Source organism: Bdellovibrionota bacterium (assembly GCA_040386775.1).
Lineage (GTDB): Bacteria > Bdellovibrionota > Bdellovibrionia > Bdellovibrionales > JAEYZS01 > JAEYZS01.
Map to the genome: position 1 here is coordinate 1 of JAZKEU010000018.1, position 113,595 is coordinate 113,595.

Genomic DNA, 113,595 nt, shown 5'->3' on the forward strand with positions numbered 1-113,595 from the left:
TTTTCCAAAGATTTGCGTCATACCGACGCAAATCTTTGGAAAAGGTGCGGCTCACGTTTTGGCCTTTTTTTGTCACTTACCATGTAGTATTAATCACTTAGAAGCCTTCAAACCCCTCTAAAATCGATCTCAAAAGGGCACCTTACTTGCTATAAAAACCATAGGTAGTTTTCCCTGAAATGACGGGGTTTAGAGGTTAGCATGGTACGCTTAGCACTTTTGATAGTTGGTTTACTAGGGATGTTCCTGCTCAATGCATGCAGCGGGAGCGCTCGCGATACAACTAATTTGGATACAAAAGACGCAGTTTACCTGCAGACAGGTAAGTTCACGGGGACACTTGAGCGTGTTTCAGTTGCTGAATACGATGAGAGTAAACAAGCAGTAGTTAAAAAAGAACAAACTCCAATCTTCAATGTCGAAGATTCTATAATCGAAGTTGATTGGGATAGCAAAAAAGTAAAAATAGAAACCAAACTTGTTGGCGAAGTTAATGATCTAGATCAAGACAAAAAATCAGAATCCATCCTTCTTGAAGGTCAATTCAACGACGAAGGTATCGCTTATTTATTCCCAACAAATGCTAAGGGTAAAGAAGTCAGAGCTCTCGGTGGTCTTCGTTGCAAAGATAATATGTGCGAAAAATTAACGATTGATTTAGGCGCTGATATAAAAAGAGATGGAAAAGTTGCTTTCGAACAAGAGCAAATGGACATTAAAAACCCATCACCTCTCAAAATAGAAATTCCAGAGGCTACTGGTGGTAGTGGAACAGAAGAAATTTATGAGCCAGAAAGTTCAGGGGCTAGAAACACAGGAGCACCTACAAAAGGAAAAGACGCTAAGGCCGAACTTGAAGCAAAGAAAAAAGAAGAGGCAAAAAGATTAGAAGCCGAGAAAAAAGCAGCTGAGCTAGAAGCTGCAGCAGACAGTGATGAAACCGAAGAAATTTATGAACCAGGTGTTCCTTCAAATCTTCCTTCGATATTAAGACCAGAAATTAGGGACAGACCAGATCAAGCAGAAGTTAGGCTAAACGATTATTCAGAATCAAAACTTTTCCCGTACAACTTGGGAGATAAATATCCTGCCAAAGCGCAAGGTTTTTACTCTTTCTGCTCTAAAAAAGATTCAAATTGCAAACCTGGAACTTTGGTAAAAGGTTTAGATGTTGCGATTGATGGTGTAGGGAATCTTGTTAAAAGACTCGGGTTCACATCAGCTGATCGTAGTGACAAACGTTATTATGGAAGCGGATTGCTAGTTAAAAATATCGAAGAAGTTGGAAAAGAGTATGCAAAGAAATTTCCAAATGAAACATTTATGATAGATGATTTAGCTCAAAAAGCGGGAGGACCTATTTATCAGTACGATAAAAAGGGAAAAATAAAAAAATATAAAAATGGAAAAAATAAAATGGCCCACGTTTCACACCAAAATGGTTTGGATGTGGATATTAGTCTACCAAGAAAAAATCCAAAGAATACAAAGAATCCATTTAATTATGAGTACGCGAAAGCTTGGGAAATCATTAAAAGTTTTGTAAAATTTGGTTATGTGGACGTGATTTTCTTAAACGCAAAACGAATAGAAGAGATGTGCAGTTACTTAAAGAGGTCTGGCGAAAAAGATTATCAAAAAACTTTTGGGCATTTATATAAAGAATCGGGGCACACAACTCATATGCATGTGCGATTGAAATGCACCCATCACAATATAGGCTGTAATATAGCGGAATATGACAAACCTAGATACGGTGTCTGCAAATAAAAAAGGCTCCTCTCGGAGCCTTTCCATTAATAAGAAAGGTACTTATGATTTCGTATAATAAATTTACATTGGTACTTTTATTGTCAATGTATATGAGTATTGTGTTTTCTGAGAGAGCATTTTCAAGCCAATGTTCAAGTTTATTTGGAACTACAAAATCATCAACCTCGTTGATTTTGGGCACAGAAAGGAAACTAGCTATTGTTTCACTAGATCAATTGTTGAGTGCTGATCCAAGGTCACTTTCGAATAGTGAAAAAGCTATTTTTGCCAAAGCCGCTGATTATGTGGGAAATCATGATCCACAAATTGCGATTGAGCTTTTAGCATTGGGTGTAGCCAAAGAACAAATTATTAAATTGATGGTGCCCATTGTAACAAAACAACTTAAAAATCTTGAATCCCGAACACCAACGCTAAACCTCACCCATCACACACCTTCAACTCAATTATCTATAAGATCTCAAAGTCCAAAAACATTGAAAGATTTTGCAGAAGTTTACGGCTTAGATGGAGAACGAACTATAATTTCAACACTTGTTGGTTACAGACAATCCCCTTTAAGAGAAGGAATAGATCCAGCACATGTGTTAAAAGCGGCCATGGTGATTGGAGATCGAAACCTAATTGACCGTGCATTTCGACAAGCTTTAAAGTTTGGAAATTTCAATGAGCTTACGGCCGTTGCGGCTGAAACAAAAAACAACTCTGCCCTAATTCAGTTGGGTAGATTAAGTATAGTAAGATTTCTTTATTTTGAGCGAAATCACAATTGGTTATCAGATGGATTGCGTTCACTTTCTGAGGTAACAGGCGCCGATAGACAATATGTAGAGCAAATGCTTTATGATCTTTATGATCTTATGCGTTCGCCAGAAATTTTAGCTGGCGATGCTATGCGTTTTACAGAGAATTCAAACGATGCTGATAAAATATCAAATTACTACGATGTGGCAGCGGATGTGTTGGTTGCAACTCTTCCCAAATTGCAACGAATGCACGGTGATTCTTCTGCAAGATTTCGCTATCTCTACATGAGAACAAATGATCATCGTTATGTGGATCGAGTTCATAAATTCTTAAGAGATCTTATAAAAAATCAGGAAAATATCGGTTTGTTGTCTGAGGCAGTAATTCAAATTGAGAGTTCCGCAACTCTTCTTCATATCGCTCGTACCGCAGAAGCATACTCTCTGAAGGTTGATAAAAAAGGAGATGAAATGGAGAAGCATTTTTTTGTTCTCGGAGCAATGAGAGTAGCCCGCAGCGCATTTGTGATGTCTGCTGATCTTAATGAAATAAAAAATTATACTGCTCGTGTTTTGACTGATCCACGCTTTAACAAACGATCTCCTATAGGATTTGAAAGTGGAGAGCAATCACTCCTAGCTCCTAAGGAGGTTGTGGAGTTGTTTCGTTCTTATCTCGCGGATCCTAAACAAATTTCTGAATCTACGAAAGTAAGTGATCTGAATGAGTTAAAATCTTGGCTAAAAACTTATGATTATTATATTAATGATCTTAATTATTGGAATAAAAATAACAATGAAGTGCGTGCTTCGAGTAAGATTTTCTTTGATGTGGAGTTCCGCCATGAGAAAGAATCTATCCAAATTTTTCTAAAAAATGGAGAAGGCGCTTCACCAGAAAAAATTCTTGAATTCAAAACCATAGGGCAAGAAAAACTAAAAATCGGTGCGTATTGGGAGGCAATGAGTAATTTCATTGCGGCTCGAGATCTAAATGGCTTAGAGCAAACGTATATTGCGATGATGACAAAAGGTCGTCCACTTGATGCCGTATATGTTGCATTTGCCATGGAGTGGATCAGCACAGGGTATTCTCCTTTTAAAAGCATAAAATCTATTTCTAACAATGAGACCCATCTTTTAATTGGCAATTAAGAGCTTGTTTTATAACCAAGATGTTTTCAAATGGATGCTGACTTGATATTTTTTCTAGTGAAAAATTGCCCACACCTAACAAAAGATGTGGGCATTAGTAAGCGATTCAATCTAAATATTAAATCGTATGATCATGACTCTTATCAGAACCATTAGAAACTTTGGTGTGCTTTAAATCCAATTTTGCATTTGGATCTGCAGGCGCCACAATTTTCTTCACCGTAGCGAGTGACCAAACTCTAAATCTCTCTAAGTAAGTGTAAGCAGCCGGTACAACCACTAACGTGAGCAATGTCGAGCTGATCAATCCACCGATGGCTGCGATTCCCATACTTGTTCTTTGTTTAGAAGCTTCGTTCAATCCAATTGCTAGCGGAATCATACCGGCAACGAGGGCAATCGTCGTCATCAAGATCGGTCTTAATCTTACGCGACCAGCTTCGATCAAGGCTTGTGATCTATCTACACCTTTTTGCACGAGCTGGTTCGTATAATCGACCAGCAAGATGGAGTTCTTGGTCGAGACTCCGAGGAGCATGATGATCCCGATCCACGAGAAGATATTTAAGGATTCATTCATGAGTAACAACGCAAAGAATGATCCTGAAATCGCAAGTGGTAAGGCCAGCATGATCGTAAATGGCGTAATGAACGATTCATATAAACTTGCTAGCACAAAGTAAATGAAGAGCACGCCTAAGCTCAATGCGATCATCATGTTCACGCCCAGCTCTTGGAAGTTCTCTGCTTGACCAACAAACACGAAGCCCATTCCATCTGGCAACTTTGTATCCTCGTCCACAGTTAACATCTTTGTCACTTCTGCGATGATATCGCCAAAACCTGCGCCGGGAGCAACGTCACCATTGATTTGCACATAGCGAATTCTATTTTGTCGAGTCACTTTAGAAGGACCAACAGTTTCAATGGGCTCTGCTAATCTATTGAGAGGAACTAATTTTCCGTTGATGTTCGGAATGTAGGTTTCATCAAAGAAGGCTTTTAAATCTCTTTGATCATCTTGCAATCTGACACGGATATCATATTCACGATCCGTCTCTCTGAATTTTGCCGGAGTTGCTCCATCCACAAGTGTTCTCATTTCACCGCCAGCCATCAGAGTTGAAATTCCCAGTTGTTGAAGTTTCGCCTGATCAAACTTCACTTGGAATTCTGGTTTGCCTGGTCGGAAGTTAATATCTGGATCTGAAACTTTTCCACTTTTCTTAACTTTTTCTAAAACCTTTAGAGCAATTTCTTCGAGTTTCTTTTGATCTGTTCCCGTGATGTTCACATTGAAAGGTCGTAGCCCTCCGCCCACAGCATCGTAATCTTTCACGGCTGGAGTGGCGTAAGCATACTCTTTCAGTTGTTCTCTAATTCTTGCCTTCACATCACTCGTGCTTGTGCCTCTTCTTTCTTTGTATGGAATAAGTCTGACATAAGTTGTGGAGTTCGAAGCTTCACCATCGGCATTACCCACCATAAGGGCAGAGACAGCAATCTCTCTGTTACTTCTAATGACCTCATCGACCTTTTGACTAACTTCCGTCATCTTTTCGATACTGGTTCCTGGAGGTAAAGACAAGCTCACCATGAATTCACCTGAGTCTTGCGGTGGTAAGAATGTTTTGGTTACAAAACTTGCTGCCACAATACTGATTATGAAAATCCCTAAACTCATACTTAAAGTTTTAAGCGGATGGACAATGACCCATTTGATTACCTTTTCGTATACGTTCTCGAGCCAAGTTTGGAATCTATCAAAAGGCATTAATAAATTTCTTTTGATAAATCCAGGGTTAGAGTTGTCATGCTCACTTTTACTAGCAAGGTATGCAGAAAGCATCGGTGCAATCGTAAGAGCGTCAAACAAAGAAATGATCATCGCAAAACAGACGGTGAGTCCGAATTCTTTAAAGAACTGACCAACCACGCCTTGTAAAAATCCAACGGGACCAAACACTGCGATCACGGCAAGAGTTGTTGCGATAACCGCAAGTCTCACTTCCCCGGTTCCTTCCAAGGCTGCTTTGATTGGAGTTTTCCCCATCTCTAAATGTCTAAAAATATTTTCACGCACAACGATGGCATCATCGATCAAAAGACCTACGGCCAACGTTAAAGCTAAGAGGCTCATAATGTTGATGGAAAATCCTGCAAAATACATCAGAATGAACGCGCCAATCAATGAGTTCGGCAACGCCAGTGAAGTGATCAAAGTCGATCTTCCGCTTCCTAAGAAGAAGAACACAACGATTACGGCAAGTAAAATTCCAATCAAAATAGTTTCGGTTACGTCGTAGACGTTATCGCGTACAGGCTTGGCCCCATCTCTCACTGTCGCTAAGGTCGCCCCGTTAAAGTCTTTTCCAATTTGTAAATTGATGGCATTGATTTTTTTGGTGAGGTTATCAACTACTGCAATTGTATTGGAGCCCGATTGTTTAAAAGCTTGAATAAATAATGATTTTTCACCATTGATGTAAGCTCTGGTTGTTTCATCTTCGAGTGTATCTTTGACTACTCCAAGATCTTTTACAGTTACAGGTACGTCATTGCCCACAAAATTTAAAACAATATCTTTTAATTCTTCGATTTTTAAGAACTGCCCCATGGCTCTATAAACCATCTCACTTTGGGAGTCATAAGTTTTTCCCAGAGGGACGTTTTCTCCTGAAGCTTTTATTCTTTCGGAAACTTGCGTCGCCGAAATCTCATACTGCTGTAATTTTTTACGATCTAACTGAACTTGAATTTCTCTTTCTCTGCCACCAAAGATCTGAATCTGGCCCACTTGGTTCACTTGTTCCAATTGAGGCTTAATCACTTGATCGGCAAGATCGAAAAGTTTTTCTTCAGATAAACCTTTAGCCGTGAGAGACACGATCAGAATCGGTTGATCGGCAGGATCCACGCGTCTAATGATGGGTTCATCGATATCATCGGGGAGATTTCTTTTTGCTCGAGTCACTGCAGTTCTAATCTGATCTTCCGCGTACTTGATGTCGACGTCCAAATTGAATTCCGTAACAACGGTACCAACACCTTCTTGAGCAATGGCATTCAGACGCTTAATGCCTGAAATTGTACTGATCTCATCTTCTAACGGCTTTGCAATGAGAGTCTCAATCTCTGCGGGGCCTGCGCCACGATAAGGTACGTTCACCACCACAACAGGGAAGGTCACATCTGGGAATAAATCCACCGGCATGCGTTTTAGAAATAAAACTCCGGCAACCAGCATGAGGATTATAACGCTTGTAATAAATACGGGTCTTTTTATAGAAAGGTCTGCGAGATTCATATTATTCCCCTCTGTACTGTTGTAGCTGTGTAAGAAGCGTATTCAATTCGGCTTCTGTTTTAATTTTTGTTAATTGCGCTGTTAAGTAATCTTGTTCAAACTGGAGAACTTGGAAAAATGTTGTTCTTCCTCTATCGTGTCTTTTTCTTTCAGTTTGAGATTTTATTCTCTGTGATTCTTCAAGAGTGGAAACCAGTTTCAATCTCAAATTTGCATTTTCAATCTTTGCTATCAGGTTATTATAATCTCGCTCTTGTTCTTGAGCTTTTCTTCTAAAGGCAAGATCTGCAGCTTGTGCTTCCAATTTGTAACCTTCGATGACGTCACTAGATTTTCCAAAAGCCAAAGGCATTACAAATTTTACGCCCACAGAATAAACCGGATGGTTGTCGGCCATAGACTCATCTTTAGCTTCATCTTTATCTACATCAAGGCCGGTCCAAGCGTATTTACCGTAGAGATCAAGAGTAGGACGATTTCTTTCTTTGCCGAGTAAGCTTGTTGCTTTGGCAGCCTCGGCTTGTTTGCTTGCCGCTCTCACTTCGTCAGACCACGTTTGTTCGGAGAAATTTTTTTTATTGAATACAGGCAATGTTGGCGCATCCAGCAATTCGGTCACGGTTTCTGAATTTTCGCCTTTCAAAGAATTAAAGGCACGAGCTGCTGCTTTTTCTGCATCTAGAGCGTTGAGATATTCTAACTCTCTCAATTCATAAGCCGCTTTTGTTTGGTAGTAGTCACTTGACTCGCCTAAACCCTGGTCCAATCTTTTTTTAGACCAGCCTCTGAGTTTCTCTGCGACTCCCATACTTTCTTTAAAGGCGGCCACTGTTTTTTTGGTGAAGTAAAGATTGTGGTAGGTATTTTGGGCTTCAATAATAACACCTAAATTTTTTGCTCTCTCCATATATTGTGCGGCTTGAGCGGCAGCGTTGATCTGCGTTCTTTGCGCGCGTACCTCGCTCCCAAAAAAATTTTTCCATAGGGATTGAGTCAATTCAATCGAAGGGCCAGTCCTGTAGAAGCCATCATCATAGGGAGCGGGATAACTGAGGGCTGCATTTTCTATAAGATAATAATTTTGGCTGTAAGAAAGTTTCCCCTTCAAACCAATAGGTGTATTTTGTAGTAAGCTCACAGAGTAGGCTTCGTTGGTACTTTTGGTTCCGGAAGCACTGGGATTTGTTCCTTCTGTTTGGTCTACCGATTTTTGAGCTACCACTTCAAGTTGCGGCAGGATCAGAAGAGTTCCTTCCGTAGCTCTCAATTTTGCGCCTTCACTCGCATCCTGCGTAGCTTTGAAAGCCGGGTTATTTTTCTTTACCTGCTCTAGGTAAGTGTCTAAATTAATTTTTTGCTGTGCGAAGCTAACTGACGCAAAACCTAACATCATCAGTTGAATTTTTATGAGTTTATTTATTCTCATATATTGCTCTCTTTCGTTACCGCAGAAGTTTTTTCTGTCGCTCTGTTGTCTAAACCGTTAAAAAATATTTCTATTGCAGTGTGGATGAGGGATTGTTTTTCTTTTTCGTCTTTCAGAGAAACGCCGAATAGTTTCTTACGCATATTGTCTGTTCTGATCGCATGTTGGATGCCACCCATAAACAGAACGCAAACTTGGTTTGCTGCTAAATCAGATCTTAGGTAGCCGGCTTTTTGTCCTTTGGTGATAAAGACAATTAATCTTTCAAACATAGGCACGATGGTCTTTTTAAATACCTCCAATACGTGCGGATCAATAGGGTCCATTTCGATATCGCGACGGATGATGCAGCCAACGTCTCCATGCTCGAGATGTTTTGCAACTACACCTTCAACAAACATTTTTAGCTTCAGTTTGTATTCTTCTTTAGAAGAGAAGCTTGCAATGTACTTATCAAAGAAGTCTGTCATGTCGCTGACTTCTGTCTCGAGGCAGGCTTTGTATAAGCCTTCTTTGCCGCCAAAGTGATAACTTACTAGGCTGACGTTAACCCCAGCATCATCTGCGATTTGCTTTACGCTGGTCCCGGTAAATCCTAGTTTGGCGAAGAGAGCTTGGGCTGCTCTGATCAGGCAGCCTTTGGTATTGTCTTGTGCCATGTATATTCCTTTAAATGGTTAAACTTTGAATGCTCATTTAATCTTATCGAACGATTATTTAAATATATTAAACGATCGTTTGAACTTATTAAACAATCATTTGAAATATTCAAACATTTGTTTGAATGCAAGGCGAAAATCCTATACTTTCATATAGTTAAATTGATCTCAACCTGGGATGGGTGGCTCAAATGGGGCTACATATTGTTCTATTAAAAGAACAATATGTTTTAAAATGACATATTGTTCTATTTTTAAAAGTAACGATAATAACGTCATAGGCATTCATGTGAATGCAACAAACCTAATGAAAGGGGTTATATATGAAAACAAAAGCAATAATCGGAGCAAGAATAGTACTCGGACTCATATTTTTTGTGTTCGGACTTAACGGGTTCTTCAATTTCTTGCCGGCACCGCCACTCGAAGGCAAAGGTTTAGAGTTTATTATGGCTTTAGCAAACACGGGCTATATGTTTCCAATAATTAAGGGAACAGAAGTTGTAGCTGGAGCATTGTTGCTTTCAGGAATTGCGGTTCCCTTTGCATTGGTGATATTGGCTCCGATCGCGTTGAACATATTTTTGTTCCACACAATCTTGGCTCCTGCTCCCGCATTACCATTGATCATCTTGGCTTTAGGATTATTCCTAGCTTGGAATGAAAAAGAGAAATTTGCACAGCTCTTCAGAAAATAAATCTTTAGAAAATAAAAAAGTGCAAAATAATGAAACCAAACGAGGTGTTTATGTATTACTTAAGAAAAGCAAACGACAGAGGTCACATTGATCATGGATGGTTAGACACTTATCATACGTTCTCATTTGGTGACTACTATGATCCTAAGCATATGGGTTTTAGGGCTCTGAGAGTTATCAATGAAGATACGGTGGCAGGTGGAATTGGATTTCCTATGCACGGGCACAAAGATATGGAAATCGTAACCTATGTCACCGAAGGAGCTCTTCAGCATGAAGATACGTTAGGAACATTTTCCGTGATTGAGCCTGGCGAACTTCAAAGAATGAGCGCAGGCACTGGTATTAAGCATTCGGAAATGAATGCGGATGAAAAGAAGCCTGTTCATCTTTTGCAAATTTGGTTAATGACCGAGAAGGAAGGAATTCCTCCAAGTTATGATCAAGTGAGTTTTAAAAAGAAAGCAGAGAAAGAAAAATTCTTTTTGATTGGGTCTAAAGTAGGAGCTGAGGATGCAGTGAGTATCCACCAAGATGTAAAGATCTATCGCGGTCAATACAGTCTGGGTGAGGGAATGAGTTTTGATATTCCCAAGAATCGCCATGCCTGGATCCAAGTAGTAAAAGGTGATGTGAGAGTGAATGATCAAGATCTCTCACGAGGAGATGGTTTGGGAATTAGTGATATGACTAAACTTGAAATAAAATCCTTAAAAGATTCTGAATTCCTACTCTTTGATTTGCCTTAATTGAAGTGGTTTTTGTGGGTTTCTATGAAATCCATGAAGGCTTTCATTTTTGGTGTTGTGAATTTTCTTGAAGGATATACTAGAGAAAGATCTCTTTCGGGTGCATTCCACTCTGGTAGAATGTGAATGATTTCTTCTCGGCCTTTTTCGCTCTGGCATTCTTCAAAAAATACCAGCTCAGGCATAAAGCCAATTCCCAATCCGTTGATGACGCCTTCTCTAATGGCCGTAAAATTATTAGCTATATATTTTCCATCCACATTCACGTCGGCGATTTGAGATTTGTTTGTGAGGGACCAAGTGTTCCATAGTTGTCTATGGCTAAAGAGAATGCAGTTGTGTTTTGCAAGGTCTTGCGGAGATTTTGGTGTGCCGTTTATTTCTAGATATTCTTTTGAAGCAAAAAGGCCTACACGTACAACTCCGAATCTCTTAGCAATGTAAGTAGAGTCTTCGCTGGATCCAATTCTTAGAGCCAAATCTACATTGTCTTTGATGAGATCTACGCGATCATTTGTAAGTATGGTTTCAAGTTTAATTTTAGGGTATTGTTGCAAGAATTTAGGAAGTAAGTATCGCACAAAGAAATACCCAATTTCCACAGACATAGTCACACGCAAAAGCCCTTGCGGAATGGCTTGAAGGCTGCTCACAATAGATTCAGCATCGCCAATTTTATCTAAAGCTTTTTTGCATTCTTCGTAATAGATATGGCCAGCTTCGGTGAGTGAAAGCGTTCTGGTGGTTCTTTGCAGAAGTCGAATAGAAAGTCTTTCTTCTAGTGAAGCAATCTTTCTAGAGAGATTAGATTTTGGAACGCCGAGGTGTTCAGCTGCTCTAGAGTAGCTTTTGAACTCTACAACTTTGGTAAACGCGAGAACCTCGTTTAAATCACTCATGGTGCCCAATATTTATCGTTAAGTAAAAGGCCATCTGCCATATTTACCTTTGCAGTTTTGATTTCAAAAATATTTAAAGCTTTCATAAATCCATAAACCAAAGCTAAATTTGTAACATCTGTTTCTACATATCTAGAATTTCCAAGATCGTTGTCTGTTTTTCCGATCTTGGAGTTTAAAGTCTTTTCCACATCTCCGATGGTGTAAGTGTCTTTTTCTCCTGTAGGATCAATTTGATTTCTCAGGCTGTAGTAATGAACTCCGCCAATACCTAGAACTTTAGCATCTTTTGAAATCTGTAAGAAATCTTTGATCTCTCTTTTCACCGTTTTGAGAGCAATGCTCTCCGCATATTCGACAGCAAGTTTAGCTTGATAAGAATTGATGGGATTGGGAGATCTGCCACCTTGTCTTTTTATTTTCTTTAGAATGTAATCTTTAAAAGATACAGCGCCTAACTTTCCTTCGTAAATGAGAAAGCGTTCTTTTCCGTTGTACTTGATGATTTGTTGGCTTGATCCGCCGATGTCCCAAATGATGGTGTTCTCAGGTGTGGAGCCCAGGCTTTCTGCGGATCCATAGAATCCGAGTAATGCTTCTTCTCCTTGAGAAATAATTCGTGGGTTGATCCACAATTCAACATTTACTCTTTCAATAAATTTTTGGCCATTTTTTGCTTCTCTAAAGGCAGCAGTTGCTACAGCCACGTATTCTTTTGGGGAGAATTTTTGAGCTTCTGTTTTTAGCATTCTTAAGGTTGCGATAGCGTCAGTCATGAACTGCTCTGAGAAATTGTCGTTCTTGGACTTGATGAGATCTTCTTTAAAATCAATTTTTTCTTCGCGTTCCAATAAAACTTCTAAAATCTTATTTTTGCAGCTATCAACCTTTGCTACTTTAACTCTTGTGGCTCCTGACCCAATGTCAAAGGCAGCTCTGATTGTATTGCATTCCTTTTTTTCAGCAGTAAAAACGTTTCCAATTTTTTGAGTAGCAGAACAACCTGTAATTAATGATCCGGACAACAAAGTTATGAACAACAGAACAGTAGATAATCGAGTTGAGAATGAGCGCATATTTTCCTCCGGTTGGTCTATAATTATGAATATTGTTGATTATAAGGTCAATGAATAGGATAAACATAAGTGATGACGAAAAAATTATTTCCAACTTTAATTTATGAGTCCAAACTCCCATCGTCGGTGAGCTTGAATAAGCAGCTTTTAAAAGAGATCGAATATTATCAGCAAACGGATGACGCGGGCAGATCTTGGTCTAAGGAAAATTACAGAGGTGGCTATACTTCGTACAGCTCCATCACAAATTTGCATCAACTCTCACCAACATTTGAAGAGTTAGAAAAACATTTGAACAGGCATGTGAAAAAATTCGTTAAAGAATTGGATTTTGATCTTAACGGCAGAAAGCTTAAGATGACTACGTGTTGGATCAACGTGATGCCACAAAACACCTATCATCCTCTACACATTCACCCACTTTGTACATTGAGTGGGACTTATTATGTGAAGGTCCCAAATAAAACGAGCAGTCTAAAAATTGAAGATACGAAGATGGCTTACTTAATGTCTTCTCCGCCGAGGAAAAAAGATGATTACTATTATCATTTTAAACCTAAGGCGGGAGACCTCATTATGTTTGAGAGTTGGGTGAGGCACGAAGTTCCACCGAATCCGGCAAAAGAAAATAGAATCAGCATCAGTTTCAATTACGAATGGATATAACCAACAACTAAAGGATCGCTTATGAAGTTTTTATTGTTAGCAGCATCGTTAATCCTCACTTCTTGTATGAGTTTGAGTTTAGATCATTCGACTTTACCGCAGACTGGAGCGGCGGGCAGAATCAACAGAGAGATGATTTCTGGAGAACCTAAATCAGGTCTTCGTGAAATCAGTTATAAAAGGCAATTCACCAGAAGTGTGCAAGGAGCGGAAGATACTGTTCGTGTTATGCTTTTTGTTGATCCATATTTAAAATTGAATGCCAGAGTTCAAGCGGAAGACGACGGAAAACAAAAAGGCTACACGCAAGGTCAAATTGATGAAGAGTTCCAAAGAATTTATGTGAACAATATGAAGTCTTGGGTACAGACAAAAACTTGTTTCGATTTTGAAATCAACTCCAACACCAAAGAATCTCTGAACGGTTGGGATGTGCAATTAAAGTCTGTAGCTGATGGAGCAACTTATGATGTGGATGTTAAATTCGCAAAAGAACATCTCGCTGGAAAAGGTTTACTCAAGTGGTTCCAATTCACAGGAATCATGTGCACAAAAGAAAGAGTCGAGCCAGCGTTAGGTTTAGAAATGACCCTCACCCCAAGGTACCGCCAAAACAAAACTATCATTTTAAAATGGGAGTAGTATGCTGATTTTTCTAATTGCCTTATTATTAAATAATGCCCATGCTGAAAAAATAAATCCTATCGGCACTGACACTCATATGCACGTGCAAGGACCGAAGCCGGAATTTGGAGATATGGATTATGGCGCGGGAAGAGCGCTGTTTGCGGTTGAGAGTTCAGGCTTAAATAGAGCAATCATTATCTCCAATGGATATTATTCGGCGATCACCGAAAAAGAAGCTCAAACAGAAAATACTTACATCGCGGTAGAGACGAAGAAGAATCCCAAAAGATTGGTAGGTGCTTGTTCAATTAATCCTAAGACTAGCTGGGCTGCGCAAGAATTAAAAAGATGTAAGAATTCTGGTTTGAAAGTTTTAAAACTTCATTTGGTAGCTTCGGGAATTGATTTAAAAAATAAAAAAGACATAGAATCTTTGCAAAATATTTTAAAATTAGCAGAAGAGGAGAAATTTACGGTATTAGTTCATGGTAACTATCCTTTCGAAACGCGTGATACAGAAATCGCGATTTTTATCAAAACGATAAATGATTTTTCTAAAGTTAAATTTATTATTGCTCACGCCATGGGAAAAGATTTTGAGCATTTAATAAAAATTAATAATCCAAATGTGCTTTTTGAAATTTCTGCTATCGTTGTGCAAAGAATAAAAAGTGACAGGAAGCAAGAGTTTGTAAACACAATTAGGAAAATAGGTATTGATAAATTTTTGTTCGGTTCTGACTGGCCTGTCATACATCCTTCTGAAACCATTTATGCTTTAAAGCAATTTCCTTTTTCTGAGGAAGAATTGAAAAAAATTACGATCACAAATGCTTCTCAACTAAATTATCTATTTCAATAGTATGAATTTCGGACTTTAATCCGGAATTCATACATTTCTATAATTTAAATCAAATGTATTCATTTTAAAGCTTGGTATGGCTTTGCATTCTTCTATTTATTCTTAATAACTTGAAATTACAACTTAAATGTTGTAGTATGGAGAAATATTTGTGCCTTTATCAGGAAAAGAGCTTGTTTGGTTATTATTAAAAAATGGATGGCAATTTAGCCGAATTAATGGAAGTCATCATATTTTAAAAAAAGATGGAATTGCGATATCGATTCCAGTTCATGGAAGTAAGGCATTAGGCAAAGGCATAGAACAAAAAATTTTAAAGCAAGCAGGATTAAAAAAATGATGTATTATTATGCGAAGATTACAAAGCAGTCTGATAAAAAATATTTGGTGGAGTTTCCAGAGGTAGAAGGTTGTTTTACGGAAGGTGATTCTTTAAAAGAGGCTTTATTTTCGGCTAAAGAGGCTTTAGACGGAGTGTTGGCTGTTCGTTGCGATTATAATTTGGATATACAGCCTTCAAAGTCGTATAAGAAAAAAAACTACTACCCCATTGAAGTGGACTTGAAAATTGCCTTCGCAATTTCTTTAAGATCAATGAGAATGAAAAAGGGGTTGAGTCAATCGGCTATTGCTAAAAAATTAGGAATTTCCCAGCAAGCCTATGCAAAACTTGAGAGCCCCACGAGCAATCCTTCCTTAGAAACTATCAAAAGAATTTCTATAGCCTTTGACGCCAAACTGGATTTAAAACTTGTTTCCTAAAGTTGAATGATGATTCCGAGGGAATCTTTGAAATCGTTTAGGGCGACTTCGGTGACGGATTTTGGATCGGTGAAAATCCATTCTATTTCGAATCCTTGTTTTTCATTTTTGAAAGTGAGATTTTCGTCTTTGATATAATCTGCAATGACTTTTGCGGAATTGACAATTGTCCAACCAGGAAGTGCCTTTTCAAATACACTTTGTGCCCAAGGATAGTGCGTGCATGCTAAGAGAGCGACGCCCGGTACTTTGTCGTCTATATAATTCTTTACGTACTCTTTAAGTGTCTCGAGTAAGATGGGGTGATTGACCCATCCTTCTTCGATCATGGGTACCGCGAGCGGACATGCTTGCTCAGAGATTTCATTGAACTGAATATGTTTTCTGACTTCTCGAGAATAAATCTGACTGTTCACCGTAGCCTTAGTTCCTAAAATTAAGATCCTTCTATCTTGAGAATATTCTAGATGATTAAAAGAATAAACTACAGCCTGTACACCAGGTTCCACGACTCCAAAAACGGGAATGGTATTGAGTTCGTTCTTGAAAATATTCAAAGCAAGTGACGAAGCCGTGTTGCAGGCAACCACGAGCATATCAAGTCCGCGATGCTTGAAATGTCCGGTGACTTCTCGGCAGAGAGATCTGATTTTTTCAGGAGTCTTGGTTCCATAGGGGACATTGGCCGTATCGCCAACGTAAACATACTGAGCATTGGGGAATGCTTTGATCAGTTCTTTCAAAACTGTCATGCCACCGATTCCAGAATCAAAAATGCCGATCTTCATGTTTTATCCTGACGCTGAGCCATTAGAGAGTTGGTGTATTCCGAAATGATATTAGCAATTTCTTGTGGAGTTTTGTCGATGGCGTGAATTGGAATTTTAATTGGAGTTCCTAGTTTTTTGTAATTCGAAAGCATCGGAATTCTTCTATAAAATTTTTGTTTTTTTAAATACGAAGCAGGGTCGGTGATATAAATTAAAATGTACTTTAGAAAAAATATTTTCATGAACTTTACAGAGACGATTTCATTCCAGGAGAATTTTTGCACGTTCATCTGGCTCATATTTTCTTCAATACCTTGAGAGTTCAGTTTTAAGCCTGTTTTTTTAAAGAGCATATACGTCTGCCAAATTAATGGAATACTCAGCACAATCGTTAGATACAAGTCCAGTTGATCGTACCAGCCGGGCATTTTGGGAATCATATCGGACTCTGGGATACAGAGAAGGCCAAAAATTAAAAATAGATTTATTAAGAATCCAAAAATTTTATGCTTGAGGTTTTCCTGTATGTACACATCATTAATCATGCAGATTGAATCTCTCTGGATTCGAGAAGACGGTCAAGGTTCTTTTCATAAGTACGGCCAACATTAACTATAACCATCTCTTATAATTACCGCCAAGAAGAGCATCTTTTTTTCAAAAGGTAGGTTTTAGCTGATGGGTGGGATTATGCCATGTATATTCTTATTTTCAAACAGTGTGGGGCCAAATGAAGACTAAATTTCAATATCAATTAAATCGTATATTTCTTGTCGGCATTTTTTTGATGGGTTTTTTATCAGTGTTAAAGTCACACGCGGATCAAGGGTTTTATCCAGTTCATAAAATACCTGTTTTACCAGAATGGGTTTTAGAAAAATCTAAGTCTGTATTTAGAATTGTCATGAGAGTTGGACCGGAAATGGCACCTAAAGTGGATGATGAGATACTAAAAAAATGCGAAAATCCACAAAACACGGAGCAGAAGCTGAATTGTGATCACATCAAAAAGTGTACTTCAGGGCAACCTTGCCATCTGGTTTACCAAGGCGCAGGCACTGCCTTTCTTACTGGTGATGGCAGTGAAGTGGTAACCGCTTGGCACGTCGTACAACCGAATCATCTGCCAGCGCTTATACTTCTTAATGGATTTTTAAGTAAAAAGCCTTTAGCCGAAAGGCAAAAAACTCTTCAGAATATGCGTCCAGAGTTTGTATTAATAAACTCTAAGGGAAAGGTTGTTTTTGATACTGGTTCTGAAAGAGAGCTGCCCATTTATGCAAATTTTGGAGATCCAAATTCATTCACAAAAATGCATATGGACCAAAATCCTCGGAATGTGCTTGTTGATTTCGTAAAAATTAAAATCAATAGGTCTATTGGCAAAGGGCTTAAGTTTTTGGATTTAGAATATAAACCTGATTCCAACGACTACTTTGCAATGGGGTACCCTCAGAAAACTCTCAGAAAAAGTAAAATGAATTCCAATGGTTTTGATTTATTTTTATCTAAAGGTAAGTTGGTTAGTTCTTCTAATTATTTGGATCAAATAGAATGGAAGAGTATTGAGCAGAGAGATTCTGAGGCGAAATTTTTCAGTAATGAATATTTGAATTTTTTTGATATTGATGTCGTTCCTGGCAATAGCGGTGGCCCAATATTCAATTCCGATGGTGATGTTGTGGGTATCGCAATCGCGACAGCTAGCTCCTCTGATCTTTATAAAAAATCAACGGCAGTAGCTGCGCGCAAGCAATGGATGGATAGTTATAATCTGTATTAAGCAGCTTTTACGAATGTCAAAAGTCCCATGGTTGTGAGCTTTCTTTTTGCTACACTCCAGAACTTTTCTTTGATCTCATGTTCATTATTATTCATCTTCATATTGGGTACTAATTCATCATTGAATGATTTTAAAAAAGCATCGTCTTTTGAATTTTTAGCTAATTTAATAAGAAGACGAATGTGAGTTTCTGTCATTTCCTTATCTTTAAGCATTTTAATGAGGTTGCCTTCTGGTGTGGTCTTAATAAAGCTTACAATCCCCAGAATATCTTCGTTCGAATACATGAGTCCTCCTAATGTTTCTAATTACTATTTCGGCTGAACTCAGGGTTTTCATGAGAAAAGTGTCTCACAAGGAGACACTTTTTTGCCTAATTGAATAGGCTCGCGCAATTGCCGCCAAGGGCTGGTCCCTTAGAAGGTTTAGCTGAGAGCACAAAACGAGGCTTTGGAGGCACGTCCCTCTCGACAGGCTTTTCGATTAGAGTTGGAATTTTAATTTCCGTCTGAGTTGTAGAAATAGATTTATCCTCAGATTTTCTTTTGAATCTTTCTCTTACTTTCACATATATTTTTTCGTAGTACAGCCATGGAGTTTTGCCCAGAGTTAGCCACGCGCCCAAATAAAGTCCTACAGAAGCCAACCCGTATTTTGCAATGTTATTCCAGAGGAGAGATTCAGTATCAAAGAGCATAATCGAAAGCGGGATATAAAAAAGCGTCGTACTGAACGCCCCAATTCCGGTGAAGAACTCAGATAAGAGTTTATTCGGATGAGTGTACACGGGTGGGTTGGACATCGAAAATTCAATAATGGATTCGGCATTGAGCTTTGCAACTTCCGCCTTATCATAACCTTGTTTGTCCACTAAGATTTTTCTTAAGAGTTCAACAGTGCTCGCAAGTTCTGTTTTATTTTCTTCAAAGTTGGCTTTAGCCAGTTTCGCGATAATACCGATATATTCTTTTTCTGCTTCTGATAATCCGGAACCTTTTACTACGGGGTTTTTAAGTTTAAGATCTAAGATGGCCTTCAATTGTTTTAGTGCTTTCGGATTGTAGCGCTCGTAAAGCTTCTGCATTTCTATATAGCCTTCGTTGACCAAATCTAGATTTGATTCATTAAAACCAACTTTAATTTTATATTTAGCATTTTCGAATTGCCCATCGTTTTTACTGAGACGTTGTTCGATCATTTGATTTCCACGTTGTATAAAGTCCCACGGCCATCCGTATGCCCATTGACCAAAAGCAAACATCAAGGCCCAAGCGGCCATTGCCGTCTCCGCATCTTGTCCCGCGAGATAGCCTCTGAATACTAGCGCTGTGGTGATTCCAGCTTGAAGAGTTGTCATCCTCTTCCATGCTCTTCGGACCATCAAGCCGCCGATGTTGGCTTCGGTACCTAGGTTATACATGTAGTTCACAGCGGTTCCTGCGAGACCTGGTGATTTTTCAGCTTTATCTTCTCTTCCGATATCTTTTTCTCTTTCTAAATAACCATAAGAAAGCCAATTGACGGCCCCTCTTGTGAGACTTTCCGGGCGCGGATCACTTGCTTGTGTGAAGCTTTCTCTTGGAAGATACAAGCTTTCTCTTTCTACTTCGAGTTTTTGGAATACAAGCGCAAGACTTGCTCCAGATTCAAAGAAGTGATTTTTTGTATTCATAACCATGTCGTAGTTGTGTCCCGTGGAAGTCCACATGAATCTACCTTCTTCAGCTGTTAAATTTTGAGGTAAATTTAAATCTGCACGCCCTCCGTAGAATGCTGGCAGTCCTGTTACCCAAACATGGTCACTTATAAATTCTTGCTTCACTTGACCAGAGATAAATTTATCGGCGGAGAGAGATCGCAAGAAGAGTGCGTCCTTTCTTCCATTTTCTAAAAGCATGTAGTTGGCAGCTCTGATAGGAGAAGTAGTAACATCTTTCCAGCGTAGAGCAGCTTTTTGTCTGAGTTCATTGCTGGATCTGATTTTTCCGACTGCATCCAAGGCAGCAGCATAATATTCTGCAATTGTATCGGGAGAAAGGCTATTCGCTTCTTGCTGCAGAGTAAGGGCGTTCTTTGATCTCAAGTCGGATTCTATTTCTTCCATTAAGATTTTCCACTCACGATGTTTCGCGGGATTATCAAATACAGCCTTCAGTTGATCAGGCGTTGCGCGCAATTCGGAAACTTGAAGAATTGTTGCTGGGTCAATTTGATTTTTTTCAGATACAGCAAGTGTCGCAAGAATCCACGCTAGAGATTCCAAACGTTTGTTTTGTTGATGTAGGGCCGTTTGAATTTTTTGTTTACTCTCAAGAACAGGCGCTCTATTTTTTTCATCAAGATAAGGTTCTATTAATCCAACAAATTCATTTTTCTGTAATCCCAGTTCTTGGCCTTCCGGAGAATTTGCTTTGATTCTTCGAAATGGATTTATTCCATTCTCAGCAGCGCGCAATAATACTCTTTGATCTAAACCTTTCTCAATGATTTCTCTTATATAAGGGTAGATCAAGAAAGACCATGCTCTCAGACCGGCGGTTACGATTCTTTGGAATGGTTCTTTGTGTCCACCCCAAGTTTTTTGAAACTCTCTAATGTAAGTGCCAAATGCTGTATTGGTATTTCTATTCATGGCAGCAAGTACATCTACAGCTTTACCAAAGGCGACGGATGAAGCAATCGAGATAGGAATGATAGATATCCAAGCAAATACACTCTTTGCGAGAGGCACTCTGTAGACAGCATCTTTCATTACTGCGGGATAAATATGTTCATAGATCCAGCTGACTACTTTCAGTTGCTGAAGGCTCTCGTAGTGATCGTAAATAAAAGCGCCGGATAAGTATCCTGCAGTTGCGGTTGTGATAGCACCAATAATCGCCCATTCCACCGCTCTCTCAGATCTTATTTTTTTCGGCGGTTTAGGTTTGGTCCCTGGCTTAGCCAAAGGGTTTGCTCGTGGATCTTGTTCGGCAAATAACTGCCAACCCTTTGCCATACCTTCTGGAGTCGCTAAGCGTTTCTGTGCCTCAGCATCGATAAGCCACCTGTTGAAAAGATCTCTATGGATTTTCTTTCTTTCATCTGAGCCCGAAGAGCCTTGTAGGTGTTTAGCATTCTTAGCCAAGAACTCTAACTTTTCAGCATCCGTTGCAGAGTTTTTAATTTTTTCGTAATCTTTTTCCCATTCTTCAAGAGTGAAAGTATCAGCCATTCTGGGTTTCAATTCAGAAGCAGTTAAGCCACTGAGTTTTTCGCCAATGCGCTTGAGTTGATCAATTTCAATATGCTCAATAGGACCACCCATTCTTTTTGAGGCGGCAATAATTTGATCAGCTCGAAGTTGAATTGCATTTTCTCTCTGATCTTGAGTTCTTTTATAGTATTCCGTGAATTCTTTGTCTCCACGTACCAGTGGTCGAATTGCAAGGATAAAGTCCAGGCCTTCTCTGATAAACTTCTCTGTAACATCTCTTGAGAAAAGTCCTAATTCTTTTTCTTGGCCATTTTCCATGTAACGAACATACAAATCACCAGCACGATAAATAGGTACTCCCTTTTCATTCACGGGAGCTACAGTTTTCGCGGGATCTAATTCTGCATTCGGAGGTTTAACGCCTCTGGTGAGAAATTCAGCCTTTGTTTCTGAAGAAGTAAGTTTCAAAGTGGAAGGTGAAGACCAAAGATTTTCAAAAACTGGAATACTATTTTTGAATGCTTCATAGATAACAAATTCCATAATGATAGCGTGAAGATTTCCTTTGCTATCTACAGTCATTAATAACTCTTTATCGTAATCCATAGCTACGATATCCATATTACGAATATAATGATCTGCTATCAGTTCGCCGCCTGTTCCGTCTGGCAATGCGCCTCTTCGATATTCAAAAATAAGTGTTTTTGTTTGGGCTTCGTAGCGAGGAATAATGTTTGTTGGCGTGATGATGGATTTTTCTAGACGAGGATCATCCAAAGAATACTCTGATTCAACTTTACCATTTTTATAGAACCTTACGCCTTGACCAAGAAGATGGAAAGGATTGATTTCTAATTTGTCGAAGGATCCATCTTCCATTTGTTGAATACCGTTGAGAATCGTTCGAAGATATTGATCAGTTTTAGCGTAACTAGCAGGCGCAGATCTGCTGCCATCACCAGCTGCTGCGAAAGCTGTGCCTATTGAAAGTTGAAAAATAATAATAGAGGAGAGCGCAATTCGCGCCAAGAATCCCAATACATTCACTATAAATACCCCATACCCATTATGACGAAAAGTCCCTTACCCACTAACGGACTTTAATTTTTTGAAAGATGACTTAAATAGTCTGATTGCATGAAATATTCATTGTTTTTCTGAAAACGTAAAAAGATTTCACCCCTAGCAAACTCAGATAAAACCAAAACAAATTTCTTCCATAAGATTTAGCAAAAATTAGGATGAAAATGAGTGTAAAATTTATGGGTAGACTGAAAATGCTTTAGAAAATTATTTGAGTAAAATATCGAGCAACATCATGATCACAAATCCAATCATAAGACCTGCGGTGGCTTGTTTTTCAAAACCGTTTTTATGGCTTTCAGGGATCATTTCGTGGCTGATCACATACAACATCATTCCACCGGCAAATGCGAGCGTCCACGGAAGGAGAGTCTGAATGGTGATGACGGCAAAAAATCCTATGAGAGCGGCGATAGCTTCTACAAGCCCGGTGATGCCGGCCACAAGGAACGAGTCTTTGATCGAATATCCTAGAGTTCTGAGTGCAATCGCCACAACTAGCCCTTCTGGAATATCTTGAAACCCAATACCTATCATCACAGGAAGGCTTATGCTTAAGTTTCCACTGCCGATTGCTGTGCCGACGGCAAATCCCTCGGGAATATTGTGAATTGTGATCGCTAGAACAAATAACCAGATCTGTTTTAGTTTTGTGGTGCTGACATGTTTATTTTCAGATCCGCCAAGAAAATGCACATGCGGAATGTTTTCATTGGCCACATGAATAAGTAAGCCACCAAATAAAATCATAAGTCCACTGAACACCGCACTTAAGAAAATAGGATACTGTTCTTTAAATAAATAAACTGAAGGCTCGACCAAAGAAAATGCCGTAGCAGCCAACATCACGCCCGCACTGATACCTAAGAAGAGATCTTTGGTTTTTTCAGAAATGGTTTTAATAAAAACAGCAGGAAGCGCTCCAAGAGTAGTGGCAAAGAAAGTTACGGCTGCTCCGACAAAAGCCATTTGATATGCATTACTCATGGTATAAACCTATCTTTTTCTTCTGGTGTGGGGATTCTGCATGTATCCCGTTTTCCAAACCACTTATAACGATTTTTAGCTACAAATTCATATATAGAATCGCGAAGAAACTTTGGAATGACAAGTAACAAAAGTATTGTAATCCAAAATCCACCTAAAAAAGCCAAGGCTCTAATTGCTGCATCAGATTTGAAGTATTCGTAACCATTTATAGATAAAATAACGGTATTGATTTCGGTTTCATTTTTTCTTTTTGCTGTTTGAAGTGGTGCTAATTTGAGACTTTTAGATTTGTCATGTTTTAGTAAAAAATCTACGAAGCGATTACATAGTCCGCAAACTCCATCGAAATATACAATGACACAATTAGATTCCATCACTAGATATTAACCCTATGGAAAACACGTCACAACTAAAAAAATCTATTGGCTTCTGGACAGCAACATCCATCGTGGTGGGTATTGTTATTGGTTCTGGAGTTTTCGTTAAACCAGGACTGGTCTTGAAACAAGCCGGATCATCGACACAAGCTCTTCTTGCGTGGGTACTTGGTGGTGTTATGACGATAGCGGCGGGACTTACCATTGCTGAAGTAGCATCTAGAATTCCAAAGACCGGTGGAATTTACGCTTATATTGAAGAGGTTTATGGCGAACGTTTAGGATTTTTATCGGGTTGGGTTTTGACTTTTCTCTATGGACCTGGGTTGATGGGAGCGCTGTCACTTTATTTTGCCACACTACTTCAACCTTTCTTTGGTTATGATAGTGCTTTGATAAAGACAGTCGCCATATTGACGCTGTCTTTTCTAGCACTCATAAATGTTGCTGGTGTGAAGTACGGTGGATATATTCAAACCTCCACTGCACTCATTAAGCTCATTCCTATTTTTGCTATTTTATTTTTTGGCTTAGCAACTGGTGAAAAAGATATTTTTTCTGCCATCAATGTAGATCCTGTTGCAATCAGTTTTGGTTCTGCTGTTCTCTCAACTCTTTGGGCCTATGATGGATGGATTTTAGTAGGAAACGTAGCTGGAGAAATGAAAGACGCAAAAAAAATTCTTCCAAAAGCAATCATCATTGGTCTCAGCGTAGTGTTGGTAGCGTATCTTGGAGTGAATACAGCACTTCTCAAGGTCCTATCGGCAGAGAGAATTGCTGAGCTCAACACAAACTCAGCCGGAGTTGCAGCCGAAGTTCTATTTGGAGATTGGGGCGGCAAATTACTTAGCATTGGTATTTTGATTTCTATATTTGGCTGCCTGAATGGTGCGGTACTGTCATCTCCGAGAGTTCCCTATGCCGTATCCACTAAAGGTGATTTAAAATATTGTGGTTGGTTGGGTAAGGTTCATCCGTCATTCCAGACTCCGATCAATGCTATTCTTCTTCAGGCACTTGTGGCGATTGCTATGATTATGCTGGCAAGTCCCGATCAGATTACGGACTTTGCTATTTTTAGTGTTTACATTTTCTATACCTTGGCTTTTTTTGCCATATTTATTTTGAGAAAAAAACAGCCTTCATATGAAGGATACCGAACGCCACTTTATCCGATTGTGCCTTTGATTGCAGTGGTGAGCTCTCTTTATATTTTAATCAATACGGTGATGATACAGACCAAGATTGCTTTGATTTCTATAGTGATCACTGCATTTGGCTTGCCGATCTATTTATTATTGAGAAAAGGAAATAAATGAAATTATTCTTAATTATTTATTTAGCAAGTATATCTTTGTTCGCTCAAGACACTTCTCAAGTAAATAAAGACGATAAGCCACAAGATGAAAAGGAAAATTTTTTTACTCCTCAGGTTTTAAAAAACAAAGAAGCTTTGGAAGAAGAAGACAATCTGAACCTGCTAAGACATCAACCGCTTTATTTTGCCTATGGAGACCCTAGCTCCAAAGTCCAGCTGAGCTTTAAATATAGAATTATAAAAGATACGCCAATCTATTTTGCTTATACACAGATCATGTTTTGGGACTTAAAAGAAGATTCTAAACCTTTTAAAGATTCCACTTACAATCCGGAATTTATTTATACCTACGACCTCGAAAAGAAAATTTTCTTAGACGCTATTGATTTTGGTATTTGGGAACACAATTCCAACGGAAAATCAGGAGATGAATCTAGATCTTTTGAAAGAGCATTTGTAAGGTTAAATTTTGCTAGAGAATTTAAAGATGTGCTTTTTAAGTTTTCAACAAAAATTGGCTATATATATGGTTTAGATAAAACAAATGACGACATTAGAGATTATATCAGCCCGCTCGAACTCAAATTTTCTTTGATTGGAGTATTTCAGGGATGGACCATGGATCGGAGTAGCTTTGATTTGCGTTATTTCCCAGGCGGAGATTGGGCTCAAGACTGGGGCCGCGGCGGCTATGAACTCAGTACGAGTTTTAGATTTGGTGGACTTTCTATCGTTCCGGCATTCTACATGCAATATTTTAGAGGCTACGCTGAATCCCTTATCAATTACAATGAACGTGTAAGTGAATTCCGGGCTGGATTTATTTTCTAAACGCTGTTAGCGTAAGCAATGTCTATTTTTAAACACCTCCCAGTTTTGGGATGGAATGGCTTTTTTGAAAATCAAATCGAAGAAAACACTCCACTGGTTCCAGCCAGAGTCATTGGACAAGAAAAAAGCAGTTACAAAATTCAACTGTCTGATCAAATCACAAAGCAAGCCGTGGTTTTGGGAAAATTTCGTCACGAAGTTGCTGAAAAATCTGAGTTTCCTGCGGTAGGGGATTGGGTATTGATCGCTCCTAATTTAACTAGTGATACTTCAATCATTCATAAGGTTCTCGACAGAAAATCTTGTTTATCGAGAAAAGTCGCCGGAAATGAAATGGAAGAGCAGGTAATTGCTTCTAATGTCGATTATGTTTTTATCGCGACTTCGCTTAATTCGGATTTAAACATCAATAGAATCGAGCGTTACTTGAAACTCGTCTGGGACAGTAAAGCAATTCCCGTCATTGTTCTCACCAAGAGCGATCTCTGTACGGATCTTGAAGAAAGATTAAGAGAGATCGAAAAAATAAGCATCGGTGTGGATAAAGTTGTGACTAGCTGTATGAACGATGAAGGTTTAGAAGAAATAAAAAAATATTTCTTACCTCACAACACGAATGTGATCGTGGGTTCGTCAGGAGTCGGGAAGTCTACGCTGGTGAATTCTCTATTTGGTGAAATCAAAGTGAAAACCCAAGGTATTCGCGATGACGATGATAAAGGAAAGCATACGACAACGTCGAGATACTTATTCCTCATGCCTTTTGGTGGAATGATGATCGATACACCAGGAATGAGAGAGCTCCAACTCTGGGGCAATGATGAGGGCTTAGAAAAGCAATTTGAAGATATCGAAGATCTTAAACTTCAATGTAAGTTCACCAATTGCAATCACAACGCCGAGCCAGGCTGTGCGATTCAAGCGGGATTAACAACTGGGACATTGGATAGCGATCATTGGAACAGTTATTTGAAGATGAAAAAAGAACTCGAGTTCATTCAAGCCAAATTGGATAAAGGTCTCCAATCGGAGAGAAAGAGTAAGTGGAAGAAGATCCACAAGACGGCTAAAGAGCATGTGAAAAATAAAAAATCCGGAAAAAATTTTTAATCAAAAAAATATGGGAGCTAGCCTTCAGGATAAATCCGGCTGTCTAACTCCCATACCACAACATTGGAAACAAAAACATGCATGAGGAGTGTAAACTCATGCACACTGCTTACATAAGACTTAAGCAGATTTTTGAGACTTAATACCATCATGTTTTAAAGCATTTTGAACTGCTGGGCGATTTTGAATAGTTTCAAAGTAGCCCATGATTTTTGGCCATTTTGTTAAATCCATACCAACGCTTTCTGACCATCTCACAACTGTAAACAGGTAAGCATCAGCAACTGTGAATTGAGCGCCCATTAAGAATGTCTTTCCATTGATTCTTTCAGCAAGGTAATCAAATCTTGTAGCCAATTCTTTTTTAGCATGAGCTTTTGCATCGTCAGAAAATCCTGGCTTTACAAGAGGTCTAAAGTTTCCATGGATTTCTGTAGCTACGAAGTTTAACCATTCTTGGCAACGGTATCTTTCGATTGTTCCACTTTTTGGAATTAAATTTTTTGCTGGAACTTGATCAGCAAGATATTGCATGATCACAGCGCCTTCAGTTAAAATTTCTTTATTGTCTAATTCCAAAGCTGGAACATAACCTTTTAGGTTAATCGTTTTGAAGTCTTTTCCACCTTCTGTTTTTCTTGTCTTGAGATCCACCTTTTCAGATTGGTATGTGATCCCGGTTTCTTCGAGAACGATACGTGAAGCTAGAGAACATGCTCCTGAGGTATAGTATAATTTCATTAATTGCTCCTTTGGTTTGCACTAAGAATTAAAATCTCTTAGTGTGATTTGCTCTAGAGATACTAAAGCTCAGGGCGTACCACTTCAACGTGACCCAGACCATTTTTCGGAGAAAAATTGTGAACATTTCCACACATAAAAAAGCAATGCAGCACTTCAAAAAAGTAGATCCCGATTTATACAAACAAATTAGACATTTGAAAGTTGACGCGATTGTTCCTAAAAAAAGTTTAACGCCGGACGCCTATTTGGTGCGTTCTATTATATCGCAGCAAATTAGTACTAAAGCCGCGGCCTCAATATTAAAAAAATTTCTAGATTTATTTCCTAAACAAGAATTGTGTCATGCACATCTCGCCTCACTTACAGATGAGCAGCTTCGTGGAGCGGGATTGTCTCGAGGTAAAACTGTATACATAAGAGATCTTTCTACAAGATTTTTAAATGGAGAACTTCCCGATCATAATAAAATTAAAAAAATGTCTGACGAAGAGATCATCGAATCCTTCGTTAAAGTAAAAGGCATTGGAGTTTGGACGGTACAAATGCTTTTAATTTTCTTTTTGAGAAGAAAAGATGTTTGGCCTGTTGGTGATCTAGGTGTACAAAAAGGTTTTCAAATTGTTTTTAACAAACGAAAGCTACCGAATAAAAAAGAAATGGAAAAACGAGGAAAGAAATGGGCGCCGTACAGATCCGTTGCCGCTCTGTACTTGTGGAGAGCTACAGACTCAGAATAGGAAGTCTTCTAGATTCAATCACGTTATGGTGAATTGATTTTAGTTTATCGTAATTTTGATGACCATCAGCGATCAATAAAATATCAATACCTAAATTCTTACCGACAGCATGATCGTGATCTGTGTCACCAATCATAATGGTTTTAGAAAGATCCTTGCCAGAAACTTCAAGAAGCTGTCTGCCTCTTTCAATTTTACTCGCGGCATAGAAATCACCTAGGCCAAAAATATTATCGAAGAGATGATCAATATTTAAAAATTTTGTAATGTCATTCAGATGACCTTGTTGTCCAGCGGATAAAATGGATTGCATCTTTTGATTTTTGATTGCAGTGAGAATATCTGGAGTACCTTCAAAAAGTTGAGCGAGGTGAGCACGTTTGTGATTGTACTCTTGAACAAAGCGATCGCATAGATAATCAAAAGAAACTTTCTCGAGATCAAAACCTACATCTTTGTAATACTCCATTACAGGAAAGCGGAATACATTTTTATATTGGTCGTTGGTTACTCTAGGAATATTGTGTTCATCAAGAAGTGCCCCAAGAGCGTCAACTGCGATATCCAAATCATCAAGAAGGGTGCCGTTCCAGTCCCAAATGACATGTTCATAAGAAGAAACTTTATTTAAAATAATCTCTTTAAATGGTACATTTTCCTGTAGATTCATGGGGCGTTGATAACACTACAGAATATCTTTGTAAATTGAATTCCTATCTACTTTTTATTTCCTAATATAACTCCTGAGATAACCAGCAAAAGAGCTAAAATTAGGACAACACTTGGACTTTGCTTTAGGGTGAAAGTGAGTAAAGCCGTTGAAATCACAGGGGTAAAGTAAGATATGGGCGCAACCGAGATCGCCCCCATTTTTTTGATAGCAAAATCCCAAAGATAGAATGCCGCACCTAGAGGCCCGATTCCGATTATAAAAATAAAAATCCAATCCTGTTGAGTGGGGTGAAACCTTTCACCTATGAAGTAAGAAATTAAAAGGCAAATAATTCCAGAAGCAAAACAATAAATCCCAGTTTGCCATACTGAAAACTGAGTATTCGAAAGACCCAAAGAGAAAGTCGCCCAAATGATCGCCGAAAATAACGAAAAGAGATAACCAATCTGCAAGACCGATTCTTGTGAGATGCCTTTGGAAGCAATGGCGATCACGGCGCCTGTAAAGCCAAGAACTGCCCCCATCAATTGAAACTTTGTAAGTGGTTTCTTAATCATAAAAGGAGCAAGTAAAATTATTAAGAGTGGCCAGAGATAATTTACGAGATTGGTTTCTATTGCAGGTGCATTTCTCAACCCTAAAAAATAAAATATATGAAAGCCTGCAATGCCATAAATGCCAAATAGAATATTTTTAATGTCCAGTTTCCAGTCGTTGATTTTGTGTACCGATATTAAGGAGCCGATCAGCAAAGAAGCTCCTGTTAAAAAAAATGCAGGGACATTTGCAACAAAAGTAGAAAGACTGGCAAGACTGGCCCAAAGAAGTATGGATAAAAATGCTGCTCCAAAAGCTGAGTATCTAGAAATCATATGAGTAAAATTACCACTTCCCTGAGGCTTTTGGGTACAGTTGTTTAACGAATCAGATCAATACGGTAATCGCTCAGCGGAATAATAGTGTATATTTGTAAATCAACAATAGCTTTGAATATAATCCAACATATGAGTAACGCTGACAGGCTTTCTCAATACGCCAGCAGCGCCTTCTGGAGTTTCGATATTATTAGAAACAGCTGACACCACAAGTACAGGGAGTTCTGCTAATTCTTTTATTTGAGCTTTTTTCCACTCCATAAACTGCCAACCATCCATTATAGGCATCATGAGGTCTAAAATAACTATGCATGGGGGATTTGATACAATCATTTCTTGAGCTTCTTGGCCATTTTCGGCAGTGAGGACTTCGTACCCTTCGGTTTCCAGACGCTTCTTTAAAAGAAGTCTAATATCAATGTTATCGTCTACAACCAGTATACGATTTATACATGCTTTCTTTTCCATCCCTTTACCTCTCTGTTGTATCTGTTGTAGACACCAGATCTAGCTCAGAATAACACAAATGAAAAATAAACAGTGAGTTTTGGGAAGTTGTTATGGGAATTACACATTTAGTCGTTGAGGCAGTGACTTTTTTTAAGGTATGATCTGAATCATAGAGGTGCCTGTGGATAAGAAAAAATTAGTGGAAGCAATTCTTGGTAAGCTAGAATCAGAACGCTTGATATTGATCGAAGCTGCACGCGCAACCTATGATGCTGCCACTAATGAAGAAAGTAAGCCTGAGAACGAATATGATACGAGAGGATTAGAGGCTTCCTACCTTGCAGGCGCTCAAGCAAAGCGCGTGGCCGATATCGAGGAAGTGATCGCTCTTTGCAAAAGTCTAGAAGTAAAATCCTACACTAACAACTCTCCAATTGGAGCCTCGGCACTAGTCCAGGTAGATTACAATGCAAAGAAAAGCTACGTATTCTTAATGCCAAAAGGTGGGGGAACTCTTGTTACATTTGATAGTAAAACCATTCAAGTGATAGCACCAAATAGTCCTCTGGGAACTTCATTGCTCGGATTAAAAACTGGAGATGTGGCTATGGTAGAAACTGAAGCGGACGTTAAGGAATACGAAATTCTATCGGTTGAATAACTTCCAATCTCTGTTTGTCATAAGAGTTGCTGAGTCTGTGTTCGGGTCAAAAACAATTTTAACATCACCTTTTTCAAGCTGTTTTCTGATTTGTTTTACCTTGCTATCGTGTGGAATTTCGTTAACACCGTAATCGGTTCCCTCTCTCATAATGAAAGCATCAATCATTCCATCGAGTGCATCTGGACTTAAAGCAGTAAGGGGAATTTCGATAGGTGGTTGTTTTTCTTCAGTCATGGCTATAACCAATATAAATCTATTGGAGTTTTGTCATTAGAATTGGACTTAAACTTTACGGCAAATGGCTTTTTAAAATCGATTTTATTTCCGCAGACTAAGTCCTGACTAAATATACTACTGGTTTCAACACTACGTGGGCTGCCAGGCTTATATGTTTTTGAGAAAATTTCATTTAAAGTTCTTACAATAGATTCGTATTCTTGCTCGGACTTGATCATAGCCTTATTTTCATTCTCCCCAATATTAGAGATGTGAACTTCATAATTTTTCAACTCTGATTTATCACTTTTTAAAAAAACATAAAAACAAGAAACTTTATTGAATAGATAAGCTTTATAAGTATCTGCAATTTTTCTATATTCATAACGGTTATAATCATCTTTCGATGATTTTAGAAATCCAACAGAATCAATGAGAGCGCCAGTGAGAGGAATCACGGAAATATGGGCGGTATCTTGGCTAGAATAAAATCTAGATAAATTTTCATCAAGCTCAGAAAATTCAATTTTTTTTGTGATTTCATCTTGAACGTATTTAACATCTGTAATCCTAGAACTGCTTTGCGGGGTAGAATAAAAACCGTCTGTCGTTGCGCAAGCAGATAGGATTAGAATAAATATCACCATGATTGTTTTCATAAATTATGATTTAATTTTTCTTTAAACCAAGCAATCCATTTTTAAGGCCAGTATCTGAAAGATTCATAATGTAAAGCTTAAGCATTGTTTTTGTGAAATCAGCCCCCGCTACCGTTTGTACAGGCTCTTCGTTAATTTGCACTTCGAGTTTATCAGCCAAAAAAGTCAACTGAATGCGATCCTTACTTTTCATTCCTCTTAGTAAACCGAAGAATTTATTGAGATCTTCTCTGTATACATAACCTTTATCCGCGTTTTTAAAGAAACCTTCATTCCAAGCTTCTTTTAACTTGTCCATGCCTACCGACATTAAAAAACGCATATCGATTCTTTTTGGTGTTGTCGCCTCAACAATCACTTTTGGATCTGTCGATGGTGTAGCAACATACAGTCCACCGACATAAACTGAAAGAATGCTCATTGCGGTGCGGATGCCGATACCATTCAATTTTAAAGTCGTAGTACCAACCTTGAGTTCTTCTGGAAAGTTTAAACCCTTCACTTCCTTGGCTTGTGCTCCAATAGCAATTAATGAACAAAAAATAATTGTGAAAAGTTGTTTCATGGAATCTCCTTTGATCATTAAATCATAATATAAAAATGGTTTGAATCAAGACTAGATTAACATATTCATATGGCATTGCGGGACATAGTTCCGCTACGTAGGTCATATTTCTTCTTTAAACTTTCTCTACGCAGCGTGAAGTACTGCTAGAGCTGGCATAGTAGGTGCACTACATATATTTATTACTAACCAACAAAAGGAGAATAAAATGGCACAGCCAAATGAACAAACACCAAAGCGTGAGGATCAATCTCAGAGATCAGATCCGAGCAAATTTGGAGAAAAAGACGGAAACAATCAATCTCGTAATGACAAGAATGATGATACTCGTCAAGACTCCAATCGTAAAGATGTGAAGCCTACGGATATTGTAAGAGAAGCACCAACAAAGAGTCACAGTTAATTTTTTGAGTAAATCTTAAATTAGCAGCAATTCTATTGCTGTTACTCTGGTGGAAGGCAGGCTTTAGTTAGCCTGCCTTCTGTTTTTAGGTTGCTAATTAATCCTCAATAAGTTTGACTTGGAACATTGAGGAGATCACATGACACATTTGTTTTTTACATTAGCATTTTTAATTGTATTTGACGGTGCTAGGGCTCAACCGCGTAAATTAGAGATTCAAGGACACCGTGGTGCTAGAAGCGTAAGGCCAGAGAACACATTGAGTGCGTTTAAGTACGCTTTAGAAAATAAAATAGAAGTTCTTGAGATGGACTTGCAGTACACCAAGGACCATGTTTTGGTTCTTGGACATGATGAAAAATTAAATCCCAATATTTGCTTAGATCCTATGGGGAACAAAATTAAAGCAGATTCAATTTCAGTAAATTCTTTAACTTTAGCAGAGCTTCAAAAGTATGATTGCGGGAGTCTAATCAATCCAAGATTTCCCAAACAAATACCGTCACCTAAAGAAAAAATGCCTACATTTGCGGAAGTGTTAGCTTTGGTGAACAATTACGAAAAATCTCAAGGTATGAAGTACAAACTCAATGTTGAAATCAAGGTTCCTAATGAGTATGTGAAGGCGAATACACCGAGAATGGTGAAAGAGCTCATTGAGGCTGTAAAGAAACATAAAATTTATGATAGAACTGTTCTTCAATCTTTTGATATCGAAGTTTTAGATGTGGCTCGAGCAAAAGATCCAAAGCTTCAGACTTCATTTTTAATTGAAGAAAAAATGGATGTTATTTTAGCGAAATTGAATTTAAAAACTACAAGTGATCTCATTAGAAAATATAAATTTAATATTTTATCTCCAAACTTTAAATTGATGACGAAGGTTCAGGTTAAAGATCTTCAATCACAAGGAATTCAAGTTATTCCTTGGACCGCAAACGATCCACAAGATTGGAAATCACTTCTTGATATGGAAGTCGACGGAATCATTACCGACGATCCTGTGGCGCTCAAAAGTTTTCTCAATTAAAAGATCTCTTAGCTAAAACTAAAAGATGAGTGGGGCAGTAAAATATAACCCTTAATGAACGGGAGGATGGGAATAAGTGAAAGTCTTATCCTCGAGTTCAAATTTTTCTTCAGGATTATCATCATAATCAAAGTAATCGTCTTCATCAAAGTATTGATCTAAATGATCATTGAAGTAATCATCCTTTGGTTCGGAGTAGCCAAATAATATTTTTCCAGTTAGATTTTTTGTATCGAGTTCGCAAAACTCGTAGCAATCAAATTTTTTCATAGAACCCTCCTGCTTATTCAGAATACTCTCATGAAAAATAGAATTCAAATGTCGTTAACGTCACAATTGTGGTGAATTTTTGGAATAAAAAATTCATTCGATATATTCATGATTTAGCGATCTTTTTTTAATAGTCTTGTAAGTTCTCTGTCAAAACCACTTGCAAACTTTGCCTTGTCCTTTGGTCCAAGTGGTGGAGGGCCGCCGCGGAGTTCTCCAAAGCTTCGAAGATCTTGCATAAGATTTCTTGTTGCTAAAACTTCTTTTACATTTTCTTCTGTATAAACATCTCCACGAGGATTGATTGCGACAACGCCTTTATCGACGACAAAGGACGCGAGCGGAATGTCTGCTGTAATAACAAGATCGCCAATCTTACAATTGTCTACGATGAATTTATCAGCCACATCCAAACCATCTTCAACAACTGTGATGGAAATGAGCGGGCTCATCGGTATAAACATATTACTATTGGCAACTAGAGTGACGGGAACGGATCTTTTGATGGAGGCATTAAAGATTATTTCTTTGACCATCTTGGGGCACGCATCTGCATCTATCCATATCATCATAAATTATGCATGCTCCGAGATGGTTTTAACTATCTTGTCTTAACTATTCTTTTACTTTTAGTTTAGAATCATTTTCTTTGATGAAAGCTTGGATCTCATCAGCGATACCAAGAAGTTTAATCCATTGTTCTTTATAAAGAGTTACTGGAAATCTTCCCATACCATAAACTGATAGAGCACCTTTTTCGCTCACTTTCATAGAAAGTGTTCCGCGTGCAGCTGGTTTTTTAAGTGCTGCGTTCTCAGCCTTTAGTCTTTCAATTTCTGCTTTTAAATCGTCTGCCATATGTACCTCGTTGTTATCTGACAAGGCTAGATGACTTCATAATAATGTTCAAGTCCATATTCATTCTCAATTCGAGTTTTAAACACTTGCTCCGTGACACTTTTTGAATTTTTTCCCATTACCACAAGGACAAGGGTCGTTTCTTCCTACCTTTGGGCCGTCTCTTACTACGGTTTCTTGTTTTGCATGATGATGGTTATGGCCCTGACCTTCTTCGTGAGTGTGGGCGTGACCATCAACAAACATCCAAACCCCTTTGTCATTTTTTTTAAACTCCGAAACTTCATGATGATCTAGAGTCTTTCCGCCTTCTTTAAAAGTAGCGGTGAATTCTACGGTGCCTTTAGTGTCTGTTGAAGTTCCTTTCTTAACGGACATGATCTTAAGACCTTTCCACTCCGCATTAGCAGCCCACTCTTTTGAGGCTTGCTCGTCAAAATCTTTTTTAGATTCTGGAGCTAAAGTCTTTTTGATGTAATTGATGTCGCTCATAGTGTAAGCGGTGTACCTTGAGCGCATCAGTTGCTCGGCTGTTTCTGGAAGTTTTTCACCCTTAATATAGGGTCCACAACATTTTGAAAAATCATTATTTGATCCACAAGCACAATTCATAAAAACTCCTTAAAAAATTTTACCAAAAAAACTAAAATCAAAGTCACCACAAGGGTATAAGTTGAATAAATATCTATTAAGGATTATTTAATCAAGTTCATGAAAAAGCCAACAGAGTTTTCGTTAAAAGTGATCAAAGCAATCAAAAGTATTCCAAAAGGTAAGGTTGCTACTTATGGTCAAATCGCCAGAATTGCAGGCAAAGAGCATGCTTCGAGGGGAGTCTCGTGGATTCTTCATTCCTGTTCCAAGAGCCACAGTCTTCCTTGGCAACGAGTACTCAATTCCAAAGGACAGATCTCTTTTCCCATTATGACGAGAAATCACACGCGCCAAATGAATCTTTTGAAAAAGGAAGGCATTGAATTCTCTGAAAACGGACAAATAGATATGACAAAATTTCAGTGGAGCAAGAGAGGCCGGGTTTAGTGTTGTCATTTTTAACACTTTCAAGTACAAAATCTCTTCTATGATCAGCACCGCCAATGTCAGCTTAAGATTCGGAGCTAAAAAGCTCTTTGAAGACGTAAATGTTAAATTTACGCCAGGCAATTGCTATGGCTTAATTGGTGCAAATGGTGCTGGCAAAACAACCTTCTTAAAGATCTTATCGAAAGAAATCGAGCCCAACACCGGGGAAGTGATCATTGATCCCAATCTTCGCATCTCTGTTTTAAAGCAGGATCATTATGCTTTTGATGAGCATACCGTTCTTCAAACTGTATTGATGGGCAATGAAAAGCTCTACAGTATCATGCAGGAAAAAGACAAGATTTATGCGAATCCTAACTTTTCGGAAGCAGATGGAATCAGAGCTTCAGAGCTTGAAATGGAATTCGGAGAATTGAATGGCTGGGAAGCAGAATCGGAAGCGAGCACCATGCTTGCGGGACTCGGAATTGATGAATCTCAACATCAAAAATTAATGAGCGAACTTGTCGGAGGAGAAAAAGTTAAAGTTCTTCTTGCTCAAGCATTGTTCGGTCAGCCCGACATCCTACTTCTGGATGAGCCCACGAACCATTTGGATATTTATGCAATCAAGTGGCTAGAGGAGTTTTTACTAAAATTTGAAAATACAGTTATCGTAATCTCCCATGATAGATATTTTTTAAATCGCGTATGCACACACATGGCAGATATTGATTTTTCAAAAGTGACAACCTTCACAGGAAATTATGACTTCTGGAGACAGGCAAGCGAACTCAATCAAAGATTATTATCTGCGCAAAACAAAAAGAGCACGGATAAAGCAGAAGAACTCAAAGCCTTCATTCAAAGATTCAGTGCGAATGCTTCAAAATCCAAACAGGCTTCGTCTCGTCAAAAACAATTAGAGAAGCTCACATTCAATGACATGCCTATATCTTCACGTAAACAGCCTTACGTTGGTTTTGATCTTAAAAGAGAATTGGGCAATGATGTTCTAGCTGTAGAGGGGATTTCGAAAACTTTCGAGGGTTCGCCTTTACTTAAAAACATAAGTTTTATGATGAAGAAGGGCGACAAGATCGCTCTTCTTGGCAAAAACGATTTAGCCAAGACTATACTTTTAGATATTCTTGCAGGTGAGGCGAAAGCAGATTCAGGAACTTTTGCTTGGGGAACAACAACTACAAGAAGTTATTTTCCGACAGAGAATTCAAAATATTTTTCGGGCGATGAAGACTCATTAGTGGATTGGCTGAGACAATATTCCGAAGACAAAGATGAATCATTCATACGTGGCTTCTTGGGAAAGATGCTATTCAGTGGAGCTGATGCTCTTAAGAAACCAAGAGTTTTGTCTGGTGGTGAGAAAGTGCGCTGTATGCTATCCAAGATGATGCTTTCTGGAGCTAATGTATTATTATTAGATGGTCCCACTGCGCATTTGGATTTAGAAAGCATTACGGCGGTCAATGAGGGCATTTCTAGATACAAAGGCAGTGTTATATTTACCTCTCATGATCATGAATTTATCCAAACCGTGGCTAATAGAATAATCGAAATTGATACAGGCATTATCTATGACAATCATATTACATATGAAGAATATGTAGACATGAAAAAAGCTAAATCATAAAATTGCATTAGTATTCGAAGGTTCGAACCTACCGCAAAAGGGGCTTTTTTCCACCCCAATTCTCAAGACAATTGATTCAAAAAAACACAGTCTTAAAATTAAACAAAATAATTATTAACAATTATTATTTACGTCCGATGAAATAATATCGAGGTAAATTATGGCACGCATATTGATTGTAGACGATTCTAAAGAAATTTTGGATTTGGCAAAAATGTTTTTATCAGATTCCGGGCACGAGGTGCTGACAGCAGCCAATGCAATGGATGCCATGGAGCTTTTGAATACTTATAGAATTGATCTTGGAATTTTTGATATAGAAATGCCCTATACCAATGGATTTCAGCTTTCAGAAACATTAAAGAACAGCATGAGATATAAATTCTTTCCAATTGTGTTTATGACCGGGAGAAAAGAAAAAAAAGATGTGGAGCGCGCTATGAAGGTTAAGGCTGAAGGCTATATTTTAAAACCTATTGAAAAAGATAAACTCAATGAAGCTATAGATTTTGTTATTAACAAAATTTCCCCATCGAAATATCCAAATGTCGAAATTTCCAAGACGGTTTTATCAGAAAATGCCCAGGTGATTAAAAAAGAGCCAATAAAAATAAAATCCATTTCAGATGTTGGGCTTCTTGCTGAAAGCACCAATCGTTTCAAGATTGACGAGGTGCTAGAACTCAATTCAAGTCTTTTTCATGAGGTTGGAATCCCGCCGGTTGCATTTCGCGTAGCTAATATTAGAGAAATGGTAACGGGCATCTGGGAAGTTAAACTCGTTTTTATCGGCTTAAACTATGAATCAGTTCAGAAACTACGATCTTGGATTTTATCTCAAGACATAAAGAATATCGCCTCTTAAGGAAACAAAAATATGTCAGCTGCAAAAAAATTATCTCCCGTAATAATCGTGGATAAGGCTTTAGAAGAGATTATGGTTAACTTTGTTCAGAACCGAATCAATGATCTCACGGCTATAGAGACGGCAGTCTTCAAAGGAGATTGGGAGGAAGCCAGGCGCTATGCACACATTGTTGCAGGTGTATCTGGTGGTTATGGCTTTACTGAGCTCGGTGAGCAGGCAAGACTTATTGAGAAATATATTGAATCAAAAGACAGAGATAAAATTATAGCCTCTATCTTTTATCTTAAAGACTATTTAAAAATTGTAACTGTGATCTATAATTAACTACAACAGCTCAAAGAGCCGTTGTTTCAAGATCTAAAAGCAAGACGTTCTTCTAGCGGTATATTAATACCATTAATTTATATAAATTCCTGTGATCCATATAAGACTCGGGTAAATAATCCCGATATAGGGATCCAATTCATAAAATTGCTCAGATGTTGTGCATGGGTATACTGTATTCTTTTATCTAAGTAATAAATTTTGTTTACATACATTAAATAATTATTAATAAATAAATATTGTTAAATAATAAACATGCAAGAAAGAAAAATGAAATGGAATTCAACACGCTAGCCTCTAATATAGGCAAAAACATAAAGTATTATAGAAAACAATTGGGTCTCTCACAGAGTCAGGCTTGTAAGAAAGTCTCTTGTGATAAGAGATTTTATCAGAGGATTGAAGCTGGAAAGGCAGGGCTCACGCTTCGCACGCTGCTTAAAATTTCTTTAGCTCTTGGCATGCCGATCTGCGAACTCTTTAAGATGGATATCATTGAGAGTGAAAATCAGAGTGAGAAAAATGATTCTTAATGTTTGTTCTTATTTTGTTTCCAACAATAAGTTTTAAATTCGCAGAGATAAGGGCGTTTGCAGCGCTCACCGGTTCTTTCGATGGGCTCGGAAGTTGTATTGAGCTTGGCTTGGTAGGTTTTGATATTCTCGGCAATTTGATTGCTATGACTAACGATATCGCTGTCCAGAGCATACATTACGAATTTTCCAGTGCTGTCTAACTTTCCTTTGGGAGAAAAACCTCTGGTCGGAATCATGATGTAAGATTTTTGAATTTGGATTCCCGATCCGTCAAGCACCCACTTTTGAATTGCAACATCATCATAATGAGGATTGGGCTTGACGTTACTGGAGGATTTAACTTCGATAAGATTCCAGGTGCCATCATTATTATTTTCTAAGATATCAACTCGTACTAAAACATCATTATGTAAAAATGCTCCTTCAAAAATTGCTGGTGGATTTTTGCCCAAAGCCTTTTTAGTTTCGGCTAATGCAAGAGCACCCTCTTCTCTTGGCACATCAATTAGTACTCCATTGGGAAAGCTTTCCGTTGCGCGTTTCCCAACGCCGTGTCCGTAGTCAAAGAGTCTTTTTCTGTAGCTGTCGATGGGGTCTTGTGCTTCGGGCTTATGGAAGTGCAGCCAGAGGGCTTTTGCACAATTTTTGCCCTTACAGTATAGAGTTTTTGATAAACGATAGGTTTGTGACATATAGTTGTGTTACTATAATCGGACTATAAAAGGCATATCAATGAATACCATTCGAATCATAATTTTTATAAACATCCTGGTGTTCCTCGCTTGGAATATCCCGCTTCCAGTCATAGATTCTGACTTTATGCCTCTTAACTTTCTAATCAGTTGGGATGCGCTGTCAGAAGGACGATATTGGACACTCGTTACATCAGCGTTTTCGCACAATATGTTTTTGCATATTTTCCTTAATATGTACGTACTTTATAGCTTTGGTAATGTGATTTTAATGACCATTGGTCTTAAGAGATTCTTGTGGTTTTATTTTGTTGCTGGAATTTTTAGTTCTTTTGCTCACGCTGCTGTTTCGGCGTTTATCTTGGGACAACCCGAGCTTCCGGCACTTGGCGCTTCCGGTGCAATTGCGGGAATTATACTTTTATTCTCCTTACTGTATCCAAAAGAGAAAATTTTAATCATGGGGATTATCCCGCTTCCAGCGATCTGGGGAGCTGTAGCATTCATTGGTCTTGATATCTGGGGCCTGGTTGCGCAAGCGGGCGGCCACGGCCTTCCTATCGGTCACGGAGCCCATCTCGGCGGGGCCCTCATCGGAATTTTATACTATCTGTATTTAAGAAAATTTTTAAGGAGCAGAATAGTATAACAAGTCAGCGTCCATTTGAAAATATCTTGATCATAAAAATGTGGTTTTAGAATCAATGTTCATCCATTTTATTTAAAGTATCATTAAATTCTGAAATAATCATATGAACACTTAGATCCTGGTTTGGAAATTGTTTTAGAATACTTTGTAATCTCCATCTAAACACCATATTAACATCTTTGCCCCAATTCCATGTTTCAGGCATTGGACGCACAGGTATTTTTTGTTCTTGGAAATAGAAGGGTTGTTTTAAATCTCCTAAAAAATCAGACGTATATATTCCTGATGAAAATTTTTCTTGTTTATTTAAAAGAATATGTGAGAAATCAACAGTTAAGCTATCAAACAGTGCAACCTGATTATCAATGATCTTGGCAACACGCTTTTTAAATACTGTTGAACGGGATAGTATCGGATCATTTAAAAGCATTAGTAAGAAGCTAAATCTCATCTGCATTTTAATGAGAATGTTTTTAGGTAAAAATAGAGCACCAAATAAATGAACCGATGTATCATGAATAAATATTTTTGAATCTAATCCAATTGGAAATAATCCGTCGACAATGTATTTAGCATAAATGATATCTGGTATGATCTTACCTGGAACTAAAACAACACGTAATCCTGAGATTCTATTTTGGTTTGGAAATGAATCAATCAAATTGTTGAGGGTGCTTTCATCGGGAATAAGGTATGTATCGCGATCTAATAATTTAAATCCAAGTACTGAGGCATAGTCAGGATATTTTCTTATTAGATCTCTTATGCTTCCTCTATAAAAACCGGATGCTTTAGAGTTTAAATCCACCGTCACAGCTATTTTATTAGGATATCTACGAATAGATCCCAGTTGATACGGTTTTTCATTAATCCTTTCAAACCATATATTTTCTGTAACAAATTCAGAATTTGATCCATTTGATCCAAACAACTTAACACATAAACCTACAGACAAATTTGGTTCAGCAGATGTTGTATTCGTTGACACTACTGTCATAACAACAAGAATTAAAACCATCTGTAGCAATGATCGTTGATAAAAAAGTTTCATATATTGTTATAAATGAAATTAATATGCCAAAATTCAATGCAGCTTTATTGCAACAGTTTTTACTATATCGATTTCTAATGATTACTAGCTTAAAACTTACAGACTACTTGGTTGCATCCTAAATATACGATCTGTAACAAGCTTATGATGTTGGAAGCACAGAAGTCTCAAATTCTGAACTGTGGTTTCGCCATTAAATGCCACCGGTCTTATGTGATCGTACTGTATTAAATGTTTGGAATTGCATCTTCGCTTAGTTTCCCGATAAGTGAAAGTGCAACATCCTTTATCTCTCATATATACTTCTTGCTTGATAGTTCCTGGAATATAGCGGTTGGTAGGTTTACACATTTTTCGATTCGTAGAATTTGAGATTTCTTTTGATAAAGTTCCAACAACATTTTTATTTATCTCTGGTCTTTCTTTTGCTTCTTCTTTTAATTCCACTTGTTGCGAGGTAGAAGCTCTGCGTTGTGATGGGTCTTTCTTTTTTATGACCATATCACACATAAGCTCTAAGAGTTTGTTCAAGTCTCCCTCAGGATTTTGATGAGAGAGTAAGTTTTTAACTTGGTCTATTTTATCTTTAAGATCCTTTTTTATAGTGAGTTTAAGCTCCGTATATTCTTCGCTGATTATTCTCTCCTTTGATCTTGCAATTATAGGTTCAGGAGAGAACTTGATCAGTTCGAGCTCACATTCTCTTGTGGATTTATTCTCTATCTTTTGAACGAGTTCTTTCTTTTCTAAAAGATTTAAGGGTTTTTCATCTTTATAAGCCTGTCTAATAAAGCTTTGAATTTTTGCCGCATTAGAAAGACTCAAAGAACCTTCTTTGATTTTAGCTTCAACTTCAGGAAGGTCACGAATTAATCTCATGGCAGATATTCTTCTTTGGGCTTGGGACTCAGAGTACTTTAGTTCTCTTAAACAATATTCAAAAAGACTTGAAAACCCCATTTCCAAATGAAGTTTTCTGATTTCGATCTCCCTTAAATGATGAAGGATCTCTGTAGTTGTTTTTCTTTCTTCCGTAGAAAGTCTTTTAGCGTTTTCTAGTAGGCCTTGATTTGAAAAATGTTTTAAGTTCATGGGGATCTCCTTTGAGTAAGAGAGAACATAACATGGATTTTAAAACTTAAAGATTTGAGAGATTTAAAAATTGAAATACATATTGATAAAATAATATTAGACGCACATAAAGGCTTTCTATTAACCACAGCGAAGATAAAATTAAAAACAAAAGGAAATATAAAAATAACTAAATGTAGTTCATTTAATCCATCAAAAAGCTCGTCAACTTTATTTTGAAATATTAAAAAAATATTTTTTAAATAACGCAATTGAGACACGTAAAGGTGCAGGGCACTTTTTGCTCCCTTTTGGTTTCAAAATAAAAAGCCGACTCCTTTCAAGTCGGCTTTTTATTTTCTAACAGCAAAGTCCAAGAGAATATTATTATCGTCTTGCTGTTACTTGGTCGAAACTGATCGAGTTGATCTCGGTAGCACGCTGATCAATAGCTCTTACGCGATTCACAAATCTATCACCCAAGATTTTTTTAGGGCTGATATTGAGTGGATGAATTGGAATCGATTGCATTATTTGTTCCAGATGATATTCGGGCTCAACGGGAACAAGTATTTGCTCGCGATCCAAGTGTAGAGCTGGAGGAGATGCTACCATAGCGACGATGATTGCGCTTGTCGTTGTCATGGGTTCCTCCTTTGTTGGTCGTTTCACCTTTGATTCTATCAACGATAAAGCAAATAGAATTTTTCGATAACGCCACAACTCTCAAAAGCTTTGTATGAGAGCAAAGTGTCTCTTAATAAGATAATGTTAAGATATCGATATAATAACGTGCTGGATTGATATGGGTTAATTTCTTAAAAATGGTTGAGGGTGTTTATACAAATAATAAAGAGTGAATGCGCCATAGAGGAAAAAGAAGATAGAAAAATTAAAAAAGCACCCTATAAGATAAAATGCTGCAATCGACATGATGTATTTTCGTGCCCAATTTTTGTAGTCTGATAAATAGTAATAAGCCAAAAAATCAAAAATTAAAAAGGCAAGCAACAAAAGTGTACCAGTTCTTTGTAATGTGGAAACCATGGATGCGATATCTAAATCTTGTGTCGCTAAACCATTTTTCTCGATCATGGTGTTGATGGATTTATTATCGTTTAATTCTTTCCAAAATCCATAAACGCTATAGCTATCTAGAATAACTCCAGCAAAGATTATAAATTGAAGAATCGACGCCGAATTTGTTGGCTTTTGGCTCATGCATAAATATTACGCCTTATCACGCCACATGACAACGCGAGATTTAGTTCGATTATAGAAACAAGTAGTGGCAATATAAAATTCATGAATACAACATCTGATATTGTCTCCGTCGCTCAGCTCAATAAAACTTACGCACCAGATTTCAAAGCTCTAAAGAATATCAATTTAAATATTCGAAAGGGTGAGATCTTTGCCCTTCTTGGTCCCAATGGCGCGGGGAAAACCACGCTCATCAATGTGATCTGCGGAATCGTAAATCCTACAAGTGGGAAAATCACTGTTGATGGTAGCGATATCATTCATGATTACAGAAAGTCTCGTTCGAAAGTGGGGTTGGTACCTCAAGAGTTAACTATCGATATGTTTGAAACGGTGTGGGATACTGTGAACTTCAGCCGCGGACTTTTTGGTAAGCCCAAAAATCATGCCTATGTCGAAAAAATCTTAAAAGACCTATCTCTTTGGGACAAAAAGAACAACAAGGCCATGTCACTCTCTGGCGGAATGAAGAGAAGAGTGATGATTGCAAAAGCATTATCTCATGAACCAGAAATTCTATTCTTAGATGAACCCAGTGCGGGCGTGGATGTCGAACTTCGTCGGGACATGTGGGAAATGGTAAGAAAGCTTCGCCAAAGTGGAGTCACAATCATTTTAACTACACATTATATCGAAGAAGCTGAAGAAATGGCGGATCGTATTGGTGTTATCAGTAAGGGTGAAATTATCTTAGTGGAAGATAAGAAAGCTTTAATGAAAAAATTGGGTAAAAAACAGTTAATGCTAAATTTACAAAATCCACTGAGTCAATTGCCATCACAGTTACAAAGTCACAGTCTTGAGCTTTCCGAAGACAAATTGCAATTGATCTACACCTTTGATTCTCAAGCAGAAGAAACGGGAATCGCGCAACTTTTAAGAAAGCTTGCCGAAGCGGGAATTGATTTCAAAGATCTCAAAACAACAGAGAGTTCTCTCGAAGAAATTTTCGTTAAACTTGTCGGAGGTCGCAAATGAATTTCCACGCCGTAAAATCCATTTATTGGTTTGAGTTAGCGAGATTTTTTAGAACGCTTTTCCAGAGCATTGCTTCTCCGGTTTTATCGACCTCACTTTACTTTATTGTATTTGGTTCAGCAATTGGCTCTCGGATGACAGAAATTGATGGTATCAGTTATGGAGCATTCATTGTTCCTGGATTGATTATGCTTTCGGTTTTAACCGAAAGTATTTCCAATGCCTCCTTTGGAATTTATATGCCAAAATATGCAGGAACCATTTATGAAGTGTTATCGGCACCAATTTCTGCTTTTGAAATTGTCATGGGTTACGTGGGCGCGGCGGCGACGAAGTCTATTCTTCTAGGGGTGATAATTCTAGTGACGGCGAGGCTATTTGTGGATTTCACCGTAGTTCATCCTATTTGGATGTTGACGTTTTTGGTTTTAACATCTGTATCCTTTAGTTTGTTTGGATTCATTATTGGTCTGTGGGCGGACGGCTTCGAAAAACTTCAAGTTGTTCCCTTGATGATAATTACACCACTCACTTTCTTAGGCGGAAGTTTTTATTCGATAAAAATGCTTCCTGAATTTTGGCAAAAAGTAACACTATTTAATCCGGTTGTTTATTTGATCAATGGATTCAGATGGAGCTTTTACGGAGTTTCAGATTTTAATGTGAACACAAGTATCCTTATGATCAGTATTTTCTTGGGATTGTGCCTGGTGGCTGTATGGGGTATTTTTAGAACTGGTTACAAGATTAAGAATTAACTAAATACTTTCGATCAAACCAGAATGATCCAAATGGAATCGAAGACATAATCACGGCCAAAAGAGTTTTCTTAGCGGGCCACTTGTGATTGATCACGATGGTTAAAAGCGTATACATGTACATTAAAAATAAAATTCCATGAATGCTTCCTACTATTTTCACCGCTTCCGGATATCCAAAAATTCTTTTTAAAGGCATTGCGATAAACATTAAAACAAGAAGTGATGATCCTTCAGCTAGAGCCAGAATTCGAAAATATTTAAGATCTAAATTATTTAAAGGAACCATTTGAATAAATCCCTTCCATAAATAAGTCCAGGCCAAGGAATGGCCGAGCTCACAATCACAAAAACAAGTCCGAATACTATAGAGTAAATTTTAAATCTTTTTTCTTCCGGAGATTTTCTTGCGCGGGCCTTGCCTATATGAAATAAACCCAAGGCAAAAATCATGGTGAGACCATGGCGGATAGTGAAGAATGAAATCACATTATTTTGAAGAGCGGCTCCAGGATCCGCGAATACGGCTTTGGTGAGTGGGCTTCCGGCAAGCCATAAAATAAATCCAAATAGAATTTGATAATTAAAAATCTGATCAAAGGCCCAAATGAAATTAGTATCGGAATGCTTCCATGGCTTTTTCTTTAGCCAACCGTAAGTGGATCTAAAGAAAAAATAAATAATACTTAAATAAACAATCCAGCGAAACCAAGAATGAACAAATAATATGGGCTCGTACACGTTGAGTACCTCGAGTAAGTGTAGGAGGGAGTAAACATCATTCAGTTGTTTGACGCAACAGTTAGTATGTTATAAATTAACTATAACAGTACACATGAAATGGGAAGTCCGTGGAAAAAATAAAGAAAGTATACGCAATTGTTAAACAATCACTCAATGGAGAGCAGCAAGATTATACAAAAGGCAGCATTTCGATGGCCGTGGTATTACTAGCTATTCCAATGATCTTGGAATTGAGTTTAGAGAGTGTATTTGCAATTGTGGATATGTTTTTTGTCAGCAAATTAGGCGCAAGCGCCATTGCTACGGTTGGTCTCACAGAATCTGTAATTACGATTGTCTATTCTATTGGTATGGGGCTTAGCATGGGGGCAACCGCGATTGTTGCAAGGCGTGTAGGAGAAAAAAATCTAGAAGGAGCTGCCCACGCGGGGGCTCAAGCCATTCTGATATCAATTGCGATTTCTGCAATTCTTGGAATTGTAGGGGTTATCTATGCTTCAGAAATTCTAAGATTTATGGGTGCAGGAGAAGACGTTATTCGCGACGGAACTATATTTGCCCAAATCATGTTTGGCGGAAGTTATGCAATCATTCTTTTATTCTTAATTAACGGTGTGTTTCGGGGCGCCGGTGACGCCGCAATGGCAATGAAAAGTTTGTGGATAGCAAGTATTCTGAACATCATATTGTGTCCAATTTTTATTCATTTTTTTGGTTTGAAAGGTGCGGCGATTGCTACTCTCGTTGGCAGAAGTAGTGGTGTGCTCTATCAAACTTTTCATCTTTTTAGCGGAAAAAGACTTTCACTTAAATTTGAACTTCGTCATTTTGGATTGGATTTTCCAATCGTTAGATCAATGATCAATATTTCTTGGCCTGCAAGTTTACAGATGATTATAGCCAGTGGAAGTTGGATTGTGCTGACCAAATTAGTAGCTGAAACCGGAGGAACAGACGCAACCGCGGGATATCAAATAGCTTTAAGAAATTTTGTATTCTTTATTTTGCCCGCTTGGGGCTTAAGTAATGCAGCAGCGACTCTGGTTGGACAAAATCTCGGTGCAAAGCAATTTGAAAGAGCCGAGCAAAGCGTAATGCTCACGGCAAAATACAATGCGATCTTTATGTTCTTTGTAACGCTGCTATTTTTATTCTTTGCTGAACCTATCGTTTCGTTCTTTACAAACGATGAAGCTGTTCTTGCCTATGGAACTCGTGCATTACAGATTATTGGCTCGGGGTATGTTTTCTACGGAATAGGGATGGTAATGGTGCAGGCCTTAAATGGTGCTGGCGATACTAAGACTCCCACTTTGATTAATTTCTTCTGCTTTTGGCTGTTACAAATTCCGTTAGCGTATTTTTTAGCAAAAGGTTTAGATCTTAAAGCCTCTGGAGTGATGATCGCGGTCCCTGTTTCAGAAGTTTTTATTGCCATCATTGCATGGTATTATTTTAAAAAAGGTAAATGGAAAGAAGTTAAAGTTTAATTTTTATGACGAATCATCGTGTGCGAGAAATTCGAAGGAGATATGGCAACTATGAGTGACAATGCAAATCAAATTGATCCCAGTCCTTTTAAAAGTTTAGGTGCCATCGTGGCGGGTTTTATTGCAACGGTAGTGATCACTACGCTAGTGGATATGATTATGCATCAGACGGGAGTGTTTCCATCTTTTGATGTTGTGATGTCTGATGAGCTTTTTATGTTGGCATTGTTTTATAGAATTATTTTAAATTCTTTTGGTTGTTTTATTGCAGCAAAGCTTGCTCCGTACTTTCCGATGAAACACGCTTTTGCCCTCGGAATATTTGGTATGATCATGGCAGGCGTAGGCGCGTACATGATGTGGGATAAGGGGCCGGCGTGGTATTCGATCGCCAATATCGTGATTGCACTTCCCTGTGCGTGGATCGGTGGAAAACTGTACGAAAAACAAAGCAAGAAATCATCTGGTGACAGATAAAATATTTTTTGATTTAGTAGCCACGTTCATATGAAAAATACATCCAAGGAGATACAATGGAAAAATTAAAACAATTTACACGCAATTCAGATTTGGGATTATTGATTTTTAGATTATTTGTGGGTCTGGCAATGGCATTGACTCATGGTTTGGGAAAGCTTCCACCACCTGAAAGATTGGTTGAGGGATTAACATCTATGGGGCTTCCAATGCCAGGAATTATGTCATGGGTAGTGGCGCTTGCAGAATTCGGCGGCGGACTCTTAATCGCAGTTGGATTGTGTACAAGATTTGCGGCAGCAATTTTGGGTTTTACAATGTTGGTGGCGGGATTTGTAGTTCATGCAGCTGATCCGTTTGGTGTAAAAGAATTAGCGTTCTTTTATTTAGCAGCTTGTGTACTTTTGATCTTCACGGGCGCCGGCAAATATTCTTTGGACAGCAAAGTTTGCAAGAAGTAATTTTTTAAAATCCTTCGGCAGAAACTATTTTCTTACGAAATTAGTTTCTGCTAAGTATGGATAGTCTGTATAACCCTTACTTCCCTCAGAATAAAATGTTTCAGGAATTGGTGTGTTGAGTGGAGCTCTCTCGGCGATGCGTTCAACCAAGTCAGGATTTGCGATATATAGTTTTCCAAAGGCTACGGCATCTGCTTCACTTTTTCTTAAAGTCGCGTGCGCAGATTGAAGTGTAAAACTATCATTTGCAATATAAGGTCCTTTAAAAATCTTTTTCAACTGTGGCCCAATGCTATCAGGTCCTTCAGATTCACGAACAAATAAAAATGCGATTCTTCTTTTGCGAAGTTCTTCTGCAAGATATCCAAAGGTGGCAATGGGATTGGAATCTTTAATCGTGGCAGAATCTCTAGGTGCAATATGCACTCCTACTTTATCTGCGCCCCACACTGAAATCGCGGCATCTGTAATCTCCAACATAAATCTTGCGCGATTTTCTATAGAACCACCGTATTCATCCGTACGTTTGTTTGACCCATCTCTTAGAAATTGATCTGGAAGATATCCATTGGCTCCATGAATTTCTACACCGTCAAAGCCTGCTAGTTTTGCATTCTCGGCACCTTTTCTGAATTCTTCTACGATGTGTGGAATTTCTGAAAGCTCAAGTGTTCTTGGTGTAGGGTAGGGAGTCTTTGGTCGAATGAGACTTACGTGGCCTTCGGCAGCAATTGCACTTGGTGCCACCGGCGATTCTCCATTCAAGAACATTGGATGAGAAATTCTCCCGACATGCCAGAGTTGTAAAACTATTTTCCCGCCAGCTTTATGAACACCTTCTGTGATGTACTTCCAACGTCTCACATGTTCTTCGGACCAAATTCCAGGAGTATTGGCATAACCCACGCCCATGGGTGTTACGGCGGTGGCCTCGCTGATGATGAGTCCTGCGGAAGCTCTTTGCACGTAATATTCAACCATCAATTCGTTGGGAGTTCTTCCGTCTTCACCCGAAGCTCGGCAGCGGGTGAGTGGGGCCATGATGATGCGATTATCTAATTCGATGGAACCAAGTTTGATAGGCTGTAACAGTTGTGACATAGAAGGCATTCTATGACAGAAATCCTTCTACTGTCATCAAATTGAAAAAAATCCTTTAAGCGTTTTTATTTTTAGCAACTTCCACTAATTGATCTAGTGCTTTTCCCCAACCATCAGTAAAGCCCATGTCTTCGTGAATTTTACGATCTTTGGCATTCGCATGCATTACGATAGCCGTGTATTTTGTGCTACTGCCTTTGGCTTCAAGGTAAATGATCGCAGTAAAAAGTAAATCGGCGCCGTTTTCAGGTTTTGCAATAGGGCGAAAACCTGGCAGAAGTGCTGAAGTCCATATTAATTTTTGATTTTCAATAATTTCTAAATAACAGCCGACATTATTAAATCTTTTTCCTTCAGGAGATTCCATTGTAGTCCTAAAAGCTCCGCCGGGTTTTAAATCCATATGACATTCGATAGTTTTCCAAGGGCGCGGAGTGAACCATTGTTTCAATTGTTCAGGATCAGTCCAAGCCTTCCAGATGAGTTCAGGAGAAACATCCACAACTCTTTCCAACACAAGATCAGTTTCAAAATTAACTTTAGGTGGTTTCATTTTACTTCTCCTTCTTTAATTTTATTCAGCGTCGGTAAGTTGATCAAGGTATAACCTTACAATACCGCAGTGCTATCTGGCTTAAGCATTGATAAGCAAGGGTGACTAAGATAAATTTTAAGGATAAATTTTAAGCATGAACAAATAGACTATAACCGAGGAGAAATCATGGCTACCGAACCCAAATGTCCTAAATGTGATGGCGAGGCGACGTATGCGGATGGAAATCTGTGGGTTTGTCCGTTGTGTTCAAATGAATGGAGTCAATCAGCGAAAGCGGAAGTTGCGGAAGCTGAGCCTGAGGGTTTTGTCGTAAAAGATTCCAACGGAAATATCTTGATCGAGGGCGATACCGTTGTAGTCATCAAAGATCTTCCGGTGAAAGGCGCACCAAAGCCCATTAAAACCGGCGCTAAAATGAAAAACATAAAACTTCGAGATCACGGCGATGGTCATAACATCTCAGGGAGACTCGAAGGTTTTGGTGATATGAATTTAAAATCAGAGTTTGTAAAAAAAGCTTAAGTGAGCTTTACCCCATATTTCTTTAGCGTGGCATTGGGTTTGCTCTACTTAGAATCCTAAGGATAAACCCATGTTTAATTCGATTTCGCTTATTTTAATTGTCTATACTTTGTTCAGCGGAGCTCATTTGTGGGCCAATGCTTGTTCAGAGCTATTTGACGAAGTAAAAATTCGACCAATTTCAAGGTGGCCAGAAGATGGTCCCAACGCCTCTTACGAGTTCCATTTTCAGGATGTTTTAAAAAAGCATGGTGTGAGCGAGTATAAAGGTTATTTTGAAAGATTTTTAAGTGATCGTAAATCCCAAGGATTGACTACGAACGCATTGGATTTGATGGGCTCAGGTTACTATTTAAAAGATTTTACGACTATAGATTCTATGACGGGTTTAAGATATGAAAATTTAAGTATCTCAAAAGAAGAAATCGAGAGATACGGACAACCCACTGAAGTAACTGGTAATATTTTTTCTACTACAACTTGGCAAAAACTTGCACAGTCCAATGCCGAGAGAAATATTAAAGGTGTAGACTTGATCGCTATGCGACCTTCTGGCGGCTGGACTAATTATCCATTTAAATCTACCGATCATCAGGCCGAGAGTATTGTCTTTGTTCTTACTAATTCAGTTTCAATTTTAAACCCTAAAGGAGAAATATATTTCAAATTAGGAACGCACAATTTTAATGGAGATCTAATTGCACATCCAGCAATCGTTGCATTTAAGGAAAAACTAGAACGAGAAACAGATTTTAGACTTACTCTTGTAACTATATATTGGAAAAACGAAAATAGAACTGTTCAAGGCCAAGGCGTAATCAAATCAAAATAAAAAAGGCCAGCTTTCGCCGGCCTCTCTTCATTCAATCTCAATAACTATTTATCAAAAAAATTACACATATCTAATAAAAGATGTGGGTAATAGAAAGATGATTGCTTGGCCTATACCAAGCAATCATGCTTGATCGAAGTTATAAAGTTTTATTGTCGATCACGAATCTATATTTTACTTGTCCAGCTACTGTCTTATCGTAGGCTTCATTGATTTGCGAAGCCGAAATCAATTCAATATCCGATAACACTTTTTTCTTGGCACAGAAATCAAGCATCTCTTGAGTTTCTTTGATTCCGCCAATGAGTGAACCAGCCAAATTTTTTCTTCCGTAGATCAAAGATGTTGCAGCGATTTGATTTGGCTCCGGTGCTACGCCCACAAGAACTTGTGTTCCTCCGATTTTAAGAGAGTTCATATAAGGACCAAAATCAATATTTGCAGAAACAGTATTGATAATTAAATCTAATTTCCCTACACACTTTTCAAAATTCGCAGGGTCTTTTGTCATTACAAAATTTTTAGCTCCAAGTTTTTTTGCATCTTTTTCTTTTCCTGGTGAAGTGCTGAACACGGTAACCTCGGCTCCCATTGCTTTGGCGATTTTCACAGCCATATGTCCGAGTCCACCCAAGCCAACAACTCCAACTTTTTTACCCTTTTTAGTTCCGTATCTTTTAAGCGGGGAGTAAGTCGTGATGCCTGCGCATAGCAGTGGCGCAACTCTTTCGAGCTTTTGGCCCTTTTTTATTTTCAAAACATATTTTTCTTTCACCACGATATGAGAAGAATATCCACCAAGGGTTGGAGTTTTATTATCAAGCTCTGTGCTGTTGTATGTGAACACTGTGTGATCTACGCAGAATTGCTCTTCGTTATTTTTACAGTTTGCGCATTTCCCGCATGAATCTACAAAGCACCCAACGCCAGCGACGTCTCCAACTTTAAAGCGTTTTACCTTTTTCCCGACAGCAATAACTTTGCCTACGATTTCGTGACCGGGAACACATGGGTAAGTTGATTTTCCCCATTCTCCTCTCGCAGTGTGAATATCCGAGTGGCAGATTCCGCAGTAATCAATCTCAATAACCACGTCGTTCGCGTTGGGCGCTCGGCGCTCAATGTTGAGAGATGTGAGTTTTGTAGTTTCAGATTGAGCAGCTTCAGATGGTACGCCGTAAGCTTTAGCTTGAATGGATTTTGAAATTTTCATGATGATACTCCTAGGGATTGAATGTGCGAAAAAATATATCATCGCATCAATGATTGCGCCATCTAATAAATGGTGAAACTCTTGATGCATGCGTATACGACAAATGGGATTTTCATCAAGATTAAAAGCTCACAAAAATATTTTAACTTTAGAAACTCTAAAATTCATTGTGGAATTTCTTAAAGACGGAAATGTTACGCAAAGTGCACTCAGATCAGGAATTCCCCAAACCTATGCTTCAAGGCAAGGCCAATGGTTAAAGAAACATCCGATGGTGAAGATCGCCCTCGAAAGCGACCTAGATGAAGACGATATCAAAAGACTTCAAAAATCCATTGCCATCATCAATGCACAGATGGAAATTTCAAAAGAGATTCTCGGATTAAAAGAGTAGATTAAAGTGTGTTCAAGTCAGTCCTGGCGAAAATGATATTATCGCGACAGCATACTTCTTTTGTGCGGATGATTAAGAAAATCGAGGTACATATCTTCAACTTTTTTGCGAGCCCAGGGAGTTCTTCTTAGGAATTTGAGACTAGAGCTTATGCTGGGTTCGAAATTGAAACAATTGATATCAATACGATTGCCCATCTCTTCAAAGCCATAGTGTTCTACAAGCTCTGTCAGAATTTTTTCAAGAGTTACGCCTTCAAGCGGATCTTTGGATTTAGTCATAATCTAAAAGTACTGTGACTGCACCCAGAGTGCGGCGATCAATAAGATGGTTTTAATAAGAGCTCGTTCAAATCTCATACTGTGAGTATAACACAAGCCAGCTACTCTCACAAGATGCCTATTTTCTGAATCTATCTATAAGTTTATTCAAGAAGGACTTCTCTGGAGGAAGCATCTTTTCTAATATTTTGATGATTTCAGTTCTTTTATACATTTTTGCAGCCTGCATGGGAGTCATCATATCAAAGTCTGAGACCAGCGTAATGTCTGCGCCGTTTTCTATCAAGAACATGGCAATGTCGATATTCCCTTCGATAATCGCAGCAACAAGAGGAGTGGATAAAATTTCAGGATGTTGGTAGTTGGGATCAATACCGTTTAGAATATGATATTTTACCAACTCAAGATCACCTCTTTGAGCTCCTACATACATTTCTTTCCAATCACCACCAGACATTTTGACTCCTTTTATTAGTGAGATCTGACTTCAATACCAAAATTTTATTCAGCCCATTGGATTTTGTTTTCTTTAATTAAATGGGTGAGATTTTTAGGATTATAATTATCATTATTTATTTTTTCTTGAACGCTCTTGTGGATTTTGGCTCCAGAGGGGATATTGCGAATTTTCTTTGTAAAGTAAATAGCACAAAATGCAATTACAAGACTGCCGATCCAATTTTCTTTTAGAAGATCTGTGGTAAAACTAAAAGGACGCCATGGTATATTCCAATATAGATCGAGGTGGGAGAGTGATACATCTATAAGCAACAGGCCTGCCATCAATAAAACGACATATATATGCCAAGGAGTAAACCAGAAGAGGCATTTCCATGAATTATGAATTTTTCCCTTAGGATTTGCCTGAATATCTGACAAATAATCTGGACCCACTTCGAGTCCCACATTTCTTGCTTTCTCAAGCATCCATTTCAGAGAAATATCAGAAAGTCTTGCATCTTTATAATACCCACCAACATCGCTGTGAACTCCAGCAAACCATACTTCTTCTAGGGTTTGATTTGTGCCGATATCATTTTGATCAAAGAGATTTGGTGGAAACTGAAGCCTTTTTTCATCTATAGCAACTGCGTGATAAATATGTGTAATTTCTTTGCTCGATTTTCCATCAAGCTTTGATCGGGGAATGAGTTTTGTTAGAGCAGATACGGTGTCCCAGACTCCCATAAAATGCACTGGACATTTTTTTGTGTAGGTATGACGAAATTTTTTAATAATTTCTAGATCTTCATCTTTGTTGTACATTCGAATTACGTAGGGAATCATATTGTCACTGCCTTTATACAAGATGCCTAATTTTTCTAAGACGCAGGCCAATCTTCTTACGGTGTGAGCTCCTCGACTAAATCCGAACAGAAAAATTTTATCTCCCTCTTCATAGTTATCCATTAAATATTGATATGCTTCTTCAACATTTTTGTTTAGATCTAGCCCCAATCCTTGGCTGAGCATATTACTTAACCATCTGAACGGCACAAACAGTGACCGAGATGAGGTTCCAACGCCGGGATCATAAAAATTCAATTGTTTTTCGTTCAGTACAATTCTTTCGTAAAGCTTAACTACATTTGTATTGTTGTGACTGTATTCATTTGAAGTTCCGTCACAACAGATAATAATATTTTTCGCCATTTTGTCCTTTGGATTTGAGAAAAGTTATTTATGGAGAGGAGCTTCGATGGTTTCTTTTAACCCTGCTTCTATCCACTCTTGGTGTGCCGGTAGATCTCTGATTAGTTTCATGTATTTTTGAAGTTCCGGCTCATTTACAGAAACGGCATAAGAAATAAATCTATTCACCACGGGTGCATACATCGCATCGGCAATGCTAAAGTCTCCAAATAAAAATGGCCCGCCAGATTTTTTGAGGCAATCAATCCAGATTTGTTTTACTCTTTGGATATCTTTCTCTGCTTTATGAGATACAAATGTTTTTTGATTGGTCTGGAGGTTATGGGACATCACTTCGCGCATCACTTGGAAACCAGAATGCATCTCGCTTGAAACAGATCTGGCTAGTGCACGAGTCAATATATCTTTGGGCCACATTTGCTTTCCCGGGAATTTATCATTGAGGTATTCACAGATTGCAAGCGAATCCCAGATCACTTCATCATTTACAATGAGCGCAGGAACTTTTGCGGTGGGCGAATACTTTAAAATTTCAGAAGTTGTATCGGGTTGATCGAGGTAGATAAGAATTTCTTCAAAAGGTATTTTAAAATACTTGGCCACTAACCACGGTCTCAATGACCAACTTGAAAATCTTTTGTTTCCTATAACTAATTTCATAAAATATTTCTAACGCAGGTCTTCTTGTTAAGCTAGCCAAGAAGACCTGCGTTATGCGACTGCTACGATACTACTGGTTTAAATCCACCATAGATCATGCGCTTTCCATCGAAAGGCATATTTTCCATACCCATTTGCATTCTTGGATCTTTCATTACTTTTTTAAGGACCGAATCTCTGTGAGATCTTGATTTATAAACGATATAAGAGAAAAACACAGTTTCGCTAGGTTTAAGTTTTACGCTTCTAGGAAACGAAGTCCATTTCCCTTTTTTAACATCGTCGGCTTTGCATTCATAATATTCGAGGGCGCCATATTCTTTCCAAACTTTGGACGCAAGCTTTGCTAGCTTCAAATAAGCCTTTATATTCTTTTTAGGAACTGGGATTACAAATCCATCTACATACGCTGCCATAATGCTCTCCTTTTGGTAATAAATTTAAGAAATCATACTGCTTTGGGGATAAAAGTAAAGCCCAGGAAGGAAATATTTAGTTTATTACTATTTTGAATAGTTAAATATATTAACTATGTTGGTTAATATTAGTCACTTTGCTTTACTCAAACTCTTTGATACTAGTTCGTAGGTTCAAGATCAAGGAAGGTGTGGTGCATGGGAAATACATTTGATATTCAGCAATTTAGATTTGATGGAGAGTTGTTCTTAACTCAATTGATGGCCGAGCTACAAGCGTTGGGCGTTTCAGTATCGACTCTAAGGGCGGATCACCTTTGTTTCAGAGTCGAATCGCATCAGGAGTATGAGGATCACAAAGTTTTTTTGGCAGGTGCAGGAATTCTTTTAACAGAGGCGAATGTCAATGGCCGTGCAATCTCAACCTACCGCATGACTGAGCCTTTTCGTGCAGGCAATCAGGTGGTTGAATTGATCGAGCTACCTGCTCCAAAAGCTGGTACTGAATACACCAAAGGTTTTGAGCATGCTGAGTTTGTGATAAAAGAAAGTTTTGATTTGTTTACCGCAAAATTTCCTCATTTGCATTTCACGAGATCGGGAAATAAAAATATTAACCCTGAGCTTTGTTTAAAAACTAGGGTGGGGCAGGCCAAGTTCCATTACCTCTCTCTGGATAGAGTTATCGAAATCGAGAAAGCAAAGATCAAGGACATAATTTTTGATTTTGATGGAACACTCATTCAATCAAGAGAAAATATTTATGAAATTAACCGAATAGTTTTCTCTGAAATATTGGAGCGAGAAATTTCTTTAACGGAAGCTAAAGAAAAATTTTATCCGGAGTTTACAAAATTATTTAATGCTTTTGGTGTAGAGTGTCCACTTAAGAAAAAAAGAGCTATTTCTACTTGGGGCAAGGTATCTGAGCGGTATTCATATCATCTTTTTGATGGAGTATATGAGTTTTTAAGAAGACTCAGTCAAAGCAATTGCCGAATACATCTTTGGACGGCTAGAGACGAAAAATCAGCGCGAACTATTCTCACTGCTCATAAAATCGATACATTCTTTACAACCATGAGCTTTGCAACGGATGCTGAGTCTAAGCCTCATGAAAATAGTTTAAAATTTGACTGGCGGTCTTTGGATAAAAACACAATAGTGGTCATTGGTGATAGTCCTTCTGATATTATGGGATCAAAAAATATTGGCGCGATGGCTGCGGCAGTTTTGTGGGATCCGCATGTCAATGAGCAGGCGCTTATTTCATCAGGGGCTGAACTATTTTTTTATGATGTTCCCGAGCTTGAGACTTGGTTGCGCGAAAGGTAAAAGGTACATATTGATTAACCGAAATGCATTAAGCCTTATTGGCAATACACCACTATTAACTTTGCAGCGTATATATCGCGGCCCAGGCACGTTGATGGCAAAAGCCGAGTTCGTACAACCAGGCGGTAGCGTGAAGGATCGTGCGGCGAAAAAAATTATTGATTACGCTTATGATCTAGGCGCGTTGTATCTTGGAAAACCGGTTGTTGAAATGACGAGTGGAAATATGGGAGCTGGCCTCGCTGTTGTCTGTGCAGTCAAAGGAAATCCTTTTGTTGCAGTCATGTCTTCTGGCAATAGCTCGGAGCGAGTAAAGATGTTGAGAGGACTTGGTGCAGAGGTTATTCTAGTGCCTCAAGTTACAGGTTCTCCTGGACAGGTGACCGGTGATGACATTGCTGTTGCGGCGGAAGAGGCAAAGCGCATAGCTATTGATCGAAACGCCTATTACGTCGATCAATTCAATAATCCTGGCAGTCTGCGGGCTCACATAGAATCAACGGGCCCAGAGATCTGGAGCGATACCGAAGGCAAGATCACTGCGTTTGTAGCTGCTGTCGGCAGTAGTGGTACCTTCACGGGCACTTCGAAATATCTTAAATCGCAAAATTCAAAAGTTCAGTGTTTCGCTGTTGAACCTCAAGGCGCAGCTGTTCTTGCTGGGCATGCGATGTCTAAGCCCAAACATTTGCTTCAAGGAATTGGTTACGGATCCGTTCCTCCGCATTGGGATGCAAGTCTTGCCGATGGCATCATTGAAGTTTCTGATGAAGAAGCAACTTTGTACCGAAAATTATTAGCCGAAAAAGAAGGACTATTTGTTGGTTACTCGGCAGCTGCCAATGTTGCGGCAACAGTGAAAATCCTGGAGTCAAACTCATTGGGAGATTCACCAATTATCGTGACGGTTCTTTGTGATACGGGTTTGAAATATTAAAAGAAAACGGTGATCGCTATAGGTCTTTTTTTATGTTTAGATCCATCTGAGGGAATGGAATTTGGATGTTTTCCTTTTTTAGAGCTTCCCAGATTGCCATATTGATATTGTGTTTCATTATACCGGGTCTTTGAGAAAAGTCTTGAGTCCAAACACGAACATAAAATTTAATTGAACTGTCTTCGAAACCATCGAGGATGACATCTGATTTTCTATCCTTCAACACTCCCTCAACATCTTTTATTGCGGCCTCAAGGATCTCGACTACTTTTTTGGGATCGGATTCGTAGGATACGCCAATTGGCATTCTAAGCCTTACGATATCATCGGTATGATTCCAGTTAATGACATTGTCTGAAATAAAGTCTGCATTGGGTATAATGATTGAGATATTGTCATTGGTAAGAACGGTGGTCGAGCGAAGTCCGATTCTCATGACTTGACCCATGATCTCACCAATTTCAATCCGATCACCAACTTTAATGGGACGTTCAAATAAAATAATCAAACCGCTAATAAAATTATTAGCGACATTTTGAAATCCAAAACCCAGCCCAATACCAATTGCTCCCGCAAGTACGGTGAGGGTGCTAAGATCTAATCCTGCAGATTGCAGTATGATCAGAGTACCAATAGTCAAAATAAAATAATGGAGTAAGAGTAAAATGGTTTCAATTTTAGAGCTATAAAATCCAGAAAGGCGTTTTAAAAGAATTCTTCTAAGAAGACTTGAGATAACAAAAAGTATTACTAGATAAAACAATACGCTAATAATAGAAAACACCGTGACCTGAAAATCGCCAAGTTTAAACAAGCTGCGGTTTAAAATATCAGTAATAGCCTTAAATCCAGATTGTATGCTTTCGATTTCCATATGCAAATCATCCTATAGAATGTGTTAATGGGTAGCAAGAACATAAACAGCTGCGATAAGAAGTAAGGTTTTGATTAAAGCCTTATTAAATTAGTAAATTTTGAAGAACTGTCGGCAAAAAAATTGTTGCTAAAATGTTGCATACTTTTTGAGAAGAACTTTTTAGGGCATAGATTTTGATGCTCTAGACACCTTTTTGTCTTTAAATCCAAATAAATAAACTTTTAGCCGGGCACACTACCTGCTAAGTAATGTCCCGTAAGAAGTTCGAAGCTTGATATATTGGAAATTAATCCAACAAACTTTCGAAGGGTATCAATTTAGGACGGTATATTTAAATGAATAAAGCAATAATTTTATTAGCCCTAGTCTTAACAAGTCCTTACGCTAAAGCTTCGAAGGAATGCTCAAGTCTCTTCCTAGAAAAGTCTATTTCCCTAATTGCACAACCTAAATCTGAATCGCATCCGGCAATTGTTTCTGAAACTACATATGAAATGATTATTAATGCGATGAGGAGAGATATTGAACAGGGCTTCCAATCACCTAGATATTTTAGAGTAGAACCTATTCAGCAATTGTTAAAAATGGGTCTTTCTAGAGAAGAAATCGCTGCTGAAATCAGACAAGATATGGAGAATGAACTGCGTGAAATGGCAAAAGTAAGTCGAATACACTTTGAACTCCCGGCCAAGCCGGCACCTCAAGTTTCTATGGTAGAAAATGTTCTTAATCCAAAAGTTTCTATTGTGGAATTTATTGAATATTACAACTTACGTGCCGAACAAACCGTTGTCACAAATATTTTAAACTACAGAGATACATTTGCAAACGATAGAGCGAATCCAATTGAAATCTTAAAAACTGCTATATTGACAGGCCAAAAAGACTTAGCAAGAGAAGCCTTTATTCAAAGCTTTAGATTCAATAAGCTTAATGATTTAGTAGAACTAGGAATCGAAACGGGCGATAATGATATTCTCATGAATATCGGTCGTATTTCGATAACAAAATTTTTATTGTTTGATAGAAATCAAAATTACTTACAGGACGGTTTAAATGCTCTGCTGGAAGTTAAAGGAACACATAGAAAACAAGCTGAATCCCTTTTGATAGACTTTGTTGATATTTTGAAAAGTCCTGAAATTTTTAAAAATGAAGACTCCGTCGGAAATTACGGTGAAAAAGGAAATAAAGCTTTTTACCTTGAGTTAGCTTTAAAAGCCTTAAAGTCTGCATCGACGTTAACAGGAAGAATACCTAGAGACAGCATTTCTTATCATAGATTTGTAGAAACAAGAGATCAAAGAATTCTAAGCAGAATGCGTGAAATTATTAAAATGGGACAAAATATGAATTCATCTCTAGGATTGGATGGTACATATGCAGTACTGGCAATTTTAAAGGACTCAAAACTCACAGAATCTTTTGCCAATAACCATCTGAAAATTCGTTTTATGCCACAAGAATCAGCGTCAGACCTCATCAAAGAAAGATTGCCAAAGCTTCATGCAAATCGGGCTATCAAATATGCGCTACTCACAGCTGATGTCCAATTCGTAAGAAATGTTATTAAAGAAATTATGACTAATGATCCTATGGATAAAGCGCCCAGCCTAAGGGATGGAATTCAATTATTTGACGAAGGTGCAATAATTTTAAAGAGTGTAACATCGCCAAGTAAATACGTGGCACTACTGGGAGAACTTGCAAAAGATAAATCTCTAACTCTAGGTCAGCTAGAATTTTTAAAGAACACTAGAAAAAATTTAATCCAAGATCTCAGAGGAGTGAATAAGGAAAAACCAAATTTAAATACAGATCTATTTGTAACACACGAATATGATATGTTCAGTCATCATAAACAAGTCATTGAATCTTTCATTAAAAATGAGGATCCTGCTTTTAAGTATCAAGGCTTATGGGCTGAGTTTAACGAAGCATCTCGTCAGCGTGATATTCAAAAACTTAAAATCGTTTATCAAAAAATGATGTCTCAAGGACGGGGTCTAGATGCTGTATATGCAGCATTCACCATTGCAGTTCTTGAAAACGGCGGCAATATAAATACGCTCCAAGCTTTAGAAAAAGCCAGATCCAATCGCCAAATTGAGAAACAGTAATAACTTAAGAGTAGCCTATAAATGAATTCTCAAAGAAAGTAGTATTGTCGTTAAAATTAGCCCCAGGTAAAATACTGCAGGAATTATTTTGCTTATTGGGTCTTTGATTTTAATTCTTACAAGAATTGCCACAAACATCATAACCAGCAAGCCTAATAATGAGATTGCGATTAAGAATTTAATTTCTAAAGCTAAGCCTATTGCTAACATAAGCGCTAAGATAATTTGACTAGCTCCTGTGAGAACTCTCAGCTTTGGGAGTTTGTATCGCTCAAACTCTGCTCGCATGAATTCAGTTGAGAAACAGCTTGTGCCGTAAATTATAAATGATAAGATTAAAAAAATGATGGAGAGCTGATGTAGAGTCACGGGTTATTTAAACCATGCAATAACTATAGAAGCTATAAATTTAAAAAATTAAACTAAAGTGAGGGCGCTTTGAATTTAGTACTTATATTACAACTGATTGTAGCTATCGGACTTTTAAATGTATGGCTTTTGAGATCAAAAAAAAGCACGGACTATAGAGGTAAATCTGCAAGCAACCTAAAAGAAGAATTTTTGGCCTACGGCCTTCCTGTTTGGTTCTTTTATCTAATAGGCACTCTCAAAATTGGCGCAGCCCTGGCTCTTGTTGCAGGAATTTGGATGCCAGAGCTACTTCCATTTGCGAGCGGTTTGGTAATGGCTCTAATGGTTGGTGCTTTGTTGATGCATATTAAAGTTAAGGACCCCGCTAAAAAATCTCTTCCGGCTGTGTTAATGTTAATTATGAGCGGCGGAATATTTTTTTTAGTATAAATAATCGAAAAGAGTATCTACTCCATAGATAATTTAAAAACATCTTTTTGAGTTACAAATAATCCTAGCATTAAATTGGCAGCTGATATCATTTCTTCTAGTGATTTAAGTCTTTCAAGATTTACATCTGTTTTTTTACTTTGAGCAGATTTTAAAGTAGAAAAATTTTTTGTGATTTTTTGAAGAATTTTAGCCTCACGGTTTTTTAAAACATGCTTAATGACCTCGCTGATATTTTCTGTCGCAACATAAAGTTTTGTTTTTTTGTTTGGAGAGGGTGCTTCGTGGATGAGTCTATATTGGCAGAGCTCCTCAAGGGCTGGACTGACTAGAGCTTTGGATAGTCCAAGGCTTACCGTGAGGTCTTTGCAGCTCAAAGGCGCCTTTGATACATAGATTTGAGTCCATATCGCGCCATGGATGCGACGAAATCCCCAATAACGTATAAAGTCACCGATGGACAGTGATAATTTTTGCAAGTGAAAGTCTTTTCCTTTATCTTTCATATAGTTCATACTAATATGAACTATATGAAAGATAAAGGAAGTTTTAAATAATTATGCAACTACCTATTGAGTTCAAATCTAAAGCCACTGCCTCAGGAGAATTTGTTCAGCCTTGGCTTATTGAGTGTGGAGAGTATTCTGCAAAATGCGCGGTTCCTTCTGAATTTGGAGGCGTGGGAGACGGTTTTTCACCAGAGGATTTGTTTTTACAGGCGCTGATGAATTGTTTTATTGGTACTTTCAAAGTTTATGCAAAAAGCTCTAAGATTCATTTTTCAAAGTTAGAACTAAATGGAAATCTAGTGGTTGATCAAAACTCTTCACGGGAGGTGCGTATGCACAAGTGTGATCTTACAGTTCAGATTTGGGGAGCAGAAAGACCTGACCGTGCTAAAACTCTTGCAGATAAGGTTTTTCGAGATGGATTTATTCTTAACTCCGTTAAAACCGAGATTAGTTATAAATTAATTATCGAAGGAATTTTGTGAAAAAAAGAATTAAAATTCAACAAAAGTTGCAATCCATTTTTAGCCAAATTTTTATGATAGCATCTATTCCAGCCTTTTCGGCTTGTTCAACGGTATCATTTCCTACAGTGGAAAAAGTTGATATCGAAAGATTTATGGGAACTTGGTACGTGAGTGCTGGACGGTTTACAATCTTAGAAAAAGACGTTCATAATGCTGTAGAGATTTATACTTACGATAAAACTAAGGATACGATAGATATCGATTACACATATAGAAAAGGTTCTTCTAACGGGAAAATTAAAAAAGTCCCACAGAAAGGCTACATTGTAGCTGGCACAAATAACGCTCATTGGCTGGTTTCGCCTTTTTGGCCGCTGAAGTTTGATTATCTAGTCATTGATTTGGCTGATGATTATTCATGGGTAGCGATTGGTGTACCCAATCAGAAATATTTATGGATCATGCATAGAAGCAGTCAGGTTTCTCGCAAAGAAGTGGATATGGTGATTGATCGTTTAAAGGCCATCAATTACAAAACTAACGATATAGTTTTTGTTCCTCAGAACTGGTAGAAATTCTCTCAGCTGTTCTGTTCCATGAAGGGGCAGCAACAACATTGAGTCAGGCCAAAGTATATAACTATTTTTTCAAGTACTCTTGTTTTTTCAGGTTTGTCTTTTAATTTGTCAAAGAGGACGATTTTGCCATTTTCACGCCTTAAGCCTTCAATTGCGCCACTGCGCAAATCCTCTATGCTATGATCGGGTACAGTAAGGCTTGAGCTAAAATCTGATTTGAGTAGGGCAATAGGTGAACCATCTTCAGATTCATAGCGCATAAATCATTTCCCCGCAGTCATACCAGCACAACAAACATAGAACAAATATCTTAATTGCTTTAAAAAAGCGTAACCACTCAGGCTGCGCTTTTTTAATTTATTAAACGTTATTGCTTTCTTTTGAATCTGCAATCGCAAGAATCAGCTTTTGTTGCCTACGATCGATAATGATTGAAAGTACAATCGAGCCACCGATTAAGAGAGCAATGATTCCAAGAGACCATTTAATCGGGAATTTTCCGCCAAAGGCTTCATTAAGCCAGACCATCTTAAGACCCACAAACACCAGTACCGAAGCCAATCCGTACTTAATGTAAGCAAATCTGTCCATCACACCTGCTAGCATGAAGTACATAGATCTAAGACCTAAGATTGCAAAAATGTTTGAGGTGAAGACAATCAAAGGCTCTTTTGTTAGAGCAAAAATCGCGGGAACTGAATCCACAGCAAAGATGATGTCGCTGAGCTCAAGAAAAATAAGTGCTAAGAACAACGGCGTTACATAGGTAAGTCCATCTTTTTTAAAGAAGAATTTCTGACCTTCAATTTTTGGATGCACTCGAAATATTTTTTTGAGTTGTCTGATTATAAAATTGTCATCTAAGTTCTGCGATTTGGTTCCTGCAAAGAACATTTTAATCCCTGTCAAAATCAGAAGCGCTCCGAAGAAAATAACCACCCAGTGGTATTGCATAAGGATAGAACCCATGGCTATGAAAACTGCCCTGAACACTAGGGCACCTAGAATTCCCCAGAAGAGCACTCGGTGCTGATACATTTTGGGAATACCAAAGTAAGCAAACACCACGGCGAAAATAAAAATGTTATCTATAGCAAGGGACTTTTCAACCACAAACCCTGTTAAGAATTCGAGAGCTGTTGTTTTAGCTTGAGCATCAGGGTCAAAGTTGGGAATCGAGGTGTATCGCTCGTGTGTGGAAAATCTGTGTTGAGCATAAAGATAAAAGAGATAATTAAAAACGAGCGCCATACTTATCCAAATGGTCGTCCAGATAGATGCTTCTTTAAAACTGACTTCGTGAGCTTTCTTGTGGAAAACTCCAAGATCAAGTGCGAGTACGACTAAAACAAAAGCCGTAAATCCTGCGTAAAACCACCAATAGTCGTAAAATGGGAATAGTATCATTTTCAAAAATCTCCTTCTTTGGTGGAATAATATCGTCAGATTTAAAACATTCATCAAATCGATAATAATGTTGATTTGTATCGTTATTTACGATATTTAAAATTATTGCCGGAGGATCTCAATGAATCAGTGGATCAACTACCATCATCTTTTTTATTTTAAGACAATTGCTGAAGAAGGAACAGTTTCAAAAGCCGCCGAAAAGCTAAAGCTCGGTCAGCCCACTCTTTCGGCGCAGCTTAAGCAGTTTGAAGACACCATTGGTGTACAGCTTTTTGAGAGGCACCACAAAAAACTCGTACTCACAGAACAAGGGAAAGTAGCGCTGGATTATGCAAAAAACATTTTCCGCATGGGTTCAGAAATGTATGAAGTGTTACACGATCGGCTTAAGCCTTTAAAGCCTTCGCTTCACTTAGGGGCGCTTGATAGCGTTCCAAAGCAGATCGTTCTTCAGCTTGTAAAACATGCTTTCCGAATTTCACCGTGTCAGATTACTTTATCAGAAGGGAAATCTGATGAATTGGTAAGGGAACTTGTCGCTCACCGAATGGATCTGATGGTGACTAACTTCTTACCAACCGCTACCGATGGGAAAGGTCTGTTTCCAAAATCGATTACGAAAAAGAATGTGAGTTTTTACGGAGCTCCAAAGTTCAAAGCTTTGAGGAAGGGGTTTCCAAAATCTATATCTGGCGAGCCGATGATTTTACCCACTTATGATAGTAGGCTCAGGCAAGATCTCGACCATTGGGCAAAGTTAAATAAAATTGAGCTTAATATAATCATTGAAAGCCAAGACATATCAGTTAAAAAGCTCATGGCAATAAATGAGATGGGGCTCATTCCCACAGCAACACACACGGTAACAGGACAAATTTTAAGAGGTGAGCTCATTGAAATTGGCCAGCTGCAAGGTGTTCATGAGGAACTTTTCTTGGTTACGGCACAGCGAAAAATTGAAAATCAAATCGCCTCAAAACTTAGAGATCAATTTACTGTATAGTTTTTAGCATTACAAGTTAGCATTTTTATCCATTTTAACAATTCAATATTTTATCTTAAACTGTAACAGTTGAGTAGCAGGAAGCTGTCTACTCGCTCAACAAAAGGATAATTATGAAAAAAATTATATTTTTAGAAATTCTAAATGAATTAAAAGCAAAACCGCATCTCATGAAAAAGGTAAAAATTTTTGCCGTCGTGGGTTTCGTGGGTCTTCTGATCACGGGTGCTTTGACGATTTGGGCGGGATTGACGGTGATGAATTACGTCGCAATTCAAGCGACTAATGCAGTTCAATCTCCGGTGGCTCAAATGAATATCGAAAGTCTGAAATCTGAAGTTGAAAAGCTTCCGAAGCTTCAGGCGTTAAGTTGTTGGAACAAAGCTCAAAGCTTAATTGCAGTTCAACCTTGGCTAGAGCGCCCGGCTCTCGAAAATCTTGCCAACTTAAAATCGGCTTGTTTAGAAGATAAGATAACCTCTGAAGGGAGTACAATATGATACAAGTGAAATTCAAAAACTTAGAAAAATCTGAAATGGCTCGAGAAGCCGTTGAAGAAAGAATTGAAACTCTCATCGAGAAATTTCCTGACTTAAATGAGAGTAAACTCCTGGTCACTCTTGAAATGGAAAACTCGCCACATCAGGCAGGTCCGGATCTTTTCAAAATAAAACTTCATGTGACCAGAGGGCGCTTCGACGGAATTACTGTCGAGAAATCAGATTCCAATCTCTACGGCGCTTTGGCTGAAGTCGTGGACCACATGCTTGAAGTCTTAAATCGCTTCGGAGACCGAGTTCGAGTGAAAGAGCGAAAGCAAGCTCGTGAGCTGACAAGAGAAATAGAAAATGGATTTGAGGCTCAAGAGAAAAAAATTGGATGAATCATTTAGCAAATTTTGACCTTATTATTTTTTTTTTTATATTGGGAGCTTTTGCTTCGTGGATAAGGTCAGATTTAGAGATTCCCGAATTCATATCCAAGTTCCTCTCTATTTTTTTACTTCTCTCCCTAGGACTCAAGGGCGGACACGAGGTCAGATTTGCGGAAAGTCTAACAGGCTTTATTCCGTCACTCACTCTCGGATTGATCTCGTGTCTCGCCCTTCCTATTATTTTTTTCTTTGCTTTCAAAAATCGCTTAGGCGTAGCAAATGCTTCGGCCCTTTCGGCGTCTTATGGATCAGTGAGTGCGGTAACTTTTATTACGGCTCAAGGAATTTTGGAAAATGATGGAATCAATTTTAGTGGTTACATGGTTGCGATTATGGCTCTTATGGAGATCCCCGCAATTCTGATTGGTGTGTACCTATATCAACGATTTTCAAAAAACTCACCTCACGGTCGTACAATCTTAGCGTCCATCTTTTCTGCAAAATCAGTAGTTCTATTGCTTGGCGGATTTGTTATAGGTCTTCTAATGAATGAGAAGTCTTGGGCCGGCATTTCGCCGGTCGTTCAAGGTTCATTCAAAGGGGTTCTTGCTTTTTTCCTTCTTGATCTAGGTATCGTTGCTCAGAAGCAATTGCGAGAAGCATGGAAATTTAAATATTTGAGTCTACCCATTGCCATTATTTTTCCACTGATTTGCGGAACCTTATCACTTTTCGTAGGACATTCGATCGGCATTTCACAAGGAGATCTTATTTTGCTTGCGACTCTAGTGGGAAGCGCTTCCTACATCGCTGCTCCCGCGGCCATGCGGAGCTCAATACCATCTGCCAATCCAAGCCTATATCTAGCTCTTCCTCTCGCTATGACTTTTCCAATGAATTTGATTTTTGGAATTCCACTTTATATTGAGATCAGTAAAAGAATTCTAAACTGAGAAGTTGTTTAAATGTGTCCTGAATAACCTACTAAAAAATAAAAGCTCAACCGTTTGGGGCTGAGCTTTAAAGGTTTTCGCGCTGGCGAGGAAAAGTGAGACATAAAGTCTCGTAGTAATTTTATTGCTGCATGGGTTTGACATATATGTTGTTTTTGTAGGTAGAAAACAACTTACCCTAGGGGGAATAATGAATTTAATTAGAACAACTCTTGCGATCATTGCTATCATCTTTACTATTCAAGCTAAAGCGGAAGACAACACTCCGATAAAGGTTCCAATAAGTTTCGGTAAAGTATATATCCCGGTTGGTTTTGATAATAACGACAATGTTGAAATTGTCGGTGAAGGAATGTTTCCGAACACCTGTTACCGATATGCGACAACTTCAGTTCAAGTGGATCACACAGCAAAGACGATCCGTCTTAATACTGTGGCTTATAAATATCCAGGGGTCTGCCTTCAGGTCCTTGTGCCATTTGATCGAGTCGTAGACGTGGGAATTCTCAAAGAAGGAGATTATTCTATTATTTCGAATAACGACAATCAAAACGTTGGAAGAGTGAGCATTCATACAAGCAAAACTAAAGAGCCTGACGATTTTATGTATGCGTCTATCTCACAAGCTTATTTTCAGTCTAAGGATTCTGTTAACAAAGTATTTTTGACAGGAAACCTTCCTTCAAGTTGCATGAAACTCAAGGAAGTAAAATCACAGGTTCAATCTGATGTATTAGTTATACAACCTATTGTAGAAATTGATTCTTCCGAGCCTTGTGTAGGAGGACAATTTCGCTTCGAAACTTCAGTAGACGTGGGTTTTATGAAATCTGGACGTTACCTTTTGCATGTAAGAACAATGAATGGCAAATCAGTCAATAATTTGGTAGATGTGCCTTAATAGAGATAGAGATAAATCTATATGCAACAAATATGTTGCATATAGATTGGACTCTGAGCTGCATACAAAGTTAGTCTGCTGCCGCGCCCGAATAAGTTAATTCATGATTTGAAACTTGAGTTTTATAGGATTCTGTCGAGGAGCAGTGAATGAAGACTGTCACGGTTAATGGTATTGAATTTTCTCATGATGATATTTTTAATGTTGTTGATGATTTTTATACTCGGGTGCAGAACGATCCATTGCTTCGGGTTCCTTTTGAATCAGTTCATGATTGGCCGGAGCATATTAAAAGATTGACGCATTTTTGGTGGATGCGGTTTGGTGGAGATCATTATATGCCGATTTCCTATGATCCTGTGGAAAAGCATTTTTTGGCAGGTTTTAATCGAGAGTTTCTTACTCAGTGGCTTTTTCTTTTTGATGAAACTTTGAAAACTCATCTTCCCCCTGCACAGGTGGCTCTTTGGAAGTTGATTTCTGAACGGATGGGGGACAGCTTAACTATGAAAAACGACGCACTCAAAAGATCACATGGCAGTTTATAAGAATCGATTTTTACGGACTTCAATATTTGTTCTTGGATTTCTATCTGTGGGACTGGGCTTGATTGGTGTTTTCTTGCCGCTTCTTCCGACAACTCCTTTTATCTTACTGGCGGCTTGGTGCTTTTTAAAGAGCAGTGAAAGAACTCACACTTGGATTTATACTCATCCAGTACTTGGAAAAATACTCCAGGCTTGGGAAAAGAATCGTTCGATTTCTCGACCGACTAAAGTTCTTGCGTTAATCATGATTATTATTTCTATAATATCTATCGTTCTCAGTGTCGATAACATTTGGGTTAAAGGGTTTGTGATTGGATTACTTACCGCAGTCTCAATTTTTATTCTAACCCGCAATGAATTGGTTAAAGATTAGCAGTTATTTTGTGGCGTTGGCTGCTTTCTCTGCAACAGCGATTGTCTTATCAATGAATTCTGGTCCGCCCCATGGGCCGTGGCCTCGAACAACTACCCGCACATCAAACTTCTTAAGGTTTCGAGCTGAATTAGGCCAGGCCTTTACATCTGAGTCTCCTAAATAGCCAAGGTCCTCAGGCTTAATCATGCAACCACCAAAAAGTAGCTTTTGCTTCGGAAAGTACACAACGACATTATCTGGAGAATGGGCTGGACCTGGATAATAAACTTCGACTTTCTCACCAGAGAAATTAAATGTCTTCCCATCGTTAGCTAGAAAAACATTGTCGGCAACAACGACTTTAGATTTGAGAATTCGCTCCCGAAGTTCTTTACGTTCATAACCTGGCGCGACTTTGCCGATCATGCCTTTTCCAAACTCTAACAGAAGTTTTTTTGTAAGGTCGCTCGACCATATTTCAACTCCATTTTTCTTGTAAACCTCATTGCCGCCAGTACCGTCCATATGAAAGTGAGGGTTGACGGTGACAATTTTTTTTGGACGCAAGGTTTTTTTAACCCATGTTAAAAGTGTCTCTGCGCCAACACTTTCAAAGGGTGAAGAGGCTAAGAAAACCGTTCCATCTTTCATTTTTACGACAAGAATATTTGAATCACGATAGTCTTTGTCAATAACCATGAAGACGTCCTCCATGATTTTCGTAACTTCCATATTATGTTCTAGTTTAATTGGTTTAGATAACTTGGTCGCATTTGCGGTTAAGGTTCCAGAAAGTATTAATGCCAAGAGAAGTCGGGTCATACTGTACGCTCCTGTAATTGTGCCGCTAGATTTACAGCCTCGGTTAATTTTTCAAACGCTATTGCCAATGTCTTTTGCTCTCTTAATATTATTTTTATTAGTCCGAGAGATACCGCGCTGGTTTTTTTCACCAAACAAGTATTTTGGATTCTAAAAAACGATCTCGGACCCTATTCTGCAACACAGCTTAAGTTGCTGGATACCGATTGTATTTCAAAAGGCATTCCTCATAATGGAAGTTTAATTAGAAGATACAACTCCGTTAATAGGTCCATCTTTAGATAATTTATTATATATGAGATCTATCTTATCACTTGCGACTTCTCTGCCTTGTTCATTTTTTTCTTCAAGAATTTTTTTGGCAATTTTTAATTTACCTTCCAATTGAAATCGTTTGTCGTCAAACATATCGAGTGCGATCCGAAGTTTCTCAGGCGAATCAATATTAAAACTAACTTTTTTAGAATCGATGACAATATCTCTTAAAATTTCAATCTGACCATTTACTCTTTCAATCTGATGAGACACTCCGTTTATATCATCCCCTAAAGATTCAATATTGGTCTTTTGAACATCGTTTTGGTCCCCAATATACTTAATGTCACTGCTCAAAGAACCTAGCCAGAATGTTCCACCCAAAAGTGCTATTATTAATCCGACATCGAGATAATGGTTTCTAAGAAATTGTTTAAATGCGCTCATTTCTTATTTTTCAAAATATTTAGAAGGTTTGTCAAATTTTAAATATTTTTTATTAATTATCTAGCAGATCTCTAAGGTTTATATCTAATCCATGTGGGTAAATCCCATTACACTAAGGAGCTGGTGGGGTGGGGAGAATCGAACTCCCGTCCGCAGAATGTCCACGTAAGGCGACTACATGTTTAGTCTGTACTTTAAGCTGATACATGGCATATATGAAACTTAATCTTCCTAAAAATCCAAATGGTAATTTAGCTTATCTCCAATGATACATTTATGCCATTGCAAAAAAAATTATAACCATTATTATTACGGCGCATGTATAAGCTCAGGGACTATCAACAAGACGCTGTAAATAGCGTCGTTAATTCATTCAAGAAATCACGAGATCCCGCAGTTGTCGTGTTGCCAACTGGGGCGGGGAAGAGTCTTGTGATCGCAGAGCTTGCACGCATTGCTAAAGGCAGAGTGCTTGTCCTTGCTCATGTGAAAGAACTCGTCCACCAGAACTATGAAAAATACAAAAGCTACGACTTGGAAGCTGGAATTTTCTCAGCAAGCCTTGGTAAAAAAGATTTCAACCAAAAAGCAATCTTTGGAGGAGTACAATCAGTAGCTAGAGCCCCCGATGATTTTTTTAATGATTTCTCACTTCTGGTAATTGATGAGTGCCATAGAGTAGCTGAAGAAGGATCCACTCAGTATCAAGATGTAATTAAAAAACTTCAAGAGCGAAATCCCAAACTCTGCATTCTAGGTCTTACGGCCACACCTTATCGTTTGGGGTTGGGTTGGATTTACGAATACTCTGCGAGTGGTGAAATCAAGACGGACAAAAAAAGATTCTTTAAAAAATGTGTGTATGAGCTTCCGCTTTCTTACATGATAAAAAATAAATTCCTAACAATTCCGATTAAGATTGATATTCCGGTGACGAGTTATGATTTCTCAGAGTTAACTGAAAAAAATGGTATGTATACGACATCAGACATCGAGGAAATCCTAAAGAGTCAGAAAAAACTCACACCACTCATTATCAATAACATTGTAGACATCACAGAGCGCTACTCTAGACAGGGTGTGATGATCTTTAGTTCGTCAGTAAGGCACGCAGAAGAGATCATGACCTATCTACCAAAAAATCAAGCAAGAGTAGTTCTGGGTGACACAGACATGGCAGATCGCGACCAGATCGTTAAAGATTTTAAAGACAAAAAATTCAAATATCTGGTGAACGTATCGGTACTTACAACAGGATTTGATGCTCCTCATGTGGATGTGATCGCAATCTTACGCCCGACAGAATCAAACAGTCTTTACCAGCAGATCGTGGGAAGAGGACTTAGGCTCTGTGAAGGCAAAAAAGATTGTTATGTTTTAGATTACACGGGAATGAGACATGACATTTATAAGCCAGAGATATCAGACAAAAAACCAATGAAAGACACAGTTGAAGTTGTAGTTCCGTGTCCGGCTTGTGATTTTCAAAATCATTTCTGGGGCTATCAAGATGAAGATGGAATGGTGTATGAGCATTTTGGTCGTAAATGCAGAGGCGGCACGCAAGATCCTAATACATTAGTGATTACTCCTTGCAATTATAGATTCAGATTTAAAGTCTGCCACAAGTGCGATACTCAAAACGACATCACAGCACAGGCTTGCGAAAAATGTGATGCAGAACTTGTAGATGCAGAGGCAAAACTAAAGCAAGCAAGGCTTTCTAAAAACTTCCACGTATTAAAGCCGGATAAAATTACGTTTACTGAAAGAAGCGACAAGAGCGGAAATGCATACCTTGAAATCAGATATTATGATCTAGATGCTCAGTACATTAGCGAAGCGCATTTTTTTAATCACCAATCAGCAATCAAAAAATTTCACATCAATTTCTTACGCTCCCATTTAAGACGACCCGAGCTCTCAGTGGAAATGACAACGCCTAGTGAAGCGATCAAGTACCAAAAACTATTTCGACTTCCATCATATGTAATCGCCCGCAAACAAGACAAGTTCTGGAAAATCACCGAAAAAGTCTTCGCTGAGGAATTATGAAATTAGATATTTATACAGATGCAAGTTTTAGCAAGACTCACGGTCTTGCTGTGATTGGATATATGATCTCAGATAAACTAACTATTCTCGAAATCAAAGAATCGAACAACATCAGAGCAGAAATCAGAGGAGTGATCACAGCACTGAGCGCTGCTCCAAAATCAGCATCAGTGACTTTATATACAGATTGCCAAACTGTAGCGGGATTAATAGGTAGAAGGGATAAATTAGAAAAAACAAATTTCATAAGCCAAGCAAAACAAACACCATTAGCAAATGCAGATCTATACAAAGAATTTTATAAAATTTACGATCAACTTCATCCAGAAATAATTTGGGTCAAAGGCCACACATCTAGCAAAGACACTAAAATAAAAAAGAACTTCTCCACGGTAGACAAAGAAGTCCGCAAAGCACTGAGACTTGCGCTTAAATAAAACAAAAGCCCAACCACTTCGTGGCGGAGCTCTCATTTTGTTAACAGAAAGTATGGTGGGGTGGGGAGAATCGAACTCTAAGTGTAAGTTCTTAATTTCACTTACCATAGAGTGAGTAAAATATTTAATTACCACCCCAAAGTTACCCCTTCCTCTACTAATAAGATGATAAATCTATCATTGATAGCGTTGTTCTATTTTCTCCCATGAGAATGACCTGCTATATGATTTTGAAATCCTGTCAAACCAACTAGGGTGAACGCTTCCTTCTTTTGAATCACGCCTCCATGGCTTTATATTAAACTTCCAAGATGTAATAAAATTATGACTTTGATGTCGATCGGGATTAGACGTATCTAAACCTAAGTATAAAGCTATTTTTTGAGATACTTTGTTTCCTGCTTGAAACATGCCCCCGCCCGCATATGACATGGTATATTCTATTGTCGAATATTTTGAGTCTATAACAACCTTCCGTGAGTTTATGTCTTTGTAAGCTGTAATAGTTGAGTTAGAAGGTAGGCTTATATCTAAAGTTTCAAAAGCTTCGACGAGTTTATTGTGTTTTATAACCTTAGAAAGGTTAATTTTTGTTTCAGATTGTGTTGATAGCATATCTTTAAATTTAGATGTTGCCATTGATATGCCATGATGGATCTCGGTTTGAGTGCTCCATTTTGGATTATTTAGGTTTGCAAGCCAATAAAAAAATGAAAACTCCAGAGTATTTAAAATAGTATTTATTTGAAAGTCTGAGCGATACCCAGGATTAGTATCAACTAAATCTTCATTTATTTTGAAACTCTTTAATTTATTAAAATGTCCGATCGTATCAATATTGTTTAATCCATAAAATGAAGTTGGATCTAATTTATCATCAACTGTTTTTACATCCATCGAATAAAGTCGGCCAGTGTATTTATCATGCAATATGACGACAGTCTCTTCGTAAAAGATTTCTTTTGGAGCCTCAGCATAAACGTATCTGAGCAACATATAAACACTAAAAAGAATTGCGCCCACTACAGGTACAAATACTTCTAAGGTTTTCATGGAATAGTCATTTGAATGTAAATATATACCAATTGAAGCTAGCCAAATAAAAGATACCACTATAAATATAAACATTCTATTTACCTCGATAAATTAGATTTATAATTAAAAATCAAAAAATCTTTCTTTAATTTCTTCGCAAGTACCGTCTAACCCAGGGAATAGTGAGCCAGCTGTTATTCCCATAGTACTAAGATCACTCATAACCTTGGATCTTTCAGAAATAGGGAGATCAATTACTTTTAGAAATTTTTGATTCACGCTCTCGTGAGACATTATAAATGATTCAATATCGTCAACATTGGTAACAGTCGAAATCGATTGTTGCGGCAGAAGTCTTTCATTTTCTATTGCCATAAATTCCATAAGTGAGAAATGTGGGCTGCCTGTCAAACGATGCGATTGCGCATATTTTGCACGCCATTCTAATTGATCAAAAACAAAAATTCTTACCATTTTATTCTCTGAATCCATCTTGGCTTCAGTATTTTTAATATCTCTATAAGCAAAAAATGCTCCAATAAATGGTGAATATGTCCAATCAAGCAAAGGTGTGGGATATCCATGATGCTGGATTAATCCCAAGAATGCACCGTTTTGATCAGGATCGTTCAAGTTAAAAATATTACGAGTTCTTTGAGTTAAATGTCGATAGAGTATAATTCTATCTACATCTAGAAATGTCTGCAAGTCGGCTCGCCCAGATCGATGAAAGCAAGTGCGTAGACGATGAGGCTTACTTTGTCCTCTAAAAATATATTTTCTAAATTCTAGATCAAATACAAAATCTTTAAATTGTTTCCAATTTTTTACATTATCTAAAGGGGAGTAGTAAGAAGGTTCAGAGGCTTTAGATTTGGGTAGAACACATTTTCCCCAAGTACCTATGTCCGTTTTCCATTCAATTTTTAAAAGACTATTTTCATGTTCTAAGGTTACTTTCGCCTCTGTTCCGAAAACTGTTCCTGGATAAAACTTTTGTAATTCAGCTGGAGTAAGTGGATTTCCAGAGCTAGGATTTAAAGGAGAAAAATGTACGGTGAGATTAACCGTATTTGATTTATCGGGAGTTGTAATCGGTGCATATGTACTAGGTAGATTTATATTGTGATCATAGGCGTAAGCATAACCTTCGTAGTGTGTTCCGCAATCATCTAAATCAATAATAAGAGTTCCCGAGTTACTACCGTCATATCTTCCGAGCCATTGGCCGTTCATTGCAAATTACCTTTGTGAAATGTGGAAAATTATAATTATAGGAATATAAAATTATAAAACAAATATTATTTAAATAATTTATGAAAAGCAGGGTGTTATCTTTCTGCTAAGGTCTAGCTAATATTATTTTCGCACTCATAGTGTTTTGATTAGCTTACTAAAATACAATCCGGGAGTTCTAGTAAAGCTATCTAGTAATGTATGAACTATTTCTTTTTGATAACTATTCCATTAGCAGAGATTTTGAGTTCTTTTGTTATATTTTCCATGGAAATAAACAATCTAACATCAACATTGAAAAGCCTCGGCATGTTGTTTGTTGTTTCAAATAATACTAGCTGAGGATGGCCGCTTGTAAAAAAAAGAATACGGTATGGTGAAGAGTCGGAGACAAATCCGTGCTTAATTATTATATCTTTTAAAGACTCATCTCCGCCCCGGAAAAGACCATCATAACTAATGTGATCTTTTGGGTTGGAGTAACTCAAGTAGCTTTTAGGCAGAGCAGTTTGATTTATTTCTATTGCCCCAGCAGCCCCTAAATAGTCTGATCTAAAATTTATATGGCTTACAAACACAGGCTTGGAATTTCCATTGTATACTACGATAAAATCATTCGAGGATGCCCTAATGATTTTTACATTTTTTTCCCAATTTAAATTATTAAAGTAATCGACGACACTGTTTGGTATAGATAAAAGCACTGTGATAGACGTGACTAGTGCAGAGAGTGAAGTGATAATAGATATATTATTGATTATATTTTTCATATGTTCTTTTCATCATTAAAAAAGCCCAACTAAATAGTTGGGCTTTGAAAATTTGGTGGAGGTGGGGAGAATCGAACTCCCGTCCGCAGAACGTCCACGTAAGGCGACTACATGTTTAGTCTGTACTTTAAGTTGATACTCGGAGCGACTACAAACGATCTTTCCAAGTACCCTTCAGTCAGCTTTATTTAAGACTTTGCGCTGCCTGAATCCACAAAGTCCGAGATCACTAAGTGACGATAGACCCCTGGGCCGCGATCAAAACTCAGGGCTATCGTGCTACGCTAGAAAACTAGGCAGCAAGTGCGTAATTGTTGTCAATTACAAGTTTGTCAGTTTTTACAAGGGCCAACGCCTTGACATGCTCCTTAAGCTTCTCATTCCACGTCGAAACCAGTACACCCCCACATAACAGTAAATAGGTAACTAAGTTCTTCGTTGAACAGAGGAAAACCATAACATATCGTTAGGGAAAATGAAATTTAAACTTTTTCCTAAAATTTTAAAACATACTGTATTCATTCTTATAGTTCTTTCGCTCGGTGCTGGTACTTATTTGTACCTTGATCGCCCTGAGATTCGTGCTCCTTCCGATGAACCTTTTCAAATTATCTTAGACGAAAATATTGATTGGGATGCCATTCAGATTGAGCTTACAGGGTTACTCACGGATCTCATTCAAATTCCCACGATCCGTTCCGAAGAATCTAAAGTCGCTTTCTACATACAGAAAGTTTTAGCCAAAGAAGGCATTCAGGCCAAACTCATTCCTCATCCAGAATTTCCCGACAAAGTAAGTTTGGTGGCAGAGATCGGCCCTGAGAATTCAGAGAACGGAATTATTTTGCTTAATCACTCTGACGTGGTCGAAGTCAATGCGGCTGATTGGGAAGTTCCTCCTTTCAGTGGTGAGATGAAAGACGGAATGATCCATGGGCGCGGGGCCCTCGATATGAAGGGCATGGCTTCGATGGAGCTTATGGCTTTTATCATGGTTAATCGTATGGGTTTAAAGCTTGCGAATAAGATTATGTTCTTGTCCGTTCCCGATGAGGAATCTGGCGGAAGACTTGGCGCTCAATTTTTATTGAACAACCATGAGAGTTTATTCGAAGGCTATCGTTATGTATTTAATGAAGGCGGATTCGGAATTAAGGATTTTCCAAAAAAGAACAACAAAATGTTCAACGTGCAAACAGCAGAGAAGGGAATCTTGGGTTTAGAGCTTACGGCTAAGGGAAATTCTGGTCATGGCAGCATGCCTGACAAAAAATATTCTTCGTTAGATATGATGAAACTCATGCTTGAACTTCAAGAGCTGCAAAAGTTTCAGTTAACCGATCAAACCTTGGAGTTCTTCCATCACGTGGGGAGCTTCTTTGAATTTCCAGAAAATTTTTTACTTCAAAGAATTCAGAATCCTTTGGTACAAAAAATTCTATCCAAAAAACTCATGGAGAATCGCGCAGTGAATGCCATGGTGACAAACACCATTTCCATCACCAGTCTTTCTACGGATTCCTCGGCACACAATGTGATTCCCTCCGAGAGTAAAGCCTATCTGGATATCCGGATTCTTCCTGGAGTAGATCCCGCAAAGCTCACTGAGCAGATTCAAAAGATCGCCGACAAATACAAAGTCTCAATTGAAGTCAAAGAATCCTATTCAGCTTCTCAGAGCAATTCGGATACTCCGCTCTTTGATGTTCTCTATACTGTGATGAAAGACAATGTTCCCGATGCTGAGATCACTCAGTATCTTTCACCGGGTGCTACAGACTCGAGATATTTTAGAGCAAAAGGTTTTGAGTGTTACGGAATTATTCCCGCCATCATCAGCATGGAAGACGTAGGAATGCTTCATGGAAAAAACGAAGCGATCTCTCTTGAAAACTTAAAACTAGGCACCAAAGTGATCTTCGAAACTCTCGTCGGATTCAATCAAATGGAAAGCCTTTAGATCTAAGCGCGCTTGCGCTTTGGTTTTTGGTGCTCAACCCAATTAGCCAAAACATCTCGAATCAAGACTTGATATTTTCCGCTATGCTTTGCGGTAAGGCTTAATTTCTTAAGGTCCTTTACTATATTGAGGGGCAACATCATAGATACGCGGATAAGAGCGTTGGAATCGTCAAAAGATTCATCCGATAGCTCTACTTTTCCATATTTAATCTTCTTCATGATACTCCACCCATTTTTCTAAAAGTTCTTCTTTGTGTTCAGCGATATAAGTTACGATCTTTTGAACCATGGACCTAGTGAAATCAGTGCTGTCATCCATAACCTCAAGAGTTAATAAATTAACTCGCAAGGTTGCACCGCCGCCTTCAACATGAACATGCGGAGGATTGTGGTCCTTTTTGTTCACTTTATACTTTAGTTTTCCAACCCGAAGAACCGTAACCATGCACATAATATATATTATATATATCATATATACAAGTTCAAATGGGTTGCTTTCGGCTTTCTCTTCAAATTTTTTATCTTCACGTTTTTTGTAGTAGAGCCGATATTCGGCTAGCCCCTATAAATCTTTCTTAAAATTTCGAAGAAATCCAATATATGCGATCTAATAAGGGTATATGGATTGCTTTATGGGTAGAGTGCAAATTTTCTGGAGGACCCGAAAAATGAAATTGGTAACGAGCGCATTGGTATTGTCTTTGTCCCTTATGGCTTGCAGTAAAAGCGATAAGAAGCTTAACGGCGAGTCCAACGACAATAATAAAATTCAAGGAAACTTCGCAAGCGTTACATATATTGGTACTGATTTAGAAGATTCGAAAACATCCAGCGATCCAGGCCATATGCTCAATGTTTATAGTATCAATGGAAATAAAATGATTTTAGCTGAGATTGATTTAGAAAATAAAATATATATGGTTTCGAATTATGATGTCCTACTCGATGGCGAGACAGTCACCGTAATTCCAACAACTCATACCTGCTCAGAGAATAATCCTAATTACAAAAGCATAATTGGAAACGAACTCGCTACAAATATGGTGGTAACAGAAAAATCCCTCACAGTGACTTACAAAAAATCTGATACAAAAGAAGTTATGGCAAAGATCACCGAAGAAGACTTAAAAATTCTACAAAACAAAGTAGAAAGAGAGTTCGAATTATTAAACGGTGACAACTGTAGCAAAGAATCCAAAACTTCAGACTACAACGTAGAAAGCGAAGCAGAAATTTTAAGAATAATGAACGAATTTATAGCTCAGTAACTTATTTTCGAGAAGATTAACAATGTAACTCAATTTTTTGGAGGCAAAAAAATGAAATTATTAATTGGCGCACTTGCGCTCACTATGGCTCTGACTTCTGCTTGCAGCAAGTCTGATTCTTCTAATAAACCTGGCAACTCTAAACCCATCGATGGCAACTACGTCGAATTTACCCCTAAAGGTTACACTGAAGATGGTGTTGAACACAAAAGCGGTGGTCATGTCATGAACCTCATGCAAATCGAAAATGGAGTATTAACACTTACAGAAATCGATTTCGACAATCAAGGTTATACAGTAGCCAAGGCTGTCATCGATGTAAATGGTAAATCAGCATCACTCGCAACGACTTCAAATTCATGCGTCGGTGGACCTGGTGAAATTTCAGTTAAAGAATCAGGGCTTGGTACAAGATTCAACTTCGAGGCCGTAGCAGACGAAGAAAAGCTATCGCTATCTTCTGATGGTAGCACAGATGAACTTTTAAGAGTTTCACCTGAACAAGTTGAAAAAATCCGTTCTAAAATAGAAGGATTTAAAGAATACAATGAAGATTCGTGTAAAGAATTACCGGACACGTTGGATTCTGCAGAGCCTTTAGAAGTCATAAAATCAAAATTGAAAGAACTTTTAGAATAAATCTAATTTTAAAATACATTTCTTAAAAAAGCCCGCTGTCGCAGTGGGCTTTTTTTGCTTTAGATCATCCTCCGTCGTCGGTATTTTTCATTCGGCAAAATCTTTTATTCTAAATTTTTATTCATCCTCATTAAGTCATTAGTCTTGTTCTTCCAAGACCTTCGTCAACTTTTAACCTCTAAGGGTCGCTGATGTGATCAAAAAGAAATAAAATAATCACATCACCTACACAAGTTAAAATTTATTCGGAGGATGCATGAACTCGAAAGTTGCTCAAAAATTAATCGCTATTGGACTAGCCGTCTTATTATGTTTTATTGTGGCTTGCGGGAAATCAACTAGTAGTTCAGCAAACTCCGAAAATCCATCGCAACCTCAACCCGAAGAAAATCTAAGTGGTCCAGCAGCATGCTACATGGGTATCAATAGAGACGCAAAAGCTTGCGCTCAATTAAAAACCATTAACGCTGCATCTGAAGGCTACAAAAATCCTTACACAGATTCATCATTTATGGCGACTGCAAATAAAGACCAATACCGTAGACCAGTTCAAGCGGTGGACTTGAAGAGAACTTCGCAAAATTTAAAGATTGCTCCAAGTTTTGTACTCTCAGAATTCATGAGCATCGAAAAAGGAAACATCGGTATATTTTCAACAGCAGTCGTAAAGATCATTCAAAAGTTAAGAGATAAAACTGGTGCAGCACTCAAAATCAATAGTGCATTCCGCTCTCCAAAGTGGAATGAAGGTATTGATGGGTCTGCGACGTGGTCCCGCCATCAATACGGAGATGGTGTCGATATCGCCTCTTCAAAAGTGGGCCTTGATACTTTGATCAGCTATTGCAAACAGCTCGGAGCCACATTCACGCTGAAGTACACTTCGCATGTTCACTGTGATTGGAGGAACATGGCGCTTGAGCCACAATTCTTCGGAGCTCTTGATATTCAGCAATTAAAGCAGACAAGTGTAGAAGAAGATCAAATGAATATCTTAACAGATTATGTAGACTCTTCTCAGATTCTTATCAGTGGAGAATTAAAAGCTGGAAATGTGGTGCGTCTGTCTAGTTTTGTAAAATTCCACGAAGATCCCTCAGAGCTGCATAAGCAATGGGTGATTTTTGCGCCCAATGGTGATCAGATTAACTTAGAACAATCTGAAGTGTCGTTGCCTTTACAAAAGGGGACTTACCAAGTGATCAACTATATTGGTGCGAGTATCCAATTGAACAAGTCTTTCTTCGTAAACTAGAGACGAAAACAAAAGCTTAATTGATTTCATATAGATCTTTCTGTATCAATAGATGAATGGAAGAAGATCTAAACAAAGCAGTAGAAATACTCAAAAGTGGTGGCGTCGTCGGGATGCCAACGGAAACCGTCTATGGTTTGGCGGCGGATATTAAGAGTCCTGAGGGTATCGAAAATATTTTTAAAACAAAACAGCGCCCATTCTTTGATCCTCTCATCGTACATATTGCTCATCTCCAGCATTTAAAAGGTGTTGTAACAGAATTTCCGGAGCTTGCCGTGTTCTTGGGTGAAAAATTTTGGCCAGGCCCTCTCACCATGATTTTGCCCAAATCAAAAATTTTGAACACGAAAATCACGTCAGGTTTAGAATTTGTGGGCGTACGGTTCCCGAAGCATCCTCTAGCTCAAAAATTAATTCACAAATTAGGAAATCCCGTCGCAGCTCCATCAGCAAATCTTTTTGGAAAAACTTCTCCCACAAGTTCTGATCACGTAAAGAAGGAATTTGGAGACAAAGTTTTTGTGCTAGAAGGCGGCGAATGCGAAGTGGGACTGGAATCTACCGTGATTGGTTTTGATACTAATTATCTTTCCATCAAAATTTATCGTCCAGGATCTATCACCAAGGAAATGCTCGAGAAAGCTCTCAAGGATTATATAAAGCCCATTTCAATTTTTGAAGAGCAATCTCCCGTAGCACCAGGTCATTTGAAGCATCACTATATGCCTGCTATTCCTCTTATGATCGTGGGGGAGCACGAAATGGAAGATCCAAAATTACAAGAAGAAGCAAAATTAAAATTAAAATTAGCGGTATTTAAACCCATCGAGCTTGTCCTTCACAATGACCCTGCAATCGCCGCACGCGAGCTCTACCAGAATTTAAGAAGATGTGCAGAGACGGGTGCTAGCGTAATATTCGTTCGAGAAAAAGCAGAATACAAAGGTGATCTTTGGACGGCAATCTGGGATCGTTTAAGGAAGGCCGCATCCCTTAAGGTGGACTACAGTGTATAATCGCATTCAGGCACAGAGCTTGGCAGGAATTCAATACGTCGAAGGTGGAGACAAAACCTCTCCCAACAAAATCATCATGTTCCACGGATACGGCGCAGATATGATGGATCTTTATTCCTTCCATGATGCCATTGACACAGCAAAGCCTTTTCACTGGATTTTTCCCAATGGAATCTTAGATGTTCCAATTGGTCCGCATATGTTTGGTAAAGGTTGGTTCAATATTGATATTCCATCTTTTGAACGAGCACTCAGAATGGGTGAGTTCTCAAAGCTTAAGCCAACAGGCATGGATGAGGCTCGTGCTAAGGTAGAAAAATTTCTCAAAGCACTTAATCTTGATTTTTCTAACACGTACCTCGGAGGCTTCAGCCAAGGAGCAATGTTGGTTACAGAATTACTATTAGAGACTGCGATTGTACCGAGGGGTGCGATTTTGTTGTCGGGCACATTGGTGAATGAAGATCGCTGGGCATCATTAATGGCCAAGAAAAAAGGCTTACGATATTACCAGAGTCATGGATCGCAGGATCCGATTCTTCCAGCAGAGCTTGCACAGCGATTGCATGAATTGCTTGAGCAAAATGGCTGGGATGGATTCTTGAATATTTTTAAAGGCGGCCACGAAATTCCTCACAAAGTCATTTCCGATATTTCTTCTTTTATAAAGTAAATGACATATGCTTATAGTTTAAGGTTATTTTTTTTAAGTGAATCTTTGAGTTTTTGCACCTTTAAATATCCTTCTATAGTTCTTGAAAAATAAGGACCTTCTAGAAGAAGTTCAGCATAGGCTCCTTGGTGGAAAGCATCTATCGCACCTTTATCCCACAACTGCATTCCTCCGCCATCAGTCAAATAGCTCAGCTCAATCAATACATTTAGCGGTATAGTTATTTGTTTACTGCCGGCTTGGTTTTTTTGTTCTTTTTTAGATTTTTCTTTTTGGCAATTCACTCCTGGCTGATTTTCCACATGTAGGAATGGTGATTTATCGCTAGATACAGGCAGTTGAAAATCACCCTTGAAAGGAATGCAGTCGGCTTGGTAACTTTGATGGCTGATTGCGACTTTTGATGGATCAAGCTGATCTAAGTATTGTTTAATTTTTGGTAAAACCTCTTTAGGCCCGAGACTCGAAGCTGGATCTGAATATATACTGAATTCCATTATGTTATATAAAAGTTTACGCTGTAAGATATTGCCTTTGATATAGTTATCGACAAAAGATTTTGGGTCATCATAGAAATCAAATATAATTTGATCTAATCCTTCAATTTTAACCCATTCGTCTCCTAAATGATCTACGTCTATATGGTGTTCGGAAGACATAATACTTTTAATTGCTGTGTGGTCTTCACATATGGAGCTTTTGTGCTGATAGTTCATGCAAATTTGACTATCCGTATTTTTTATAAAATTAATTAACCTTCTGTAGCTAAGAATTTTTTGAATTTCAGCATTACTGTAAGACATAATTTTATCAATATTTTTCGATTCGTCACCGAAGAGATATTTATTTATATCTGGATTTTTAAGTATATTTTCAGCGTACTGCATTTGCATTGCCATGATTTTATACTGAAAATCCAACAACGAAAATGAACTCGATTTTGCTTTTCGCAGGCGATAATACTGATTTTCGGTATATGCATGAATCACCTCTCGAGCATGGTGATCAGTGTCATATTCAAAAAAGCGACTTTTTCCCAAATCCAGCTCTGGTCTGAATTGAATTTCAATATCTGATAATTGGATGCTATAATCTGAACTTAAATCACCACCATTATTCGACGAGCTATTAAATACGGAATTCAAATCTGCATATTTTTGTTTATTCTCAATTGGAATGTATTTTAATTCCGCCGTTTCAGGAGGATCTTCTTTGGAATATTTTTTTCTACTATCCTGCCATGCCGTATCTATATCAAAAAATTCATATTCAAATAAACCTGATCGCTGCGTAAAATCCAGAGACCGATAATAAGATTGTGATAATTTACTGTAGGCATTTCTTGATTTGTCGATGAACCCTGTAAACTTATCTGAGGAAATCAGTTTGGCATCTGCTCTGTTGGCAATGTCATCAGGATTGGTGCCTAGAGAGTGCAGCAGCATAATCATCAACAGTTCTGGTCTATATATGTTGGGTTGAACAGCTTCTTTACTTAGATCTTCAACTTTTCCAGATACAGTATAAAGAATTTTATTTTCGCCCGCTGTACTATGAATCACTGCTTCGATGTGATCTGTAAAGTTAGCAATTCCCAGAGAAAAACCGTTCTCCCAAAGTATTGACTGGTGCTCTGAAAGTATCGATATGAACATCATTGTTTGCGCGACACAATTTCCACCCCAGCCGAGTAAGGTATGAGTTAGGGTCGGATAATCTCGTTTATAGATTCTTAGAGAGTCATTGATAATGAGTTCTCTAATTTCATTGATTTTATTTAGGTCAATTTTTCCCGTCATTCTTAAGCGCACTTTTTCCTTTAATGTTTGCATGCGTGCTGAAACAAAGTCATAAGCTTGCTGGTCAGAAATATTTCTACCATCAGTACCAATTAATTTTTCAGCACTCAAAAAAGCCTGAGAATAATCCATCGGATTTAGAGATTTCAAATGTTCCTGAATAATTGATATCAATTGCTTTTTACTGAGAAGTGGATATTGAGGTTTGAAGTCCTTTTGACTCGGCATATGTTTGCTGTTCAACAATTGCGTAGATTCCCAGAGGCTAACTAACCCGGCATCAATAGAATCGAATTTGTTCTTTGCCGAATCTTTCTTTTCTGCCGATCCATAATCTAAAAACAATAATCCGTGCAGGCCTGCAGATGCACCAAGGCTCACTTGCATTGGGGTGATGTGTTTTAAAAAAGGATTTATTCTGTTGAGCGCCGAGGAGCCATGTTTTGCAATTTTTCCTTTTAAGGCCAGTCTTGTCACTTGCGAAGATTTATAAATCACCGCGAGTTTCTCAGGCAACGTAACTGATTTTAGAAATCCTCCGGGAATAACAATAAAATTTTTGATGGCGTTCAATATTTGCAATCCCTTTTGAAAAGGCATTTGTTTAATTATTTGAGTTGCTAAAGTGCGGATTTCTACATTTTCTGATTTTTCAAAAGGCGACGCAATGATCAAGGCCAGTGCATAATCTTTTGAATTGGCTAGAATTTCGATATTGGTTATGCGTAAAATTTCTAAAATTCTTTTTTGCATATCCAGTTGCTTTTCAGAACTCAGAAGTTGTGTGAACGCAGTATTTTTATGATATCCTAAGTTGATCAATTTATCACTTTTATAGTTGTAATGAACCAGGGCATTCCACAGAAAATAATATTTCGAAAGATAACCCCTTCTGTTTCTAAGTGATTCAAATATTTCCGTAGAAGACTTGTATTTTTTTGTTCGAATTTCCTCATCCCAGGTATTTAAGAAGGTTTGGATATAAGCTTTATCGGCCAAATATTGGGCGCGGAATTTTTCATCACCTTCTGAAAAATAAGAATTGAGCAAAGCAGACATAAGGGTGTGCGTGAGCTGAAGATTTTTTTGTGAATTGTATTCTTGAGTCGCAGAATAACCCTGAAGAGGTCGAAACATAACCAAACATAAAATTATATAAAATACTTTATGTTTCAACTTGTTAAGCATTTTTAACACCCTTTGAAGTTATTTTTTCTATAAATATTAAATCTTTATAAAGCAGATTTTATGCCATTGGGGGATTTAACTGAGTAGATTTAATAGACCGCAGATGTAAATCTCTTAAAACAAGAGACGTACAACGGCATTTTTGGTGTTCTTATAGCAACATTTTTACAACAATTACTTCTTTAGTTTTTTGTTTAAAACTTTTTCTCGTAGTGCCTGCTTATATAGAGTCATATTTTTAAGGATGGCCTCATCTTTTTTACTTCCACCAGCACCAAGAATCTGAACAGCAAGAAGTCCAGCATTGTAGGCGTTATTGATTGCAACTGTAGCCACAGGAACACCTTTTGGCATTTGCACTATGGATAGAAGTGAGTCTTCGCCGTCAAGGGCACTATTTGCAACCGGAACCCCGATCACAGGAAGCTCCGTGAGTGAAGCCACCATACCTGGAAGGTGAGCCGCGCCACCAGCACCAGCAATGATTACGCGAAGTCCATTCTTCATCGCAGACTTTGCGAACTCGTACATTTCATCAGGAGTTCTGTGAGCAGAAACAATTTTCACATCAAAAGGGATTTTGAATTCCTTCAATACGTCTTCTGCCTCTTTCATAATTGGATAATCAGAATCGGATCCCATAATGATGGCGACGAGGGGTTTCTTAGAAGTTTTCTTTGTTTTTTTCTTACTCATAGTTTTTCCAGAAGTTGGTTTCGATCTCTTCCATGAGTTTTATTTTCAACATCAAATCGGTCTTTGTCATGGAAATGGTATTAATATGACCTAATTTTCTATAAGACGAGGTTTTGGTCTTGTTGTACCAGTAGACTTTAGCATCTTCTGTTTTCTTGAATTTCTCTTTTACGTCTTTTTCAAAGGTTTTCTCTAACCCTTCTGGTCCCAGAATATTTCTCATGGCAAAGTAAGGATAAGTTGAAGGGCTTTTGAGTTTTGAACCAAGACAAGCAAACAAGTGATTTTCGAATTGGTTTACAGGAGCCGCATCCAAAGTGTAGTGACCAGAGTTGTGAACCCTCGGTGCCATCTCATTGATGAGAATTTTTCCATTCACATAAAAGTACTCAATAGCAAAGGTTCCTACGAATTTTAATTCTTCTCCAATTTTTTTACCCATTGCAGAAGTCTCGGTCTCGATTTCTTTTGGAATATCAAACTCTGTGGCTGGCCCGTACACCAATTTACAAACATTTTTCTCTTGCTCTGAAATCACCAATGGGTAAGCGATGAAATCACCATTTAGACTTCTGGTATAAACTTGCGCGAGTTCTTTTTCAAAGGTCACAAATTCCTCAGCATAAACAGTCGTGCCTTCGCCGATGGCCTTCTGGCAGAATTCTGAGGCTTTTTCCAGTTCACCTAAAGTTTTAACAACGTGATTTCCTTTTCCATCATAGCCACCCATTGCGCGCTTTAAGACAAATCCATTTTTATGGCCGAAGGCTGTTGTTCTTAACCAGGGAAGAAGTTGATCAATCTTTGGATCAAAACCTTTGAAGGGTGAGGTGGGAAGATTTAGTTTCTGAAATAAAAATTTTTGCGATAATTTATTTTGCGTAATTTGAATATTGGGAATCGAAGGTAGAATAAAGACTTTTGGAAATTCATTTTTAATTTTCCCAAGAGCTTCAACATCTATAAACTCATTTTCAAAAGTAATGAAGTTCACTTTAGAAAAGAAGCGTCTCAGGGACTCTTCGTCCTTGATATCTCCTTTGAAGAGCTGACCTGCTGTATATTTTGCCGGGCATTCTAAATCTTTAGTAAAAATACTAATTTCTAGGTCGCTAAAAGGCGAATTTTCTACAAGCATTTGGGCCAATTGGCCGCCGCCTAATATACCTAAAGTGAGTTTGGGTGGATTCATTAGCTTTAGGTTTAATCAATCCTTGCCTATTTGTCTATCCCAAGATACTTAACGCTCGAATAGGGGTACAGAATGGAAAGACTTATTAGTTTCGTAGGGTTAATCTTCCTAATATTCGTAGCTTGGGCGATGTCGGCAGACAAAAAAAATATCAATAAACGCACTATTCTTGCCGGAGTTTTCATTCAATTTGTCTTGGGCGTTCTAATTCTTAAAACTGCTGCGGGTGTTTACTTCTTTGCGGCAGCCAATGAATTTGTTTCTAAAATCTTAAGCTTTTCAGATCAAGGTGCTGCCATGATATTTGGAGAGGGCTTCAGGGAGCATTATTTTGCCTTCTCGGTTCTACCAACAATCATCTTTATGTCTGCTTTGATGTCGGTGTTGTTTTATCTCGGAATCATTCAGCACATTGTAAAGTGGCTTGCTGTAATGATGGTCAAGTTAATGGACGTTTCGGGATCAGAATCCCTTGCGGCCAGCGTGAATATTTTTGTCGGCCAAACCGAAGCTCCGTTGGTAGTAAAACCTTACATCCAATCGATGACAAAATCTGAACTCATGTGCTTGATGGTTGGAGGTTTTGCAAATATCGCAGGCGGAGTAATGGCCGCCTATGTGGGATTTGGTGCGGATGCAGGACATTTACTCGCAAGTTCAATCATCTCAGCTCCAGCCTCCATCTTGGTTGCAAAATTATTACTTCCAGAAAGAGAAGTTTCCGTAACCAAAGGAAAAGTTTCCATCGAAATCGAAAAGGCCGGTGAGAATGTTTTAGAGGCAGCATGCATCGGAGCTTCTGATGGTCTAAAGCTCGCCCTCAACGTTGCGGCAATGCTGATTGCCTTTGTGGCCTTCACTGCAATGCTCAATTATGGTCTAGGATTTTTCCCGGATGTGAATGGGCAACCATTAACCTTTGAAAGAATTTTGGGCTGGGGATTTGCCCCGATTGCATTCTTAATCGGAGTTCCAATGTCTGATGCTCTTGCTGTAGGGACATTGTTGGGAAAGAAAATGTTCTTAAATGAATTTATCGCATATATGGATTTACAAACTCTCAAAGATACTCTCACCCCGAGAGGATTCACATTAGCAACCTACGCTTTGTGTGGTTTTTCTAACTTTTCTTCTATCGCTATTCAAGTTGGCGGTATTGGAGAATTAGTTCCATCGCGAAAAAAAGATCTGGCAAGATTGGGCTTTAAAGCCATGCTGGGTGGAACTATCGCGACGCTTATGACTGCAACAATTGCAGGAATTTTATTATAAAGTTTTCGCTGCAATTTTTAGTTATTGTCATCTTTTATTCACAAATCCAATTGCTCTGTGGGGCTTATCAACGTTCGTGCTATTAATCCCTGTTCTCAATGTTTTTTTTCAGAGGAGGCAATGTTGTCTAAGCAACAGAGATTCACAGCACTTTTTATGATTGTAGTTTTTGAATTGGAATTTGTACCGCAGGCAGATGTTTATAAAACCGCAAATTATCTTAGAACTTTAGGTATCACGGCCACAGTAGTAGATAATGATAAAGATAAAATCATTATCGAAGAAGAGTCTTACAATAAGGCTTTAGAAAAACTAACTCCTATCGTACCGGAACTCCCTGATATTTTTAGATTCACGTGGAGGAATGGCTCGGCGGAATCAGTGCTTTATGAAGTACAAAGAATTGAAAAATTCATTAACGACTCGGAACTTGTAGACAGCCTGAAAGTCGTACCAGGTTTTGATGAGAAGGCGCGACTGACTATTGTTCTCAGAGAAGACAAAAATACAATTATCAAATATCAAAACACAGTTCGAAAAATTGAGAACATGGGATTCAAGGTGACCTTTGCCGATGGATTTATTGATGCGGGTTGGATGACTTTTCCGGCTATTGATATTGAAATTTCAAACAACATCGCGGCATTCAGAGAAGCTCTTATCAAGCTCACAGATATTCCTGAAGTTAATCGCTTTCTGTACAATCGAGGGAAGAATCCACACATCAACGAGTACACAATTTCTTTTGAGGATGGGGCGGATTTTGAAAAACAAATTTCAAAAATTTTAGCAAACGGAATTGAGGTTTACAAAATAGATAAGTTGCTGAACAAAATATTTATCCATTTTCCTCAAAACGAAGTGCAGAATAAATATAAATTAGAACAAATAAAATCTTTTGAAGGCCTAGTTGTAATCAAAAATCTTCACGAGAATCAACATCAGTTTGTAAAGCCAGAATACTCTAGAAACCTTAATAATGTATGGTTGGACGTCCCGGTAGAAATACTCAATGGTTCAAGGGACAACGATGAATATGCTAAGGCTTTAACGGGGCTTGCACGCGAAGAAGTGAAAAGGCTTCAGCAGAAAGGAATGATTGTCCTTCACTACGGTTTGTATGTAGAAATGGGAGAGGTGCTTTTGCCCGAGGTGGTTTTTACCTATCGTGATATAGATTCACCAAAGGCTGAGGAGTTAACTTCAAAATCCAAAAAAAAACCGGCTCCCGAGAAAACTCCTAAAGGGCCGGTTCATTCAGTTAATATTTGTGCTCAACTTTTCCGTTAGTACTGGCAGTTATTTTCTAAATAGAAATAATTATCGCATCCCATGTTTTGACTTTCACAATAGCTATCCATGTTGGCAAAAGTAGTTCTAGGTCTGCATTGAGTTTTTCCGACAACGGTTGCTTTTGCATTGAACAGTCCTTCTTCAACAACAGTTTTACCTTTTGTGAATTTGTAAGCAACACTGTTGTTACCCACTCCAAGAAGAGGGCTTTGGGTTAAGGTTTTGATCAAAAGATTAAAGCGACTTTTGCTGATCGATTTTTCAGAATTATAAGAAGAAGATTTAGTCTTAACTTTTCCATCGGGACGAGTAGACGTCAACGTCACTTTGTCGGCATCGATCGGAGTTTTTGAAATCAAATAATCGTGAGTTCCTGGACTAACGAGATCAGCATTGCAGAACCAGTGTCTGGTGTAGTTGTGGCCTTGTGCGTCCGTACAATAATAAGTGACAGAGCCAGAAAGCTCTTCAATTTCGATATCGTTTCCATTTTGAAATTGTACTGGACCTGGCATTTCAGCAAAAGCAGCTGAAGAAATAAGTCCTACGATTAGATAAGCCATGCGAAATGAAAATAATGCTCTCATAAAAACTCCTCCCTTGGATTAATTGTAAAGCACTCATAGGCTTTCATTTTTTAAAGGAAAGGTCAACAGGCTCTGAGACTGTCTTTGGGCTTTAAAATTGGATCAGGATATAGAATCCAATTACAAATTGGATCAGAGCAAATATAAGATACTTGGAAGGCCATCTCTTGTGATAAATCGACTCGATTAGTGTAGCAAAAAATGGAGCTGTGATTGAAACTGAAGTTACACTTGCAAGGTGGCCAGTTTGAACTGCTTTAAAGTAAAGCGAAAGAGATAAGAAAGTTCCAAAAAACGAAGCAAAGAAAATTCCCCACCGAGCTTTTATCGTTAAAGTTTTAAATATTTTAACAAAATGAAACGGTTTAAAGACACCTTGAACCCAAAATCCAAAAACCGCACCCAAACAACGGATAAAGTGAGCTTGAATAGGATGTAAATTGGGATTTTCATCAAAACCAATTCTTGTCATAATAAGACCGATAGAATCCAAAACAATAAAGGTCAAGGCCATCAAAAACCCTTTGAACTCCCAACTCCCACTTTGCTTAAAGCGCTCGTAACTGAAAGTCACCAAGCAACCAATTAAGAATAAAATAGCAATGAGCTTATAAGGACTGATGGTTTGTCCAAAAGCATAGTAACTAGCAACACCAACAAGCAGCGGCTGAAATCCATAAAGTAAAAGCGTTCTGCCGGGCCCAATGCTTTGAAAAGCACTGACCATAAAGAAATCGCCAATTGTAAGGCCGATCAATCCGCTCACTAGGAATAAAACAACTGCATAAGTTGTGACCGACTGCCATCCCAGGAAAAATTGAATCGTCAACGCACAACAAACGGTCGCTACAAAGGCCTTAAAATAATTGACCCAAGTTACGCTGGTTCTATTGGCAAACTCTGTAAAAACAATGGAAGCGGTAGAGAAACAAAGTGTTGCGAGAAGAGCATAAATATAGACCGAGTGAGCCATCTTTGTTCCTTGAGTGAAATATGAAAAAGTAAGATAATATCGTCTGAGGGTAAAGTAAATGTCTGAAACTACGAGAGCGAAGAATTTATACGAATGTCATGTCTTTGTTTGCACCAACAAAAAAGAGGGCCGGGAATGCTGTGCCGATAAGGGTGCTGCTGCCTTAAGAGATCAGCTCAAGATATGGGCCAAAGAAAAGTATGGCAAAAGAGTGCGTGTGAATAACTCTGGATGCTTGGATTTCTGCTCAAAAGGGATTGTCTCAGTGATTTATCCTGACGGTGATTGGATTATGAATATCACTTCGCAAAACTTGGACGACCTTAAGACTGCAATTTCAGAAAAGATGGATTCTAGTTCGTGAAGACGATAAGAACGCCTTTATTCTCTTGTTTATTTACCTTTTCAAACTGCCATTGATAATTGCCCTTCTTCAAGTACTCGGTAACGGCTTTAAAGATCGCTCCTGTACCTTTTCCAGTCATGACTTTTACTCTAGGCTCTTTAGTTGAGCGGTAAAGAAAGCGATCTAGGGCATCTATTGCTTCATCAACGGCATATCCATGTAAATCCAAAGTTTTCATGGTAGGTATATAGCACGTGTCGCATGGCAAAAACCACTGGTTTTTCATTGTAGAACGATAGGGATTTTGGTTTTTTAAGCTTTAAGCGTTCAAAGCAGCATGAGCCAAAGCACTGTAAGTGTGAGCAAAGCTAATGGAGATTTTTATGTCGGATACACAACAACAAGTAAGTCTTAGAGACTTTGATCTTTATAATCCTACAGAAGAGCACAAGATGCTCCGTGAAAGCGTGAAAAGTTTTGTTCAATCTGAGGTTGAACCTCAAGCTCATAAACATGATAGAGACGAACTTTTTAATCTTCCTCTTTTAAGAAAACTAGGTGAGCTAGGACTTTTGGGAATTACAACTCCAGAAGCTTACGGCGGATCAGGAATGGATGCCCTTGCGGCAACGATTGCTCACGAAGAGATCGCAGCTTCGGATCCAGGATTTTGTTTGGCGTATCTTGCGCACGCCATGCTTTGTGTGAACAACATCGCGATGAACGCTAATGAAGAGCAAAAGAAAAGATGGTTACCAAAACTTTGTTCGGGCGAGTGGATCGGGGCTATGGCTATGTCAGAACCGGATTACGGAACTGATGTGCTTGGAATGAAATCAACAGCAGTTCTTAAGGGTGACCACTATATCTTGAACGGCAGAAAAATGTGGATCACCAACGGAACAATCGATGAGAACAAAACTCCATGTGATATTGTTTTGGTTTACGCAAGAACTGGCGAGGCCAATGGTAGAGCAAAAGTTTCTACATTTATCGTAGAAAAAGGGTTCGAAGGTTTTAGCGTTGGACAAAAGATCCAAGACAAAACAGGAATGCGTGGATCCAACACCGCAGAACTTGTCTTTGAAAATTGCAAAATTCCAAAAGCAAATTTGATTGGTAATGAAGGCGAATCGATGCTTCATATGATGAAGAACCTAGAAATGGAAAGGCTCACTTTGGCCGCGATGAGCTTGGGCATTGCAAGACGTTCTGTTTACGAAATGAATAAATACGCTACGCAAAGAATGGCTTTCGGAAAACCATTAAGAAAGCTAGGACAAATCCAAAAGTACATCGGTGATAGTTACGCAGAGTACATGGCTTGTCGGGCTTACGTTTACGATACGGCTAGAAAATTAGATCCTACCAAGGGTGGAAATAGATTGGATTCTGACGGGGTCAAGCTCACGGCTTCGACTATGGGAAAAAATGTTGCTGACCGTGCAATGCAAGTGATGGGCGGTTACGGGTACGTGAGTGAATACATCGTGGAAAGACTCTGGAGAGATGCTAAGCTTTTAGAAATCGGTGGTGGAACCATTGAAGCCCATCAAAAAAATATTACAGTCGATCTAGAAAAATCAGGAGGAGCACTCTTGTGATAGAATTATTTGGACTCGCTATCGCAGAACCGATGACGGTCTTAACAGATTTAATTTTAGCTGCGATGAGTTTCTATTTTGGTCACGTGCTTTACTGGCATGCCAAGTACCATGGAAAAAATAATTCTTACGACAAAAGATATTCTCAATTTTGGGGAATTGTTTTTCTTTTCTTAGGCTCTGCATCGTTCTTGGGAGCTGTTGCTCATGGTGTTCCTCATATGTCTGGAGAATACCCAGTGCTTCGTGGAGCATGGCCATTCACGGTAATGTGTATGGGAATGGTGAGCTTCTATTTGCTTCTCACGATTGCCATGGAATACTTCCCACGCAGAAGAAATATAATATTTATTCTCGCCTACATTAAAGTGCTGGCATTTTTAGTATTGATGTTTGGCTATCCGAAAAAATACTTCGGTGAATTTCAAAACGTGAGTTTTAATCTAGTAATTCTAGATTATGCGCCGATAATGATACTTCTCTTGGCTTTGAACATTAAAGATATAATTCAGAAAAAGAGTCCTGCGGCTAAAAAGATGGTTATGGGTATTGTAGTTTCTATTTTAGGAACTGCGGTTCAGATTTCAGGATTTACAATTCATCAGCATTTGAATCACAATGATATTTATCATTTGATTCAAATGGTAGCGATCACGCTAATGTTTAAGGCTGTAACACTTAAAAAGCTCGTTTAATCTGCTTTTAGGTCTAAAGATTAAATAAAATTTATGAGTGACCATCTGAGTCGTACTTTTGCAATTGCATTGTGCAGTCAACTTTGAGAACACCTCTATAGGTGAGGGGTTCCAAATGATTCATTTAAAATCTACTTATGCATTTATATTCTTATTGGGGTTAGTGCCTCAAATTTCGTATGCTCAACTTCAATTTGATTTTAAATCCGATCAAAAAATGCATCTGGATCCACATCAAGAGGTAACTCTAAAAAAATCAGAAAAACCAACTTCACTCAAGAGAGCCGCTCGAATTTTTACTAGGAAAACAGAAGATAAGCAGATTTCTGCCCAACTTAGTTCTACTCTTAAAAACTTGAGTGAGTTAGGACAGCAGCAAGCAGTTTCATGTTCAGATAAAAAATCCTTTGATTATGCTCTAGGTTTAACAGTCCTTGGTCGCTATCAGGATTGCCGAAGTTATGCAGAAAAGTGCATGCAAGAATCCGAAATTGAAAACGCAGTCCTCCTGCAGGTTCAAGGAGCGCGTTGCTCTTTGCTGGATTATCAGTTTTCAAAGGCCAATGATTTCTTTTTATTCAATAAAAATGGTAAAATAGATGATTTGAATTTTAAAATTTTTCTCCATGCATCTATGGCTCTAGAAACGGAGTACTCAGATCAATTTGATCAAATTATTAGTAATTTAAAAGATTTTTCTGATGCAGATAAAAAAACTGCAAAGGCCATGTTGGAGTTTTTTGTTATTGGCACGCCAAAATCTGATACTAAGGCTGCGGTTTATAGTTTTATGGACCGGTATGCAGTTAGTTCTTCAGGGTTTCTGCAGCAATATTTTAAAAGTTTAAGGGTAGCTCTATTAGCAAAAGATTCATTGCATGAAAAAGCATATAGTCACTTGGTGGAAGAAGTTCAAGGTTTAGAGAATCCTCTCGACTGGTGGGATTTGGCTTACAATATTACCTATCGACTTTCTACGGGTGGAAATTTCAACTTAGCAAGGGAAGTTTATCTTGCGTTTTATCCTTACTCACATTCGAGAAGTTTAAAACTTCCTCTGGAACAGAATACATATACATATACAGAAATTTCAGAATCGGCTTGTGCAAAAAACATGTTGAGTGGATCTTTAAAAGACGATTTTAATACTAAAATCCAAAATTGGAAAAATGGAACGAGTGATTTAAAAAATTTAATTGCAGATCTTGAAAATGATGCAAATTTAAACTCCTTATCAGACGCTCAAAGTACTTTGGGGGGATTATATTCAGTGCTGGGAGATGAAAAGAAAGCTCGAGATGCATTTTGGAGAGCCCATCAGTTGTGCCCATTCAATAACCGATCTCACTGGGGCCTTACTTTGCTTGAAAGACAATTAAAATATAAATCTTACGCTGATTTTGAAAAAAATGAACAAAGAGTTATTGATGTTATTTCTAAAATCAATTTTCCAGACTCTATTTATAGATTTATCCCAAATTTGAAATCATTTCCTCAAACATCAATAGAAAGAGTTAAATACGGTATGCGCATTTGGGCAGACTACGTAGATTATTTTTTAAAAGCGAGTATGAAGGCTTACATTAAACTTCCTTTTGAAAAACTAAGTGAGGTTGCTTCGTTTGAACATTTAAAGGATGTGAGAATCGGTCCTCCACTTAACCCAAATCACAAATATGACAATAGATTATGGGATGATGTTCGAGGAAGTGGCGGAAAATTTGTAGCGGCAGACCATGATGAAGTCTTTATGGGAGTGCATGGTGATTATAATTTATTAGGTCATGAGATGGCCCATCAATTTCACACCTACGTGTTAGGATATCATCCTGCAATTGGTGCTTGCATTAAAAAATTGTACAGTGCCGCTTTAGAGAGAAATATATTTGCGGATTCATACGCGAAATCAAATGACCGAGAATATTTTGCTCAAGGCGTGACCTACTATCTCATTCCGGCAGATATGCCTAGCAGATATGGTCTCAATCAGAGTTGGGCGATCGAAAATGATCCACATTTGCATCAACTTGTTTTATCAATAGACAATGCAAAAGGGGATTTTTCGAAAATCAAGTGTCCTATTTTATAGTAGTTTAGAATACTTTGAATGAGTTAGCAAAAGTTCATGATGTTTAGTGTAGATACTTGTGCTCAATAATATTATTGATCTTTTCATCGCGATCTTCTACGCCGCCAGTGAAGGCTTGAAGGACTGAGAGCTGAGATCTCAGATTTTCTTTAGCCGCTTGAATTGCCTTATAGACATCCAAGTGCTCACTTTCAACAACTAGATTTCCAGCTTCGGTTTCTAGTTGAATCATGACTTTCTTTTTTTGAGCTTTTTTTGTTTTTTTAATTATTGCGGGGTCTTCCACAATTATGGAAACATTGGAGTTCTGAGGCAAGAGTCCTTCAAGATCCGTAAGCTGCTGATAAATGAACGCGCGGATTTCTGGAGAAGTATTTTCTTGGGAGTTGAATGTGTGTTTCATAATGTAGTGACCTCCGGAGTGGTTAAAAACAGTTAGTCTGTCTTCAACAATTTGGACCCGACATCGATAATTTGAGCCTAAAGTATAGAAAGTCAATACCCAACCCCTAAGCCAATGAAATAACAAGTTATTTAAACATTCCCCAAAAGGTACCCCCTAGTTTTCCGTACTGATAGTGCGTCAAAATAACGCAGTTGCGGTACGGAAAACTAGGGGGTACCTTTTGGGGATGAGAGTGTTTGATAAAAGTAATATTCCGAAGCCGGTGATGCAGGTTGATTTGCCGACGAATTTTAGCAATCTAGATATTGAGATTGGCTGCGGCGTTGGCTTTCATCCAATTGATTATGCGAAAAATAACCCCGAAAGACTTCTGGTTGCGATCGAAAAAACTTCAGAGAAATTTGCTAAGTTTTTGGGAAGGCTGGAAAAACATCCGCAAATCAAAAATGTAGTTCCAGTTCATACTAATGCCATTTGGTGGGTTGCACACTACGTAAAGCCTCAAAGTGTGGATCGTTATTTCATTCTGTATCCAAACCCTTATCCAAAAGATCCGCAAAAAAGATTTTTCGAAATGCCTTTTATGACTTATTTGGTGGAGACATTAAAGCCTGGTGGAATAATTACTCTCGCTACAAATGAAAAATATTATTTTGATGAGTCCTTAGAAAATGCTCAAAAAATATTCGGTTTGAAAGTAATTGAAAATAGAATCGTCGAAAAATCTGAAAAGCCCCGTACTCACTTTGAAAAAAAATATTTAGAGCGCGGTGAAACTTGTTACAATTTAGTTTTAAAAAAATGACGAAAAGCTGAGGTAGAAAGCGGAGCCTCTTTTTCGTTTCATATTATTTTAAAAAAATCAAAAGAATATCCGTACATACATTCTGGCTTTGATTTTGATATTTTATCTACAGATTGCTTATTCATTTCTAATATTAAATTTTTAATAATACGAACATCTTCACGCGATAAAGTGACCAATGAAGAATAATGTAAGTCACTTTTTTCTCTTTTTCTTATGGATTCGATTGCAAGAATTTTAAAATTAGTATGATGAGTGGTAATGAATGGCGAGTCTTTTGGAAGATGTATGACAATGTCATTTTTCACATAGAATTGGTCTCTTACAGATTCAACCAAACCAAAATCTTGAAGTTTTTTGCATATAGATGAAATTAATTCGGTATCTTGTTTGAGTGCATCTGCGAGAGACTGAATAGACATAGGTTTAATCGTTAGCATCATATGAACTATTTGGTAGTAAATATTTGAATAGTACTCAGAGCTAAACTCAGTGGCAGAGTTTACTTTTGCCGAAACAGACTTCTCAACACTCACTTCTTTCTGTAAAATTTTTTCAATTTGCTTCAAAAAATAATTTCTCAACTCATTTGTACCAGCTCTAGAGTATGACACTATCAATATGAAATAATTCGAAGCCTCTTCACTGTGTCTAAAAAAAGCATTAGCTCTTTGAGCTTGCTCTAAACTTAAATGAGCTTTGCCACTAATAACATGAGAGATAAAGCCAGGCTGGCATTCTATCGCAGCTGCCAGGGCAGATTTAGATCCACTCTTGGCTCCAAGCTCATTCAATTTTTCGATAATATATAAACGATAGTCCGTATACTTGAAAACCATATTTTAATATTACTAAAATATGGTTTTATTTTTTACTAAAATAAAATTGTAAATGCGCTGCATTATCAATATAAGAATCGCTGTGGAGGCATTTATGGGAGCTAGGCACTTTATCATTCTGACAGTTAGTTTAAGCGTAGCATTATGTACTGGGTGCGTTAAAGCGCGAAATACGAATAGTGGAAATGCACCAACGAGTGGAAGTATTACTGGTGGCGGAGGATTTGCTGCTACTAATTCTGCAAAAATATTAATAGACGTTGTTCATGAATTAGTTGGTGAAATTGAAATTGCATCCGATAGGTCTTTTTCGTCTTTGCCGTTAAAATGGGACAAACTAAAACTTATATCTGTGATTTCCAATATCGAATTAAAATATGATTTGACTAAATACAGAGAAGGAAAAGAACTCTTATTTGATTATGATCAAAAAACAAATAAAATTTTTGCCTTGAGAAGTTATTTTTTAGCTTACGCAAGTGAGTCATATGAGTCGGTAAGTTATTCTACTAAAAAAGACCTAAAAATAAAAATTCTGCATGAGGTTGCTCACCTTATGTACATGGGTGAGTCAGAGGCTAAAAACTTTGCTATGAGTATATACTCCTCTATGCAGAATGAATTCATTGCCTGCTGGGATCAATCTGATGTCTTAAATATTAATCTTAATTCCTATAACTATGGATTCTTGTTCCCTGTAATTGGTGGATATGGGATTATCTGTGGACCCTTTAATCAATGTGATATCGATCATCTCGCAATGGATGATTCGTATTATTCTAAATATGCAGCCTTATTTGGTTTTGATAATAGCATAGCTCCGCTCATGAAAGTCATAACTAAAAATGAATATGGCTTTTCAGATAAAAAAATTCAACTTCCGGATAATACGAATAAAATTTATAATTCAGTCGCACGGCTTATAAAAAAGAATGGGTCAGAAAAAAATATTCTATGCACATATTTTAACAGAAAAGATAAAAAGAAATTTTTTAAAGAAGAAAAACGCGTATTTTTGTCTGAAATAAAATCTCTACCTGTAGCGACTTTTCTAAATCTGACTGAAAAGTGTGAAGCGGCATTATCTAAAAAATTCACTCCTGAGATGATGAGTTCTGAAAACAAGACGGGTAATATAACCTGTCAGAAAGACCCAACGGATAAGTCGATATTTGAATGCACTTATCGACCAACATTTAGTCTATATGCCAAATCAAAAAACATGATGTTGGATAGCCAAATACCTGACATTATTTTTGAATCAGATAGCTTTTTTATTAACGAACTATCAAATATTAAATTGTTACAAAGAAAGCCTCTGTATAGCGACTTAAAACTTATTTCTTATGTAAGTGAAGAGACCTTGCAGGCAGATACACAAGCCTATGCAGACTGTATTCTAAACGAATTTAAAATGAAAAATTGAATACTAAGTAACCACAAATAAAGGAGGTTTTATTTTAAAGATAGAAAATTGAAACGGTAAATTAAACGAATTAAGTAAATTAACTAAAATAAATATAACGAATTTAATAAAGGATTACAAATGAAAAAAATAATATATGGATTTACTGCGCTTTTAACCTTAACGGGCCCGAACGTTTTTGCAAAGGAAACTTCATTTTCTGAAGGAACCTATGCTTCTTCAGACACACTCTGTGAGCTTCAAATTAGCCATTTGAGTTCAGATTTGGGACTAGTTTCGCCATCATCAGACTGTGATGAAATTGGAATTAAGGGAGAGACTCACTATCCTCTTAATATATCAAAAAATTCCAGTGGCCACTCATCTAAGCGTGATGGAATTGAAAAAAGAATTAGATATGAACTTCTCTCTGGAGATCAAATCTTGGTTACATCAACTGTAGTGAAATTAAAGACAGAAGAGGCGCCAGAAAAAGTTCTTCAGTTTTGGAGAAAAGTTTTTGTAAAAAGAGTTCTATAGAGGAAATTTGACAGCGATAAGATATTGAGCTGTCGATCTTTTTCTCAAATAAACTATTTTTTTTGAATAAAAAATAACTGTTGTGAAACAGCAATGGTTTCTATTGGCTATTTTTAGATTTTTAAACACAATTTGCCAAATGGTTTGGCAAAAAACATATGGGGAGTATGTATGTTAAAGTTTTTTTGTATTCTAATGTTATTGGTATCCACTTCAGCTTCAGCCGCAAATGCAGTTGATAAATTGACGTGTAAGGCAGAGATTTTGAATCTTGCGAACGAGGTTATCGCGGAATCAGAAGCGTACATGAATTTTGAACGTGGAGAGATGCAAGGATTTAATGATTTCGAAAGTTATCCATTTCCAAAGGATATTCTTGCAACGGGCGCATTGATGTTCGAACAAGGTTTAGCCGTTCAAGCTAAGCTGGGAAATTACGACGTGAAGGTCGCACTATATCCATATTTTTCTTTTGCGCAAAAGCGTGAGGCGCTTGATAATGTGGTGGTCCATGCGTCAACTCGTCTGTTTACAGAAGTTTGTCCTACAGGTGGAAATAAGGATAGCTGTGTATTATGGGGACAGGCATATGCAGTGACTCAAGATCCTTTTGATTCTGGTATATATAAGCCAACAACTTTATCAAATGAGGGAGTTCCTGTGCTAGATCCTTCTTCACTCAATAGAGAAGGAAGAGTGATGCTGAAAGACCTTTCCGTGCTGGCAACAACTAGGTTCGCTTGTAAGCAAAAAAATGGAAATCTTTAACATCTGAGTAGTGACCCTCATTCTAAGAATGAGGGTGTTGTTTTAGATTGTCACGTAACAGAGCAGATCTTATTTGTGACGACCCTTCAATAGTTCTCATAAAAAATTAAGAAACGTAGATTTCGATGCGTTCACGGCCTTTGCCGGGATTTACTCTTTTAAGTTTAATGGTTCCCATTTCGCCCGTGCGCTTGATATGGGTTCCGCCACAAGGAACTTGGGAAAATTCTTTGATTTTCCAATAACGTCTTTCATTGGATTCGTCGCTGAATGCGCTTTCGATTTCCTGGTTAGAATCGATAATTTTTTGAGCTTCATCTTGAAGATTTGGAATGAGCGGAGTTACGTTCTGATCCCATTGGAAATCAATGCGAGATTTTTCTTGTGCGATATGAGCCCCAATTTTAATTACTTCTGGAAATTTTTGACAAACAAGCTCTAGCACCACTTCGGCGGCAAAATGAAGGCGCATCAATTTGTATCTGCGTTCCCAATCAATTAAAACCTTTACGGCATCGCCGGCTTTCAAATTTGGATTTTCTAAAGTATAAAAAATTTGTTTTCCATCTTTCTTGGCTTCTAAAACTTTGTAGCCACCAATTGTTCCTGCGTCACTTTCTTGGCCACCAGAGAAAGCATAAAAAATTGTCTCATTCAGGGTGATGATATTGCCATTCACAGATTGAACAGTTGTATCGAGTTCTGCTTGATAAGGGTCTTTCCAAAATACTTTTGTGGTCATAGAAGCATTATAATAAATGCCTAAGAAATTGTCCAATCTATTGGATCTAACCCTTTAGATTTGAGATATGCATTGGCCTTAGAAAAATGTTTACAGCCTAAGAACCCGCGGTGTGCGGAGAGTGGTGAAGGATGAACGCTTTCAAGTACGCAGTGTTTTTTGCGGTCGATGAATTCCCCTTTTTTCTGAGCGTAACTTCCCCAGAGCATAAATACTAAATTTTCTTTTTCACGATTGAGAGATTCGATGATTTTATCCGTGAATAATTCCCAACCTTTTTTCTGGTGAGATCCTGCCTTGGCTGCTTCAACAGTGAGAGTTGCATTCAATAATAAAACCCCTTGCTTTGCCCAAGATGAAAGATCTCCGTGTGCATGTTGTTTTAGGCCTAAGTCATTTTGAATTTCTTTGAAAATATTTTTAAGAGAAGGCGGCGGTGGAACTCCGCGCGGTACAGAAAAACTCAATCCCATGGCTTGATTTGGTCCATGGTATGGATCTTGGCCTAGGATCACGACTTTTACGTTATCAAAATCCGTAGTGTTCAAAGCATTGAAAATCTGCGGACCCGAAGGATAAATGATTTTCTTTTTGGTTTTTTCATTTTTAAGAAATTTTTTGAGTTCAAGCATGTAAGGCTTTTCGAATTCGCCTTGGAGGTGGGATTTCCAGCTCTCGTTTAGTTTTACATCCTGGACATTGATCTGAGTCATAGGACTGGTTATTGATTTAAAATTGTTCTAAGTAAAGAAAATTATTAGGTTAAGGACGGTTTTGATAATATAATAATGCCTATGGGGGAGCGTCATGAAATTTTCAACTAGTTTGCTCATCTTAATTTTATCGACATCAGTATTTGCACAAGAAGCAGACGTCGAAACCGAAGTTTTAGAAGCGGAAATCCAAGACTACAAAAGCCAAGAGACCGTCGCCGGAGATGAGGCTAAGGAAGCAAGAAATCGCGAAAAAGAAGCCGAAAAAGCACTCAGCAAAACCAAAATAAAAAAAGAAAACACAGTGGAAATCGCTCGCCAAAAAATCAACCAAGCTGTGGATGAAAGAAAGCGTGCCGACGCTGCGAGAGCAAAGGCTGAAAAGCAGCGAAAGCAAACGGAGTTTGAAATCGCAGCCCTTGAAAAAGACATCGAAAAGAATTTAGCCATTGCAGAAAAGGCCGTAGCTGAAACGAAAGTAAAGCAGGACGAACTTGAAGCGGCAAGACAGAAGAAAGCCGATGCATTAGAAAGAAAGCGCACGGCAGTCGCCTCTAGAACTGAGCACCAGAAAAACGTAGCGAATCTTAAAGCAGAACTTCAGAACGAAAGAAAAGCTGCGGCAGCTGCCGAAAAGACAGCGGTTGTAGCTGAAAAAAGTTTAAAGGAAACGCAAGCTTGGGCAAAGGCTGAAGAAACAAAGACTCAGAAGTTACTAGCGCAGGTACAAGCCGCCAAAGAGAAGATGATGGCGCGTAAAGAAAAGGCAGACCTCGCAAATGAAGATGCGCGAGCCCGCATACAGGCAGCCAAGGATGCCCGTCCAAAGAGAAAAGTTAAAAAGAAGCAATAGACAGAATAAAGGTATTTTAATAAAGTGTACTCAATGGTTTAAAGAGTTACAATTTTGATTCTTTAAGCCCAAAAAAGCCGCAAGGCCATAACTTAACCAATTTTAAAAGTCTCATGAGGATTCTTAAAGTTAGAAAGAGGTAAATATGCTCGAAGGTTCAAACAGAGCCGCTGGCCCACGCCAACACGCACTCCAACAAATCACAGATCCCACAAATGCCAAGAAGCCGACGGACAATGAAAACATCCGGCTTAAAAACATTCGTCCTGTTTCAGAATATTTCGGGGAACTCACTTTCAATATGTCACACATGAGAGATAGGCTTCATAGAGATGCTTATCAAAATATTATCCGCTCACTTGAAAAAGGCGAAAAAATCTCAGAGAAAACTGCCGATGCCGTTGCACAAGTTGTAAAAGACTGGGCCGTCACACAAGGAGTAACTCACTTCTGCCATTGGTTCCAACCAATGACAGGGTCTACAGCGGAAAAACACGACGCTTTCATTTCAATCCAAACTTCCCACCACTCAGAGCTCACAGTGATGGAGAGATTCTCAGGATCTCAACTCATTCAAGGTGAGCCCGATGCTTCGAGCTTTCCGAGTGGAGGAATGAGATCTACATTCGAAGCAAGAGGATACACCGCATGGGATCCCACCTCTCCAATATTTATCTTAGAAGGTGAAACATCAAAAACACTTTGTATTCCTTCTGTATTCTTCGGATACCACGGAGAAGCTCTAGATCTTAAGACTCCGCTTTTAAGATCAACAGATGTTCTCTCAGAAGCTTGCACAGAGTTTTTAAAATTGATCGGTGATGTAGATGCAAAAGCTGTAGATGCAACTCTCGGAGTTGAACAAGAATACTTTTTGATCGATAGAAGATTTGCAGCACAAAGACCCGACATCATAATGACGGGTAGAACTTTAGTGGGCGCGGCTCCTCCAAGAGGACAACAGCTGGAAGATCATTACTTTGGATCCATCCCTACTCGCGTACACACGTTCATGGAAGATTTTGAAAAAGAATTATACAGACTTGGAATTCCAGTAAAAACTCGCCACAACGAAGTAGCTCCAAGCCAATTTGAAATTGCCCCGATCTTTGAAAATGCAGTAATTGCGGCAGACCACAATACTTTGACTATGGAAGTGATCAAGCGTGTAGCTAATAGAAATGGATTCTACTGTTTGCTCCATGAAAAACCATTCAAAGGATTAAACGGTTCAGGGAAACACTGCAACTGGTCGATCAGTAACGACAAGGGTGAGAATCTTCTAGAGCCAGGAAAAACTCCGCATCAAAATTTAAGATTCCTTGCGATCATTTCGGTAGTTTTAAAGGCAGTGTTTGATCATGCTGATGTGTTGAGAGCATCGATTGCTTCTCCGGGAAACGATCATAGATTGGGAGCAAACGAAGCTCCGCCTGCGATCATCTCTGTATTCTGTGGAAGTTTACTTTCTAAGATTTTTGAAAACATTGAACAAGGTAAAGCTTCCGATGCTTCAGAAAAACAAATCATTGATTTGGGTGTAAACCAAATTCCTGCAATCAATAGAGACTACACAGATAGAAATAGAACTTCCCCATTTGCCTTCACAGGAAATAAATTTGAGTTCAGAGCGGTGGGTTCATCAAGTAACGTTGCAGTTCCGGTTTCAATGTTGAATGCAGCTATTGCTAGTACTTTAAGAAAAGCTTCTAAGAGATTAGAAGAACTTCTTAAGGGCTCAAAGCGTGATGAAGCGGTTATGGAATTGGTAAAAGAATATCTTATTGAGTCTAGAAACGTAAGATTCGATGGAAACGGATACTCTCAAGAGTGGAGAAAAGAAGCTGAAAAGAGAAAGCTTCCAATTTTTGATTCTTCTGCTGAAGCGGTCATGGTTTTCAAAAATCCAAAGAGCATTCAGTTCTTGATTGAGCAAAAAGTTTTAAATGCTGGTGAAGTAGAATCAAGATTCAACGTTCAAGTGGAAAGATTCATTAAGACTTTGATGATCGAGATGTCGATGTTAACCGAGCTTGCAAAAACTTATGTGATTCCGGCAGTAGAAGCGCAATTGGGAAATGCTTATAAGATTGCTGATGGTGCATCTGATTCACTTAAGAAATCATACAAGTCTCGCACAGAAGAACTAGAAAAAGTTTTATCAGAACTTTTAAATGGTGAAGTTGAGCTAACAAAGATGATCGATAAAATCGATGCTGTTCACGATGAAGTAAAGAAAATGGAGATGATTCAATCGGATGCGATTCCTCGCAGAGAGGCTCTTAGAGCTGCAACGGATCAAGCGGAAAGAGTTGTGTCGGATGAATTGTGGCCACTTCCAAAATACCGTGAAATGTTGTTCACACACACAATCAGCTAAGTTGATTGTGTGACTAGAAATTCTCTGGTCTTTTAAACCGCACGATGAGTGGATCTCGGCCCTTGAGGCCGAGTTCTTCTTGGGCATCCTCGGTAGCTTTTAAACCATTATTATCAAAGCCAATCCAAATTTCATCTTTAGTGAGTGTGAAAGCTTCGCCAATAGCATGAGCTGAAGGGCCAAATAAATAACCCGGACCTTTTTCAATATTACTGTAAGAATAAGAAGCTACAATTTTTTCAGTTTTTAAGTCTACTTTTACCAATGAGAAAGCACTTCTTTTTAGAACATAGAGAAAACCATTTTGATATTTAGCTTCTGTAAAATCAAAATCATTATCGCTCAATGAAGGGAGCGTCCATTTCTTTAAAACTTTATTCTGTTTTAAATCGATGTTCACAATAAATCTTGGGAGCATTTCTTTTGTGGCATAGAGAATTTGATTCTCGCAGTCGACGGCCATCCCTTCAAAACCGTCGTTACCTGAGAAGAGTCCGCCTTTCATGCTGAGTTCAGAAAAATCAATATCGATTCTTTTTGTCTCTTCACCTTTTTTTACGATATAGAATTTATCGTTCTTTTCATTGGATAAATAAAAAGAATCTTCGCATATATCGATGGCCTCGATGTCTAGTTTGTCTTTGATTCCAAACGAAAGATATTCGGTAAAAATACCTTTCTTCCAATTAACGAGATAAATAAATGGATTTTTTTCTTTATCAGAGATGACATAAATAGATCCATCTGGGCCTTCTACCAATCCACTCAAATCAAATTTATCTTTGTGCGACTTAATGGGAAACTGTTTTAATTCTATGAACTCTAATTGGGATTCATTGGTTTTCTTTAAGGCAAGCTTCGGGCTTTTGTAATTTTTGACGGACATAGCATATCCAACGGACACGAGCAGAGTAACAAGAAACGCAATTAAAATTTTCATATGTCTATCTTCCTTTTAACAAATTGATCAATGATTTTGGGAGAAATTTTATTTAGGAAGTAAGCAAGGCTTCCGTCTGTAGTAGGAATGATCATGGTCTTTTTTTTCTTTAAATCTTTCAATGTAGCCGTAGAAACTTCTTCTGCCGTTACAACTTTTGCTTTTTCTTCTGTTTCGAGAATTTCTTTAGGCTTGACCCTATTTTCTTTTTCCAATCCTGGGGTTTTAGTATTGGGAGGACAAAGAACAGAAACCTGAATGTTGTAAGGTTTAAGTTCACGTCTTAGAGCTTCAGAAAATCCAACCACCGCAAATTTTGATGCACAGTAAGCAGTGTAGCCAAATAGTCCCAAAAAGCCTGCCATCGATGATGTATTTAAGATAATTCCTTTTTTCTCTTTCATAAAGTAAGGAGTCAGAGCTTTACAAGTGTGAACTACGCCAAAGAGATTGAGATTGATCATTTCATCAAAGTGATGAATTTCTTGTTCGTGGATATATCCTGGTTGAGCATAACCTGCAACGTTCATCAAAATATCTGGAACTTTATGATCAAAGATCAATTCGTCGATCACTTTTCTAACGGTTTCAAACTGCGTGACATCACAAACAGCGTAGTTGATTTTTTGTTCTTTGGAAACACGGAAGCTTTCCATCTCTTTGTGAGTTTGTTCTAACTTTTGAATTGTTCTTGAGAGAATAGAAACGTCCGCTCCAGCTTTTGTGAGATCCAAAGCCAGGGCACGTCCGATACCTTCAGAGCCGCCCGTAATAATAACATATTTACCTTTATAAAAATCTGCCACGAAGATACCTTTCTTGTAATACGAAGTAGGTTATCTCTTTAAGAGTTGAAATCAATAAAATTATGAATGAAAATTAGAAAAGATGACTCAAAAGCAATCCTATTATCTAGAGCGTAATAAAGATGACGTACTAGAGCTTAAAAAAGATTCTTCCAAAGAAAAAATCTCTGTGGATTTTTTGTCGGGAGAATTTCAGCAAAGACTAAAAACACTTTCTAAAACTCAACCGCTCTTTAAAGCCATGGCTTTAGAAAAAGGGGAGAGAGTTCTAGATGCAACGGCAGGATTGGGCAAGGATGCGGTGAGTTTCTGCCATTATGGTGTTAGTGTTATTGCTGTAGAAGAAAATCCCATCGTATTTGCGCTTTTGGAAGATGGATTGAGGCGGGCAATGCTTCATCCACAATTCCATAAAAAATTTTCTGGAAAAATTGAATTGGTACACGGGTCTTCATTGGACTATATGAACAAGATCGGAGAAAAACCTCACACAATCTATCTAGATCCTATGTATCCTGCTGATCCAAAATCAGCCAAACCTAAAAAAGAAATGGCTTTTTTAAGAGAAATTCTCACGGATCGTGATAATCTTTCTCGGCAAAATATTGAGCAATTGCTTGAGATCGCTCTTAAAACTGCACTCAAAAGAGTGGTTTTAAAACGTCCACTAGCAAGTGAGCCCATCATAAAACCTTCTCATTCCTTCGAAAGTAAACTGGTCCGCTTTGATATGTATTTGATGAATCAACGCATCATGTGATAGCGTTTACCTCATGGGTACGGATCTTTTATTATTAGTTTCTCTCACGCTGCTGTCATTTGCGGCCAGATTCTACTCATCCACGGTGTCTTTGGTTTTTGAAACCATCTTCATTAAATTTTTTAGAACTCTAAGACCTAGTTATCTTGATTCTTATATTAGAGCTATGGGAATCAGCTGGTTATCTCTAAGGAACCAAGCCATTTCTTTTGTGGGTTTGAGTTTTTTGAACTCTGGAATCATCCCTAATTTTCAGGCATTAGGATTAATTCTTGGTAGTTATGTAGGGCTATCACTTTCCCTGCTATTCTTAAACTTGTATGAGAGCCCGATAAAATTTGTTCTGGTTGCTTTGGCTTTAATCTTTGGAGTTTTTTCAAATAAAAATAAAGCTGTTCAGATTTCTAAAATGTTTTTCTTTGCTGCGACAATATTATTTGGATTTGAACTCTTTATGTACTCGCTCAATATTCAGTCAGTACTCATCGCAAAGTTAGAGTTTTTATTATCCATCAATAGATTGAGTATTATTTTAATTGCCCTCGCATTTTACTTTATATTTAGAAACAGCTTTGCGGTTTTGGCAGTTCTCTATGCTTTCTATCTCAAAAACTTAATCACTGATGATCAAGTGATGAATGCAATTTTGAGCGTGATGATATTTAATTCTTTCTGGTATATGATCGCGACAAAAGATGCCCATAGAGAAACAAGATCTGTAAGTTACGCCGTAGTTCTAATTACGATTGTTACTGGAATCATTGTTATCGCAGCAGAAATGGTTTTCCCTGAGCTGTTTATTCAAAGGTCACAAAGCCCATTGGCTTTCACGGCAAATTGTTTGATGCTGAGCCTACTTATGGGAGTTATTGGATTTGTTCTTAGTCGCTATATAAATCCATTTACTGATAGATTCTTTCCAGCTGGAAATGTAAAAGAGATTCGTCAGATTCAAATTTTTACTTCTAAAAATCATTATCCGATCACGTATCTCGTAGAATTTTTTGAACAAGAGTACAAAAAATTATTTGCACTCATCAACTCTATACAAACGCTGATTTTAAATCACTGGGGAACGGCTGCGGATGAAAATCAGGAGAAAATTCAGAAGTATTCTTTGATTTCACAAAGAATTTTAAAAGAACTTGAAGGTTTAGAGATCCAGATGAACCAGTCTGAGCGCACGGCCTTACAGGCCCAAAAGACTTTCAAGATCCGTGAAAAATTAAACGGCCTAAAAGCTTTGGGCAGTTCACTCAGTACTATCTATGAAATTAAACTTAAAATCTTAGATAATAAGCATCCAAACCTAGAAAAAAATAAAATGTTTTTTGCACAGCCAATTCAGAAGGTACAAGAATTCTGTGATTATATTTTTTCTAGTTACATCGAAGCAGACGCTGATGACCCACAAAAGATGACGGCATTGCTCGGACAACTGACAGAAGATTTGACAAAGTTCAAAGCAGATTTAATAACTTTAAAAGACACGGTGAAATTCACCAAAGAAGAAATGGAAATGATCTACGAATACATTGGCCAAATCCAGTTACTAAACATAGCTCTCCACAAAATCGCACAGTAAAAAATTTTTAAAACGACTCTCTTTTTACTTTGTTGTTATCATCAAGCATTAGAGCGATGGGTTTGTGATTGAGGGCTTCTTCACGCTCGTAGTTGGCGTAGCTTACGATGATCACTTTATCGCCTTTTTGAACATGTCTTGCGGCTGCACCATTCAGACAAATTTCTCCCGGCTTTCCGTAGATCACGTAAGTCGTAAATCTTGCACCATTATTTACATTATAGATATCGACTTGTTCAAATTGTAAAAATTGAGCTTGGTCACAAAGTGCCGAATCAATGGAAATAGATCCCTCGTAGTTTAAATCTGCGTCTGTAACAGTTGCTTTGTGTAATTTTGATTTCATCATTGTTAATTGCATATATTCTCCTACGCCAATGAATTTCTAGCAGTGGCATCCGTTGCTGAATTTTTATTCTTCTTATCTCTAGGTTTGATCTTAATATCTGTGTTGTTCTTTAAAGAGAGGAATAATCCATGAAGAACAAGGTCAGGTGCGATCTCATCGAATAGATCTGTGTCCTCAAACATTGTAGAGAATCCTCCTGTACCCATGACAATGACTTCTTCATTTTTAAAACATTCTTTTTTTAGTTGTTCAGTAAGATATTTACAACTTGCATAGTGTCCATGAAACAATCCAATCTGGATGCTTTCAACGGTAGATCTTCCAAGAACTTCATCAGTTTTTACTATTTCAACCTTAGGAAGCTTTGCAGTCCTGGTTTCCAAAGCTTCCATGGAAATTTTAAGTCCAGCCAAGATCACGCCACCAAGATATTCTTGTTTCTTTGTGATCACACAAAGAGTGGTTGCTGTACCAAAATCAATAACGATTAAATTTTTATTTGGATGAAGTTGAGTTGCAGCGATAGCATTAGAAATTCTATCTGCGCCCACTTCAACGGGGTTCTTGTATTTGATCTTAAGCCCGCTCTTTATTCCAGGTTGAAGGATAAAAGGATTCAAGTTGAAATACTTTAAGCAGCAGTTCCTAAGGGAATGAACTAGGTCCGGAACTACAGAGCAGATTGCGATCTTTTTGATTTGTTGTGGCTCTAATCCGTTTTCTCTTAAAACTGATTTTAAGAATAAACCATATTCATCCGAAGATGCACCTTGAGTTGAAATTTTTCTAAACTTCAATCTAATTTTTCCATTTTCAAAAACACCACCAAAAATTTGGCTGTTTCCAATATCAAGACATAAGATCATACTTGCCCTCCGGTCAGACTAGTTACTTAGGTAACTAGTAAAATTCTGTAAGTTAAAAGTGTAGGTTTTAATTAATTCTAATAAATTTTTACTCAAATGTTCTTTTGTTTCGCCCGTGAATACTAAACTGTCTCTAAAAAAAATTTGGGTCTTATGAGTATTGCTATCAATATCGTTAAGATCATTATGAACTACAAAGTCTACGCTTTCGTTCATTGATAATGCCAAAACTTGTTCGATTTGATCTTCGTACTCTTTGGAATTAGTAAGTTTAAAGCCAATCACAAGTGGAGTGCTCTTCAACGCAAAAGTCTTTAAGTGATCGATAATTTTTGATCTTTTCTTTAACACAAGTTCTACTTCGTCTTTAGAGCTAATTTTACTGATGTTGCTCGCTTCAAAAAGTTCCCCATTGATCACAACTTTATCCACAATGAAATCTGATACTGCAGCCAAGTGAATGATCACGTCAATGTGTGTGTCCCTTAGAATATCTTTCAGAGCTCTCTCCAGATCATCTGAACTCACAAAAGCAATATTTTCCTTTGCGTTGGCAAAGCTTTCCGCCTTGTCAGCATGCACGTAATAAATATTTTTATAGCTATTCTCATATAAAAATTCTGCAATAGAATGCGCAGTTTTACCTGTGCTGGTATTAGTTATACTGCGAACTTGGTCGATTCTTTCTTGAGTACCGCCAGCTGTAATTAGAATATTCATGCCGTTGGACCCTCCTTAAATTCAAAACTTTGATTAGAGAAATGTTGTAATATTTTTTCCAAGATAATTGCAGGGGCTAAGAGTCTTCCAGAGCCTTGTTCACCGCATGCTAAATTTCCTGCATCTGTATCAAGAATTTCGGTTCCCCAAGTTTTTAATTTTTTAA

Annotated in this window: 129 protein-coding genes, 1 other RNA gene and 1 pseudogene (1 of these 131 only partly in view); 66 read left to right on the top strand and 65 right to left on the bottom strand. The window is 38.1% G+C overall.

From position 1 onward, the window contains the following. Positions 1–201 precede the first annotated feature (201 nt). Both V4596_11760 and V4596_11765 read left to right on the top strand, forming a co-directional pair. Positions 202–1,770, top strand: a complete 1,569-nt coding sequence (locus V4596_11760) for a penicillin-insensitive murein endopeptidase (protein ID MES2769811.1) — start codon at positions 202–204, stop codon at positions 1,768–1,770. 92 nt (positions 1,771–1,862) lie between these two features. After that, positions 1,863–3,674, top strand: a complete 1,812-nt coding sequence (locus V4596_11765; GenBank protein MES2769812.1) for a hypothetical protein — start codon at positions 1,863–1,865, stop codon at positions 3,672–3,674. A 118-nt stretch (positions 3,675–3,792) separates the two neighbouring features. Here the strand turns inward: V4596_11765 and V4596_11770 are convergent, their stop codons facing one another. From V4596_11770 to V4596_11780, 3 genes are read right to left on the bottom strand one after another with little or no spacing between them, the layout of a single operon-like run. Continuing rightward, positions 3,793–6,981 (bottom strand): efflux RND transporter permease subunit, encoded by a 3,189-nt coding sequence (locus V4596_11770; GenBank protein MES2769813.1) that lies wholly within the window; start codon positions 6,979–6,981, stop codon positions 3,793–3,795. Between the two features lies 1 nt (position 6,982). Next, a complete protein-coding gene (locus V4596_11775; GenBank protein MES2769814.1) occupies positions 6,983–8,407 on the bottom strand; it encodes a TolC family protein in 1,425 nt (474 codons plus the stop codon). Further along, positions 8,404–9,066, bottom strand: a complete 663-nt coding sequence (locus tag V4596_11780; GenBank protein ID MES2769815.1) for a TetR family transcriptional regulator — start codon at positions 9,064–9,066, stop codon at positions 8,404–8,406. The genes V4596_11775 and V4596_11780 overlap by 4 nt, the downstream gene beginning before the upstream one ends. 323 nt (positions 9,067–9,389) lie before the next feature. Here V4596_11780 and V4596_11785 point away from each other — a divergent pair, with 323 nt between their 5' ends. After that, entirely contained in the window at positions 9,390–9,764 is a 375-nt protein-coding gene (locus V4596_11785) for a hypothetical protein (GenBank protein ID MES2769816.1), read from the top strand. A gap of 50 nt (positions 9,765–9,814) precedes the next feature. Beyond that, positions 9,815–10,513 (top strand): pirin family protein, encoded by a 699-nt coding sequence (locus V4596_11790; protein MES2769817.1) that lies wholly within the window; start codon positions 9,815–9,817, stop codon positions 10,511–10,513. On the opposite strand, the gene V4596_11795 is transcribed toward V4596_11790, so the two are convergent. Together V4596_11795 and V4596_11800 are read right to left on the bottom strand one after the other, a co-directional pair. Then, a complete protein-coding gene (locus V4596_11795) occupies positions 10,510–11,412 on the bottom strand; it encodes a LysR family transcriptional regulator (protein MES2769818.1) in 903 nt (300 codons plus the stop codon). The two genes, V4596_11790 and V4596_11795, sit on opposite strands and share 4 nt — an antisense overlap. After that, on the bottom strand, positions 11,409–12,488 hold the full coding sequence (locus tag V4596_11800; GenBank protein MES2769819.1) for a hypothetical protein: 1,080 nt from the start codon (positions 12,486–12,488) through the stop codon (positions 11,409–11,411). Before V4596_11800 ends, V4596_11795 begins: the two co-directional genes overlap by 4 nt. A 72-nt stretch (positions 12,489–12,560) precedes the next feature. On the opposite strand from V4596_11800, the gene V4596_11805 reads away from it, so the two are divergent. The 5 genes from V4596_11805 (at position 12,561) to V4596_11825 (ending at position 15,405) form a co-directional block, all read left to right on the top strand. Further along, complete coding sequence (locus tag V4596_11805; GenBank protein MES2769820.1) at positions 12,561–13,154, top strand: TIGR02466 family protein; 594 nt, start codon at positions 12,561–12,563, stop codon at positions 13,152–13,154. A gap of 21 nt (positions 13,155–13,175) precedes the next feature. Further along, on the top strand, positions 13,176–13,796 hold the full coding sequence (locus tag V4596_11810; GenBank protein MES2769821.1) for a hypothetical protein: 621 nt from the start codon (positions 13,176–13,178) through the stop codon (positions 13,794–13,796). A gap of 1 nt (position 13,797) precedes the next feature. Beyond that, positions 13,798–14,643, top strand: coding sequence for a TatD family hydrolase (locus V4596_11815; protein MES2769822.1), 846 nt, complete (start codon positions 13,798–13,800; stop codon positions 14,641–14,643). Between the two features lie 151 nt (positions 14,644–14,794). Next, positions 14,795–14,983, top strand: a complete 189-nt coding sequence (locus V4596_11820; GenBank protein ID MES2769823.1) for a type II toxin-antitoxin system HicA family toxin — start codon at positions 14,795–14,797, stop codon at positions 14,981–14,983. After that, on the top strand, positions 14,980–15,405 hold the full coding sequence (locus V4596_11825; protein ID MES2769824.1) for a type II toxin-antitoxin system HicB family antitoxin: 426 nt from the start codon (positions 14,980–14,982) through the stop codon (positions 15,403–15,405). The genes V4596_11820 and V4596_11825 overlap by 4 nt, the downstream gene beginning before the upstream one ends. Here the strand turns inward: V4596_11825 and murI are convergent. Continuing rightward, complete coding sequence (gene murI / locus V4596_11830) at positions 15,402–16,193, bottom strand: glutamate racemase (protein MES2769825.1); 792 nt, start codon at positions 16,191–16,193, stop codon at positions 15,402–15,404. The genes V4596_11825 and murI overlap by 4 nt on opposite strands. After that, positions 16,190–16,720, bottom strand: a complete 531-nt coding sequence (locus V4596_11835; GenBank protein MES2769826.1) for an STM3941 family protein — start codon at positions 16,718–16,720, stop codon at positions 16,190–16,192. The genes murI and V4596_11835 overlap by 4 nt, the downstream gene beginning before the upstream one ends. 185 nt (positions 16,721–16,905) lie before the next feature. On the opposite strand from V4596_11835, the gene V4596_11840 reads away from it, so the two are divergent. After that, positions 16,906–17,958: a serine protease gene (locus tag V4596_11840; GenBank protein MES2769827.1), complete on the top strand. Its 1,053-nt coding sequence runs from the start codon at positions 16,906–16,908 to the stop codon at positions 17,956–17,958. Here the strand turns inward: V4596_11840 and V4596_11845 are convergent. The 4 genes from V4596_11845 to V4596_11860 all read right to left on the bottom strand — a co-directional run bounded on the left by V4596_11845 (position 17,955) and on the right by V4596_11860 (position 23,601). After that, positions 17,955–18,245, bottom strand: a complete 291-nt coding sequence (locus tag V4596_11845) for a hypothetical protein (protein MES2769828.1) — start codon at positions 18,243–18,245, stop codon at positions 17,955–17,957. The two genes, V4596_11840 and V4596_11845, sit on opposite strands and share 4 nt — an antisense overlap. Positions 18,246–18,331: 86 nt before the next feature. After that, positions 18,332–22,201, bottom strand: coding sequence for a hypothetical protein (locus tag V4596_11850; GenBank protein MES2769829.1), 3,870 nt, complete (start codon positions 22,199–22,201; stop codon positions 18,332–18,334). A gap of 243 nt (positions 22,202–22,444) precedes the next feature. Next, positions 22,445–23,224 carry a ZIP family metal transporter gene (locus V4596_11855; protein ID MES2769830.1) on the bottom strand — a complete coding sequence of 260 codons (780 nt, stop codon included), beginning with the start codon at positions 23,222–23,224 and terminating at the stop codon, positions 22,445–22,447. Further along, a complete protein-coding gene (locus V4596_11860; GenBank protein ID MES2769831.1) occupies positions 23,221–23,601 on the bottom strand; it encodes a DCC1-like thiol-disulfide oxidoreductase family protein in 381 nt (126 codons plus the stop codon). Before V4596_11860 ends, V4596_11855 begins: the two co-directional genes overlap by 4 nt. A 17-nt stretch (positions 23,602–23,618) precedes the next feature. Between V4596_11860 and V4596_11865 the strand changes: the two genes are divergently transcribed. The 3 genes from V4596_11865 to rsgA are packed head-to-tail and all read left to right on the top strand — an operon-like array spanning position 23,619 to position 26,866. Then, the gene (locus V4596_11865; GenBank protein MES2769832.1) at positions 23,619–24,926 is read left to right on the top strand and encodes an amino acid permease; all 1,308 of its coding nucleotides are present in this window, start codon (positions 23,619–23,621) and stop codon (positions 24,924–24,926) included. Next, positions 24,923–25,756 (top strand): phospholipase A, encoded by an 834-nt coding sequence (locus V4596_11870; protein ID MES2769833.1) that lies wholly within the window; start codon positions 24,923–24,925, stop codon positions 25,754–25,756. The genes V4596_11865 and V4596_11870 overlap by 4 nt, the downstream gene beginning before the upstream one ends. A gap of 18 nt (positions 25,757–25,774) precedes the next feature. Further along, complete coding sequence (rsgA, locus tag V4596_11875) at positions 25,775–26,866, top strand: ribosome small subunit-dependent GTPase A (protein ID MES2769834.1); 1,092 nt, start codon at positions 25,775–25,777, stop codon at positions 26,864–26,866. Between the two features lie 120 nt (positions 26,867–26,986). On the opposite strand, the gene gstA is transcribed toward rsgA, so the two are convergent. Next, positions 26,987–27,607 (bottom strand): glutathione transferase GstA, encoded by a 621-nt coding sequence (gene gstA / locus V4596_11880; protein MES2769835.1) that lies wholly within the window; start codon positions 27,605–27,607, stop codon positions 26,987–26,989. 119 nt (positions 27,608–27,726) lie between these two features. On the opposite strand from gstA, the gene V4596_11885 reads away from it, so the two are divergent. Beyond that, positions 27,727–28,347, top strand: a complete 621-nt coding sequence (locus tag V4596_11885; GenBank protein MES2769836.1) for a DNA-3-methyladenine glycosylase — start codon at positions 27,727–27,729, stop codon at positions 28,345–28,347. Here V4596_11885 and V4596_11890 read toward each other — a convergent pair. The 3 genes from V4596_11890 to V4596_11900 all read right to left on the bottom strand — a co-directional run bounded on the left by V4596_11890 (position 28,331) and on the right by V4596_11900 (position 30,363). Next, positions 28,331–29,017: an HAD hydrolase-like protein gene (locus V4596_11890; protein MES2769837.1), complete on the bottom strand. Its 687-nt coding sequence runs from the start codon at positions 29,015–29,017 to the stop codon at positions 28,331–28,333. The two genes, V4596_11885 and V4596_11890, sit on opposite strands and share 17 nt — an antisense overlap. 47 nt (positions 29,018–29,064) lie before the next feature. Next, a complete protein-coding gene (locus tag V4596_11895) occupies positions 29,065–29,892 on the bottom strand; it encodes a DMT family transporter (protein ID MES2769838.1) in 828 nt (275 codons plus the stop codon). Between the two features lie 102 nt (positions 29,893–29,994). Then, on the bottom strand, positions 29,995–30,363 hold the full coding sequence (locus V4596_11900) for a response regulator (GenBank protein ID MES2769839.1): 369 nt from the start codon (positions 30,361–30,363) through the stop codon (positions 29,995–29,997). Positions 30,364–30,526: 163 nt separating this feature from the next. Here V4596_11900 and V4596_11905 point away from each other — a divergent pair, with 163 nt between their 5' ends. Continuing rightward, on the top strand, positions 30,527–31,006 hold the full coding sequence (locus V4596_11905) for a GreA/GreB family elongation factor (GenBank protein ID MES2769840.1): 480 nt from the start codon (positions 30,527–30,529) through the stop codon (positions 31,004–31,006). Here V4596_11905 and V4596_11910 read toward each other — a convergent pair. The 3 genes from V4596_11910 to V4596_11920 are packed head-to-tail and all read right to left on the bottom strand — an operon-like array spanning position 30,992 to position 32,449. Next, positions 30,992–31,243, bottom strand: a complete 252-nt coding sequence (locus V4596_11910) for a YheU family protein (protein ID MES2769841.1) — start codon at positions 31,241–31,243, stop codon at positions 30,992–30,994. The genes V4596_11905 and V4596_11910 overlap by 15 nt on opposite strands. A 2-nt stretch (positions 31,244–31,245) precedes the next feature. Next, on the bottom strand, positions 31,246–31,884 hold the full coding sequence (locus V4596_11915; protein ID MES2769842.1) for a hypothetical protein: 639 nt from the start codon (positions 31,882–31,884) through the stop codon (positions 31,246–31,248). Positions 31,885–31,894: 10 nt separating this feature from the next. Further along, entirely contained in the window at positions 31,895–32,449 is a 555-nt protein-coding gene (locus V4596_11920) for a chalcone isomerase family protein (GenBank protein ID MES2769843.1), read from the bottom strand. A 208-nt stretch (positions 32,450–32,657) separates the two neighbouring features. Here V4596_11920 and V4596_11925 point away from each other — a divergent pair, with 208 nt between their 5' ends. Together V4596_11925 and V4596_11930 are read left to right on the top strand one after the other, a co-directional pair. Continuing rightward, on the top strand, positions 32,658–32,852 hold the full coding sequence (locus V4596_11925) for a hypothetical protein (protein MES2769844.1): 195 nt from the start codon (positions 32,658–32,660) through the stop codon (positions 32,850–32,852). A gap of 139 nt (positions 32,853–32,991) precedes the next feature. Continuing rightward, the gene (locus tag V4596_11930; GenBank protein ID MES2769845.1) at positions 32,992–33,882 is read left to right on the top strand and encodes a glycerophosphodiester phosphodiesterase family protein; all 891 of its coding nucleotides are present in this window, start codon (positions 32,992–32,994) and stop codon (positions 33,880–33,882) included. A gap of 51 nt (positions 33,883–33,933) precedes the next feature. Here V4596_11930 and V4596_11935 read toward each other — a convergent pair whose 3' ends face one another. From V4596_11935 to V4596_11950, 4 genes are all read right to left on the bottom strand, one after another. Further along, entirely contained in the window at positions 33,934–34,152 is a 219-nt protein-coding gene (locus V4596_11935) for a hypothetical protein (GenBank protein ID MES2769846.1), read from the bottom strand. A gap of 113 nt (positions 34,153–34,265) precedes the next feature. Then, on the bottom strand, positions 34,266–34,724 hold the full coding sequence (locus V4596_11940; GenBank protein ID MES2769847.1) for a YaiI/YqxD family protein: 459 nt from the start codon (positions 34,722–34,724) through the stop codon (positions 34,266–34,268). Between the two features lie 43 nt (positions 34,725–34,767). Next, positions 34,768–35,010: a hypothetical protein gene (locus V4596_11945; protein ID MES2769848.1), complete on the bottom strand. Its 243-nt coding sequence runs from the start codon at positions 35,008–35,010 to the stop codon at positions 34,768–34,770. A 78-nt stretch (positions 35,011–35,088) separates the two neighbouring features. Further along, positions 35,089–35,622, bottom strand: a complete 534-nt coding sequence (locus tag V4596_11950; GenBank protein ID MES2769849.1) for a YchJ family protein — start codon at positions 35,620–35,622, stop codon at positions 35,089–35,091. 99 nt (positions 35,623–35,721) lie between these two features. On the opposite strand from V4596_11950, the gene V4596_11955 reads away from it, so the two are divergent. The 5 genes from V4596_11955 to V4596_11975 all read left to right on the top strand — a co-directional run bounded on the left by V4596_11955 (position 35,722) and on the right by V4596_11975 (position 39,412). Continuing rightward, positions 35,722–36,051 (top strand): MGMT family protein, encoded by a 330-nt coding sequence (locus tag V4596_11955; protein ID MES2769850.1) that lies wholly within the window; start codon positions 35,722–35,724, stop codon positions 36,049–36,051. Positions 36,052–36,091: 40 nt separating this feature from the next. Continuing rightward, on the top strand, positions 36,092–37,687 hold the full coding sequence (locus tag V4596_11960; GenBank protein ID MES2769851.1) for an ATP-binding cassette domain-containing protein: 1,596 nt from the start codon (positions 36,092–36,094) through the stop codon (positions 37,685–37,687). A gap of 160 nt (positions 37,688–37,847) precedes the next feature. Further along, positions 37,848–38,552, top strand: coding sequence for a response regulator (locus V4596_11965; GenBank protein ID MES2769852.1), 705 nt, complete (start codon positions 37,848–37,850; stop codon positions 38,550–38,552). A gap of 12 nt (positions 38,553–38,564) precedes the next feature. Continuing rightward, a complete protein-coding gene (locus V4596_11970; GenBank protein MES2769853.1) occupies positions 38,565–38,879 on the top strand; it encodes an Hpt domain-containing protein in 315 nt (104 codons plus the stop codon). 239 nt (positions 38,880–39,118) lie between these two features. Then, entirely contained in the window at positions 39,119–39,412 is a 294-nt protein-coding gene (locus V4596_11975; protein ID MES2769854.1) for a helix-turn-helix transcriptional regulator, read from the top strand. On the opposite strand, the gene V4596_11980 is transcribed toward V4596_11975, so the two are convergent. Continuing rightward, complete coding sequence (locus tag V4596_11980) at positions 39,409–40,107, bottom strand: hypothetical protein (GenBank protein ID MES2769855.1); 699 nt, start codon at positions 40,105–40,107, stop codon at positions 39,409–39,411. The genes V4596_11975 and V4596_11980 overlap by 4 nt on opposite strands. A gap of 40 nt (positions 40,108–40,147) precedes the next feature. Here V4596_11980 and V4596_11985 point away from each other — a divergent pair, with 40 nt between their 5' ends. Further along, positions 40,148–40,756 (top strand): rhomboid family intramembrane serine protease, encoded by a 609-nt coding sequence (locus V4596_11985; GenBank protein MES2769856.1) that lies wholly within the window; start codon positions 40,148–40,150, stop codon positions 40,754–40,756. A 52-nt stretch (positions 40,757–40,808) separates the two neighbouring features. Here V4596_11985 and V4596_11990 read toward each other — a convergent pair whose 3' ends face one another. From V4596_11990 to V4596_12005, 4 genes are all read right to left on the bottom strand, one after another. Next, positions 40,809–41,807 (bottom strand): hypothetical protein, encoded by a 999-nt coding sequence (locus V4596_11990; protein MES2769857.1) that lies wholly within the window; start codon positions 41,805–41,807, stop codon positions 40,809–40,811. 96 nt (positions 41,808–41,903) lie between these two features. Continuing rightward, positions 41,904–42,899 carry an HNH endonuclease gene (locus V4596_11995; GenBank protein ID MES2769858.1) on the bottom strand — a complete coding sequence of 332 codons (996 nt, stop codon included), beginning with the start codon at positions 42,897–42,899 and terminating at the stop codon, positions 41,904–41,906. A 366-nt stretch (positions 42,900–43,265) separates the two neighbouring features. Beyond that, positions 43,266–43,523, bottom strand: coding sequence for a hypothetical protein (locus V4596_12000; GenBank protein MES2769859.1), 258 nt, complete (start codon positions 43,521–43,523; stop codon positions 43,266–43,268). A 165-nt stretch (positions 43,524–43,688) separates the two neighbouring features. Beyond that, complete coding sequence (locus V4596_12005) at positions 43,689–44,099, bottom strand: hypothetical protein (GenBank protein MES2769860.1); 411 nt, start codon at positions 44,097–44,099, stop codon at positions 43,689–43,691. A gap of 84 nt (positions 44,100–44,183) precedes the next feature. Here V4596_12005 and V4596_12010 point away from each other — a divergent pair, with 84 nt between their 5' ends. Then, a complete protein-coding gene (locus tag V4596_12010) occupies positions 44,184–45,119 on the top strand; it encodes an ABC transporter ATP-binding protein (protein ID MES2769861.1) in 936 nt (311 codons plus the stop codon). Next, the gene (locus V4596_12015; GenBank protein MES2769862.1) at positions 45,116–45,877 is read left to right on the top strand and encodes an ABC transporter permease; all 762 of its coding nucleotides are present in this window, start codon (positions 45,116–45,118) and stop codon (positions 45,875–45,877) included. The genes V4596_12010 and V4596_12015 overlap by 4 nt, the downstream gene beginning before the upstream one ends. On the opposite strand, the gene V4596_12020 is transcribed toward V4596_12015, so the two are convergent. Next, positions 45,867–46,166, bottom strand: a complete 300-nt coding sequence (locus V4596_12020; protein MES2769863.1) for a DUF3817 domain-containing protein — start codon at positions 46,164–46,166, stop codon at positions 45,867–45,869. The two genes, V4596_12015 and V4596_12020, sit on opposite strands and share 11 nt — an antisense overlap. After that, positions 46,154–46,618 carry a hypothetical protein gene (locus tag V4596_12025; protein ID MES2769864.1) on the bottom strand — a complete coding sequence of 155 codons (465 nt, stop codon included), beginning with the start codon at positions 46,616–46,618 and terminating at the stop codon, positions 46,154–46,156. Before V4596_12025 ends, V4596_12020 begins: the two co-directional genes overlap by 13 nt. Positions 46,619–46,728: 110 nt before the next feature. Between V4596_12025 and V4596_12030 the strand changes: the two genes are divergently transcribed. From V4596_12030 to V4596_12040, 3 genes are all read left to right on the top strand, one after another. Continuing rightward, positions 46,729–48,111: an MATE family efflux transporter gene (locus V4596_12030; protein MES2769865.1), complete on the top strand. Its 1,383-nt coding sequence runs from the start codon at positions 46,729–46,731 to the stop codon at positions 48,109–48,111. A gap of 72 nt (positions 48,112–48,183) precedes the next feature. Further along, complete coding sequence (locus tag V4596_12035) at positions 48,184–48,588, top strand: hypothetical protein (GenBank protein MES2769866.1); 405 nt, start codon at positions 48,184–48,186, stop codon at positions 48,586–48,588. Positions 48,589–48,644: 56 nt separating this feature from the next. Beyond that, positions 48,645–49,049, top strand: a complete 405-nt coding sequence (locus tag V4596_12040) for a DoxX family protein (protein MES2769867.1) — start codon at positions 48,645–48,647, stop codon at positions 49,047–49,049. A gap of 24 nt (positions 49,050–49,073) precedes the next feature. Here the strand turns inward: V4596_12040 and V4596_12045 are convergent, their stop codons facing one another. Together V4596_12045 and V4596_12050 are read right to left on the bottom strand one after the other, a co-directional pair. Next, positions 49,074–50,150, bottom strand: a complete 1,077-nt coding sequence (locus tag V4596_12045) for an alkene reductase (GenBank protein ID MES2769868.1) — start codon at positions 50,148–50,150, stop codon at positions 49,074–49,076. Positions 50,151–50,205: 55 nt separating this feature from the next. After that, positions 50,206–50,703 (bottom strand): SRPBCC family protein, encoded by a 498-nt coding sequence (locus V4596_12050; GenBank protein ID MES2769869.1) that lies wholly within the window; start codon positions 50,701–50,703, stop codon positions 50,206–50,208. A gap of 168 nt (positions 50,704–50,871) precedes the next feature. On the opposite strand from V4596_12050, the gene V4596_12055 reads away from it, so the two are divergent. Both V4596_12055 and V4596_12060 read left to right on the top strand, forming a co-directional pair. After that, positions 50,872–51,228 carry a zinc ribbon domain-containing protein YjdM gene (locus V4596_12055; protein MES2769870.1) on the top strand — a complete coding sequence of 119 codons (357 nt, stop codon included), beginning with the start codon at positions 50,872–50,874 and terminating at the stop codon, positions 51,226–51,228. A gap of 70 nt (positions 51,229–51,298) precedes the next feature. Further along, positions 51,299–52,060, top strand: coding sequence for a hypothetical protein (locus tag V4596_12060; protein ID MES2769871.1), 762 nt, complete (start codon positions 51,299–51,301; stop codon positions 52,058–52,060). 139 nt (positions 52,061–52,199) lie between these two features. Here V4596_12060 and V4596_12065 read toward each other — a convergent pair whose 3' ends face one another. Then, positions 52,200–53,273 (bottom strand): NAD(P)-dependent alcohol dehydrogenase, encoded by a 1,074-nt coding sequence (locus V4596_12065; protein MES2769872.1) that lies wholly within the window; start codon positions 53,271–53,273, stop codon positions 52,200–52,202. A gap of 88 nt (positions 53,274–53,361) precedes the next feature. Between V4596_12065 and V4596_12070 the strand changes: the two genes are divergently transcribed. Continuing rightward, a complete protein-coding gene (locus V4596_12070) occupies positions 53,362–53,667 on the top strand; it encodes a hypothetical protein (protein MES2769873.1) in 306 nt (101 codons plus the stop codon). 38 nt (positions 53,668–53,705) lie between these two features. On the opposite strand, the gene V4596_12075 is transcribed toward V4596_12070, so the two are convergent. The 5 genes from V4596_12075 to V4596_12095 form a co-directional block, all read right to left on the bottom strand. Further along, positions 53,706–53,948 (bottom strand): VF530 family protein, encoded by a 243-nt coding sequence (locus V4596_12075; GenBank protein MES2769874.1) that lies wholly within the window; start codon positions 53,946–53,948, stop codon positions 53,706–53,708. 118 nt (positions 53,949–54,066) lie between these two features. Beyond that, positions 54,067–54,405 carry an ankyrin repeat domain-containing protein gene (locus V4596_12080; protein MES2769875.1) on the bottom strand — a complete coding sequence of 113 codons (339 nt, stop codon included), beginning with the start codon at positions 54,403–54,405 and terminating at the stop codon, positions 54,067–54,069. A 44-nt stretch (positions 54,406–54,449) separates the two neighbouring features. Continuing rightward, a complete protein-coding gene (locus V4596_12085; GenBank protein MES2769876.1) occupies positions 54,450–55,601 on the bottom strand; it encodes a DUF2235 domain-containing protein in 1,152 nt (383 codons plus the stop codon). Between the two features lie 24 nt (positions 55,602–55,625). Beyond that, the gene (locus V4596_12090) at positions 55,626–56,261 is read right to left on the bottom strand and encodes a glutathione S-transferase family protein (protein MES2769877.1); all 636 of its coding nucleotides are present in this window, start codon (positions 56,259–56,261) and stop codon (positions 55,626–55,628) included. A 62-nt stretch (positions 56,262–56,323) separates the two neighbouring features. After that, positions 56,324–56,677 carry a DUF1428 domain-containing protein gene (locus V4596_12095; protein ID MES2769878.1) on the bottom strand — a complete coding sequence of 118 codons (354 nt, stop codon included), beginning with the start codon at positions 56,675–56,677 and terminating at the stop codon, positions 56,324–56,326. A 198-nt stretch (positions 56,678–56,875) separates the two neighbouring features. On the opposite strand from V4596_12095, the gene V4596_12100 reads away from it, so the two are divergent. Both V4596_12100 and V4596_12105 read left to right on the top strand, forming a co-directional pair. Then, complete coding sequence (locus V4596_12100; protein MES2769879.1) at positions 56,876–58,012, top strand: VOC family protein; 1,137 nt, start codon at positions 56,876–56,878, stop codon at positions 58,010–58,012. A 10-nt stretch (positions 58,013–58,022) separates the two neighbouring features. After that, on the top strand, positions 58,023–58,949 hold the full coding sequence (locus V4596_12105; protein ID MES2769880.1) for a cysteine synthase family protein: 927 nt from the start codon (positions 58,023–58,025) through the stop codon (positions 58,947–58,949). Between the two features lie 16 nt (positions 58,950–58,965). On the opposite strand, the gene V4596_12110 is transcribed toward V4596_12105, so the two are convergent. Further along, entirely contained in the window at positions 58,966–59,823 is an 858-nt protein-coding gene (locus V4596_12110) for a mechanosensitive ion channel domain-containing protein (protein MES2769881.1), read from the bottom strand. Positions 59,824–60,161: 338 nt separating this feature from the next. Here V4596_12110 and V4596_12115 point away from each other — a divergent pair, with 338 nt between their 5' ends. After that, the gene (locus V4596_12115; protein ID MES2769882.1) at positions 60,162–61,946 is read left to right on the top strand and encodes a hypothetical protein; all 1,785 of its coding nucleotides are present in this window, start codon (positions 60,162–60,164) and stop codon (positions 61,944–61,946) included. A gap of 438 nt (positions 61,947–62,384) precedes the next feature. Beyond that, positions 62,385–62,747 carry a DoxX family protein gene (locus tag V4596_12120; protein ID MES2769883.1) on the top strand — a complete coding sequence of 121 codons (363 nt, stop codon included), beginning with the start codon at positions 62,385–62,387 and terminating at the stop codon, positions 62,745–62,747. 17 nt (positions 62,748–62,764) lie between these two features. Here the strand turns inward: V4596_12120 and V4596_12125 are convergent, their stop codons facing one another. Then, positions 62,765–63,262, bottom strand: a complete 498-nt coding sequence (locus V4596_12125) for a hypothetical protein (protein ID MES2769884.1) — start codon at positions 63,260–63,262, stop codon at positions 62,765–62,767. 44 nt (positions 63,263–63,306) lie between these two features. On the opposite strand from V4596_12125, the gene V4596_12130 reads away from it, so the two are divergent. Together V4596_12130 and V4596_12135 are read left to right on the top strand one after the other, a co-directional pair. Beyond that, positions 63,307–63,741 carry an OsmC family protein gene (locus V4596_12130; protein ID MES2769885.1) on the top strand — a complete coding sequence of 145 codons (435 nt, stop codon included), beginning with the start codon at positions 63,307–63,309 and terminating at the stop codon, positions 63,739–63,741. After that, complete coding sequence (locus V4596_12135; protein MES2769886.1) at positions 63,738–64,295, top strand: lipocalin family protein; 558 nt, start codon at positions 63,738–63,740, stop codon at positions 64,293–64,295. Before V4596_12130 ends, V4596_12135 begins: the two co-directional genes overlap by 4 nt. 8 nt (positions 64,296–64,303) lie before the next feature. Here the strand turns inward: V4596_12135 and V4596_12140 are convergent, their stop codons facing one another. Continuing rightward, a complete protein-coding gene (locus V4596_12140; GenBank protein ID MES2769887.1) occupies positions 64,304–64,561 on the bottom strand; it encodes a hypothetical protein in 258 nt (85 codons plus the stop codon). 100 nt (positions 64,562–64,661) lie between these two features. After that, complete coding sequence (locus tag V4596_12145) at positions 64,662–65,708, bottom strand: TerC family protein (GenBank protein MES2769888.1); 1,047 nt, start codon at positions 65,706–65,708, stop codon at positions 64,662–64,664. Positions 65,709–65,829: 121 nt separating this feature from the next. Here V4596_12145 and V4596_12150 point away from each other — a divergent pair, with 121 nt between their 5' ends. The 7 genes from V4596_12150 (at position 65,830) to V4596_12180 (ending at position 70,363) form a co-directional block, all read left to right on the top strand. After that, positions 65,830–66,714 carry a LysR family transcriptional regulator gene (locus tag V4596_12150; GenBank protein ID MES2769889.1) on the top strand — a complete coding sequence of 295 codons (885 nt, stop codon included), beginning with the start codon at positions 65,830–65,832 and terminating at the stop codon, positions 66,712–66,714. Positions 66,715–66,827: 113 nt separating this feature from the next. Continuing rightward, positions 66,828–67,214: a hypothetical protein gene (locus tag V4596_12155; protein ID MES2769890.1), complete on the top strand. Its 387-nt coding sequence runs from the start codon at positions 66,828–66,830 to the stop codon at positions 67,212–67,214. Next, on the top strand, positions 67,211–67,597 hold the full coding sequence (locus V4596_12160) for an HPF/RaiA family ribosome-associated protein (GenBank protein MES2769891.1): 387 nt from the start codon (positions 67,211–67,213) through the stop codon (positions 67,595–67,597). Before V4596_12155 ends, V4596_12160 begins: the two co-directional genes overlap by 4 nt. After that, complete coding sequence (locus V4596_12165) at positions 67,594–68,541, top strand: sodium-dependent bicarbonate transport family permease (GenBank protein MES2769892.1); 948 nt, start codon at positions 67,594–67,596, stop codon at positions 68,539–68,541. The genes V4596_12160 and V4596_12165 overlap by 4 nt, the downstream gene beginning before the upstream one ends. A gap of 190 nt (positions 68,542–68,731) precedes the next feature. Continuing rightward, complete coding sequence (locus V4596_12170) at positions 68,732–69,442, top strand: hypothetical protein (protein MES2769893.1); 711 nt, start codon at positions 68,732–68,734, stop codon at positions 69,440–69,442. A gap of 149 nt (positions 69,443–69,591) precedes the next feature. Continuing rightward, entirely contained in the window at positions 69,592–69,990 is a 399-nt protein-coding gene (locus V4596_12175) for a group III truncated hemoglobin (GenBank protein ID MES2769894.1), read from the top strand. Further along, complete coding sequence (locus V4596_12180; GenBank protein ID MES2769895.1) at positions 69,977–70,363, top strand: YbaN family protein; 387 nt, start codon at positions 69,977–69,979, stop codon at positions 70,361–70,363. The genes V4596_12175 and V4596_12180 overlap by 14 nt, the downstream gene beginning before the upstream one ends. Before the next feature lie 3 nt (positions 70,364–70,366). Here V4596_12180 and V4596_12185 read toward each other — a convergent pair. Together V4596_12185 and V4596_12190 are read right to left on the bottom strand one after the other, a co-directional pair. Then, positions 70,367–71,095: pseudogene (locus tag V4596_12185) on the bottom strand (MBL fold metallo-hydrolase). A 312-nt stretch (positions 71,096–71,407) separates the two neighbouring features. Beyond that, positions 71,408–71,869 (bottom strand): hypothetical protein, encoded by a 462-nt coding sequence (locus V4596_12190; protein MES2769896.1) that lies wholly within the window; start codon positions 71,867–71,869, stop codon positions 71,408–71,410. Positions 71,870–72,187: 318 nt separating this feature from the next. On the opposite strand from V4596_12190, the gene V4596_12195 reads away from it, so the two are divergent. Next, complete coding sequence (locus V4596_12195) at positions 72,188–73,924, top strand: DEAD/DEAH box helicase (GenBank protein MES2769897.1); 1,737 nt, start codon at positions 72,188–72,190, stop codon at positions 73,922–73,924. Next, positions 73,921–74,361 carry an RNase H family protein gene (locus V4596_12200; protein MES2769898.1) on the top strand — a complete coding sequence of 147 codons (441 nt, stop codon included), beginning with the start codon at positions 73,921–73,923 and terminating at the stop codon, positions 74,359–74,361. The genes V4596_12195 and V4596_12200 overlap by 4 nt, the downstream gene beginning before the upstream one ends. Positions 74,362–74,538: 177 nt before the next feature. Here the strand turns inward: V4596_12200 and V4596_12205 are convergent, their stop codons facing one another. The 4 genes from V4596_12205 to ssrA all read right to left on the bottom strand — a co-directional run bounded on the left by V4596_12205 (position 74,539) and on the right by ssrA (position 77,808). Next, positions 74,539–75,414 carry a hypothetical protein gene (locus tag V4596_12205; GenBank protein MES2769899.1) on the bottom strand — a complete coding sequence of 292 codons (876 nt, stop codon included), beginning with the start codon at positions 75,412–75,414 and terminating at the stop codon, positions 74,539–74,541. Positions 75,415–75,519: 105 nt separating this feature from the next. After that, positions 75,520–76,632, bottom strand: a complete 1,113-nt coding sequence (locus V4596_12210) for an FRG domain-containing protein (protein ID MES2769900.1) — start codon at positions 76,630–76,632, stop codon at positions 75,520–75,522. Positions 76,633–76,838: 206 nt separating this feature from the next. Further along, complete coding sequence (locus tag V4596_12215) at positions 76,839–77,402, bottom strand: hypothetical protein (GenBank protein ID MES2769901.1); 564 nt, start codon at positions 77,400–77,402, stop codon at positions 76,839–76,841. Positions 77,403–77,455: 53 nt separating this feature from the next. Then, positions 77,456–77,808: a transfer-messenger RNA gene (gene ssrA, locus V4596_12220) on the bottom strand. Positions 77,809–77,877: 69 nt separating this feature from the next. Between ssrA and V4596_12225 the strand changes: the two genes are divergently transcribed. After that, the gene (locus V4596_12225; protein ID MES2769902.1) at positions 77,878–79,362 is read left to right on the top strand and encodes a M20/M25/M40 family metallo-hydrolase; all 1,485 of its coding nucleotides are present in this window, start codon (positions 77,878–77,880) and stop codon (positions 79,360–79,362) included. Between the two features lie 2 nt (positions 79,363–79,364). Here the strand turns inward: V4596_12225 and V4596_12230 are convergent, their stop codons facing one another. Beyond that, positions 79,365–79,583, bottom strand: a complete 219-nt coding sequence (locus V4596_12230; protein ID MES2769903.1) for a hypothetical protein — start codon at positions 79,581–79,583, stop codon at positions 79,365–79,367. Beyond that, a complete protein-coding gene (locus V4596_12235) occupies positions 79,570–79,809 on the bottom strand; it encodes a DUF4160 domain-containing protein (GenBank protein ID MES2769904.1) in 240 nt (79 codons plus the stop codon). Before V4596_12235 ends, V4596_12230 begins: the two co-directional genes overlap by 14 nt. 223 nt (positions 79,810–80,032) lie before the next feature. On the opposite strand from V4596_12235, the gene V4596_12240 reads away from it, so the two are divergent. The 5 genes from V4596_12240 to V4596_12260 all read left to right on the top strand — a co-directional run bounded on the left by V4596_12240 (position 80,033) and on the right by V4596_12260 (position 84,218). Then, positions 80,033–80,632 carry a hypothetical protein gene (locus tag V4596_12240; protein MES2769905.1) on the top strand — a complete coding sequence of 200 codons (600 nt, stop codon included), beginning with the start codon at positions 80,033–80,035 and terminating at the stop codon, positions 80,630–80,632. Between the two features lie 51 nt (positions 80,633–80,683). After that, the gene (locus tag V4596_12245) at positions 80,684–81,271 is read left to right on the top strand and encodes a hypothetical protein (protein MES2769906.1); all 588 of its coding nucleotides are present in this window, start codon (positions 80,684–80,686) and stop codon (positions 81,269–81,271) included. 256 nt (positions 81,272–81,527) lie between these two features. Next, positions 81,528–82,526, top strand: a complete 999-nt coding sequence (locus tag V4596_12250; GenBank protein MES2769907.1) for a D-Ala-D-Ala carboxypeptidase family metallohydrolase — start codon at positions 81,528–81,530, stop codon at positions 82,524–82,526. 56 nt (positions 82,527–82,582) lie between these two features. Further along, the gene (locus V4596_12255) at positions 82,583–83,545 is read left to right on the top strand and encodes an L-threonylcarbamoyladenylate synthase (protein ID MES2769908.1); all 963 of its coding nucleotides are present in this window, start codon (positions 82,583–82,585) and stop codon (positions 83,543–83,545) included. Continuing rightward, positions 83,538–84,218 carry a hypothetical protein gene (locus V4596_12260; GenBank protein MES2769909.1) on the top strand — a complete coding sequence of 227 codons (681 nt, stop codon included), beginning with the start codon at positions 83,538–83,540 and terminating at the stop codon, positions 84,216–84,218. Before V4596_12255 ends, V4596_12260 begins: the two co-directional genes overlap by 8 nt. Before the next feature lie 11 nt (positions 84,219–84,229). Here the strand turns inward: V4596_12260 and V4596_12265 are convergent, their stop codons facing one another. The 3 genes from V4596_12265 to V4596_12275 form a co-directional block, all read right to left on the bottom strand. Next, a complete protein-coding gene (locus V4596_12265; protein ID MES2769910.1) occupies positions 84,230–87,205 on the bottom strand; it encodes a hypothetical protein in 2,976 nt (991 codons plus the stop codon). Between the two features lie 174 nt (positions 87,206–87,379). After that, on the bottom strand, positions 87,380–87,901 hold the full coding sequence (gene purE, locus V4596_12270) for a 5-(carboxyamino)imidazole ribonucleotide mutase (GenBank protein ID MES2769911.1): 522 nt from the start codon (positions 87,899–87,901) through the stop codon (positions 87,380–87,382). Continuing rightward, a complete protein-coding gene (locus V4596_12275) occupies positions 87,894–89,093 on the bottom strand; it encodes a 5-(carboxyamino)imidazole ribonucleotide synthase (GenBank protein MES2769912.1) in 1,200 nt (399 codons plus the stop codon). Before V4596_12275 ends, purE begins: the two co-directional genes overlap by 8 nt. Positions 89,094–89,165: 72 nt before the next feature. Between V4596_12275 and V4596_12280 the strand changes: the two genes are divergently transcribed. Then, positions 89,166–90,365 carry a nucleoside transporter C-terminal domain-containing protein gene (locus V4596_12280; GenBank protein ID MES2769913.1) on the top strand — a complete coding sequence of 400 codons (1,200 nt, stop codon included), beginning with the start codon at positions 89,166–89,168 and terminating at the stop codon, positions 90,363–90,365. Between the two features lie 123 nt (positions 90,366–90,488). Beyond that, positions 90,489–91,655: a hypothetical protein gene (locus V4596_12285; GenBank protein ID MES2769914.1), complete on the top strand. Its 1,167-nt coding sequence runs from the start codon at positions 90,489–90,491 to the stop codon at positions 91,653–91,655. Here V4596_12285 and V4596_12290 read toward each other — a convergent pair. Next, positions 91,652–92,245: a hypothetical protein gene (locus V4596_12290; protein MES2769915.1), complete on the bottom strand. Its 594-nt coding sequence runs from the start codon at positions 92,243–92,245 to the stop codon at positions 91,652–91,654. The two genes, V4596_12285 and V4596_12290, sit on opposite strands and share 4 nt — an antisense overlap. Positions 92,246–92,336: 91 nt before the next feature. Further along, entirely contained in the window at positions 92,337–93,218 is an 882-nt protein-coding gene (locus V4596_12295) for a DMT family transporter (protein ID MES2769916.1), read from the bottom strand. A 58-nt stretch (positions 93,219–93,276) separates the two neighbouring features. On the opposite strand from V4596_12295, the gene V4596_12300 reads away from it, so the two are divergent. Then, complete coding sequence (locus tag V4596_12300; GenBank protein MES2769917.1) at positions 93,277–93,582, top strand: (2Fe-2S) ferredoxin domain-containing protein; 306 nt, start codon at positions 93,277–93,279, stop codon at positions 93,580–93,582. Here the strand turns inward: V4596_12300 and V4596_12305 are convergent. Beyond that, the gene (locus V4596_12305) at positions 93,572–93,802 is read right to left on the bottom strand and encodes a Smr/MutS family protein (GenBank protein ID MES2769918.1); all 231 of its coding nucleotides are present in this window, start codon (positions 93,800–93,802) and stop codon (positions 93,572–93,574) included. The two genes, V4596_12300 and V4596_12305, sit on opposite strands and share 11 nt — an antisense overlap. 145 nt (positions 93,803–93,947) lie before the next feature. Between V4596_12305 and V4596_12310 the strand changes: the two genes are divergently transcribed. The 3 genes from V4596_12310 (at position 93,948) to V4596_12320 (ending at position 97,952) form a co-directional block, all read left to right on the top strand. Continuing rightward, positions 93,948–95,168 carry an acyl-CoA dehydrogenase family protein gene (locus V4596_12310; protein ID MES2769919.1) on the top strand — a complete coding sequence of 407 codons (1,221 nt, stop codon included), beginning with the start codon at positions 93,948–93,950 and terminating at the stop codon, positions 95,166–95,168. Then, positions 95,165–95,863 carry a hypothetical protein gene (locus tag V4596_12315; GenBank protein MES2769920.1) on the top strand — a complete coding sequence of 233 codons (699 nt, stop codon included), beginning with the start codon at positions 95,165–95,167 and terminating at the stop codon, positions 95,861–95,863. Before V4596_12310 ends, V4596_12315 begins: the two co-directional genes overlap by 4 nt. 115 nt (positions 95,864–95,978) lie before the next feature. After that, positions 95,979–97,952, top strand: a complete 1,974-nt coding sequence (locus tag V4596_12320) for a hypothetical protein (GenBank protein ID MES2769921.1) — start codon at positions 95,979–95,981, stop codon at positions 97,950–97,952. A gap of 43 nt (positions 97,953–97,995) precedes the next feature. Here V4596_12320 and V4596_12325 read toward each other — a convergent pair whose 3' ends face one another. Next, a complete protein-coding gene (locus tag V4596_12325) occupies positions 97,996–98,355 on the bottom strand; it encodes an HPF/RaiA family ribosome-associated protein (protein MES2769922.1) in 360 nt (119 codons plus the stop codon). Positions 98,356–98,584: 229 nt separating this feature from the next. On the opposite strand from V4596_12325, the gene V4596_12330 reads away from it, so the two are divergent. Then, positions 98,585–99,163 (top strand): SAM-dependent methyltransferase, encoded by a 579-nt coding sequence (locus V4596_12330; protein MES2769923.1) that lies wholly within the window; start codon positions 98,585–98,587, stop codon positions 99,161–99,163. A gap of 38 nt (positions 99,164–99,201) precedes the next feature. On the opposite strand, the gene V4596_12335 is transcribed toward V4596_12330, so the two are convergent. Further along, complete coding sequence (locus tag V4596_12335; GenBank protein MES2769924.1) at positions 99,202–100,002, bottom strand: TIGR02147 family protein; 801 nt, start codon at positions 100,000–100,002, stop codon at positions 99,202–99,204. 94 nt (positions 100,003–100,096) lie between these two features. On the opposite strand from V4596_12335, the gene V4596_12340 reads away from it, so the two are divergent. The 3 genes from V4596_12340 to V4596_12350 all read left to right on the top strand — a co-directional run bounded on the left by V4596_12340 (position 100,097) and on the right by V4596_12350 (position 102,715). Next, positions 100,097–101,428 carry a hypothetical protein gene (locus tag V4596_12340; GenBank protein MES2769925.1) on the top strand — a complete coding sequence of 444 codons (1,332 nt, stop codon included), beginning with the start codon at positions 100,097–100,099 and terminating at the stop codon, positions 101,426–101,428. Between the two features lie 120 nt (positions 101,429–101,548). Next, a complete protein-coding gene (locus tag V4596_12345; GenBank protein ID MES2769926.1) occupies positions 101,549–101,947 on the top strand; it encodes a hypothetical protein in 399 nt (132 codons plus the stop codon). A 171-nt stretch (positions 101,948–102,118) separates the two neighbouring features. Further along, positions 102,119–102,715 carry a hypothetical protein gene (locus V4596_12350; GenBank protein MES2769927.1) on the top strand — a complete coding sequence of 199 codons (597 nt, stop codon included), beginning with the start codon at positions 102,119–102,121 and terminating at the stop codon, positions 102,713–102,715. A 106-nt stretch (positions 102,716–102,821) separates the two neighbouring features. Here V4596_12350 and V4596_12355 read toward each other — a convergent pair whose 3' ends face one another. Further along, positions 102,822–103,475, bottom strand: a complete 654-nt coding sequence (locus V4596_12355; GenBank protein ID MES2769928.1) for an alanyl-tRNA editing protein — start codon at positions 103,473–103,475, stop codon at positions 102,822–102,824. A 2-nt stretch (positions 103,476–103,477) separates the two neighbouring features. Continuing rightward, positions 103,478–104,170, bottom strand: a complete 693-nt coding sequence (ung, locus tag V4596_12360; GenBank protein MES2769929.1) for a uracil-DNA glycosylase — start codon at positions 104,168–104,170, stop codon at positions 103,478–103,480. A gap of 94 nt (positions 104,171–104,264) precedes the next feature. Here ung and V4596_12365 point away from each other — a divergent pair, with 94 nt between their 5' ends. Further along, positions 104,265–105,023, top strand: a complete 759-nt coding sequence (locus tag V4596_12365; protein MES2769930.1) for a hypothetical protein — start codon at positions 104,265–104,267, stop codon at positions 105,021–105,023. A gap of 145 nt (positions 105,024–105,168) precedes the next feature. Beyond that, on the top strand, positions 105,169–107,403 hold the full coding sequence (locus V4596_12370; protein MES2769931.1) for a glutamine synthetase III: 2,235 nt from the start codon (positions 105,169–105,171) through the stop codon (positions 107,401–107,403). 13 nt (positions 107,404–107,416) lie between these two features. Here the strand turns inward: V4596_12370 and V4596_12375 are convergent, their stop codons facing one another. Both V4596_12375 and V4596_12380 read right to left on the bottom strand, forming a co-directional pair. Further along, positions 107,417–108,343, bottom strand: a complete 927-nt coding sequence (locus V4596_12375) for an SdiA-regulated domain-containing protein (protein ID MES2769932.1) — start codon at positions 108,341–108,343, stop codon at positions 107,417–107,419. Then, positions 108,340–109,149, bottom strand: a complete 810-nt coding sequence (locus V4596_12380) for an SDR family oxidoreductase (GenBank protein MES2769933.1) — start codon at positions 109,147–109,149, stop codon at positions 108,340–108,342. Before V4596_12380 ends, V4596_12375 begins: the two co-directional genes overlap by 4 nt. A gap of 82 nt (positions 109,150–109,231) precedes the next feature. On the opposite strand from V4596_12380, the gene V4596_12385 reads away from it, so the two are divergent. After that, positions 109,232–109,909 carry a class I SAM-dependent methyltransferase gene (locus tag V4596_12385; GenBank protein ID MES2769934.1) on the top strand — a complete coding sequence of 226 codons (678 nt, stop codon included), beginning with the start codon at positions 109,232–109,234 and terminating at the stop codon, positions 109,907–109,909. A 13-nt stretch (positions 109,910–109,922) separates the two neighbouring features. After that, the gene (locus V4596_12390; GenBank protein MES2769935.1) at positions 109,923–111,494 is read left to right on the top strand and encodes a hypothetical protein; all 1,572 of its coding nucleotides are present in this window, start codon (positions 109,923–109,925) and stop codon (positions 111,492–111,494) included. Positions 111,495–111,501: 7 nt separating this feature from the next. Here V4596_12390 and panD read toward each other — a convergent pair whose 3' ends face one another. The 4 genes in view from panD to V4596_12410 are tightly spaced (at most 18 nt apart) and all read right to left on the bottom strand, a layout consistent with a single transcriptional unit that may run on beyond the window. Next, positions 111,502–111,855, bottom strand: coding sequence for an aspartate 1-decarboxylase (gene panD / locus V4596_12395; protein ID MES2769936.1), 354 nt, complete (start codon positions 111,853–111,855; stop codon positions 111,502–111,504). An 8-nt stretch (positions 111,856–111,863) separates the two neighbouring features. Continuing rightward, entirely contained in the window at positions 111,864–112,709 is an 846-nt protein-coding gene (locus V4596_12400) for a type III pantothenate kinase (GenBank protein MES2769937.1), read from the bottom strand. Between the two features lie 18 nt (positions 112,710–112,727). After that, on the bottom strand, positions 112,728–113,429 hold the full coding sequence (locus tag V4596_12405) for a phosphopantothenoylcysteine decarboxylase (protein ID MES2769938.1): 702 nt from the start codon (positions 113,427–113,429) through the stop codon (positions 112,728–112,730). Then, positions 113,426–113,595: the 3' portion of a flavoprotein gene (locus tag V4596_12410; GenBank protein MES2769939.1), read on the bottom strand. The gene runs 424 nt beyond the window's last position; 170 of the gene's 594 nt are visible here — the last part of the coding sequence; its start codon lies beyond the right edge, outside the window; it ends in the stop codon at positions 113,426–113,428. The genes V4596_12405 and V4596_12410 overlap by 4 nt, the downstream gene beginning before the upstream one ends.

Excerpts from the sequence above, each read along its gene's own strand:
- V4596_11890 (MES2769837.1), bottom strand. The coding sequence starts at position 29,017 with ATGAATCTACAGGAAAATGTACCATTTAAAGAGATTATTTTAAATAAA.
- V4596_12115 (MES2769882.1), top strand. The coding sequence starts at position 60,162 with ATGAATAAAGCAATAATTTTATTAGCCCTAGTCTTAACAAGTCCTTAC.
- V4596_12230 (MES2769903.1), bottom strand. The coding sequence starts at position 79,583 with ATGAAGAAGATTAAATATGGAAAAGTAGAGCTATCGGATGAATCTTTT.
- V4596_12325 (MES2769922.1), bottom strand. The coding sequence starts at position 98,355 with ATGAAACACACATTCAACTCCCAAGAAAATACTTCTCCAGAAATCCGC.
- V4596_11795 (MES2769818.1), bottom strand. The coding sequence starts at position 11,412 with ATGAGTGATTTAAACGAGGTTCTCGCGTTTACCAAAGTTGTAGAGTTC.
- V4596_12090 (MES2769877.1), bottom strand. The coding sequence starts at position 56,261 with ATGAAATTAGTTATAGGAAACAAAAGATTTTCAAGTTGGTCATTGAGA.
- V4596_11845 (MES2769828.1), bottom strand. The coding sequence starts at position 18,245 with ATGTATTCGAACGAAGATATTCTGGGGATTGTAAGCTTTATTAAGACC.
- V4596_12350 (MES2769927.1), top strand. The coding sequence starts at position 102,119 with ATGTTAAAGTTTTTTTGTATTCTAATGTTATTGGTATCCACTTCAGCT.
- V4596_12140 (MES2769887.1), bottom strand. The coding sequence starts at position 64,561 with ATGCGCTATGAATCTGAAGATGGTTCACCTATTGCCCTACTCAAATCA.
- V4596_11965 (MES2769852.1), top strand. The coding sequence starts at position 37,848 with ATGGCACGCATATTGATTGTAGACGATTCTAAAGAAATTTTGGATTTG.
- V4596_12055 (MES2769870.1), top strand. The coding sequence starts at position 50,872 with ATGGCTACCGAACCCAAATGTCCTAAATGTGATGGCGAGGCGACGTAT.
- V4596_12200 (MES2769898.1), top strand. The coding sequence starts at position 73,921 with ATGAAATTAGATATTTATACAGATGCAAGTTTTAGCAAGACTCACGGT.
- V4596_11770 (MES2769813.1), bottom strand. The coding sequence starts at position 6,981 with ATGAATCTCGCAGACCTTTCTATAAAAAGACCCGTATTTATTACAAGC.
- V4596_11925 (MES2769844.1), top strand. The coding sequence starts at position 32,658 with ATGGCACAGCCAAATGAACAAACACCAAAGCGTGAGGATCAATCTCAG.
- V4596_12040 (MES2769867.1), top strand. The coding sequence starts at position 48,645 with ATGGAAAAATTAAAACAATTTACACGCAATTCAGATTTGGGATTATTG.
- V4596_12210 (MES2769900.1), bottom strand. The coding sequence starts at position 76,632 with ATGAACGGCCAATGGCTCGGAAGATATGACGGTAGTAACTCGGGAACT.
- murI (MES2769825.1), bottom strand. The coding sequence starts at position 16,193 with ATGAAGATCGGCATTTTTGATTCTGGAATCGGTGGCATGACAGTTTTG.
- V4596_12065 (MES2769872.1), bottom strand. The coding sequence starts at position 53,273 with ATGAAAATTTCAAAATCCATTCAAGCTAAAGCTTACGGCGTACCATCT.
- V4596_11805 (MES2769820.1), top strand. The coding sequence starts at position 12,561 with ATGACGAAAAAATTATTTCCAACTTTAATTTATGAGTCCAAACTCCCA.
- V4596_12150 (MES2769889.1), top strand. The coding sequence starts at position 65,830 with ATGAATCAGTGGATCAACTACCATCATCTTTTTTATTTTAAGACAATT.
- V4596_12070 (MES2769873.1), top strand. The coding sequence starts at position 53,362 with ATGCGTATACGACAAATGGGATTTTCATCAAGATTAAAAGCTCACAAA.
- V4596_12110 (MES2769881.1), bottom strand. The coding sequence starts at position 59,823 with ATGGAAATCGAAAGCATACAATCTGGATTTAAGGCTATTACTGATATT.
- V4596_12180 (MES2769895.1), top strand. The coding sequence starts at position 69,977 with ATGGCAGTTTATAAGAATCGATTTTTACGGACTTCAATATTTGTTCTT.
- V4596_12165 (MES2769892.1), top strand. The coding sequence starts at position 67,594 with ATGAATCATTTAGCAAATTTTGACCTTATTATTTTTTTTTTTATATTG.
- V4596_12280 (MES2769913.1), top strand. The coding sequence starts at position 89,166 with ATGGAAAGACTTATTAGTTTCGTAGGGTTAATCTTCCTAATATTCGTA.
- V4596_12385 (MES2769934.1), top strand. The coding sequence starts at position 109,232 with ATGACTCAAAAGCAATCCTATTATCTAGAGCGTAATAAAGATGACGTA.
- V4596_12250 (MES2769907.1), top strand. The coding sequence starts at position 81,528 with ATGAACTCGAAAGTTGCTCAAAAATTAATCGCTATTGGACTAGCCGTC.
- V4596_11825 (MES2769824.1), top strand. The coding sequence starts at position 14,980 with ATGATGTATTATTATGCGAAGATTACAAAGCAGTCTGATAAAAAATAT.
- V4596_12145 (MES2769888.1), bottom strand. The coding sequence starts at position 65,708 with ATGATACTATTCCCATTTTACGACTATTGGTGGTTTTACGCAGGATTT.
- V4596_12130 (MES2769885.1), top strand. The coding sequence starts at position 63,307 with ATGCAACTACCTATTGAGTTCAAATCTAAAGCCACTGCCTCAGGAGAA.
- V4596_12240 (MES2769905.1), top strand. The coding sequence starts at position 80,033 with ATGAAATTGGTAACGAGCGCATTGGTATTGTCTTTGTCCCTTATGGCT.
- V4596_11970 (MES2769853.1), top strand. The coding sequence starts at position 38,565 with ATGTCAGCTGCAAAAAAATTATCTCCCGTAATAATCGTGGATAAGGCT.
- V4596_12100 (MES2769879.1), top strand. The coding sequence starts at position 56,876 with ATGGGAAATACATTTGATATTCAGCAATTTAGATTTGATGGAGAGTTG.
- V4596_12155 (MES2769890.1), top strand. The coding sequence starts at position 66,828 with ATGAAAAAAATTATATTTTTAGAAATTCTAAATGAATTAAAAGCAAAA.
- V4596_11790 (MES2769817.1), top strand. The coding sequence starts at position 9,815 with ATGTATTACTTAAGAAAAGCAAACGACAGAGGTCACATTGATCATGGA.
- V4596_12345 (MES2769926.1), top strand. The coding sequence starts at position 101,549 with ATGAAAAAAATAATATATGGATTTACTGCGCTTTTAACCTTAACGGGC.
- V4596_12245 (MES2769906.1), top strand. The coding sequence starts at position 80,684 with ATGAAATTATTAATTGGCGCACTTGCGCTCACTATGGCTCTGACTTCT.
- V4596_12335 (MES2769924.1), bottom strand. The coding sequence starts at position 100,002 with ATGGTTTTCAAGTATACGGACTATCGTTTATATATTATCGAAAAATTG.
- V4596_12340 (MES2769925.1), top strand. The coding sequence starts at position 100,097 with ATGGGAGCTAGGCACTTTATCATTCTGACAGTTAGTTTAAGCGTAGCA.
- V4596_12255 (MES2769908.1), top strand. The coding sequence starts at position 82,583 with ATGGAAGAAGATCTAAACAAAGCAGTAGAAATACTCAAAAGTGGTGGC.
- gstA (MES2769835.1), bottom strand. The coding sequence starts at position 27,607 with ATGAAATTATACTATACCTCAGGAGCATGTTCTCTAGCTTCACGTATC.
- V4596_12205 (MES2769899.1), bottom strand. The coding sequence starts at position 75,414 with ATGAAAACCTTAGAAGTATTTGTACCTGTAGTGGGCGCAATTCTTTTT.
- V4596_11995 (MES2769858.1), bottom strand. The coding sequence starts at position 42,899 with ATGAACTTAAAACATTTTTCAAATCAAGGCCTACTAGAAAACGCTAAA.
- V4596_11785 (MES2769816.1), top strand. The coding sequence starts at position 9,390 with ATGAAAACAAAAGCAATAATCGGAGCAAGAATAGTACTCGGACTCATA.
- V4596_11760 (MES2769811.1), top strand. The coding sequence starts at position 202 with ATGGTACGCTTAGCACTTTTGATAGTTGGTTTACTAGGGATGTTCCTG.
- V4596_11930 (MES2769845.1), top strand. The coding sequence starts at position 32,992 with ATGACACATTTGTTTTTTACATTAGCATTTTTAATTGTATTTGACGGT.
- V4596_11895 (MES2769838.1), bottom strand. The coding sequence starts at position 29,892 with ATGATTTCTAGATACTCAGCTTTTGGAGCAGCATTTTTATCCATACTT.
- V4596_12015 (MES2769862.1), top strand. The coding sequence starts at position 45,116 with ATGAATTTCCACGCCGTAAAATCCATTTATTGGTTTGAGTTAGCGAGA.
- V4596_11980 (MES2769855.1), bottom strand. The coding sequence starts at position 40,107 with ATGTCACAAACCTATCGTTTATCAAAAACTCTATACTGTAAGGGCAAA.
- V4596_12160 (MES2769891.1), top strand. The coding sequence starts at position 67,211 with ATGATACAAGTGAAATTCAAAAACTTAGAAAAATCTGAAATGGCTCGA.
- V4596_12405 (MES2769938.1), bottom strand. The coding sequence starts at position 113,429 with ATGAATATTCTAATTACAGCTGGCGGTACTCAAGAAAGAATCGACCAA.
- V4596_11835 (MES2769826.1), bottom strand. The coding sequence starts at position 16,720 with ATGATTAATGATGTGTACATACAGGAAAACCTCAAGCATAAAATTTTT.
- V4596_12005 (MES2769860.1), bottom strand. The coding sequence starts at position 44,099 with ATGAGCCAAAAGCCAACAAATTCGGCGTCGATTCTTCAATTTATAATC.
- V4596_12170 (MES2769893.1), top strand. The coding sequence starts at position 68,732 with ATGAATTTAATTAGAACAACTCTTGCGATCATTGCTATCATCTTTACT.
- V4596_12020 (MES2769863.1), bottom strand. The coding sequence starts at position 46,166 with ATGGTTCCTTTAAATAATTTAGATCTTAAATATTTTCGAATTCTGGCT.
- V4596_11920 (MES2769843.1), bottom strand. The coding sequence starts at position 32,449 with ATGAAACAACTTTTCACAATTATTTTTTGTTCATTAATTGCTATTGGA.
- V4596_12175 (MES2769894.1), top strand. The coding sequence starts at position 69,592 with ATGAAGACTGTCACGGTTAATGGTATTGAATTTTCTCATGATGATATT.
- V4596_11810 (MES2769821.1), top strand. The coding sequence starts at position 13,176 with ATGAAGTTTTTATTGTTAGCAGCATCGTTAATCCTCACTTCTTGTATG.
- V4596_12075 (MES2769874.1), bottom strand. The coding sequence starts at position 53,948 with ATGACTAAATCCAAAGATCCGCTTGAAGGCGTAACTCTTGAAAAAATT.
- V4596_12060 (MES2769871.1), top strand. The coding sequence starts at position 51,299 with ATGTTTAATTCGATTTCGCTTATTTTAATTGTCTATACTTTGTTCAGC.
- V4596_11900 (MES2769839.1), bottom strand. The coding sequence starts at position 30,363 with ATGGAAAAGAAAGCATGTATAAATCGTATACTGGTTGTAGACGATAAC.
- V4596_11940 (MES2769847.1), bottom strand. The coding sequence starts at position 34,724 with ATGATGATATGGATAGATGCAGATGCGTGCCCCAAGATGGTCAAAGAA.
- V4596_11985 (MES2769856.1), top strand. The coding sequence starts at position 40,148 with ATGAATACCATTCGAATCATAATTTTTATAAACATCCTGGTGTTCCTC.
- V4596_11865 (MES2769832.1), top strand. The coding sequence starts at position 23,619 with ATGGAAAACACGTCACAACTAAAAAAATCTATTGGCTTCTGGACAGCA.
- V4596_12235 (MES2769904.1), bottom strand. The coding sequence starts at position 79,809 with ATGGTTACGGTTCTTCGGGTTGGAAAACTAAAGTATAAAGTGAACAAA.
- V4596_11945 (MES2769848.1), bottom strand. The coding sequence starts at position 35,010 with ATGGCAGACGATTTAAAAGCAGAAATTGAAAGACTAAAGGCTGAGAAC.
- V4596_12085 (MES2769876.1), bottom strand. The coding sequence starts at position 55,601 with ATGGCGAAAAATATTATTATCTGTTGTGACGGAACTTCAAATGAATAC.
- V4596_12275 (MES2769912.1), bottom strand. The coding sequence starts at position 89,093 with ATGAATCCACCCAAACTCACTTTAGGTATATTAGGCGGCGGCCAATTG.
- V4596_12095 (MES2769878.1), bottom strand. The coding sequence starts at position 56,677 with ATGGCAGCGTATGTAGATGGATTTGTAATCCCAGTTCCTAAAAAGAAT.
- V4596_11955 (MES2769850.1), top strand. The coding sequence starts at position 35,722 with ATGAAAAAGCCAACAGAGTTTTCGTTAAAAGTGATCAAAGCAATCAAA.
- V4596_12375 (MES2769932.1), bottom strand. The coding sequence starts at position 108,343 with ATGAAAATTTTAATTGCGTTTCTTGTTACTCTGCTCGTGTCCGTTGGA.
- V4596_12370 (MES2769931.1), top strand. The coding sequence starts at position 105,169 with ATGCTCGAAGGTTCAAACAGAGCCGCTGGCCCACGCCAACACGCACTC.
- V4596_12320 (MES2769921.1), top strand. The coding sequence starts at position 95,979 with ATGATTCATTTAAAATCTACTTATGCATTTATATTCTTATTGGGGTTA.
- V4596_11800 (MES2769819.1), bottom strand. The coding sequence starts at position 12,488 with ATGCGCTCATTCTCAACTCGATTATCTACTGTTCTGTTGTTCATAACT.
- V4596_11960 (MES2769851.1), top strand. The coding sequence starts at position 36,092 with ATGATCAGCACCGCCAATGTCAGCTTAAGATTCGGAGCTAAAAAGCTC.
- V4596_12080 (MES2769875.1), bottom strand. The coding sequence starts at position 54,405 with ATGTCTGGTGGTGATTGGAAAGAAATGTATGTAGGAGCTCAAAGAGGT.
- V4596_12050 (MES2769869.1), bottom strand. The coding sequence starts at position 50,703 with ATGAAACCACCTAAAGTTAATTTTGAAACTGATCTTGTGTTGGAAAGA.
- purE (MES2769911.1), bottom strand. The coding sequence starts at position 87,901 with ATGAGTAAGAAAAAAACAAAGAAAACTTCTAAGAAACCCCTCGTCGCC.
- V4596_12190 (MES2769896.1), bottom strand. The coding sequence starts at position 71,869 with ATGAGCGCATTTAAACAATTTCTTAGAAACCATTATCTCGATGTCGGA.
- V4596_11910 (MES2769841.1), bottom strand. The coding sequence starts at position 31,243 with ATGACTGAAGAAAAACAACCACCTATCGAAATTCCCCTTACTGCTTTA.
- ung (MES2769929.1), bottom strand. The coding sequence starts at position 104,170 with ATGACTCAGATCAATGTCCAGGATGTAAAACTAAACGAGAGCTGGAAA.
- V4596_12400 (MES2769937.1), bottom strand. The coding sequence starts at position 112,709 with ATGATCTTATGTCTTGATATTGGAAACAGCCAAATTTTTGGTGGTGTT.
- V4596_12045 (MES2769868.1), bottom strand. The coding sequence starts at position 50,150 with ATGTCACAACTGTTACAGCCTATCAAACTTGGTTCCATCGAATTAGAT.
- V4596_12225 (MES2769902.1), top strand. The coding sequence starts at position 77,878 with ATGAAATTTAAACTTTTTCCTAAAATTTTAAAACATACTGTATTCATT.
- V4596_11860 (MES2769831.1), bottom strand. The coding sequence starts at position 23,601 with ATGGAATCTAATTGTGTCATTGTATATTTCGATGGAGTTTGCGGACTA.
- V4596_11990 (MES2769857.1), bottom strand. The coding sequence starts at position 41,807 with ATGAAACTTTTTTATCAACGATCATTGCTACAGATGGTTTTAATTCTT.
- V4596_11840 (MES2769827.1), top strand. The coding sequence starts at position 16,906 with ATGAAGACTAAATTTCAATATCAATTAAATCGTATATTTCTTGTCGGC.
- V4596_11935 (MES2769846.1), bottom strand. The coding sequence starts at position 34,152 with ATGAAAAAATTTGATTGCTACGAGTTTTGCGAACTCGATACAAAAAAT.
- V4596_12125 (MES2769884.1), bottom strand. The coding sequence starts at position 63,262 with ATGAACTATATGAAAGATAAAGGAAAAGACTTTCACTTGCAAAAATTA.
- V4596_12195 (MES2769897.1), top strand. The coding sequence starts at position 72,188 with ATGTATAAGCTCAGGGACTATCAACAAGACGCTGTAAATAGCGTCGTT.
- V4596_11870 (MES2769833.1), top strand. The coding sequence starts at position 24,923 with ATGAAATTATTCTTAATTATTTATTTAGCAAGTATATCTTTGTTCGCT.
- V4596_11915 (MES2769842.1), bottom strand. The coding sequence starts at position 31,884 with ATGAAAACAATCATGGTGATATTTATTCTAATCCTATCTGCTTGCGCA.
- V4596_12295 (MES2769916.1), bottom strand. The coding sequence starts at position 93,218 with ATGGCTCACTCGGTCTATATTTATGCTCTTCTCGCAACACTTTGTTTC.
- V4596_11765 (MES2769812.1), top strand. The coding sequence starts at position 1,863 with ATGAGTATTGTGTTTTCTGAGAGAGCATTTTCAAGCCAATGTTCAAGT.
- V4596_12330 (MES2769923.1), top strand. The coding sequence starts at position 98,585 with ATGAGAGTGTTTGATAAAAGTAATATTCCGAAGCCGGTGATGCAGGTT.
- V4596_11775 (MES2769814.1), bottom strand. The coding sequence starts at position 8,407 with ATGAGAATAAATAAACTCATAAAAATTCAACTGATGATGTTAGGTTTT.
- V4596_12215 (MES2769901.1), bottom strand. The coding sequence starts at position 77,402 with ATGAAAAATATAATCAATAATATATCTATTATCACTTCACTCTCTGCA.
- V4596_12310 (MES2769919.1), top strand. The coding sequence starts at position 93,948 with ATGTCGGATACACAACAACAAGTAAGTCTTAGAGACTTTGATCTTTAT.
- panD (MES2769936.1), bottom strand. The coding sequence starts at position 111,855 with ATGCAATTAACAATGATGAAATCAAAATTACACAAAGCAACTGTTACA.
- V4596_12300 (MES2769917.1), top strand. The coding sequence starts at position 93,277 with ATGTCTGAAACTACGAGAGCGAAGAATTTATACGAATGTCATGTCTTT.
- V4596_11815 (MES2769822.1), top strand. The coding sequence starts at position 13,798 with ATGCTGATTTTTCTAATTGCCTTATTATTAAATAATGCCCATGCTGAA.
- V4596_11780 (MES2769815.1), bottom strand. The coding sequence starts at position 9,066 with ATGGCACAAGACAATACCAAAGGCTGCCTGATCAGAGCAGCCCAAGCT.
- V4596_12265 (MES2769910.1), bottom strand. The coding sequence starts at position 87,205 with ATGCTTAACAAGTTGAAACATAAAGTATTTTATATAATTTTATGTTTG.
- V4596_12305 (MES2769918.1), bottom strand. The coding sequence starts at position 93,802 with ATGAAAACTTTGGATTTACATGGATATGCCGTTGATGAAGCAATAGAT.
- V4596_12390 (MES2769935.1), top strand. The coding sequence starts at position 109,923 with ATGGGTACGGATCTTTTATTATTAGTTTCTCTCACGCTGCTGTCATTT.
- rsgA (MES2769834.1), top strand. The coding sequence starts at position 25,775 with ATGTCTATTTTTAAACACCTCCCAGTTTTGGGATGGAATGGCTTTTTT.
- V4596_11950 (MES2769849.1), bottom strand. The coding sequence starts at position 35,622 with ATGAATTGTGCTTGTGGATCAAATAATGATTTTTCAAAATGTTGTGGA.
- V4596_12000 (MES2769859.1), bottom strand. The coding sequence starts at position 43,523 with ATGACAACGACAAGCGCAATCATCGTCGCTATGGTAGCATCTCCTCCA.
- V4596_12365 (MES2769930.1), top strand. The coding sequence starts at position 104,265 with ATGAAATTTTCAACTAGTTTGCTCATCTTAATTTTATCGACATCAGTA.
- V4596_11855 (MES2769830.1), bottom strand. The coding sequence starts at position 23,224 with ATGAGTAATGCATATCAAATGGCTTTTGTCGGAGCAGCCGTAACTTTC.
- V4596_12290 (MES2769915.1), bottom strand. The coding sequence starts at position 92,245 with ATGAGAGCATTATTTTCATTTCGCATGGCTTATCTAATCGTAGGACTT.
- V4596_12010 (MES2769861.1), top strand. The coding sequence starts at position 44,184 with ATGAATACAACATCTGATATTGTCTCCGTCGCTCAGCTCAATAAAACT.